110 protein-coding genes and 1 pseudogene (2 of these 111 running past the window's edge) are annotated in these 110,577 nt (G+C 63.7%); 50 read left to right on the forward strand and 61 right to left on the reverse strand.

Annotation, left to right across the window (positions count from 1 at the left end):
• The 6 genes from C8C94_RS06310 to C8C94_RS06335 form a co-directional block, all read right to left on the reverse strand.
• Nucleotides 1–1,219, reverse strand: partial view of a ribulose-bisphosphate carboxylase large subunit family protein gene (locus tag C8C94_RS06310; RefSeq protein ID WP_121420115.1) — the 5' portion only. Its footprint begins 62 nt before the window's first position; only the first 1,219 of its 1,281 coding nucleotides appear in the window; the start codon lies at nt 1,217–1,219; the stop codon falls past the left edge of the window.
• An 85-nt stretch (nt 1,220–1,304) separates the two neighbouring features.
• Nucleotides 1,305–1,847, reverse strand: coding sequence for a VOC family protein (locus C8C94_RS06315; protein ID WP_121420116.1), 543 nt, complete (start codon nt 1,845–1,847; stop codon nt 1,305–1,307).
• A gap of 101 nt (nt 1,848–1,948) precedes the next feature.
• Nucleotides 1,949–2,743 carry a transporter substrate-binding domain-containing protein gene (locus tag C8C94_RS06320; protein ID WP_121422730.1) on the reverse strand — a complete coding sequence of 265 codons (795 nt, stop codon included), beginning with the start codon at nt 2,741–2,743 and terminating at the stop codon, nt 1,949–1,951.
• 62 nt (nt 2,744–2,805) lie between these two features.
• Complete coding sequence (locus C8C94_RS06325; RefSeq protein WP_121420117.1) at nt 2,806–3,588, reverse strand: amino acid ABC transporter ATP-binding protein; 783 nt, start codon at nt 3,586–3,588, stop codon at nt 2,806–2,808.
• Between the two features lie 14 nt (nt 3,589–3,602).
• Nucleotides 3,603–4,292: an amino acid ABC transporter permease gene (locus C8C94_RS06330; protein ID WP_121420118.1), complete on the reverse strand. Its 690-nt coding sequence runs from the start codon at nt 4,290–4,292 to the stop codon at nt 3,603–3,605.
• A complete protein-coding gene (locus C8C94_RS06335; protein ID WP_121420119.1) occupies nt 4,289–4,972 on the reverse strand; it encodes an amino acid ABC transporter permease in 684 nt (227 codons plus the stop codon). Before C8C94_RS06335 ends, C8C94_RS06330 begins: the two co-directional genes overlap by 4 nt.
• Before the next feature lie 259 nt (nt 4,973–5,231).
• Between C8C94_RS06335 and C8C94_RS06340 the strand changes: the two genes are divergently transcribed.
• The 4 genes from C8C94_RS06340 to C8C94_RS25435 all read left to right on the forward strand — a co-directional run bounded on the left by C8C94_RS06340 (nt 5,232) and on the right by C8C94_RS25435 (nt 12,552).
• Entirely contained in the window at nt 5,232–6,299 is a 1,068-nt protein-coding gene (locus C8C94_RS06340) for a LacI family DNA-binding transcriptional regulator (RefSeq protein WP_055397313.1), read from the forward strand.
• 271 nt (nt 6,300–6,570) lie between these two features.
• Nucleotides 6,571–7,689, forward strand: a complete 1,119-nt coding sequence (locus tag C8C94_RS06345) for a DNA cytosine methyltransferase (RefSeq protein WP_121422731.1) — start codon at nt 6,571–6,573, stop codon at nt 7,687–7,689.
• Between the two features lie 11 nt (nt 7,690–7,700).
• Nucleotides 7,701–10,736 carry an ATP-binding protein gene (locus C8C94_RS06350; protein WP_121420120.1) on the forward strand — a complete coding sequence of 1,012 codons (3,036 nt, stop codon included), beginning with the start codon at nt 7,701–7,703 and terminating at the stop codon, nt 10,734–10,736.
• On the forward strand, nt 10,729–12,552 hold the full coding sequence (locus tag C8C94_RS25435; protein ID WP_147433241.1) for a response regulator receiver domain: 1,824 nt from the start codon (nt 10,729–10,731) through the stop codon (nt 12,550–12,552). Before C8C94_RS06350 ends, C8C94_RS25435 begins: the two co-directional genes overlap by 8 nt.
• Nucleotides 12,553–12,719: 167 nt before the next feature.
• On the opposite strand, the gene C8C94_RS25840 is transcribed toward C8C94_RS25435, so the two are convergent.
• Complete coding sequence (locus C8C94_RS25840; RefSeq protein ID WP_233573415.1) at nt 12,720–13,145, reverse strand: DUF1731 domain-containing protein; 426 nt, start codon at nt 13,143–13,145, stop codon at nt 12,720–12,722.
• Nucleotides 13,146–13,533: 388 nt separating this feature from the next.
• Nucleotides 13,534–13,953: a RidA family protein gene (locus C8C94_RS06360; protein WP_121420121.1), complete on the reverse strand. Its 420-nt coding sequence runs from the start codon at nt 13,951–13,953 to the stop codon at nt 13,534–13,536.
• Between the two features lie 144 nt (nt 13,954–14,097).
• Between C8C94_RS06360 and C8C94_RS06365 the strand changes: the two genes are divergently transcribed.
• On the forward strand, nt 14,098–15,045 hold the full coding sequence (locus tag C8C94_RS06365; protein ID WP_121420122.1) for a LysR family transcriptional regulator: 948 nt from the start codon (nt 14,098–14,100) through the stop codon (nt 15,043–15,045).
• A 42-nt stretch (nt 15,046–15,087) separates the two neighbouring features.
• Here the strand turns inward: C8C94_RS06365 and C8C94_RS06370 are convergent, their stop codons facing one another.
• Nucleotides 15,088–15,849 carry a DeoR/GlpR family DNA-binding transcription regulator gene (locus tag C8C94_RS06370; protein ID WP_121422732.1) on the reverse strand — a complete coding sequence of 254 codons (762 nt, stop codon included), beginning with the start codon at nt 15,847–15,849 and terminating at the stop codon, nt 15,088–15,090.
• Between the two features lie 93 nt (nt 15,850–15,942).
• On the opposite strand from C8C94_RS06370, the gene C8C94_RS25610 reads away from it, so the two are divergent.
• Together C8C94_RS25610 and nudK are read left to right on the forward strand one after the other, a co-directional pair.
• Nucleotides 15,943–16,107, forward strand: a complete 165-nt coding sequence (locus C8C94_RS25610; RefSeq protein ID WP_158603809.1) for a hypothetical protein — start codon at nt 15,943–15,945, stop codon at nt 16,105–16,107.
• 20 nt (nt 16,108–16,127) lie between these two features.
• Entirely contained in the window at nt 16,128–16,724 is a 597-nt protein-coding gene (gene nudK / locus C8C94_RS06375) for a GDP-mannose pyrophosphatase NudK (RefSeq protein WP_233573578.1), read from the forward strand.
• A gap of 76 nt (nt 16,725–16,800) precedes the next feature.
• Here nudK and C8C94_RS06380 read toward each other — a convergent pair whose 3' ends face one another.
• A complete protein-coding gene (locus C8C94_RS06380) occupies nt 16,801–17,052 on the reverse strand; it encodes a GlsB/YeaQ/YmgE family stress response membrane protein (RefSeq protein ID WP_055394624.1) in 252 nt (83 codons plus the stop codon).
• Nucleotides 17,053–17,350: 298 nt separating this feature from the next.
• Here C8C94_RS06380 and C8C94_RS06385 point away from each other — a divergent pair, with 298 nt between their 5' ends.
• The 3 genes from C8C94_RS06385 to C8C94_RS06400 all read left to right on the forward strand — a co-directional run bounded on the left by C8C94_RS06385 (nt 17,351) and on the right by C8C94_RS06400 (nt 19,881).
• Nucleotides 17,351–18,304 (forward strand): class I SAM-dependent methyltransferase, encoded by a 954-nt coding sequence (locus tag C8C94_RS06385; protein ID WP_121420124.1) that lies wholly within the window; start codon nt 17,351–17,353, stop codon nt 18,302–18,304.
• 445 nt (nt 18,305–18,749) lie between these two features.
• On the forward strand, nt 18,750–19,280 hold the full coding sequence (gene xrtH, locus C8C94_RS06395; RefSeq protein WP_121420125.1) for an exosortase H: 531 nt from the start codon (nt 18,750–18,752) through the stop codon (nt 19,278–19,280).
• Nucleotides 19,270–19,881 carry an exosortase H-associated membrane protein gene (locus C8C94_RS06400; protein WP_055394618.1) on the forward strand — a complete coding sequence of 204 codons (612 nt, stop codon included), beginning with the start codon at nt 19,270–19,272 and terminating at the stop codon, nt 19,879–19,881. The genes xrtH and C8C94_RS06400 overlap by 11 nt, the downstream gene beginning before the upstream one ends.
• Nucleotides 19,882–19,928: 47 nt before the next feature.
• Here the strand turns inward: C8C94_RS06400 and C8C94_RS06405 are convergent, their stop codons facing one another.
• The gene (locus tag C8C94_RS06405) at nt 19,929–20,414 is read right to left on the reverse strand and encodes an EVE domain-containing protein (protein WP_121422733.1); all 486 of its coding nucleotides are present in this window, start codon (nt 20,412–20,414) and stop codon (nt 19,929–19,931) included.
• Nucleotides 20,415–20,706: 292 nt separating this feature from the next.
• Between C8C94_RS06405 and C8C94_RS06410 the strand changes: the two genes are divergently transcribed.
• Entirely contained in the window at nt 20,707–22,503 is a 1,797-nt protein-coding gene (locus C8C94_RS06410) for a DUF3592 domain-containing protein (RefSeq protein WP_121420126.1), read from the forward strand.
• Between the two features lie 10 nt (nt 22,504–22,513).
• Here C8C94_RS06410 and alkB read toward each other — a convergent pair whose 3' ends face one another.
• The 3 genes from alkB to ada form a co-directional block, all read right to left on the reverse strand.
• Complete coding sequence (gene alkB, locus C8C94_RS06415) at nt 22,514–23,167, reverse strand: DNA oxidative demethylase AlkB (protein WP_121420127.1); 654 nt, start codon at nt 23,165–23,167, stop codon at nt 22,514–22,516.
• 84 nt (nt 23,168–23,251) lie between these two features.
• Nucleotides 23,252–24,007, reverse strand: a complete 756-nt coding sequence (locus tag C8C94_RS06420; RefSeq protein WP_121420128.1) for a 2OG-Fe(II) oxygenase — start codon at nt 24,005–24,007, stop codon at nt 23,252–23,254.
• On the reverse strand, nt 24,004–25,137 hold the full coding sequence (ada, locus tag C8C94_RS06425; RefSeq protein WP_121422734.1) for a bifunctional DNA-binding transcriptional regulator/O6-methylguanine-DNA methyltransferase Ada: 1,134 nt from the start codon (nt 25,135–25,137) through the stop codon (nt 24,004–24,006). Before ada ends, C8C94_RS06420 begins: the two co-directional genes overlap by 4 nt.
• Nucleotides 25,138–25,502: 365 nt before the next feature.
• On the opposite strand from ada, the gene C8C94_RS25615 reads away from it, so the two are divergent.
• The 4 genes from C8C94_RS25615 (at nt 25,503) to fur (ending at nt 28,458) form a co-directional block, all read left to right on the forward strand.
• On the forward strand, nt 25,503–25,976 hold the full coding sequence (locus C8C94_RS25615; protein ID WP_158603810.1) for a hypothetical protein: 474 nt from the start codon (nt 25,503–25,505) through the stop codon (nt 25,974–25,976).
• A complete protein-coding gene (locus C8C94_RS25620; RefSeq protein WP_158603811.1) occupies nt 25,973–26,542 on the forward strand; it encodes a DUF3592 domain-containing protein in 570 nt (189 codons plus the stop codon). The genes C8C94_RS25615 and C8C94_RS25620 overlap by 4 nt, the downstream gene beginning before the upstream one ends.
• A gap of 184 nt (nt 26,543–26,726) precedes the next feature.
• Nucleotides 26,727–27,953, forward strand: coding sequence for a zinc metallochaperone GTPase ZigA (zigA, locus tag C8C94_RS06435; protein ID WP_121420130.1), 1,227 nt, complete (start codon nt 26,727–26,729; stop codon nt 27,951–27,953).
• Nucleotides 27,954–27,981: 28 nt separating this feature from the next.
• A complete protein-coding gene (fur, locus tag C8C94_RS06440; RefSeq protein WP_121420131.1) occupies nt 27,982–28,458 on the forward strand; it encodes a ferric iron uptake transcriptional regulator in 477 nt (158 codons plus the stop codon).
• Nucleotides 28,459–28,536: 78 nt separating this feature from the next.
• Here the strand turns inward: fur and C8C94_RS06445 are convergent.
• From C8C94_RS06445 to C8C94_RS06475, 7 genes and pseudogenes are all read right to left on the reverse strand, one after another.
• A pseudogene (locus C8C94_RS06445) lies at nt 28,537–31,362 on the reverse strand (DEAD/DEAH box helicase).
• Between the two features lie 42 nt (nt 31,363–31,404).
• The gene (locus tag C8C94_RS06450; RefSeq protein WP_233573417.1) at nt 31,405–32,127 is read right to left on the reverse strand and encodes a hypothetical protein; all 723 of its coding nucleotides are present in this window, start codon (nt 32,125–32,127) and stop codon (nt 31,405–31,407) included.
• 55 nt (nt 32,128–32,182) lie between these two features.
• Nucleotides 32,183–33,511, reverse strand: coding sequence for a HAMP domain-containing sensor histidine kinase (locus C8C94_RS06455; protein ID WP_121420132.1), 1,329 nt, complete (start codon nt 33,509–33,511; stop codon nt 32,183–32,185).
• 4 nt (nt 33,512–33,515) lie between these two features.
• Nucleotides 33,516–34,205 (reverse strand): response regulator transcription factor, encoded by a 690-nt coding sequence (locus C8C94_RS06460; RefSeq protein WP_121420133.1) that lies wholly within the window; start codon nt 34,203–34,205, stop codon nt 33,516–33,518.
• Between the two features lie 14 nt (nt 34,206–34,219).
• Nucleotides 34,220–34,765, reverse strand: a complete 546-nt coding sequence (locus C8C94_RS06465) for a cytochrome b/b6 domain-containing protein (RefSeq protein WP_121420134.1) — start codon at nt 34,763–34,765, stop codon at nt 34,220–34,222.
• A 50-nt stretch (nt 34,766–34,815) separates the two neighbouring features.
• Entirely contained in the window at nt 34,816–35,073 is a 258-nt protein-coding gene (locus C8C94_RS06470; RefSeq protein WP_055395919.1) for a PepSY domain-containing protein, read from the reverse strand.
• Nucleotides 35,074–35,417: 344 nt separating this feature from the next.
• Nucleotides 35,418–36,311, reverse strand: a complete 894-nt coding sequence (locus C8C94_RS06475; RefSeq protein WP_199731209.1) for a helix-turn-helix transcriptional regulator — start codon at nt 36,309–36,311, stop codon at nt 35,418–35,420.
• A 206-nt stretch (nt 36,312–36,517) separates the two neighbouring features.
• Here C8C94_RS06475 and C8C94_RS06480 point away from each other — a divergent pair, with 206 nt between their 5' ends.
• The gene (locus C8C94_RS06480; RefSeq protein ID WP_121420135.1) at nt 36,518–36,994 is read left to right on the forward strand and encodes a DUF3237 domain-containing protein; all 477 of its coding nucleotides are present in this window, start codon (nt 36,518–36,520) and stop codon (nt 36,992–36,994) included.
• Nucleotides 36,995–37,075: 81 nt separating this feature from the next.
• The gene (locus C8C94_RS06485) at nt 37,076–38,116 is read left to right on the forward strand and encodes a tripartite tricarboxylate transporter substrate binding protein (RefSeq protein WP_121420136.1); all 1,041 of its coding nucleotides are present in this window, start codon (nt 37,076–37,078) and stop codon (nt 38,114–38,116) included.
• Nucleotides 38,117–38,175: 59 nt separating this feature from the next.
• On the opposite strand, the gene C8C94_RS06490 is transcribed toward C8C94_RS06485, so the two are convergent.
• On the reverse strand, nt 38,176–38,679 hold the full coding sequence (locus C8C94_RS06490; RefSeq protein ID WP_121420137.1) for a hypothetical protein: 504 nt from the start codon (nt 38,677–38,679) through the stop codon (nt 38,176–38,178).
• Nucleotides 38,680–38,754: 75 nt separating this feature from the next.
• A complete protein-coding gene (locus C8C94_RS06495; RefSeq protein ID WP_055395928.1) occupies nt 38,755–39,006 on the reverse strand; it encodes a GlsB/YeaQ/YmgE family stress response membrane protein in 252 nt (83 codons plus the stop codon).
• A 280-nt stretch (nt 39,007–39,286) separates the two neighbouring features.
• Between C8C94_RS06495 and C8C94_RS06500 the strand changes: the two genes are divergently transcribed.
• Nucleotides 39,287–39,673, forward strand: a complete 387-nt coding sequence (locus tag C8C94_RS06500) for a hypothetical protein (protein ID WP_121420138.1) — start codon at nt 39,287–39,289, stop codon at nt 39,671–39,673.
• A gap of 20 nt (nt 39,674–39,693) precedes the next feature.
• Here the strand turns inward: C8C94_RS06500 and C8C94_RS06505 are convergent, their stop codons facing one another.
• Nucleotides 39,694–40,269, reverse strand: coding sequence for a C40 family peptidase (locus C8C94_RS06505; protein WP_121420139.1), 576 nt, complete (start codon nt 40,267–40,269; stop codon nt 39,694–39,696).
• A gap of 221 nt (nt 40,270–40,490) precedes the next feature.
• Between C8C94_RS06505 and C8C94_RS06510 the strand changes: the two genes are divergently transcribed.
• From C8C94_RS06510 to C8C94_RS06535, 6 genes are all read left to right on the forward strand, one after another.
• Nucleotides 40,491–41,627 carry a PQQ-dependent sugar dehydrogenase gene (locus tag C8C94_RS06510; protein WP_121422737.1) on the forward strand — a complete coding sequence of 379 codons (1,137 nt, stop codon included), beginning with the start codon at nt 40,491–40,493 and terminating at the stop codon, nt 41,625–41,627.
• Between the two features lie 145 nt (nt 41,628–41,772).
• Entirely contained in the window at nt 41,773–43,389 is a 1,617-nt protein-coding gene (locus C8C94_RS06515; RefSeq protein ID WP_233573419.1) for a thymidine phosphorylase family protein, read from the forward strand.
• Nucleotides 43,390–43,391: 2 nt separating this feature from the next.
• Nucleotides 43,392–44,306, forward strand: a complete 915-nt coding sequence (locus C8C94_RS06520; protein ID WP_121420140.1) for a ribose-phosphate diphosphokinase — start codon at nt 43,392–43,394, stop codon at nt 44,304–44,306.
• Between the two features lie 88 nt (nt 44,307–44,394).
• A complete protein-coding gene (locus C8C94_RS06525; RefSeq protein ID WP_121420141.1) occupies nt 44,395–45,000 on the forward strand; it encodes an isochorismatase family protein in 606 nt (201 codons plus the stop codon).
• A 112-nt stretch (nt 45,001–45,112) separates the two neighbouring features.
• Nucleotides 45,113–46,300, forward strand: coding sequence for a hypothetical protein (locus C8C94_RS06530; RefSeq protein WP_121420142.1), 1,188 nt, complete (start codon nt 45,113–45,115; stop codon nt 46,298–46,300).
• A 196-nt stretch (nt 46,301–46,496) separates the two neighbouring features.
• Complete coding sequence (locus tag C8C94_RS06535; RefSeq protein ID WP_121420143.1) at nt 46,497–47,126, forward strand: hypothetical protein; 630 nt, start codon at nt 46,497–46,499, stop codon at nt 47,124–47,126.
• 200 nt (nt 47,127–47,326) lie between these two features.
• On the opposite strand, the gene C8C94_RS06540 is transcribed toward C8C94_RS06535, so the two are convergent.
• Genes C8C94_RS06540 through C8C94_RS06550 form a run of 3 tightly spaced genes read right to left on the reverse strand, consistent with a single transcriptional unit; the run spans nt 47,327 to nt 50,619 of the window.
• Nucleotides 47,327–48,253, reverse strand: a complete 927-nt coding sequence (locus C8C94_RS06540) for a Fe-Mn family superoxide dismutase (RefSeq protein ID WP_121420144.1) — start codon at nt 48,251–48,253, stop codon at nt 47,327–47,329.
• 33 nt (nt 48,254–48,286) lie between these two features.
• Nucleotides 48,287–49,654 carry a chromate efflux transporter gene (chrA, locus tag C8C94_RS06545; protein WP_121420145.1) on the reverse strand — a complete coding sequence of 456 codons (1,368 nt, stop codon included), beginning with the start codon at nt 49,652–49,654 and terminating at the stop codon, nt 48,287–48,289.
• Nucleotides 49,651–50,619, reverse strand: coding sequence for a chromate resistance protein ChrB domain-containing protein (locus tag C8C94_RS06550; RefSeq protein WP_121420146.1), 969 nt, complete (start codon nt 50,617–50,619; stop codon nt 49,651–49,653). The genes chrA and C8C94_RS06550 overlap by 4 nt, the downstream gene beginning before the upstream one ends.
• A 273-nt stretch (nt 50,620–50,892) precedes the next feature.
• Between C8C94_RS06550 and C8C94_RS06555 the strand changes: the two genes are divergently transcribed.
• Nucleotides 50,893–52,827, forward strand: a complete 1,935-nt coding sequence (locus tag C8C94_RS06555; RefSeq protein WP_255424255.1) for a propionate--CoA ligase — start codon at nt 50,893–50,895, stop codon at nt 52,825–52,827.
• Nucleotides 52,828–52,902: 75 nt separating this feature from the next.
• Here C8C94_RS06555 and C8C94_RS06560 read toward each other — a convergent pair whose 3' ends face one another.
• From C8C94_RS06560 to C8C94_RS06580, 5 genes are all read right to left on the reverse strand, one after another.
• The gene (locus tag C8C94_RS06560; RefSeq protein WP_121420148.1) at nt 52,903–53,451 is read right to left on the reverse strand and encodes a hypothetical protein; all 549 of its coding nucleotides are present in this window, start codon (nt 53,449–53,451) and stop codon (nt 52,903–52,905) included.
• 136 nt (nt 53,452–53,587) lie between these two features.
• Complete coding sequence (locus C8C94_RS06565; protein ID WP_121420149.1) at nt 53,588–57,406, reverse strand: EAL domain-containing protein; 3,819 nt, start codon at nt 57,404–57,406, stop codon at nt 53,588–53,590.
• A 154-nt stretch (nt 57,407–57,560) separates the two neighbouring features.
• Nucleotides 57,561–58,487 (reverse strand): DMT family transporter, encoded by a 927-nt coding sequence (locus C8C94_RS06570; protein WP_055401926.1) that lies wholly within the window; start codon nt 58,485–58,487, stop codon nt 57,561–57,563.
• A complete protein-coding gene (locus C8C94_RS06575) occupies nt 58,484–59,032 on the reverse strand; it encodes a methylated-DNA--[protein]-cysteine S-methyltransferase (RefSeq protein ID WP_121420150.1) in 549 nt (182 codons plus the stop codon). The genes C8C94_RS06570 and C8C94_RS06575 overlap by 4 nt, the downstream gene beginning before the upstream one ends.
• A 65-nt stretch (nt 59,033–59,097) precedes the next feature.
• Nucleotides 59,098–60,681, reverse strand: a complete 1,584-nt coding sequence (locus C8C94_RS06580) for a DNA-3-methyladenine glycosylase 2 family protein (RefSeq protein WP_233573420.1) — start codon at nt 60,679–60,681, stop codon at nt 59,098–59,100.
• Nucleotides 60,682–60,838: 157 nt separating this feature from the next.
• Between C8C94_RS06580 and C8C94_RS06585 the strand changes: the two genes are divergently transcribed.
• From C8C94_RS06585 to C8C94_RS25445, 5 genes are all read left to right on the forward strand, one after another.
• The gene (locus C8C94_RS06585; protein ID WP_055401757.1) at nt 60,839–62,227 is read left to right on the forward strand and encodes a phosphomannomutase/phosphoglucomutase; all 1,389 of its coding nucleotides are present in this window, start codon (nt 60,839–60,841) and stop codon (nt 62,225–62,227) included.
• Nucleotides 62,228–62,286: 59 nt separating this feature from the next.
• Nucleotides 62,287–63,063, forward strand: coding sequence for a carbon-nitrogen hydrolase family protein (locus tag C8C94_RS06590; protein ID WP_055401755.1), 777 nt, complete (start codon nt 62,287–62,289; stop codon nt 63,061–63,063).
• Nucleotides 63,064–63,083: 20 nt separating this feature from the next.
• The gene (locus C8C94_RS06595) at nt 63,084–64,427 is read left to right on the forward strand and encodes a 3-deoxy-D-manno-octulosonic acid transferase (protein ID WP_121420152.1); all 1,344 of its coding nucleotides are present in this window, start codon (nt 63,084–63,086) and stop codon (nt 64,425–64,427) included.
• Nucleotides 64,428–64,567: 140 nt separating this feature from the next.
• Nucleotides 64,568–65,026 (forward strand): hypothetical protein, encoded by a 459-nt coding sequence (locus C8C94_RS25440; protein ID WP_147433242.1) that lies wholly within the window; start codon nt 64,568–64,570, stop codon nt 65,024–65,026.
• A gap of 70 nt (nt 65,027–65,096) precedes the next feature.
• Nucleotides 65,097–65,639, forward strand: coding sequence for a hypothetical protein (locus C8C94_RS25445; protein ID WP_147433243.1), 543 nt, complete (start codon nt 65,097–65,099; stop codon nt 65,637–65,639).
• Nucleotides 65,640–65,775: 136 nt separating this feature from the next.
• Here the strand turns inward: C8C94_RS25445 and C8C94_RS06600 are convergent, their stop codons facing one another.
• Genes C8C94_RS06600 through C8C94_RS06625 form a run of 6 tightly spaced genes read right to left on the reverse strand, consistent with a single transcriptional unit; the run spans nt 65,776 to nt 73,415 of the window.
• Nucleotides 65,776–67,110 carry a TolC family outer membrane protein gene (locus C8C94_RS06600; RefSeq protein WP_121420153.1) on the reverse strand — a complete coding sequence of 445 codons (1,335 nt, stop codon included), beginning with the start codon at nt 67,108–67,110 and terminating at the stop codon, nt 65,776–65,778.
• Nucleotides 67,111–67,167: 57 nt separating this feature from the next.
• On the reverse strand, nt 67,168–67,509 hold the full coding sequence (locus tag C8C94_RS06605) for a rhodanese-like domain-containing protein (RefSeq protein WP_121420154.1): 342 nt from the start codon (nt 67,507–67,509) through the stop codon (nt 67,168–67,170).
• Between the two features lie 31 nt (nt 67,510–67,540).
• Nucleotides 67,541–68,254, reverse strand: coding sequence for a protein-L-isoaspartate O-methyltransferase (locus C8C94_RS06610; RefSeq protein WP_121420155.1), 714 nt, complete (start codon nt 68,252–68,254; stop codon nt 67,541–67,543).
• A 41-nt stretch (nt 68,255–68,295) separates the two neighbouring features.
• Nucleotides 68,296–71,478 carry an efflux RND transporter permease subunit gene (locus tag C8C94_RS06615; protein ID WP_121420156.1) on the reverse strand — a complete coding sequence of 1,061 codons (3,183 nt, stop codon included), beginning with the start codon at nt 71,476–71,478 and terminating at the stop codon, nt 68,296–68,298.
• A gap of 24 nt (nt 71,479–71,502) precedes the next feature.
• A complete protein-coding gene (locus C8C94_RS06620; RefSeq protein ID WP_121420157.1) occupies nt 71,503–72,690 on the reverse strand; it encodes an efflux RND transporter periplasmic adaptor subunit in 1,188 nt (395 codons plus the stop codon).
• A gap of 2 nt (nt 72,691–72,692) precedes the next feature.
• Nucleotides 72,693–73,415, reverse strand: a complete 723-nt coding sequence (locus C8C94_RS06625; protein ID WP_121420158.1) for a TetR/AcrR family transcriptional regulator — start codon at nt 73,413–73,415, stop codon at nt 72,693–72,695.
• 95 nt (nt 73,416–73,510) lie between these two features.
• Between C8C94_RS06625 and msrA the strand changes: the two genes are divergently transcribed.
• Nucleotides 73,511–74,047: a peptide-methionine (S)-S-oxide reductase MsrA gene (gene msrA / locus C8C94_RS06630; protein WP_121420159.1), complete on the forward strand. Its 537-nt coding sequence runs from the start codon at nt 73,511–73,513 to the stop codon at nt 74,045–74,047.
• A gap of 73 nt (nt 74,048–74,120) precedes the next feature.
• Here the strand turns inward: msrA and C8C94_RS06635 are convergent, their stop codons facing one another.
• Nucleotides 74,121–74,567: a hypothetical protein gene (locus C8C94_RS06635; protein WP_121420160.1), complete on the reverse strand. Its 447-nt coding sequence runs from the start codon at nt 74,565–74,567 to the stop codon at nt 74,121–74,123.
• A gap of 384 nt (nt 74,568–74,951) precedes the next feature.
• Between C8C94_RS06635 and C8C94_RS06640 the strand changes: the two genes are divergently transcribed.
• From C8C94_RS06640 to C8C94_RS06675, 8 genes are all read left to right on the forward strand, one after another.
• Nucleotides 74,952–75,377, forward strand: a complete 426-nt coding sequence (locus tag C8C94_RS06640; protein WP_055401883.1) for a Fur family transcriptional regulator — start codon at nt 74,952–74,954, stop codon at nt 75,375–75,377.
• The gene (locus C8C94_RS06645) at nt 75,374–76,057 is read left to right on the forward strand and encodes an ABC transporter ATP-binding protein (protein ID WP_121420161.1); all 684 of its coding nucleotides are present in this window, start codon (nt 75,374–75,376) and stop codon (nt 76,055–76,057) included. Before C8C94_RS06640 ends, C8C94_RS06645 begins: the two co-directional genes overlap by 4 nt.
• Complete coding sequence (locus C8C94_RS06650; RefSeq protein WP_121420162.1) at nt 76,054–77,292, forward strand: ABC transporter permease; 1,239 nt, start codon at nt 76,054–76,056, stop codon at nt 77,290–77,292. Before C8C94_RS06645 ends, C8C94_RS06650 begins: the two co-directional genes overlap by 4 nt.
• Nucleotides 77,293–77,351: 59 nt before the next feature.
• Nucleotides 77,352–77,603 carry a hypothetical protein gene (locus tag C8C94_RS06655; protein ID WP_121420163.1) on the forward strand — a complete coding sequence of 84 codons (252 nt, stop codon included), beginning with the start codon at nt 77,352–77,354 and terminating at the stop codon, nt 77,601–77,603.
• Nucleotides 77,604–77,750: 147 nt separating this feature from the next.
• Nucleotides 77,751–78,356, forward strand: a complete 606-nt coding sequence (locus tag C8C94_RS06660; protein ID WP_121420164.1) for a DUF3299 domain-containing protein — start codon at nt 77,751–77,753, stop codon at nt 78,354–78,356.
• A gap of 45 nt (nt 78,357–78,401) precedes the next feature.
• Nucleotides 78,402–78,884, forward strand: coding sequence for a hypothetical protein (locus tag C8C94_RS06665; protein ID WP_233573421.1), 483 nt, complete (start codon nt 78,402–78,404; stop codon nt 78,882–78,884).
• 280 nt (nt 78,885–79,164) lie between these two features.
• Nucleotides 79,165–81,303 (forward strand): TonB-dependent receptor domain-containing protein, encoded by a 2,139-nt coding sequence (locus C8C94_RS06670; protein WP_121422739.1) that lies wholly within the window; start codon nt 79,165–79,167, stop codon nt 81,301–81,303.
• A gap of 309 nt (nt 81,304–81,612) precedes the next feature.
• Nucleotides 81,613–83,235, forward strand: coding sequence for a sensor domain-containing diguanylate cyclase (locus C8C94_RS06675; RefSeq protein ID WP_121420166.1), 1,623 nt, complete (start codon nt 81,613–81,615; stop codon nt 83,233–83,235).
• Nucleotides 83,236–83,550: 315 nt separating this feature from the next.
• Here the strand turns inward: C8C94_RS06675 and C8C94_RS06680 are convergent, their stop codons facing one another.
• Nucleotides 83,551–83,901 (reverse strand): RNA-binding protein, encoded by a 351-nt coding sequence (locus tag C8C94_RS06680; protein WP_055401895.1) that lies wholly within the window; start codon nt 83,899–83,901, stop codon nt 83,551–83,553.
• Between the two features lie 123 nt (nt 83,902–84,024).
• Complete coding sequence (locus tag C8C94_RS06685) at nt 84,025–84,234, reverse strand: hypothetical protein (protein ID WP_055401919.1); 210 nt, start codon at nt 84,232–84,234, stop codon at nt 84,025–84,027.
• A 423-nt stretch (nt 84,235–84,657) separates the two neighbouring features.
• On the opposite strand from C8C94_RS06685, the gene C8C94_RS06690 reads away from it, so the two are divergent.
• From C8C94_RS06690 to C8C94_RS06710, 5 genes are all read left to right on the forward strand, one after another.
• Nucleotides 84,658–85,227: an ATP-binding protein gene (locus C8C94_RS06690; RefSeq protein ID WP_147433244.1), complete on the forward strand. Its 570-nt coding sequence runs from the start codon at nt 84,658–84,660 to the stop codon at nt 85,225–85,227.
• A gap of 128 nt (nt 85,228–85,355) precedes the next feature.
• A complete protein-coding gene (locus tag C8C94_RS06695; protein ID WP_055401899.1) occupies nt 85,356–86,081 on the forward strand; it encodes a response regulator transcription factor in 726 nt (241 codons plus the stop codon).
• Nucleotides 86,078–87,469 (forward strand): HAMP domain-containing sensor histidine kinase, encoded by a 1,392-nt coding sequence (locus C8C94_RS06700; protein ID WP_121420168.1) that lies wholly within the window; start codon nt 86,078–86,080, stop codon nt 87,467–87,469. The genes C8C94_RS06695 and C8C94_RS06700 overlap by 4 nt, the downstream gene beginning before the upstream one ends.
• Before the next feature lie 166 nt (nt 87,470–87,635).
• Entirely contained in the window at nt 87,636–88,730 is a 1,095-nt protein-coding gene (locus C8C94_RS06705) for an ABC transporter ATP-binding protein (protein WP_121420169.1), read from the forward strand.
• A gap of 198 nt (nt 88,731–88,928) precedes the next feature.
• Nucleotides 88,929–89,885, forward strand: a complete 957-nt coding sequence (locus tag C8C94_RS06710) for an AEC family transporter (RefSeq protein ID WP_121420170.1) — start codon at nt 88,929–88,931, stop codon at nt 89,883–89,885.
• A 102-nt stretch (nt 89,886–89,987) separates the two neighbouring features.
• Here the strand turns inward: C8C94_RS06710 and C8C94_RS06715 are convergent, their stop codons facing one another.
• From C8C94_RS06715 to pdxH, 12 genes are all read right to left on the reverse strand, one after another.
• Nucleotides 89,988–90,353, reverse strand: coding sequence for a helicase (locus C8C94_RS06715; RefSeq protein ID WP_121420171.1), 366 nt, complete (start codon nt 90,351–90,353; stop codon nt 89,988–89,990).
• Nucleotides 90,354–90,374: 21 nt separating this feature from the next.
• Nucleotides 90,375–91,220: an alpha/beta fold hydrolase gene (locus C8C94_RS06720; protein ID WP_121420172.1), complete on the reverse strand. Its 846-nt coding sequence runs from the start codon at nt 91,218–91,220 to the stop codon at nt 90,375–90,377.
• A gap of 37 nt (nt 91,221–91,257) precedes the next feature.
• Nucleotides 91,258–92,082, reverse strand: a complete 825-nt coding sequence (locus C8C94_RS06725) for an SDR family oxidoreductase (RefSeq protein WP_233573422.1) — start codon at nt 92,080–92,082, stop codon at nt 91,258–91,260.
• Nucleotides 92,083–92,154: 72 nt separating this feature from the next.
• Entirely contained in the window at nt 92,155–93,231 is a 1,077-nt protein-coding gene (locus tag C8C94_RS06730; protein WP_121420173.1) for an alkene reductase, read from the reverse strand.
• A gap of 63 nt (nt 93,232–93,294) precedes the next feature.
• Nucleotides 93,295–94,095, reverse strand: a complete 801-nt coding sequence (locus C8C94_RS06735; protein ID WP_121420174.1) for an SDR family oxidoreductase — start codon at nt 94,093–94,095, stop codon at nt 93,295–93,297.
• 52 nt (nt 94,096–94,147) lie between these two features.
• On the reverse strand, nt 94,148–95,116 hold the full coding sequence (locus C8C94_RS06740; RefSeq protein WP_199731211.1) for an alpha/beta fold hydrolase: 969 nt from the start codon (nt 95,114–95,116) through the stop codon (nt 94,148–94,150).
• Between the two features lie 49 nt (nt 95,117–95,165).
• Nucleotides 95,166–95,870 carry an SDR family oxidoreductase gene (locus C8C94_RS06745; protein ID WP_121422742.1) on the reverse strand — a complete coding sequence of 235 codons (705 nt, stop codon included), beginning with the start codon at nt 95,868–95,870 and terminating at the stop codon, nt 95,166–95,168.
• A 114-nt stretch (nt 95,871–95,984) separates the two neighbouring features.
• Entirely contained in the window at nt 95,985–96,986 is a 1,002-nt protein-coding gene (locus tag C8C94_RS06750; RefSeq protein ID WP_121420175.1) for an NADP-dependent oxidoreductase, read from the reverse strand.
• 121 nt (nt 96,987–97,107) lie between these two features.
• Nucleotides 97,108–97,401 carry a hypothetical protein gene (locus C8C94_RS06755; RefSeq protein ID WP_121420176.1) on the reverse strand — a complete coding sequence of 98 codons (294 nt, stop codon included), beginning with the start codon at nt 97,399–97,401 and terminating at the stop codon, nt 97,108–97,110.
• A 296-nt stretch (nt 97,402–97,697) separates the two neighbouring features.
• Nucleotides 97,698–98,291 (reverse strand): TetR/AcrR family transcriptional regulator, encoded by a 594-nt coding sequence (locus C8C94_RS06760; protein ID WP_121420177.1) that lies wholly within the window; start codon nt 98,289–98,291, stop codon nt 97,698–97,700.
• 138 nt (nt 98,292–98,429) lie between these two features.
• Nucleotides 98,430–98,825 (reverse strand): VOC family protein, encoded by a 396-nt coding sequence (locus C8C94_RS06765; RefSeq protein ID WP_121420178.1) that lies wholly within the window; start codon nt 98,823–98,825, stop codon nt 98,430–98,432.
• 45 nt (nt 98,826–98,870) lie between these two features.
• Nucleotides 98,871–99,524, reverse strand: a complete 654-nt coding sequence (pdxH, locus tag C8C94_RS06770; protein ID WP_121420179.1) for a pyridoxamine 5'-phosphate oxidase — start codon at nt 99,522–99,524, stop codon at nt 98,871–98,873.
• A 133-nt stretch (nt 99,525–99,657) separates the two neighbouring features.
• On the opposite strand from pdxH, the gene C8C94_RS06775 reads away from it, so the two are divergent.
• The 3 genes from C8C94_RS06775 to C8C94_RS06785 all read left to right on the forward strand — a co-directional run bounded on the left by C8C94_RS06775 (nt 99,658) and on the right by C8C94_RS06785 (nt 103,166).
• The gene (locus C8C94_RS06775) at nt 99,658–100,230 is read left to right on the forward strand and encodes a TetR/AcrR family transcriptional regulator (RefSeq protein WP_121420180.1); all 573 of its coding nucleotides are present in this window, start codon (nt 99,658–99,660) and stop codon (nt 100,228–100,230) included.
• Between the two features lie 181 nt (nt 100,231–100,411).
• Nucleotides 100,412–100,873 (forward strand): (2Fe-2S)-binding protein, encoded by a 462-nt coding sequence (locus C8C94_RS06780; RefSeq protein WP_055401911.1) that lies wholly within the window; start codon nt 100,412–100,414, stop codon nt 100,871–100,873.
• 22 nt (nt 100,874–100,895) lie between these two features.
• The gene (locus tag C8C94_RS06785; protein ID WP_158603812.1) at nt 100,896–103,166 is read left to right on the forward strand and encodes a xanthine dehydrogenase family protein molybdopterin-binding subunit; all 2,271 of its coding nucleotides are present in this window, start codon (nt 100,896–100,898) and stop codon (nt 103,164–103,166) included.
• A 212-nt stretch (nt 103,167–103,378) separates the two neighbouring features.
• Here C8C94_RS06785 and C8C94_RS06790 read toward each other — a convergent pair whose 3' ends face one another.
• The 5 genes from C8C94_RS06790 to C8C94_RS06810 form a co-directional block, all read right to left on the reverse strand.
• Complete coding sequence (locus tag C8C94_RS06790) at nt 103,379–104,536, reverse strand: Shedu immune nuclease family protein (protein ID WP_121420182.1); 1,158 nt, start codon at nt 104,534–104,536, stop codon at nt 103,379–103,381.
• Nucleotides 104,537–104,685: 149 nt separating this feature from the next.
• A complete protein-coding gene (locus C8C94_RS06795; RefSeq protein ID WP_055397929.1) occupies nt 104,686–104,895 on the reverse strand; it encodes a hypothetical protein in 210 nt (69 codons plus the stop codon).
• Nucleotides 104,896–104,927: 32 nt separating this feature from the next.
• On the reverse strand, nt 104,928–105,341 hold the full coding sequence (locus C8C94_RS06800) for a hypothetical protein (protein ID WP_121422743.1): 414 nt from the start codon (nt 105,339–105,341) through the stop codon (nt 104,928–104,930).
• 326 nt (nt 105,342–105,667) lie between these two features.
• The gene (locus C8C94_RS06805; protein WP_121420183.1) at nt 105,668–105,853 is read right to left on the reverse strand and encodes a hypothetical protein; all 186 of its coding nucleotides are present in this window, start codon (nt 105,851–105,853) and stop codon (nt 105,668–105,670) included.
• Nucleotides 105,853–106,749, reverse strand: a complete 897-nt coding sequence (locus tag C8C94_RS06810) for a LysR family transcriptional regulator (RefSeq protein WP_121420184.1) — start codon at nt 106,747–106,749, stop codon at nt 105,853–105,855. The genes C8C94_RS06805 and C8C94_RS06810 overlap by 1 nt, the downstream gene beginning before the upstream one ends.
• A gap of 102 nt (nt 106,750–106,851) precedes the next feature.
• Here C8C94_RS06810 and C8C94_RS06815 point away from each other — a divergent pair, with 102 nt between their 5' ends.
• A complete protein-coding gene (locus C8C94_RS06815; RefSeq protein ID WP_121420185.1) occupies nt 106,852–107,619 on the forward strand; it encodes an SDR family NAD(P)-dependent oxidoreductase in 768 nt (255 codons plus the stop codon).
• A gap of 49 nt (nt 107,620–107,668) precedes the next feature.
• The gene (locus tag C8C94_RS06820) at nt 107,669–108,265 is read left to right on the forward strand and encodes an NTP transferase domain-containing protein (RefSeq protein ID WP_121420186.1); all 597 of its coding nucleotides are present in this window, start codon (nt 107,669–107,671) and stop codon (nt 108,263–108,265) included.
• Nucleotides 108,266–108,357: 92 nt separating this feature from the next.
• Here the strand turns inward: C8C94_RS06820 and C8C94_RS06825 are convergent, their stop codons facing one another.
• Together C8C94_RS06825 and C8C94_RS06830 are read right to left on the reverse strand one after the other, a co-directional pair.
• Nucleotides 108,358–108,885: a superoxide dismutase family protein gene (locus C8C94_RS06825; RefSeq protein ID WP_121420187.1), complete on the reverse strand. Its 528-nt coding sequence runs from the start codon at nt 108,883–108,885 to the stop codon at nt 108,358–108,360.
• Between the two features lie 99 nt (nt 108,886–108,984).
• Entirely contained in the window at nt 108,985–109,578 is a 594-nt protein-coding gene (locus tag C8C94_RS06830) for a gamma-glutamylcyclotransferase (protein WP_121420188.1), read from the reverse strand.
• 112 nt (nt 109,579–109,690) lie between these two features.
• Between C8C94_RS06830 and C8C94_RS06835 the strand changes: the two genes are divergently transcribed.
• Nucleotides 109,691–110,215 (forward strand): OmpA family protein, encoded by a 525-nt coding sequence (locus tag C8C94_RS06835; RefSeq protein ID WP_121420189.1) that lies wholly within the window; start codon nt 109,691–109,693, stop codon nt 110,213–110,215.
• A gap of 128 nt (nt 110,216–110,343) precedes the next feature.
• Here C8C94_RS06835 and gloA read toward each other — a convergent pair whose 3' ends face one another.
• Nucleotides 110,344–110,577, reverse strand: the 3' portion of a protein-coding gene (gloA, locus tag C8C94_RS06840) for a lactoylglutathione lyase (protein WP_121420190.1). The gene runs 180 nt beyond the window's last position; the window shows 234 of its 414 coding nt (coding positions 181–414); its start codon lies beyond the right edge, outside the window — the gene reads right to left on this strand; the stop codon is at nt 110,344–110,346.

Genomic DNA, 110,577 nt, shown 5'->3' on the forward strand with positions numbered 1-110,577 from the left:
CGGCCAGGGTTTCGCCATGCTGCACGGCGTCCCACGCCTGCTGCAGGCTGGCCACGCCCGCAGCGGGGCCGTCCGGGTGGGCCAGGATGCCGCCGCCAGACATGAACAGCAGGTCGTTGGACTGGATGCTGTCCCACGTGGCGGGCACCGTGCCAGCCCACTGGCCGTTGGAGAATGCGGGCAACACGCGGTCGTCCAGGCCTTCGCACAGCGGGGCCAGCGTGTCGCGCGCTGACTCGATCACTTCTTCATCGGTCTGCGAAAACTTGCCTTGCAGGCCGTGCACGTGCATGTGGTCCACACCCGCCAGGCGCCACAGCGTCTGCCAGGCGTTGAACGAAAAGCCCAGCAGCGGGTGGCGCGACAAGGCGCCGTAGCCATTGCGGTGGCCGTGCAGCGCCAGCGGGCTGTGGCGGCGCAGGGTTTGCACTGCCGAGTAGCCGCACCAGTTCAAGCTGACCATGATGCAGCTGCCACCCTCGGCGGCAATCAGGTCGGCGTGGCGGCGCATGGCGTCGGTCTCGTCGGTGATGTTGAAGGCCACCATCACCAGCTTGCCGGTCTTGTCCTGGTGGGCGCGCACGCGGCGCATCACGGCTTTGACGCGGTCGGCCAGCGGTGCGTGCACCGGGTTGGCGCAGACCTCGTCGTCCTTGATGAAGTCCACCCCGGCAGCGCACAAGCGGCCGGCCAGGTCGCCGGTTTCTTCGGCCGACAGGCCCACGTTGGGTTTGATGATGGTGCCGATCAGCGGGCGGCCCTGCACGCCGGTTAGTGCGCGGGTGCCGGCGATGCCGTGGCGGGGCATGTCGAACTGGGCACGGTAGGCGCTGGGCAGTTTCATCGACTCCAGGCGCAGGCCGGTGACCTCGCCCAGGTCGTACAGATTGCCCGACACCGTGGCGGCCAGCGTTGGCAGGTTGGGCCCGATGTTGTCGCACGGAAAGCTCACCCGCAGCCGGGCGCGCTGCCAGGTCTGCGGCGTGTCGAACATGCCGCGCCGCTGCATCCAGCCGTTGGGCAGCGACGGCGCGGGCGCCACGTCCAGCAGTTCCACCGATTCGACCGTGGCGCGGGCGCGTTCGCGCAGCGCGTCGGTCTCGCCCTCCACTCGGGTGAAGGTGCCACACGATTGTTCGCCCGCCAGCACCTCGGCCACGTGGGCCGGGTCCAGCGGGGTCTCGATCAGGTAGGTGGCTTCAAAGCGGTCTGGGGACATGGGGTGTACTGCTACTGTATTGATAGCTGCTAGCGCTTATGGAATAAGCGCTAGAGGCCAATTTGGCTTAAAAATCAGACCTTCTTCAGATCTTCGACAGATCCGGAAACGGCCGCACCGGGTCCGTCGTGCCGTCCCAGGTTTCCGACTCCGCACGAATCAGGTCGAACATGCGCCCCTTGGGGCCCGCCACTTCCGACAGCTCGATCACCGTGCCGGGGTGGTACTCGGTGTCGAAGTACACAAACCGGCCCTTTTCACCCACCTCGCCGCTCATCACCGTCTTGAAGCCCTGGGCCGTCAGCCGCGCCAGGTCGGCGTCGTAGTCGCTGGTCCAGTACGCCACGTGCTGCAGCCCGGTGCGCCCGGCCTGCAGAAAGTCGCGGTACATCGACGGCACGTCGTTGCGCGTCTGGATCAGCTCGACCTGCACATAGCCCGAGTTGGCCAGCGCCACCGAGTTGTGTGGCTCGTAGCGCTCACCCTTGTAAACGTAGTTCTTGATCGGGACCTTGGGGTTGTAGAACCAGGGGCCGACGCCCAGGGTCTTGCTCCAGTAGTCCATGGCGGCTTCGATGTCGTGGACCACGTAGCCAAGTTGGCGGATGGCGCCGAAATGACGGCTCATAAAAATTTCCTTTGGTGGTGATGCGTCAGGGCAGGGCGCAGCCGGGCGGGGCCCGTCAGGCGCCGCCCAGGTTGCAGGCTTGGCTTGCTTTATTTACTTACTTACTTCGCGCCGTCGATGATTTCTTTGGGGATCGGCACGCCCGCGTACTTCACATGGATGTCGTTGAGCTTGCCGTTGGCCAGGTTGGTCTTGATCCAGCCATTGACGGCGGCCATCAGCTCGGGCTGGCCTTTGCGCATGGCCACGCCCAGCTGGTACGACTGCAGGATGAACTTGGTCTCGAAGTCGCGCGACGGGTTCTTTTTGGCGATGGCCGCGATGATCGGCGGCGTGATGGCCACGATGTCGGCCTGGCCCGTGGCGGCCGCGGTGATGGAGGCCGATTCGTCATCAAACCGCACCACCTTGGCCTGCGGTGCGCGCTCGGTGACGATCTTGTCTTGCGGGCCACCACGGGTCACGGCCACGGTTTTGCCGGCCAGGTCGTCGATGCTGGTGAGCTTCAAACTCTTGGGCGCACCCACCGCGGCCTGGATGGCGCCGTAGGGGATGGAGAAGTCCACCGCCTTCTGGCGCTCGGGCGTGATCGACAGCGACGAGATGATCAGGTCCACCTTGTTGGACAGCAGGTTGGGGATGCGCGCGGAGTTGGTGGTGTTCACGATCTCCAGCGTCAGGCCCAGGTCCTTGGCCAGCAACTCTGCCGCTTCCACGTCCGAGCCCACGGGCTTCATCTTGTCGTCCACAAACCCATAGAACGGCGCGCCAAAGTCAATGCCCACGCGCAGCTTGCCGGCGGACTTGATGTCGGCCAGCTCGGCCATGGCGGGCATGCACAGAGCGGCGGCGCCCACAGCCAGCAAGGTGCGGCGGAAGAAGAGGGATACGGTCATGGTGGTTGTCTCCTGGTGGTTTTTGAGTACGGAATCGAAAGGGGCAGGGCTGAAGCTGAAATTCAAAGCCCGTGCGACAGGAAATCGCGCAGCTCGGCGGTCTGCGGGTGTTTGAGCATGTCGCCCGGGCCCGTCTCCCACACCTTGCCTTCGTGCATGTAGATGATGGTGTCGGCCACGCGGGCGGCGAACTCCATCTCGTGCGTGACCAGCACCATGGTCATGCCGCCCTGGGCCAACGCTTCGATCACGCGCAGCACCTCGCCGGTGAGCTGCGGGTCCAGGGCCGAGGTCACCTCGTCGAACAGCATCACCTGCGGCTCCATCGCCAGCGACCGGGCAATGGCCACGCGCTGCTGCTGCCCGCCGGACAGTTGCTCGGGGTAGGCCTGCGCCTTGTCCGCCAAGCCCACCTGCTGCAGCGTGCGGGCGGCAATCTCGCGCGCCTTGGCCGTGGGCAGGTTCTTCACGGCCTTGGGGGCCAGGGTGATGTTCTGCTCCACCGTCAGGTGCGGGAACAGGTTGTAGCTCTGGAACACGATGCCCACGTCCTGGCGCAACTGGCGCAGGTCGATGGCCGGGTCATGCACCGCGTGGCCGCAGACATTGATGGTGCCGCTGTCGATGATCTCCAGCCGGTCGATACACCGCAGCGCCGTGCTCTTGCCTGAGCCGCTCTTGCCGATGATGGCCACCACCTGGCCCCGGGTAATCGCAAACGACACGCCCTTGAGCACCTGGTTGCTGCCAAAGCTTTTGTGCACGTCCTTCAGTTCAACGACGGGCTGCGCAGGCGAGGCCGCTGGCTGGGAGGGTTGCGCGGCAGCATCTCGGGCGAGGTTCATGGTGTCTTCTCGTTTCATGCGGTGGTCACAGAGGGGGTGGCTGTGCCACGGTTGTTTCCAAACTGCTGGCGCTGCTCCAGCTTGCGGCTCCAGACGGACAGCGGGTAGCACATCGCAAAGTAGACGATGGCGATCAGCAGGTACACGGTGAAAGGCTGAAAGATGGAGTTGTTGATGAGCTGGCCCGCACGCACCAGCTCGATGAACCCCACGATGGACGCCAGCGACGTGTTCTTGACGATCTGCACCATGAAGCCCACCGTGGGCGGCGTGGCAATGCGCACCGCCTGCGGCAGCACCACCAGCCGCATGCGCTGGGTGCGCGACAGGGCCAGGCACTCGGCCGCCTCCCACTGCGTGCGCGGCACCGACTCAATGCAGCCGCGCCAGATCTCGCCCAGATACGCGCTGACGTAAACAATCATCGCAATGCTGGCCGCCACGATGGCGGGCAGCTCCAAGCCCGCGATGGACAGGCCGAAGTAGCACAGGAACAGCACCACCAACAGCGGCGTGCCCTGGATGATCTGAATCCACGCAATCGTCGCCCAGCGCACCGCCTTGATCGGGCTGACGCGGCACAGCGCAATCACGCCCCCGGCCAAGCCACCGCCCACAAACGCAATCAGCGACAGCCCGATGGTCCACAGCGCGCCGAACAGCAGGTACTGCAGGTGATACGAGTTCAATCCACCGTCGATCATTTAGCGTTCCCCAATTTGCGTTGGCGCGTGAACACCATCTGCCCGAACACCCACAGCCCCAGCCGCATCAACAGCGACAGCGCCAGGTACGCCACCGCCACCAGGATGTAAGCCTCGAACGGGCGGAAGGTCTCCGACTGCACCCGCGCCGCCACGGCAGTGAGTTCCTCCACCGAGATCTGCGAGGTGATGGACGAGGCCAGCATCAGCAGCACGAACTGGCTGGTGAGCGCGGGGTACACCTTCTCCATCGCCGGGCGCAGCACCACGTGCCAGTACACCTGCCGGCGCGTCAGGCCCAGGCACTCGGCCGCCTCGATCTGGCCCTTGTGGATCGAATCCATGCCCGCCCGCATGATTTCGCAGGTGTAGGCCGCCACGTTGATCACCAGCGTCAGCAGCGCCGCAGCAAACGCCGATACCTTGAAGCCCAGGCTGGCCAGGCCAAAGAACACCAGAAACACCTGCACCAGCAGCGGCGTGTTGCGCAGCACCTCCACATACGCACCGCAGGCCCGCACCAGCCAGCGCGTGTCGCCGCGCCGCCCAATGGCCAGCAGCGTGCCACCCACAAAACCAATTACCGTGGCCGGGAAGGACAGCAGGATGGTCATCCAGGCCCCTTCCAGAAACTGGGGCCAGTTGGCCAGCACGCTGGCAAAGTCGAACTCGTATTGCATGGACGCGGCGGCGATGCTTCAGCGCACGCAGGCGGGGCGCCTGGTCACGAACGGCACGGGCAGGCCCGGGGCGCTGCACGCGGCGCGAGTTGGGGTATCAGGCATGTCTTGTCTCCTGCGCAAATCGGTCTTGGCCGCTGCAACCTAGGGTTTGTACTGATGGTTTCTGATGCCTTTCAGCATCGAACGCCCAGTGATACTATCCGCGGAATCCATCAAATACCAGCAAACTAAATGATGGTTTTTGATTGAATTGCACATGGCCCAAAACCCGCCCAACCCCAGCAGTCCTCGCAGCCCGCGCATCCCCGACATCGCCCAGTTGTCCGGCGTGTCCACTGCCACGGTCGATAGGGTGCTGAACCAGCGCTCGGGCGTGCGCAACGCCACCGCGCAGCGGGTGCTGCAGGCCGCAGCCACCCTGGGCTACCTGCCGCAGGCCGAGTTGCACGCAGCGCTGCAACCGCAGCCCCTGCGCCTGATGGTGCTGATCCCCGAGGGCAGCAACCGCTTTCTGCAAATGCTGGGCGACGTGATCGGCTACGCGCAAGACCACTGGGCGCCGTTCAACGTGCGCTGCCAGGCGGCGTACATCGAAAGCTTCAACCCCGACGCACTGGCCAAAGCGCTGCTGCACTACGGCAAGCGCTGCGACGGCATCGCCTTCATGGCGCTGGAGCACCCCGTGGTGCGCGAGGCCGTGGCCCAGCTGGCAGAGCAGGGCGTGCCCACCGTCACACTGATCTCGGATTTATCCAACTCGCGCCGCGTGGCCTACGTGGGCCTGGACAACCGCGCCGCAGGCCGCACCGCCGCCTACCTGATCGCCCGCTTCATGGGCCCACTGGCCCACAGCCGCAAGGCGCATGTGGCGATGATTGTTGGATCACTGCGCTACCGCGCGCATGAGGAGCGCGAGGCGGGCTTTTTGCACCTGTTTGAAGAACAGTTCCCCCTTGTGCAGGTGGTGGGCGTGCGCGAAGGCCAGGACGACGCCGAACGCAACTACCGCCAGGCCCGCGCTCTGCTGGAGCAGCACGATGATTTAGCAGGCATCTACAACATCGGTGGCGGGGCCGAAGGCATCGGCCGGGCGCTGAAAGAGGCCGGTGCGGACCGCAAGATCGTGTTCATCGGCCACGGCCTCACGCCGGATACGCGGGCTCTGCTGATCGACGGGACGATGGATGCGGTGATCACCCAAAACCCGCAGGGTGCGGTGATGAACTGCGTGCGGATTTTTGCCAACCTGCGGGATGGGCGGGAGCCGACGAGTGGGGTGGAGACGACGCGGAGTCAGGTGATTTTTCGGGAGAATTTGCCGTAGGGTGGTAGCCGTTTCGCTCAGTCAGTCCCCAGGCGCCAGCACTGGTGTCACTAAGGCATCCGCTTCTAATAAAGTGCGAAGCTAGGCAGGCGGTGATTCGCGTGAGAGACACAAGGGAATAGCCCCAACTCTGCGATAGAGTGGGCGGCTCCTACCGAATTCGCTTGACGTTCGGGCTGCAGGCGGCAACGCAGATTTCAGAAGAGCTGGGGGCTTCTGCTTCAGGGCCGTACTGAATCGGGTTACAGGGTTAATGAATATGCCGAGCAACATGACAGCCAAGTGTAGAAAAAAAGAAAGTAAGAGTTCGGCCGACCGTCCGCTGGTTTGTGTGGATCTGTTCGCCGGGGCCGGGGGGTTTTCGTTTGCGGCGATGCAAGCGGGTTTCACTGTTGCCGCAGCGGTGGAGTTAAACGCGCACGCCTGTAAAACATACAAGAAGAACATTGCCGATGCTCATGGTGTAAGCCTTTATGAAGGCGATATCTTGGGCGTATGTCCAGACACGATTAAGAAACTTGACATTGGTGACGGCCAAGAATGCGATGTGCTGCTGGGTGGCCCTCCCTGTCAGGGCTTCTCAGTGCATCGGATTAAGGGGGCTGGCGTTGATGACCCTCGTAACCAGTTGATTTTGAAGTACTTTGAGTTTGTTAAAACGATTCGCCCCAAGGTGTTTTTGATGGAGAACGTGCCGGGGATGTTATGGGAGCGCCACCGCACTTTCCTCGACGCTTTCTATCTTCAGGCACGGGCAACTGATTATAAAGTTCTCCAGCCGATTGAAATTGATGCGCGCGATTATGGAGTTCCTCAACGCCGTAAGCGTGTGTTTATCCTTGGGATACGCGGTGACATGGATTTAGACATTCACTGGCCACCTCGGCCGACTCACGGTGATGCCAAGGCACTTGAGCAAGATGAGACGTTGCAGCCGTGGCTAAGTGCACAGACGGTTTTCCAAATGGACGATGTGGCTGGCGACATAAACAACGTTCATATGCGTCACAGCCCAGAGCTAATTAAAGTTTTCAAGGCCACTCCGAAAAATGGAGGCAGCCGGCACCAGTCTGGACGCGTGCTGAAGTGCCACCAAGGTCACGATGGACACAAGGATGTTTATGGCCGCATCGACCCATTGAAGCCTGCCCCAACAATGACCACCGCATGCATTAATCCATCGAAAGGTCGGTTTGTGCACCCCACGGAAGACCACGGAATTACAGTGCGGCAAGCCGCAAGGTTCCAAACTTTCCCAGACTCATTTCAGTTTGAGGGAGGCTTGATCGCTTCTGGCGTTCAAGTCGGTAACGCCGTGCCAGTGAAGCTTGGCCAGATCTTGATGGAGACCATCAAAGAAGGGCTAATTTCCGACCCGAAGAAAAAATAGATGAGGCAGAAATGATCGAATCCTATTCGTTTAAAACGCGAGCACGGACTGTTGACCATCTAGGGCGCGAGCAAATAGCTGATTGCCCTACCGCAATTTCTGAATTATGGAAAAACGCATACGACGCTTACGCGAAAAACGTTTCGTTAATAATATTTGAAGAAACACCCTACCAATTTGATGGGGCAGACTCCATCGATGACGCCCCAGTCATTGCTAGTTTGATGGATGATGGGCATGGCATGTCGAAGGAAGAGTTCTTTGACAAATGGTTAGTTATAGGAACCGAGTCCAAAGCCTCAGGGGATGAAGTTTCTGTTCACGACCGCAAGGGCCTCGCTCTGCGGGTCAAACAAGGGCAAAAAGGAATTGGGCGTCTTTCAGCGGCGGCGCTCGGCCCACTTCTCCTGTTGATATCGAAAAGAGTTGATCAAAAATTTGTAGCAGCGTTAATCGATTGGCGTATCTTTGAGAATCCATTTTTATTTTTAGATGACGTGACTGTACCGGTCGTCGAGTTTGATGTAAAAACTGATTTATGGCAGCTCTTGCCGGGTTTGTTTGATGAATTGATGAGTAACTTGTGGGGGCGAAACTTAAAATTTTCGCAGCAGGAGATAAATCCCGATAGAACTTTTCGAGTTATTAATGCTTGGGAGAAATATAGTGCCCAAGAAAGGCTTTCGGGTCTCCTGAGAACAACGCAGGAAAAAATCGAAGAAGTACTAATTCAGACAACTTTTAATAAAGAACATATTGAAGAATGGAGCGCGTGGAACGATCCTAATGGCAGTGGAACTGCGCTTCTGGTTGCAGATGCCGCATTTGATCTGAAGGCTCAGCTGGCAAGTGACGGGGCAACGGCATCGCAGAATGCAGAAAAGCAAGCTAAGGCTCTTTTTGCAGAGACATTATCGAGCTTTATTGATCCCTACATTAATGAAGAGGATAGGCAGTCTGGATATGATTTTCCTGAATTTAATTATTCTGTAGTCATTAAGTCGGGTTTGGTCAGAAAACCTCTAATTTTTTCGGGTAGAAATTTTGACATCCAAGATTTAGAAAATTTGGAGCATATTCTAGAAGGTAAATTCAATGAGGACGGAGTCTTTGTCGGGCGTGTAAAAGCTTTTGGAAAATGGATTGATGCACCTTTTGTTCTTCCTCCAACTGGGGAACTAGGAAAACGAAAAGATTCAAGGGTCGGACAGTTCTTTTTGAGAATCGGAGCTTTCGAAGGCGACCGGCGCCACTCCACAATGAATGACGAACTACACGCCATAGCAAAGGAAAAATCAGATGATTTTGGTGGTTTACGCGTTTATCGAGATGGACTCCGCGTGCTCCCATATGGGCGTGAATCTAACGATTTCTTTGAGATTGAGAAAAGAAGATCTAAGAAGGCAGGCCGTGAATTTTGGTCCAATCGGAGGCTTTTTGGAAGAGTTGGGATCACCAGAAGCGGCAATTCAAACTTGAAAGACAAGGCGGGTCGTGAAGGCTTAATTGATAATAAGGCGGCTAAGGTTTTCAGAGATTTGGTTGAAAACGTGTTGATGGCTGCTGCTCGCCGGTATTTTGGAGAGGATTCTGAGATAAGAACTTCTGCTCTTGCAAAGATTCAAGAGGAGAATGAAAAAACGAGAGCTGAAGAGGGTCAGAAAATTCTAAGGGTGAGGCAAAGAAAAGAGTTTAGGACTAAATTAGGTATCTATTACCCATTAGCTCAGCAGTTGGAATTGGATTTAAGGGAAATTGAAGAGGAAATGGCTTTGTCCAACCAGGTGGATGAAGAAAGAATACTGCTGGACTGGCAAGATCGACTTAATGATCTACAAAACAAAAAGTCAGAGTTGAGGTTTCCGTCTGGTAGTGTTCCTCGAAGTTTAGGCACTTCCGCTGAAGATTACAAGAATTTTAGAGCTAAGGTGACCAGCGCTGAGGAAAGTATTGGACGCTTACGGAGTTCTCTGACTATAGCCCTCAAAAAAATTAATCCTGATTCGCCTAGAGACATTGCGATTTCAAGACATCAGAGCCACGCATCCTATTTGCAGGGTAGGGTAAGACGTTGGGGCAACACGGCTAAGAAACTCATTCAAGAAGAAATGGTTCGTCTGGAAAAGCTGGTCGTTGAGAAAAACAGTGAGTTCCATTCCATTTGTAAGCCTGAGATGGATGCATTCCTTTTAGGAGAGCAGTCGCTCGAGGATTTGATTGATTTCATGGAGAAGCAGCGCGAGCGGCTCGATTTGGAAAATAGTGATATATTTGCCGGATATATAGACACGCTTGAATTAATGAAAGACAGCGTAGGCCTTTCAGAGGTTGCGCTTTATTCCGTTGCGGAAAAAGAAAAGGCCACTGGAGAGCTTAACCAAATTCATTCGCTGGCGCAACTCGGAGTTACCGTAGAAATTGTTAGTCATGAGATGGACGGCCTAGAAACATCCATCTCAGATGCTTTAGTCACAATGCCGTCTTCATGTCAAAAAACGCATCAATACGAAATCATAAAGAATGCAACAAAACAGATCAGTGATCGGCTAAGATTTTTGGCACCACTTAAACTATCTGGAGATCGCCAGTTTGAAGTGCTGACAGGACAAAAGATTTATTATTATATTACCGAATTCTTGCAGCGTGTAATCACCAATAGCCAGGTGAAGGTGGAGGCATCCCCCGCTTTCTTAAATTTTTCAATAAGAGATCTGCCTGCTCGTATCTATCCAGTTTTTGTAAACTTGGTAAATAATTCAATTTATTGGTCTTCAGGTAGATCGAATCCTCTTATTAAACTAGATGTGATCGATAAAAAGGTCGTTATTTCTGATAATGGACCTGGCATTAATGCGGAAGAAGTTTCGCAGCTCTTTACTTTGTTTTATACGACCAAAGTGAGGGGTGGGCGGGGTGTGGGTCTTTATCTTTCACGATCAAATTTGGCGACGGCTGGTCATTCAATTTATTTCGCTCGCGAAGATTCCGAAAGAGTTCTTTCGGGCGCTAATTTCGTCATCAAATTTATAGGGGCTAAATATGAGTGAGGTTGCGGTGACTGCAGTCGCGCTGGAAAAAGTTGAATGCAAGTTGGATTTGGTTGAAAAGTATAGAGATCTTGTTCAGGAGGCTTATATCACACCGATCAGAACAGTGATTGTGGTGGATGATGAGTTTCCGACGCTGGATAGCTATGTTGATTACCTCCTTATCCACGAAGCGGGCGATGCGCACCTTCCAGAACGTAAGAAATATAGTGCGCGCAATATTGAAATCGTCAAAAATCTACTCAAGTATTCAAGAAAAGACGGGCGAGATTGGCTTGTAGATATTTTTGACGGGGGTCAAATAAATATTGATGAAAATTTCACCTTGCCCAAGCATTTGCAGCATAGTGATCTAATGATTCTTGACTATCACCTTAAAGGCGATCACGGTACGGGGCAAGACGCTATAAAAATATTGAAAATATTGGCCGAAAGCAATCATTTTAATATGGTTGCCATTTATACAAAGGGCTATGAGGGGGAGATTGGGAAAGTATTCAATGATGTTGTTTTCTCATTGTATAAAAATAATATTGATTGCCAATTAACTGACAAGGAGCGTGTTGCGGTAGACAACGTATTGGATACCGTTGATAATGGCATTTTTAGCGATTTGGTAGGAGACGATGCGGAGCTGCTATTACGGTCTTTGATAGAGTTGCAGGATTTGAAAAAACTGTCTCAATCCCCGCCGTGGAAGGATTTTTTTCTGCGCTTGACTGAGAGGCTTGGGAGAAGCGATTTTCAACGGCTGGCCATCACCAAATATGTAGTTGGCGATTTGCTGAATAAATATCAGGAACGATTTTCCAGCGATGATTATGGAAAAGTCAATTTTTTTATTGACAAGGATGTTAATTGGATCCGAGTGAATACACTCTTTGTGACTATAATTAATAAAAAAGAAGATCCAAGTAAAATTTTTGAAAAATTATTGAGTGCCTTGATTAATTGGCAGCCTACCCCGCATCAGTTAGTTATGTCAAAAATGCGTGCACAGATGGATGATTATGGCGTGCATGCTGAATCCGGTGTTTTAAGGGATCGTGTTTTGCAAGCGGGATGGTTGTCGCAATTTTTCCAAGAGCACGCTGACGATCGTGCGCTGAGCTGGCGCAACAATATTAGGTTCCATTGGTTTGCGCTCGGAGATAAAATTAGAGGCAAAATGAATTCATTTTCGTTGTCGGTTTCTAATTATTTGAGTGAAATGGGTGAGGATGAGGTGCTTTCCAAATTCTCCATGAATGATTTGGATCGAAAAAACATATGCTTGAGGATGAACTCATTCAATAGCTTTAAATTGGATATTGATGACGCTCACTTAATGACTGGTCATGTTCTAAAATTAAATGACGGCGATTTTTGGGTGTGCATGTCGCCAGCTTGTGATTTGATCCCTGGTCAAAAGGACGGGGGACGATTTAAGAAAATGGGTAATATGATGCCCTTTGTGGGCGTCAAGCTGTATGAAATTGGTGAGAAGATCGCACTTGAAGATGCTAATTCTAATATTCATGTATTTATGAATGAGGATTTTGGAGGAGCATGTTATTCCTTTCATCCGGGTGGAGTACATTCGGCTGCTCCACATTGGGAGATGCTATATGCTGAAAATACGGGACGATTTCAGGATAAAGCTCTAAAAGTCCATAAAATTAGTTTTGAAAAATCCGCGGCAAATGTTGTGGCTCATGAGGCAATTGTTGTTTCACAGTTTAGATATGAATATGCGCTGAATTTTTTGAATAGACTTGGTGGGAGTCTCTCGCGTGTTGGTTTGGATTATCATAATTTTGTGAGTCCTAAACCATAGATTTAGCAACAAGTGGGCTAAGCCGCGCGCACGGCACTCCCAATGACGGCCTTTGGTGAGAACAGCTGAAGCGAAAGGTGGTCGATGTCCAATGCAGCATGCCGAAGCCCACGATATCTTTTGCCAAAATTTGCTTTTGATAGCTATCAGCGCTTTACCAATAAGCGCTAGAGCCTGTTTTGACTAATATTTTGTGTTAGCAAAGCTGACTCCGGCCTTTGAGTCTCTGCAAGGTCTGTCAGCGCGACGTTCAGTTGCGGATGCGCAAATCGGTAGCCATGCGCCAACGCGGCACATGGCACTGCGTTCTGTCCGTCCAGCAGTAGGGTAGACATTTCCCCTAGCATGCTCCGCAATGGCAGCCCCGGCATACGCAGCCAGGCGCGCCGCCCAAACGATGCAGCCAGCGCCTGCGCAAACGTGGCCTGCGTCACCGCATCGGGCGCCATGGCATTGACGGGGCCTTGCAGGGTTTGGTGCGCCATCGCAAACCGCACCAGCCCCACCGCATCGGCCAGATGAACCCACGGCGCAGGTTGGCGACCATGCCCCAGCACTGCACCCAGTCCCTGGCGGGCGCTCAGCACTTGCATCGGGTAGGCGCCGCCACCGTGCCCCAGCACCACACCGCATGCGCACCACGCGCACGCCCAGGGCCTCGGCGCGCCGTGCCTCGTGCTCAATGGCCGCACAAAGGTCAGACTGGAACTCGCCCGGGCGGGGTGGGGCGGTTTCGTCCAAGAGCTCCATCGATGCGTTGGGCGATGCGCCGTAGAAGCCCACGGCCGATGCGCTGACCAGCACGCGCGGGGCTTTTTGCAGGCGCCGCATCAGGCTGACGACTGCCACGGTGGTGTCCACCCGGCTGGCCAGCAGCTGGCGTCTGCGCGCCTGGGTCCACGGCATGCCCAGCAGGCGGGCGCCTGCCAAGTGACGACAGCGTCGATGGTGGTGATGGAGCAACGTGCGTGCCGCCACATTTCAGCGTCTCACCCCCTCCGGCAGCTTCGCAATCACTTTGATCTCGAACTGAAAGCCATACAGCCAGGTCACGCCAATGCCCGTGAGCGTGGGGTGCGGCGCATTGCCCCAGTATTCGCCCATCACCTCCCATGCGGCCTCGAAATGCTTTTCTGGGTCCACCATGAACACCGTCACATCGATCACGTCGTCAAACGTGCAGCCAGCGGCCTGCAGGATGGCGTTGAGGTTGTCGAACGCCAGCCGCACCTGGGCTTGGTAGTCGGGCTCGGGCGAGCCATCGGGCCGGCTGCCCACCTGGCCCGAGACGAAGAGGAAACCGTTGGAGCGGATGGCGGGCGAGTAGCGGTTCCTTTCGTATAGCGCCTGGCGCCCGGGTGGAAAGACCACGTCGCGAGGGGATTTGTGCGTCGATGCCATGGGAGTGTTTTCCTTTCGGTAGGCCGCAGGGGCCTTGGGTTGTTGTTGAAAGGAATTTATCGGCGTGCCCCCGGCAGATAAACGGGCAAGCCTGTCCATCACTGTTTGTAAACTCCAAACAATCTCTGACGAGGCAGGAGCGCCATGGACCGGTTCGATGCAATGCAGGCGTTTGTGCGGGTGGTCGAATCGGGCAGCTTCACCAAGGCGGCCGACACGATGCACGTGAGCAAGACCACGGTGACGCAGCTGGTGCAGCTATTGGAGGCGCGGCTGCGCGTCAAGCTGCTGCACCGCACAACACGGCGGGTGCAGGTCACCGCCGATGGGGCCGTGTACTACGAGCGCGCCGTGCGCCTCTTGGCCGACATGGACGATGCCGAGACCAGCCTGTCGAGCGCGTCCGCCGCGCCCCGGGGCCGCTTGCGGGTGGATGTGCCCAGCCCGCTGGCCCGGCTGATCCTGGTGCCGGCCCTGCCGGAGTTTCATGCCCAGTACCCCGACATCCAGCTCGACATGGGCGTCAGCGACCGCATGGTGGATCTGATCGGCGACAACGTCGATTGCGTGGTGCGCGGGGGTGAGATTCAGGACCAGTCGTTGATTGCGCGGCGTGTGGGCGACCTGCAACTGGGCGTGTACGCGGCGCCCAGCTACCTGGATCGTGCGGGCAGCCCTGTACACCCGCACGAGCTGGAGAATTCGCACCACCGTGTGGTGGGCTTTTTGTGGTCGCGCACGGGCAAGACGTTTCCGTACGCGATGCGGCGTGGCGCCGAGGACATTCAGGTGCAGGGCCGCTATGTATTGGCTGTGGACGACGGCAACGCCTACCTCGCGGCCGGGCTGGCCGGCATGGGCGTTCTTTGGCTGCCGCACTACATGGCCCGCCCGCACCTGGGCAGCGGCGAACTGGTGCCCCTGCTGGAAGACTGGGCGCTCGACCCCATGCCGCTGTACGTGGCCTACCCACCCAATCGCCACGTCAGCGCCAAGGCGCGGGTGTTCATCGACTGGGTGGCAACGCTGATGGCAAAGCATGCGCCGCCGGTGCGCCCGCCGGGCAAGCGGCCCAGCCGGGCGGGGGACTGACCACCCGTCTGACCACCGCCGCTGTACATACCTGGGGCCGGATCAGGCCTGCGCGACACGCACCGGCGCGCCCGCAGCCTTCAACGCATTGCGCACCCGGGCGGGCGTTGCGGCCGGCACCACCAGGCCAGCCAGCGCCTTGAGCGGCGCCACGGTGAATGCCGATGCGGCGCCCAGCTTGTCGGCAGACGCCAGCACCACCGTCTCGGCCGCGCGCTGGTGCAGGGCGCGTTTGACGGCGGCCTCCTCAAAATCGCCCGTGGTCAGGCCCGCTTCGGCGTGCACGCCGGTCACGCCCATCAGGTACAGGTCTGCACGCAATTGCGCCGCCGCTTCGACCACGCTGGCGCCCACGTTCACCATCGAATGGCGGAACAGCCGGCCGCCGAGCACCAGCACCTCGATCTCGGTATGCGCCGCCAATGCCACGGCCACGGCCGGGCTGTGCGTGACCACCGTGGCGCGCAGGTCCAGCGGAAGGTGTTGCACCACCTGCAGCGAGGTGGTGCCGCCGTCGAGGATCACCACCTGGCCAGGCTGCACCAGAGCCGCGCCGGCACGGCCCAGTGCGCGCTTGTCGTCGGTGGCAAGGTGCTCGCGCACCTGCAGGTTGCCCACGGCCTTTGATGCGGGCAGGGCGCCACCGTGCACGCGCTGCAGCTGGCCCTCGGCCGCCAACTCGCGCAGGTCGCGCCGCACAGTGTCTTCCGAAATCCCAAGTTCCTCGCTGAGTGCCTTGGCCACGATCTGGCCGTCTTGCCGCAGGCGATCCAGGATGAGTTGTTTGCGTTGGGTGGTGAGCATGGGCGTGAAGCGGGGCAACCATGGATCAAAACCAGGGTTGCATAAATTTGCATGTTTGTGCATGATATTGCACGATTAAAAATTTGCAAGACCATGTCCACCCCCACCCACCCAAACCCTCCGCTCCTGGTGCTTATTGCTGGCCCCTACCTCTCGGGCACCGACGGCGACCCCGTGGTGCACCCCGTGAATGAATGGCCGCTGCGGCAGCACGCCTGCGCCGCCAACGCCATTCCCGCAACGGAGCCAAGCCTGTGAGCCGCCCCGTGCCCGCACCGGTGCCTGCCAGTACCGAGCAGGTCAAGCTGCAGTCGGTGGAGGTGCTGTCCGACCATTGGTACACCCTGCGCAAGGTGACCTTTGACCTGCGCCGCCGCGACGGCCAGTGGCAAACGCTCAGCCGCGAGGCCTATGACCGCGGCAACGGCGCGGCCCTGCTGCTGTATGACCCGCGCCGTCGTACGGTGGTGCTCACACGCCAGTTCCGGCTGCCGGCGTTCCTCAACGGCAGTGCCGACGGCATGTTGATCGAAACCTGCGCCGGCCTGCTCGACGGGGACGACCCCGAAACCTGCATCCGTCGCGAAGCAGAGGAAGAAACCGGCTACCGCGTGCGCCAGCCACGCAAGGTGTTCGAGGCCTACATGAGCCCCGGCTCGGTCACCGAAAGGCTTCACTTCTTTATCGCCGAATACGAACCGCAGGATCGCATCCGCACCGGAGGTGGCCTCGCCCACGAGGGCGAGGACATCGAAGTGATCGAGATGCCACTGGCCGAAGCCCTGGCGGGCATTGGCAGCGGCGTGATCGAGGACGGCAAGACGGTGATGCTGCTGCAGCATGTGGCGTTGATGCTGCAGGAGGCGGCGGGATGAGGACATGCAGGCGGCGCAGGCGTTAAGGCCTGCGATGCCTATCGCGGTGTGCCGCCGGGCAATGCGCCGCCGCGCATCAGGCCTTCTTCTTCACCAGCCCGTAGATCACCAGCAGCACGATGGCGCCGATGATCGATGCGATCCAGCCGACGGACGCATTGGGCCCGTACCAGCCCATGGCCACGCCCACATAGCGCGCCAACAGCGACCCGGCAATGCCGAGAACGGTGGTCATGATCAAGCCCAATTTGTCATTGCCCGGCTTCAAGGCGCGCGCGAGCAATCCGACGATGAAGCCGACAACGATGGTTCCGAGAATGGAAAACATGGAATTCCTTTGTGATGATGGTCAAGCCGCACCGATGGCCCGGCAGCGACTGTAATTGCATTTCTGACCACGGTTTTCCACGCAGGATCCAGGTTGTTGCAGGGCAACGGCGCACATTGAGAATGGCCTGCATGCTCCTGGCGAGGCGATGGTGGCGCGGATCGGCACGGCGCCTTGGTCCTTGCAGGCACGATAATGGATGGCGCTATTATTTCAGTAGCTAACAGCGCTTATATTTCAAGCGCCAGCGGCCATTTTTTCTCATGGTCTCGTTTTTCCAACCCGCCCCCGCTCCTCCATGCAAGCTTTGCTCGACGCCATCGCCGCCATGCCCCTGCCCGTTGAGGCCCAACGCGTCTTTCACGGGCGGGGCGGGCTGCATCCGGGTTCTGAGCAGTGGTCGCTGGACGCCTACCCGCCGGTGTTCGTACTGACCAGTTTCGCCCCCGCCAAGGACGAAGACCTGGCCGCCATCGGCGCCGCGTTGCAGGCGCGCTGGGCGCAGATCGCACCGGCTGGCGAGCCGCTCAACTGGGTCTTTCAGCACCGGGGCGAGGCTCTGCGCATGGAGGGCCGTAGCGAAACACGGCTGATGGCCGGCGCCGTGCCCGACCCGCACGTCGTGAGGGAGGCTGGCGCGCGCTATCGCGTGCATGTGCTGCGTGGGCAAAACCACGGCCTGTTCCTGGACATGGCCGAGGGCCGCCGCTGGGTGCGCGACCACGCGGCCGCCCGCAGCACCGACCGCTATGGCCTGAAGGTGCTCAACCTGTTCGCCTATACCTGCGCTTTCTCGGTGGTGGCGCTGCAGGCGGGCGCCAAGCACGTGGTCAACGTAGACATGAGCCATGGCGCAATCGGCATCGGGCAGCAAAACCACCAGCTCAACGGCATCACCACGGGCGCGGCGTTTTTGCCGCATGACATTTTCAGCAGCTGGGGCAAGATCACCCGCAGCGGGCCGTATGGCCTGGTCATCGTGGACCCGCCCAGCTACCAAAAGGGCAGCTTCGTGGCCACCAAGGACTACGCACGGCTGATGCGCCGCCTGCCCGACCTGCTGGCACCTGGCGGGCATGCACTGCTGTGTCTGAACGCGCCCGAGCTGGGCGTGGGCTTCCTGCAAAAGCAGATGCAGGAGCTGGCGCCTGAACTGCACTTTGTCGAACGGGTGGCCAACCCGGCTGTGTTTGCGGATGTGGACCCCGAGCGCGCCCTCAAGGTGCTGGTGTACGCCGCCCCGAACCTTTGAACAGGGTCTCAGAACCTGTGCCAAATCTTTTTGGAGTTGCCCAAGTGTCTTGCCGGGATGGGCTGCTAGGCGCAGCGCTTGCCAATAGCCCGTGCCATTGGCAAGCGGTGCAACAACGCAGACCGCCCGGCAAGGCACTTGCCCGAAGGGTTGGAGTGAAATCGGGTGATTGAACGCCCCGGCTGCTTGCATGGGCATGAGCCCATGCAGCGCATCCGAAGCATCCACGTCCATCACGATGGCACTCCAATGCAATCTCCAAAAAGACTTTGAACAGGTTCTCAGGGCCGCTTGCGAGTGCCATTTGGGCTTTGTGGGTTATGGGTAGCTTCTGATATTCTTTGCGGCGCCTGTGTGAACCACAGGCCCACGTTCTCACGGCCTCGCCGCCTGGCGCATTCCTGGCGTGTTGGTGCGCGCTTCACCAGGTTCTTCTCATCGACGTATGGTCCGATTTTTCTTGATTTTCATCGCCGTCTTGGCGGTCCTCTTTCGCATCGACATGCTCGATGAGGTGCAACGGGTCGCCATCGAGCCCTGGACCAGCCTGCTCGCCACCGCCAGCGCAGCGCTGATGACCCCGCTGGACTCGGATGTGGCGCACCATGGCCGCATCCTGATGAGCAAGGCCACGGGTTTTGCGGTGTCCATCGAGGCGGGCTGCAACGGCGTGGAGGCTGCCATCATCCTTATCGCCGGCATGATCGCGTTTCCTTCCAGCTGGAAACACAAGCTCGCCGGCATCGCCATCGGCATTGCGGCGGTGCAGGTCGTCAACCTGCTGCGCATCATCAGCCTGTACTACCTGGGCAAGTGGAACATGACCGTGTTCGAGTTTGCCCACCTGTACCTCTGGCAGGCGCTCATCATGCTGGATGTGCTGGATGTGCTGGTGGTCTGGATGCTCTGGATTCGCTGGATCGCCCGCCAGCAACCTCCCTCACCCCCTCAACCCCCCCTCGCCAATGCAGCTTAGTTCTGTCGGACGTTTTCTGCTGGTTGCCATTGCCAGCCTGCTGTGCCTGATGCCGCTGTGGTACTACCTGTCGCCACAACTGTCCAAGCCCGTGTTCTTCATGGCGGGCGAGGCGGCTTCCACCTTGTTTCACTGGGCATTGAGCTACACCCAGAAAGAGACCACGGCGTTGTTGAACACCACGCTCAAGGTGGTCTCCGTGCAAAACGGCCAGTTCAAGTCGGGCAAGCTTGCGCCTTTGGTGGACTACCGCTTGCTGGGCTACGGCATCGTGATCTTCTGGGCGCTGGTGCTGGCATCGTTTCCCCGTCACTGGGGGCGCAAGCTGCTCATAGGCTCCTTGGCCATGCTGCCGATCCAGGCACTCAACGTGGCCCTGCAGTGGTGCAACGATGTCTTCAACCGGGCGGGGCCTGAGGTGTTTGTGCAGACGGGACTGCCCGGGTGGGTGGCCGACGTGGTGGCATTTCTGTACCACTTCAACCTGTTCATCTTTACCGCACTGGCCCCGGTGATGCTGTGGCTGTTGCTGGACCGGGAGTTCCTGGCCAAGCTCCACGCCCAGGCGCGTGCCGCCGTGGCCGTTCAGCGGCCACAGTAAAGCGGGGAGGCCCCAGGGCGGGGGGCAAAGCAGGGCAAGCCTGTGGCTCAGCCCAGCATCTCCATGATTGCAGCCCACTCTACGGGCTCCACGGGGGTGATGGACAGGCGGTTTCCGCGCTGCAGCACCCGCATCTGCGCCAGATCCGGGTGCTCCCGCAGCTGCGCCAAACCCACCACCCGTGTCTTGCGCTGCGCCTGCACATCCAGCAGCAGCCAGCGGGGTTTGTCGGCAGGGGATTTGGGGTCGTAGTACGGCGAGGCGGGGTCAAACTGCGTCGGGTCGGTTCGTGTGCCGCTCGCCACGCGCGCAAGGCCGGCAATGCCTGGTTCGGGGCAACTGGAGTGGTAGAACAAAACGCCATCGCCCACCTGCATGTCGTCGCGCATGAAGTTGCGGGCCTGGTAGTTGCGCACGCCCGTCCAGGGCACGGTGGCATTGGGCGCGGCCAGGGCGTCGTCGATGGAGCATTCCTCGGGCTCGGATTTCATGAGCCAGTAGCGCGCGGGGCGGGGTGTGGCAGAGACAGTCATGGCCGCCATTCTGGCAAAGGTGTGGTGGTGCGCATACAGGACAGGCCACGCATGTTTTACCAAGGCGCTTCTGTTTTTATAGCTAATTGCGCTTGATGGATAAGCGCTGGGTGCCATTTTGGTTTGTGTTTCAGCGTCTGAACTGCAGCAGAACGGACCCTGCAAAACCACAAGGGCCCGTAGGAGTTGCAAAACGTACTGGCCCGCCGCCGCCGCAAGCCGCAGAATCAGCGCCGCCCGGGTTCCGGAAGAACAAAAGCCCCCGGCAAGGGGGCACGCAGAGGGAGGGTGTATGGCCAACCAGGCACGGCGGCGCACCAAAGGCGCCAACCATCAGGCAGCGGCAAGCAACAAAAGCAGCTCCTGGTTTCTCATGCTGTTTGCGCTGCCGTTTTCCGCCGTGGGCATTGGCATGCTGCTGCTGGGTGTGCTGCCCACTCTGTACGACTGGTCGCGCATGCAGTTCTGGCATGAGGTGCCCGCACGGGTGGTTTCGGCCCAGCTGAACACGCACCGGGGCAGCAAATCAGGCAGCACCTACAGCGTGTCGGTCCACTACCGTTATGAAGTGGCGGGCGTGGCGTATGACGGCCACCGGCCTGCCATCAACACCTTGGCCGACAACATTGGCAACTTCCATGAGAACCTGGCCTGGCGCTTGGAGAGCGCCCAGCGCAGCGGAATGCCTGTGCCGGTGTGGGTGAACCCGTCGCGCCCGCAGAATTCGGTGGCCGACCGCAGCCTGCGCCTGAGTCTGCTGGGTTTTCAGATGATTTTTGTGGTGCTGTTTGGTGGCGCCGGGGTGGGCATGTTGATCTGGGGGTGGAGCCTTCGGCGCAGCGATGCACACAAGGCGGAGCGCTTGCAGACCCTGGGCGGTGAGCCATGGCTTGCCAACAGGGCATGGGCCGACAACCGCATCCGCTCCAGCAAGCGCTGGGAGGTGTGGTTCGCCTGGGGCTTTGCCGTGGTGTGGGGTGCCATTGCCTACCCCGCGGCGTTGTCGGCCATTCCCCGCGCCTGGCGCAACGAGAACCACATCGTGCTGTGCGTGCTGGTGCTGATGGTTGCCGTGGGGCTGGGCCTGCTGGTGTGGGCCGTGCGCGCCACGCTGGATGCGCGGCGCCATGGCGAGGTGCGGCTGGTGATGGACCCGTTTCCTGGAGCCATCGGCGGGCATGTGGGCGCCACCGTGGACCTGCCCGGTGTGCCGTACCGGCCTGATCTGCGGTTTGCCGTGACGCTGCGCTGTGCCTACCACTACCAGACGCGCACGGGAGGCGGCGACAACAGCAGCGAATCGCGTGAGCAGATCGTGTGGGAGGGCGAGGGTGCCGCACAGGTGCAACCCCAGGGACGGGGCAGCCGCGTGGCGTTCCGCCTGAGCGTGCCCAAGGGCCTGCCCGAGTCTGAACAACCTGTGGGCACCAACGAGCACCACTGGGCGGTGCTGCTGGGAAGCACCGATCCGGCGCTGAAGTTCTCACGCCGGTTTGAGGTGCCCGTGTATGCCACGGGTGCCGAATCCACCTGGCTCGCACACGACGCCGCCAAGCACCCGCAGGTGCAGGCCCAGCGCGATGCCGAGCTGGACGCGGTGAGCGACATCGAGCCCGTGGAAGGTGGCGTGCGGCTGTACCAGCCCTACGGCCGCCTGTGGCGGCAGAACCTGCTGTGGCTGGTGATGGGCGGGGGCTTCCTGGGCCTGGGCGTGATGGCGGGCTACATCGGCGCGCCTGTGTTGTTTCCGCTGGCGTTTGGTGGTGTGGGCGGCGCCATGCTGGTGTGGGGCTTCTATGCAGTGTCCAATAGCCTGACCGTGCAGCTGGACCGCCAGGGCCTGCGCACCGAACGCCGTCTGTTGGGCCTGATGCTGGCCTGGCGGCAGGTGCCTGCGCACGACATTGCCCGCCTCTCCATCCAGGAAAGTTATACGCTGCAAAGTGGTCACCAGCGCACCACGTTCTTTCGGGTGCAGGTGAATCTGCGCAACGGCAAGAGCGTGAGCATTGCAGACAGCCTCCAGGGCCGCCCTGTGGCGGAGCAGATGCTGAGCACCTTGGCCAAAGCCACGGGCTATGCCCGGTGAAGGGGTGGGTTCAGCGCGCCTTGCGAAATGTGAGGTTGATGCGGTAGCTGCCCGTCATCGGGTGATGGGCCTCAGGTAGCGGCAACACCCCATGAAACCGCAGCCGCGCCGGGCCCCCCCACACCACGACATCTCCATGCATCAGCGCAATGCGCCGCGCCTTGTCGGAGCGCTGTGCACCGCCCCAAAGAAACACCGCCGGAATGCCGAGCGACACGGACACGATGGGGTGCGCGTAGTTGCCCTCGTCCCGGTCCTGGTGCAGCGACAGCCGGGTGCCAGGGGCATATCGGTTGATGAGGCAGGCGTCAGGCGCAAAGCCGGGGAAGCCCGCTGCTTGCGCCGCGTCAAATGCCAGCTGGCGCAATAGCGGCGGCATGGCGGGCCAGGGCTGGCCGCTGTCGGGGTCGAGGGGGTCGTAGCGGTAGCCGCTGCGGTCGCTCACCCAGCCGAGTCTTCCGCAGTTGGTCATGGCCACCGACATGCGCAGGCCCCCGGGGGTGATGAGGTGCCGAAAGGGGGCTTGTGCCGTCACTTGCTGTACCGCTTGCAGCAGGTCTGCCGCCTTCTCCAGCGCAAAGCCGCGCAGCACCATGGCGCCGGGCTCCAGCACCTCGGGCGGCTGGGCAGGCTGGGGTGGGTCGTCGAAAAGGCTCAGGCTCATAACGGTGGCAATCCATGGCGACGGTGTGGACCGCAGCTGCCGTCGTCCCCGGAGGGGCAGGCGCGAAGCGGCACAGGGGGAACATCATCCAGCATCGTGAAAGATCACACCCAGCGTGTGCCGCTGCCCGCTGCGCAAGCGGCTTACGCCATGTCGCATCTGCACGCGGTACGGCCCGCGCGTGCCCTGCACGGGGCGGTGGTGCACGGCAAACACCACGGCGTCGCCGCGCTGCAGCGGCACCACCTCGGCCCGCGACTGCATGCGCGGGCGCTGCTCGGTCAGCACGAATTCGCCGCCCGTGAAGTCGCGCCCGGGCTCTGACAGCAGCACCGCGACCTGCAGCGGAAACACATGCTCGCCATACAGGTCCTGGTGCAGGCAGTTGTAGTCGCCAGCGCCGTATTGCAGCAGCAGTGGGGTGGGGCGCACCTGGCCTGCGGCGTGGCAGCGGGCAATGAAGTCGGCGTGCCGGGCGGGGTAGCGCACATCGATGCCCATGGCGGTGTTCCACTGGTTGGCGATGGGCGCCAGGTGCGGGTACAGTGCCTCGCGCAGCCCGGCCACCACATCGGGCAGTGGGTAGCTGAAGTACCGGTATTCGCCCTGGCCAAAGCCGTGGCGCTGCATCACCACGCGGCTGCGGAAGGTGCTCTCATCCGCGTTGCCATACAAGCGGGCCAGCGCGGCGCATTCGGTGGCGCTGAGCAGTTGCGGCAGTACCGCGTTGCCTTGCTGGTGCAGGGCCTCCGTGGTTGTTGGCCAGTCGATGGCAACTGCACGCTGCGCCCAATCGTCGTTCTTCAGATCGGGTTGGTGAGACAGCGGGACAGCGCTCATGCCACCTTCTCCGCCTGCGGTTGTGCGGGCTCTGGCGCGGCTTCACGCGTCAGCAGCGCACGTTTGCGTTCCACCCCCCAACGGTAGCCCGACAACGCGCCATCGCTTTTCACCACCCGGTGGCAGGGTATGGCCACCGCCAGCGCATTGGCCGCGCAGGCCTGCGCCACGGCGCGCACGGCGGTGGGGGCGCCTATGCGCTGGGCCACCTCGGCGTAGCTTGCAGTCTGCCCGGCGGGTATGGCCTGCAGGGCCTGCCACACGCGTTGCTGAAACGCCGTGCCACGCACGTCCAGCGGCAGGTTCAGCCCCAGGCCCGGGGCCTCGACAAACGCTACCACCTGTGCCACCAGCGCTTCAAACGCGGTATCCCCGCCGATCAGGTGGGCCTGTGCAAAGCGGTCCTGCAAGTCGCGCACCAGGGCGTCTGCGTCGTCGCCCAGCAAGATGGCGCAGATGCCCCGGTCGCTCTGGGCGACCAGAATGGCGCCCAGCGAACACTGGCCAATCGCAAAGCGGATGTCTTGCGCAGCGCCCCCCGCGCGGTAGCGGCTGGGCGTCATGCCCAGGACCTGGGCCGATTGTTCGTAAAAGCGGCTGCTGGACTGGTAACCCGCGCTGTAGATCGCGTCCGTCACCGAGGCCGTGTGTGCGTTGTCGAGCGCACTGCGCAGGCGCTGCGCACGCTGGGCGGCGGCATACGCCTTGGGCGTGAGGCCCGTGGACTGCTTGAAGATGCGGTGCAGGTGCGACGGGCTCAGGCCCATCTGGGCGGCCAACGCATCCAGCGTGGGCGCTTCACCGGCGGCAGCGCCTTCGATGATGCGGCAGGCCTCGGTGACCAGCGCGGCGTGGTGCGACAACGCTGTGGGCTGCCGGGGCTTGCAGCGCTGGCAGGGGCGAAAGCCTGCGGCTTCTGCATCCGCGCAGCTGTGGTGAAACCGCACATTCTCCGGCCGGGGTGCACGCGCCGCGCAGCTGGGGCGGCAATACACGCCCGTGGTCTGCACCGAATACCAAAAGCTACCGTCTGCCGCTGCGCTGCGCGCCGCCACCGCCGCCCAGCGCGGGTCGGCTTGGGTGGCGGCGGCCTGTGCGGCCTTGGTGGAGGGGGTGGCGCGGTGGGGCATGGAGACGGCGTAGGTAAATGGTCGGTCCGGGATGTTGGCGCTGCGCTGGGTGGCGTTCGGGTTCATGGTGGATGGCTCACAAGGGGGTTGCGATGCCATGCACTCTAGGGATGGGGTGCGCAGTGTGCACTCCGAAGCTTGCTTTTGAATTCTGCGACACGCCACCGAGGTGCTTTTAGTGCTGAATTGCTCTCGATTCAATAGCTGCTAGCGCTTTCCCATCAAGCGCTAGAGGCCTAAAAGGCACAAATCTACCGGCTGTTGTGTGGGATTGATCGCGCCCCCATCTTTTAGACTGCACCCGGCTTGCCGCCAGCGCCCAGGCCAACCAGAACAAAGCCCACCATTCGGGAGGAGACCCATTTATGCCGCACATCCGCCACGCACGCAGGGCGGGGTTCCACAAGGCCCTGTTGCTCACCTTGTTTGTCGCCGCAGGGGGCGTGGGGACTACTGCAGGGGCCGCTGACCCACAGGCTGCAAACCCTCTGGTGGGCCGCTGGAAGGTGGCCAGCATCAACGGCGCGCCGCCGCCCAAGTTCCTGGCGGGCCAGGTGCTGGTGATTCAGGCCGATGCGCAGGTCATCAACCTCGACCTGGGTGCATCCGGTGGCACAGCCGCATCGGAGGGCGCCGTGCAGAAAGCCCTGCGCGACGCTCTGATGCGCGGCACCTGGCGTGCCGACAAGGCGCGGCTGTATGTGTCGAACAGCCCGCGCCGCGACACCGGCAGCGCCTACGCCATCACGCAACAAGGCAAGTTGCTGAGCCTGGACCCGGACCCGTATTTCTCGAATGCGGACGTACCCTCCAAAGCCACCTACGAGCGCTTGCCGTGACGTCCCCCGCGTCCCCACGCCGCGCGGCGCAGCGGCGTGAAAAGCTGCCGGGAGGCATTTGGGTTCTGGCCTTGTTTGCTGTGCCCTTTGCCGCTGCGGGCATCGGAATCTTCTGGTTCATGGTGGCTTCGCCCTTGGTGGACTGGGCGCGCATGCAAACCTGGAACCAGGTGCCTGCGGTGGTCGAATCTGCCACGCTGCAAAGCCATCATCCCAGCAAGGGTGGCACCACGCACAGCGTTTCGGTGCGCTACCGGTATGTGGTGGAGGGCGTGACCTACACCGGGCAGCGCGCCGCCATTCACGAGCGGGCCGACAACATTGGCAGCTTTCAAGAAGAACTGGGCCGCCGTCTGCAGGGCTTGCAGCGCACTGGCAAAGCCGTGCCGGTGTGGGTCAATCCCCGCAACCCTGCCGAGTCGATTGTGGATCGCCGCCTGCGGCCGGGCCTCATCACCCTGGCACTGGTGTTGTCATCGGTGTCGGCATGGTTTGGGCTGGCGGTGCTGGCAAAGATAGCCCGCGCCGTCTGGAACGGTGGCATGCCTGTCTTGCCGGGCTCTTAGCCTCCGCCCCGAGAGGTAGGCGCGCCACAGGCCCAAGGTACGAGCCAAGGCCTGCATTACCGCAGGTTTCCAAAAATGCAATCAAGTTGCGTTATGCTTCATTAACGCAAGGTAGTTGCATTTGTTCGTGCTGGGCCAGACGGCGACCGGAGCAACCTGCAACACAACACGCATGCCAACCTCCATGACCTCTGCCACTACCCACCGCACTCCACGCCGCCCGCATACCCGCCTTCCCGTCACCGTGCTCTCGGGCTTTCTGGGCGCGGGCAAGACGACGCTGCTCAACCACATCCTGAACAACCGCGAGGGCCGCCGCGTGGCGGTCATCGTGAATGACATGTCCGAGGTCAACATCGATGCGGCCCTGGTGCGCCAGGGCGGCGCTGAGCTGTCGCGCACCGATGAGAAGCTGGTGGAGATGAGCAACGGCTGCATCTGCTGCACGCTGCGCGAAGACCTGCTGCTGGAGGTGGAACGCCTGGCCAAGGAGGGCAGGTTCGACCAGCTGGTGATCGAATCCACCGGCATCTCCGAGCCCTTGCCCGTGGCCGAAACCTTCACTTTCACGGGGGAAGACGGCAAAAGCCTGTCGAGTATTGCGCGGCTGGACACCATGGTCACCGTGGTGGACGCGTTCAACTTCCTCAAGGACTACAGCTCGCGCGACAGCCTGCAGGCCCGTGGCGAATCACTGGGCGAGGAGGACCAGCGCACGGTGGTGGACTTGCTGATCGAGCAGATCGAGTTCTGCGACGTGATCGTGCTCAACAAGGTGGATTTGATCGACGCAGCGCAGCGCGAGCAGCTCATGGCGATCTTGCGCAGCCTGAACCCGCGTGCGCGCATGGAGGTGTCGCAGTTCGGCAAGGTGGCGCTGGCCTCGGTGCTGGACACCAAGCTGTTCGACTTTGACGAGGCGTCCAAGGCGCCCGGCTGGCTGGCCGAGTTACGTGGCGAACACACGCCCGAGACCGAGGCCTACGGCATCAGCAGCTTTGTCTACCGCGCCCGCGTGCCGTTCCATCCACGCCGCTTTTTTGATTGGGTAGAAAGCGAGTGGCCCGGCGTGGTGCGGTCCAAGGGGTTCTTCTGGCTGGCCAGCCGCCCGGCGTATGCGGGGTCGTGGTCGCAGGCCGGCGCCGTGGCGCGCCATAGCGCCGCAGGCTTCTGGTGGGGCGCAGTGCCCCGCGATCGCTGGCCGCGTGATGCTGAATCCTTGGCGGCCATCCAGAAAAACTGGGCCGATGGCGTGGGCGACGCCCGGCAGGAGCTGGTGCTGATCGGTATCGGCATGGACGAATCCAAACTGCGCCAACGCCTGGACGCCTGCCTGCTGACCGATGCGGAGATGGCCCAGGGCCCGCATGCGTGGACGCGCTTTGACGATCCGTTTCCCGCTTGGTCGTGATGGCTAGTCTCTGGAATAGGGCCGTTTCATGAGCTTGCACCCGAACCCCGGCGTCCGCGCGGACCCGCTCAAGCAGGCAGGGCTTAAGGCCACGCTGCCGCGCATGAGGATCCTGGAGATCTTTCTGGCCGCGCAGGCGGCGCCCGATGGGCTGCGCCACTTCACGGCCGAAGATGTGTACCGGCGCATGCTGCATGAACGCACGGATGTGGGCCAGGCCACGGTGTACCGCGTGCTGGCCCAACTGGAGCAGGCGGGCCTTTTGCGGCGCAGCAGCTTTCAAGCGGACCGCGCGGTGTATGAGCTGGACGACGGTTTGCACCACGACCACCTGGTGTGCCTGGACTGCGGCAAGGTCGAGGAATTCCACGACGCATCCATCGAATCCCGCCAGGCCGAGATTGCACACGCCAAGGGCTTTCGGCTGCAGGAGCATGCGTTGTCGCTCTACGGCACCTGCACGCGTACCGACTGCCCTTCGCGCCCGCAGCGTGCAAAGGTGTGAACTGCGCGAATTGCCTGCATTGCTATATTAGTAATAGCTGCTAGCGCTTGTTGGACAAGCGCTAGAGGCCAAAAACGCTCAAACTTCTGGTGGCTGCAACGGCCGGGGCCGCCGTTTGCCCGTGCCGCCCCAGCGCAGCGCGTCTTCTCCCGGAATGCCCAGCGGGTTGTTGACTGGCTCGCTCAAAGGCGCCAGCAGTGCGTGCAGGTCGGCCTCGCTGAACTTGACCGCGCCTTCAGCATCGTGGCCCAACACGCCCTGGGCCAGCGCGGCCTTGCGGGCTTGAAGCTCCAGCATGCGTTCTTCGATGCTGCCTTCCACCACCAGCTTGTAGACAAACACGGGCTGGTCCTGCCCGATGCGGTGGGCGCGCGCGGTGGCCTGCTCTTCGACGGCGGGGTTCCACCAGGGGTCGAGGTGGATCACGGTGTCGGCGGCGGTGAGGTTCAGGCCCAGACCACCGGCCTTGAGGCTGACGAGCAGGATGGGGGCGCTGGTCCCGTCCTGCGCCTGGAACTGCCGCACCACCGCGCCACGCTGGCGGGGGGGCGTCTGGCCGGTGAGGGTGAGGTAGTGCAGGGCCAGGGTGTCGAGCATCTCGGCTGCCAGGCCTAGCATCTCGGTGAACTGCGAGAACACCAGCACGCGGCGGCCTTCATCGACCAGGGCGGGCAGCATGTCGGCCAGCAGTTCGAGCTTGGCGCGCTCCATGGTGTGGGCGGTCTTCGTGGTTCCTTTGACCAATCGGGGGTCGCAGCAGACCTGGCGCAGTTTCAGCAGTGCATCGAGGATGGTGATCTGCGCGCCGTCAAAGCTCTGGCGCTCCAGCGCACGGCGCACCTGTTTGTCGGCCGTGCTGCGCACGGCCTCGTACAGCTCGCGCTGTTTGCCTTGTAGCTGCACGCGCTGGATGACTTAGGTGCGCGGCGGCAGTTCTGTCGCCACGTCCTGCTTGCGGCGGCGCAGGATGAAGGGGCGCACGCGCTGGGCCAGCAGCTGGGCGCGCAGGGTTTCGCCGTTTTCTTCGATGGGCTTGCGCCAGCGCGCGTTGAAGCTGCGCACATCGCCCAGAAAGCCGGGCATCAAAAAGTCGAACTGGGCCCACAGCTCGCCCAGGTGGTTTTCGAGCGGCGTGCCCGTCAGGCACAGCAGGTGGGGCGCCTGCAGCTTGCGCAGGGCGCGGGCGCTGCGGCTGCCGGCGTTCTTCACCATCTGCGCCTCGTCCAGGATCAGCAGGTGAAACGGCTGCGCGGCCAGCGCGTCCACGTCGCGCCACAGCAGGGGGTAGGTGGTCAGCACCAGGTCGTGGTCGGCCATCTGCAGGTAGCGCTGGCCGCGGCTCGCACCGTGCAGCGCCAGCACGCGCAGGTTGGGGGCCATGCGGGCGGCCTCGGCTTGCCAGTTGAAGAGCAGTGAGGTGGGCAGCACCACCAGGGCGGGGCGGGTCAGGCGCCCGGCCTCCTTTTCGGCCAGCACATGGGCCAGCGCCTGTGCGGTTTTGCCCAGGCCCATGTCGTCGGCCAATATGCCGCCCAAGCCCTGCGCGCGCAGGTACTGCAGCCAGGCCAGGCCCTCCAGTTGATAGGGGCGCAGTTGCACCTGAAGTCCCTGCGGTGCAGCCACCGGCTGGGGCGTGCCGATGGTGCGCAGGCGCTTGGTCAACTGCGCCAGCCCCGCATCGCCCTGCAGCTGCCAGTCGTTGTTCCAGCCATTGACCGTACCCACGCGGTGGGCCAGCACCAGCCCGGCGCGCAGGGCTTCGATGCGGCGGGCCTCCCACGCTCCCAGGTGCAGCGGATCGCCGTCCTTGCGCTGGTTGCGGGTCGGGTCGGTCAGCAGATCGACCATGGCGCCCACGATGGCCTTGAGCGGCCCGGCGGGCGCGTCGATGCGTTTGCCGCCGGGTGCGCGCAGCGAAATGATGGCGATGTCGTCGATGGCGGCCATCTGCTGCGCGTTGAGCCAACGGGCGTCGCGGCGCAACAGGTCGGCCAGCATGGGCGCCAGGTCCAGCGTTTCGCCGTCGATCTCGATACCGAGGCTGAGCAGCCAGGCGCCTTCGCGCTCGGGCAGTTGCAGCTTTTGCACGGGGCGTTCGCGTGCGGCCAGCGGGCCGTCCACCTCCTTGCCCAGCAGCTCGCCGGTGTCAGGGGCGATCAGCAGCTTCCAGCGCAACACGGGCACGCTTTCGTGCGCAAAGCCGGGCTGCACCACCACGCTCCAGCCCTCGGCGCGCAGTTGGGGGATCTGTTCGGCCCAGAAGTCGCCAAAGTGGGCCTCCTGCGCCAGCGTCCACACGGGGCCCAGCGTGGCGGCTGCGGCGCGGTGGCGCCATTGCAGCTTGTTCGCATCGACGGGGATCAGGCCCAGATCCCACACGCGGTCCATGGCGTCGGCCTCGGCGCCCAGGTTGCGCTGCATGCGCACAACCGGGCCGCCGGTGTCGAACAGGTCTTGCACGGGGCCCGGGCGCGCGTTGAGGATGGACGTGGGGGCAGGCGTCTGCCAGTGGGCGCCATCATCAGTGCGGTAGGTCCAGTCAATCTGCACCAGCGTCACGCTGTCGCCGCGCGGCCCCAGCTTGCCCTGGGGCGCCATGCCCAGCAGGCCGTCGCCCCGGCCCAGGGTCATGAGGGTGATGCGCGGGCGGAAGTGGCCGGTGGTTATGCCAGAGTTGTGGGCGCTTTCGGGGGCAGGGCGGTCGGGTTGAACAGACGTGGGGGGCTCATCGTTGCGCAGCAGCGCCATTACGCGTGCGGCTTCCGCATCACTCAGGGGCGCTAGCGCCTGCAGCTGGGCTGGCCCGGCCTGGGTGCGCAGGGCCAGCACCCAGGCCTGTACCAACGCCGCCCGGTCAGCGCGGGACGGGATGGGTTTTGTGGGGCGGGCACCGGATGCAGGCATAGGCCGCCGATTGTGCCGTGCCGGCGGCGTCCCGGACTGCGCCTAGAACTCCCAGGCCATGCCCACCTGGCTGAACGTGCGGCCGTTGCCACGGCCCACGGCGGCGGATGCTTTGAGCCCGTCGGTGATGGCGTAGCGCAGGCCCACGGCCTTGTCCGGGCGCGACCTTTGTTCGCCGTACACCTCAGACGTGAGCTGCAGTTGTTCAGTAAGCGGAATCTCATAGCCCACGGCCCAGGTGGCCGCACGGTGGCGGGCGCCTTGTGCCCTGACGGTTTTGTGGCCGGCATTGAGGTGCAGCACCTGCGCATTGGCCAACCGGTAGCTGGCCAGCGCTGTGAGGGCGGTTTCGCGCTCGGTGAAACGCTGTGGGGTGGCGTGGTCGCGAACGCGGGTGTGGCCCATGTCGAACCGCGCCCCCACCGACCAGCCTGTTTCGTTCTGGATGGGCACCCACTTCACACCCCAGCCATGCCCGTGGAAGGTGGTGGATGCACCCATGGCCGTGTCTTTGGCGCGTGCCAGCGAGACCTCCATTTCCAGCTGTGGCGCGACGCCAGCGCCAAAAAGCAGCTCGGCACCTCGGGTCTTGTCATCGCGGCCGAAGACACCTTCGAGCTTCATGGCGCCTTGGGTCAGCGTGCCCGCATCGTCGGCGTGCATGGGCGCTTCGGCGTGGGCGTGCAAGGCGCTTGCCAGGCTGGACAGTGCGATGCAAAGGGGCGCGATTTGCGAGGGTTTTGTGGCTTTGGGGGGGCGTCTCATGGGGTCTCTCTTTGTAGTGGGATTCGAATTATTGCGGGGCGGGTCAGGCGCATCGTCAGTCCGTAGAACGGGGCAGGGCGGCAGGCCATCGCAGCTCAATGCCAAAGCCCGGAGCACAGTCTGGCAGCACCGTGTGGCCCCCGTGCGCGCGCGCCACCAGGTCGGCCAGCACCAGCCCCAGGCCGCGCATGGCGCTGCCTTCGCCATAGGCCTGCTGCTGCAGCGATTGCTGTAAACGGACTTTGGTGTGGGGCTGGCAGCCATCGCCATCGTCCTGCACGCGCAACACGGTGTCGGCGCCCTCCTGCAGCGCCGTGATGGTGACCTGGTGGGCGTTGAAACGGTGCGAGTTGTCCAGCAGGTTCAGCAGGGCGGCGGCCAGCAGATCGGGGTCGGCGTCCACTGGGGTGGTTTGTTGGATGGAGATGGCCATGTCGTGAAACGCCAGCGCATCGATGAGCTGGCGCAGGTCAACGTTTTGGCGCTGTGGCTCCATGCCGCTGCGAAACATCATCAGCAGCGCCTGCATGACCCGACCGAGCCTGCCCGCAGCGTCGCGCGCGCGCACCAGGCGCGGCCTTATCGACTCGGGCGCCTCTTTGATCGCCAGGGCCAGTTGCACGTCGATACCCGCCACCGGCGTGCGCAGGGCATGGGCCGCGTGCGAGGTGAACGCGCGTTCGCTGATGATCCGCTGCGCCAGCCGGTGCCCCAGGTCGCCAATGGCCTGCTCGATGGGATGCAGCTCCTGCCTCGGTGCGGCCTTGGGCGCGGTGGCGGGCCGAAGGGGGTCATAGTGCTGAACGCTTTGGCCCAGGGCGCCCAGCGGGCGAAGCTCCTGGCGGATGCGCCAGTTCATCAGCAGGGCCGACAGCAGGCCCATCGACAGCGCCGCCATCAGCGTGTACCAGACCACTTCACCGTGCACCTCGTCGCGCTCCGTGCGGCTTTGTGCCACCACCAGGAATTGCCCGGGGCGCTGGCTGAATACCGACGTGAAGGCGCGCCATTGCCCGTCTTGCGTCCAGGTGATCGCCTCGGTGGGGGCGGTTTGCAAGGCCAGCTCGGGGGCCTTGTGCGAGCGGCTTTTCACGCGGCCCGACGGCGCGTCCACCACCTGCCAGACCAGGTGTTCCTCATACGAAAAGTGTTTGGTGGCGCTTTGGCCGCTGGTGGCCAGATCGGGCTGGATGGCCATGACGCTGTGAAAAATCTCAGCAGCCTCTCGCAGTTCCTGGTCCATGAGTTCGCCCATTTCGTGGGCGATCACGTACCAGACGACCACGGAGGTCAACAGGCCGAACGCGATGGAGATAAACAGCAGCGATTGGACGAGCCGCCCCCGGATGGACGGCGGTTTTGTCTCGCCCGTGCGCATACCCATGTCGTTAGCCCGTAGAGGCCGTTAGGGCCATCGGCGGGGAAACGGGTGCAGGAATGCGGTAGCCCATGCCCCGCACCGTCTGGATCACGTCCTTGCCCAATTTGCTGCGCAGATTGAAAACGTGCACCTGCAGCGCGTTGCTGGCCAGGTCGCTGTCCAGCCCCAGCACCAGTGCCTCCAGATCCGACGCGGAAACCGTGCGCCCCGCGCGCAACACCAGCGCCTCCAGCACCGCCCATTCACGGGCGGTCAACTCCACCCGCTGGCCGTGCAGCCGCACTTCCTTGTCGGCCAGCAGCACCTCCACCGCGCCAAATGCCTTGCTGGGAGTGCCGCCGGTCATCCGTCGGGACAGTGCACGCAGCCGGGCACACAACTCCTCGGGGGCAAAGGGCTTGACGAGAAAATCGTCAGCACCGCTGTCCAGCCCATGGATGCGATCACTGAGCATGTCACGCGCGGTGAGCACCAGGGCCGGTGTCTTAGCCCCTTTGGCGCGCAGGCTGCGCAGCCAGTCGAGGGCGGAGCCATCGGGCAGGTTCCAGTCCAGCAGCCAGGCGTCGTAGGGCTCTATGATCAAACCCCGGGCTTGCGCCAGGGTGGTGCACCAGTCCACCAGATAGCCGTCGTGCTGCAGAAAATCCCGCAAGCCTTCGCCCAGAGTGTGATCGTCTTCCAGCAGCAACAGTCGCATGCGAACCTGGTCCGTCAAAAGTGCTGCTTGGTGCCGGTGACCATGGCCCGCACGAGGCGCACCCGCTCCAGCCGCCCCATCACGATGGCCGCCGCAGCGTGCAACCCTGCCGCCAGCAGCAGTCCGTTGGCCAGCACCTCGTGCAACTCCATCAGCCATTCTTCGCCGAAGAATGTGTCGGTGGTTTGCATCCACCCCGTCACGCCCAGGGCCAGAACGATGGCCATCAAGACCAGCATCATCAGCGCCCCGAGGGGGTTGTGGCCCACGTAGACCGGATGCTCGCCATTGCGAAGTGCGCCCAGGTGCTTTGCCAGCCTGCGCGGGGTGGGGAAAAAGTCGCTGAACCGCGCGTGCCGGCTGCCCACGAAGCCCCAGACCAGTCGCGCCAGCACCAGGGCGCTGGCGGTGTAGCCCACCCACTCGTGTGCTGTTTTTCCGGGCTCCAGAACCAACTGGTTCAGGACCACGCAGCTCACCAGGCTCCAGTGAAAAATGCGGACAAACGGGTCCCACACCTTGGTGGCGGCAGGGGGGTGGTGGAGAGGGACGGGCTTCATGGGCGACTCGGGGTGCAGGCGAGGGGCAGGACGGGACGCTTCGCTGAGGCTTACTTACGCTCGATTTCAGCGCCAGTGGCGGGGTCGAAATAGATCTCCACCTTCTTGCCCGCCTTGTCCAGACCGTAGATTTCGTAGCACTTGCCTTTGCTGACCTTGAAGGTCCGGATCTGGTAGCCCTGCTTTTCGAGCCCGGCCTTGAAGTCGGCTTCTTTCATCCATTTTTCTTCTGGAACATTGCAGGTGGGGCCCGCAAATACAGCGGTAGAACCAAGGGCGAGAACAAGGGCGGTGATGTGCAGTTTCATGGTGAATGTTGGTGTCAGTGGGTTTGAACATGTGGACTGACTGCCCACAAACTGCATTGGACGCGGCCAAGATTAAGTGGGGATGAAGCCGCACTGCGGCGCGCCGGACACAGGCCACAGATGCGCTGCACCTCCAGGAAAACTTTTGTTAACAAGGGGGATGGTGGAAGGTGCTGCGGTGAGTGGGGCCGCCGCAGACAACGCAAGGACAGCCTTCGGCAGCCAATTGGCTTGGGGGACGGCTCTGCGCCTGCATACACCGCTGGCTGTAGCGCAACCGAGCTGTTCCGTTCGCGAAGGACTTGTCCCCAGCGTCGCCCCTTACCTGGGCAGTGGCCTTCGTGCTAACCGCTCAGCACCCGCGCAAACAGCTCGTTGCGAAAGTGGATGCCCAGGCGCGCAAAGGCGCGGTTGCGGTAGGTTTTGACGGTGGGCACGCCCAGCCCCAGGTCGCTGGCGATGCCCTCGTGTGTCATGCCCTGCAGCAGGCGGGCACACACGTCCAGCTCGCGGTCCGTGAAGTCGGCGTGCACACGCAGCAGGCGCTCACGCAGCGCGGGCAAGCTGGCGGGCAGGGGGCCGTGCCGGGCAGGGTGTTCGGCCTGCGGCAATGCCAAGCCGGCGCTTCCAGACCGTGGCCAGGCGGCGGGTGCCAGGGTGTCGCTGTGCGACAGTGCAATGTGTTTGCGTGCCAGCGCCAGCAGCACGGGCGCCACCGCCTCGAAGCCGCCGATGTGGGCATCGCGGAAGGGTTTTTGGTGCTGGTGGCGGTAGAAGTTGACGGCAAATACCGATCCATCGCTTTCGTATTCGACCACCGACACGCGCTCGGCCACGCCATGGGCCTCGTACACCCGGGCGCGGTGCTCTCCATCGACCTCCCGGGCCGTCAGGTGGCACAGGCGGGTAGGGGATTCTGCGGGCGCCGCTTCGTCAAAGGAGCGGCCCCAGGTGCGGTCATGGCGGTAGGGGCCTGAGAGGTAGGCCCACCAGCAGTCCTGCGTGGTGTCTGGCACGCCCAGGCTGGCCGACATGAACAGCGTGGGCTTGCAGCGATGCCCTGTGCGGTACACCGACCACGAGGCAGCCGGCAGCACGGGGGCCAGGTCCTGCAGCAAGCCCGACGCAAAACCGGGTTCGCCCAGCCGGTGCACCATGCCCGCCAGCGCATGGCCCGCCGGGCCCGTGGTGGCCTGCCTGCCGGTGGCAGACGGTGGGGAAGGGGTCCATTGCCTCATGGCGGGCAGGGGTGGGGGTTACGCCGTGTCATTGCGTTGTCATCCTCTGGGATGACAGGGGGTTTGCGCCACGGGATTTACGCTAGGTTCATAACCAATAGGGTTTACGCAAACCGGGATGCAGCGGCCGCCTCGCTCTGGGGTGAACCGCTTGCCTGAACCCTGTTTGCGTAAGTCATGACTCATTCTGCAGCCCAAGCCCTCTTATGCCTGACCTACCGACCCTGGCCGAACCTCGGCTGAAGTTCTTTGCCGATCTGCGTGTGGAAGTGGGGGCACCCCAGCAGGTGGGGCAGACCGTGCATGGCCTGCGCCGCCTGATTCCCATCACCGGCGGTACCGCCACGGGCGATGGCTGGAGCGCCCGGGTGCTGCCAGGCGGTGCGGATTTTCAGCTCATCGTGAATGACCGGCTGTCAGAGCTGGATGCGCGCTACGTGCTGGAGACCGACGCAGGCGACTTCATCTATGTACAGAACCGGGCCGTGCGCTCCGGGCCGCCGGAGCTGATTGCCCGCCTGGTGCGCGGCGAGCCGGTGGACCCGGAGCAAATCTACTTCCGCTGCAGCCCGAGCTTCGAGACCGCTGCCCCCGCGCTCTCCTGGATGGGCGAGCGCATGTTTGTGGGCACGGGTGCCCGCTATCCCGACGCTGTGGTCATGCGGTTTTTCGAGCTGCTTTAGGAGCCAGGCTCTTCGTTCTGACCACCCCACGCTGCATTCTTTTTTCCCTTGACCACACTGACAGAACTCCTGGAGACAACCATGACGCCTTCTTTCCATTCCGCCCCCGCCGCCGATGCACGAAAAAGCGGCACACGCCGCACACTGCTTGCCGCAGCGGTCACTCTGGCCGCCAGCCTGCTGCCCTGGTCGGGCGCGCAGGCGCAAGCCAGTGGCGGCGCGTATCCGAACAAGCCGGTGCGCATCATCGTGGGCTTTCCGGCGGGCACGGGGCCCGATATCGTGGCGCGCCTGCTGGCGCAAAAGTTGTCGGAAGGCTGGGGCAACCTGGGCGTGATCGTGGACAACAAACCCGGCGCTGGTGGCCTCATTGCAGCGGGCGAAGCAGCCCGCGCCGCGCCGGACGGCTACACGATCATGCTGGGCGAGACGGGCCAGCTCAGCATCGCCCCGAGCAGCTACAACAAGCTGCCCTACGACCCGGCCAAGGACTTCGCCGCTGTGAGCCAGGTGGTCACGTCCGACTTTGTGCTGCTGGTCAACCCCCAAAAGGTGCCGGCACGCAACGTGAAGGAGTTTGTGGACTGGACCAAGCAGCAGAAGGGCCTGTTCCTGGCCACCTTTGGCGCCGGCACTCCGGGGCATTTTGGCGCCTTCATGTTTGGGGACGCGGTCAAGCTCAAGCCAGAGCCCGTGCACTACAAGAACACGTCGGATGCGCTGGGCGGCCTGTTCAGTGGCGACGTGCAGGGCGTGTTTGCCAGCGTGGGGCTGGCCGCGCCCAACGTGAAGGCTGGAAAGCTCGCCGCGCTGGGCACCACCGGGGCCACGCGCACGCCCACGCTGCCCGATGTGCCCACCATCAAGGAGCAGGGCTACGCCAATCTGGAGTTCTCATCGTGGTTTGGCATCGTGGCACCCGCCAAGACGCCCCCCGAGATCATTGCCAAGCTCAATGCCGACATCGTGCGGGCCGTGCAGTCGCCTGAAGGCAAGGCGAAGATGGAAGAGGCCGGTTTCCGCGTGACGGGCACCAGCCAGCAGGATTTTGCTCGCACCATTGCCGCCGACACGGTGACCTGGGGCAAAGCGGTGGCCGCCACGGGTTTCAAGGCCGATTGATGCGCCCAGACGCTAGGGTCACGCCATCTGCGGCTAGCCCTCGCAGGTTCTCAGCAGGATTACCGAGATGCCTTGGGTGCGGGCAACTGCAGCTGTGCCTCCTGCACCACGCGAACGCAGTCCTTCAAGTGCTGCTCGCCCAGGTAGCGCAGCGTGGCATAGCCAATGGTGGCAGCCACAGCCTGTCCCGCGAGGGGAACATACTTGGCGGCCTGTTTGGTCGTCAGGCGAAGACCCACGGTCTGCGTGGCGCGGATGACCAGCTCGCGCGTGATCAGCTTGCCGATCAGCACCGACCCCACAAGGCTCACCGCTTTTTGCACCTGCTCGCGCTTGTTCGGGTCGAGTTGGTCAATCTGCGCCGCCGACAGGCCGAACTCGGCATTGATCTGCGGTAGCAGGCGTGAGAGCAGTGCGGCATCCACCGCCCAATCGAGCCCGGGCACGGGCACGGCACTGGCGGCGGCAGCCATCAGGGCACGCCGATGGAGCAATTTGCGGCTGCGTTGCACGGCGGCAGCCAAGGCGGGATTGCCAGCTGCCATCTGCAGGGAAGTGGGCATGGTTGGGTGGTATTGAATGAAATGTCGGTAAAAGAAGGAGCGGCTGCCAACAGTAGCAGTGAATCCATCATTTCATCAGTTTTTGCCCTTCACAAGGCTGTATACCGCCAGCAGCAGCATGGCGCCCACCACCGAAGCGATCCAGCCTGCGGCCTCGCCCTGCTGGTACCAGCCCATGGCCAGGCCCAGATAGCTGGCCAGAAATGAACCCGCCACCCCGAGCAGTGCGGTCATGATCCACCCCAGCTTGTCATCCCCCGGCTTGAAGGCCCGGGCCAGAAGGCCCACCACCAAACCGACCACCAGCGTTCCGATCAATGACACCATAATTGTTTCCCCTTGTGTTGTTACGACGGCGATGCGCTGACTCTAAAGAAGGCGTGAAAGTGGAGGTGTCGGACAACGCGCCCTGTGGGCGTCCCGTCTGGTGGCGCGCCGTCGCCTGTTCTCGCCGTGCATTCGCTCCGCGTGTCGGTGCCGTTGGATGACGCTGCAAGCGGTCGGTAGCGGGTTGTGGGTGCTGTCTGACATCCTGGTGCGGCGGGTGCTTGCCAAGCCAGCGTGCGCTGGGCCCTACATTCAAACGTCTGCACTTTAAGGAAGACTGATGACCCAAACCCCCAAGACCCGTTCTTTCTCCCTGGTGTTGATGGCCGCGCTGGCCCTGGGGGGCGCCGTGGCGCTGCCCACCACTGCGGCCGCACAAAATGGCGATGAGGCTTCGCTGGCGCGCGGTGCGGTACCGGACACGACCCCTCAGCAACGCTACCAGACCGCCATCCGCGAGGCAGGCGGTGGCCTCAAGGTCAGCCTGGAGGAATGCCGCACCATGGCTGCGGCGGAGCGCAGAAGCTGTGAGTCCCAGGCCCGGGCACGCTATCAGGCCGACATGGCCACTGCCAAAGCCATGTTGCGCGACCCTTCGCTGGGCCCGGTGAATGTGGTGGGAGGCCCGATCCGCAGCACCGAAACGGTGTACGAAATCAAAAAGTAACCGGTGCCGCAGGCCGGCAGTTACTTTGCTTGCGCGGTGTCGCCGTCGGCAGTGCCCGCCACGCGGCGCGCACCATTGAAGCGGCGGGCCCAGTAGGCTACGCCCATGTCTTCCACACGGATCTGGGCGCCGCTGCGGGGAGCATGGATGAACTTGTTGTCCCCCACGTAGATGCCCACGTGGCTGAAATTGCGGCGCATGGTGTTGAAGAACACCAGATCACCCGGCTGGAGTTCTTTTTTGTCGATGATCTGGGTGGCGGCAGCTTGCTGATCTGCACGGCGGGGCAGCAAAAGGCCCACGGTCTGTTCGTACATGGCACGCACGAAGCCGCTGCAGTCAAAGCCTGTTTCGGCACTGCTGCCACCACGCTTATAGGGCACGCCCAGAAACCCCATGGCGTTGACCACCAGAGAAGATGCCTGGTCCGCCACGGTGTGGGCCCGGTCCGCCACCTTGTGGCTCACGTCTTCCAGCCGCGTCAGCAGGCCTTTGTCCGTGATGAAACGGTCCATATCGTCAGGGTTTGCCGCTTGCGGCGCAGCCTGGGCGGTGGTGGCGCAGGCCAGGAGAAGTATGCAAAGCCATCGGGACATGGGGGCGAAGGGTAACACGCAACGCTTGCTTATCGAAAATAATCACCTTTGCAAGCCGTTGATTTCGTTGAAGTAAATCAAAACCCCGGGTTTCCCCAGGGATCACAAGGCCCTGGAAGCCCCTGCAGGCACACTCCGACGATGCACCTCGGGCGTCGCCCGGGGGCGGGTGGTTTCCACCGCTTTTTCAGGAGCGCAGCCTTATGAAATTCAAGTCAAAAATGCCTCCAGCGCTTGCTGTAAAAGCGCAAGCAGCTATCTTTTTGGTAGTGACAGGGGTTTCAGTCAGTGCTGAAGCCCAGAACACCACACCGGCGGTGGCGCTGGTGCCAGTGGCCCAGGGCCTGGATCACCCTTGGGCGGTGGCCTTTTTGCCGCAGGGGCAGTTTCTGATCACTGAGCGGCCGGGGCGCTTGCGGGTTGTCAGTGCCAGCGGGCAGGTCAGCCCCCCACTGGCCGGGGTGCCTGCTGTGGCAGCAGGCGGGCAGGGCGGCCTGCTGGATGTGGTGACGGACACTGCCTTTGCCCGCAACCGCCGCATCTTCTTTTGTTTTTCCGAGCCAGCAGCGGCGGGCGCACGCGGCAACAGCACGACGCTGGCCCGGGCCACGCTGTCCGAGGATGCTCGCAGCCTGCAGGACGTCAAGGTGATCTTCAGCCAGCGGCCCAAGGTCGACAGCAGCCTGCATTTTGGCTGCCGCATCGTGCAGGCGGCGGACGGCAACCTGTTCCTGACCCTGGGTGACCGCTACCACCGCAAGGACGATGCCCAAAAGCTCGACAACCACCACGGCAAGATCATCCGCGTCACCCCCGAAGGCGCCGTGCCGCCCGACAACCCGTTCGCCAAACAACCTGGCGCCTTGCCCGAGATCTGGAGCTACGGCCACCGCAACCCCCAGGGCGCAACGCTGGGGCCTGAGGGCAAGCTGTGGATGCACGAGCACGGCCCTCAGGGTGGCGACGAAATCAACCAACCCCAGCCGGGCCGCAACTACGGTTGGCCGGTGATTACCTATGGCGAAAACTACGGCGGCGGCAAACTGGGCGAAGGCACAGCCAAGGCGGGCATGGAGCAGCCGCTGCACTACTGGGTGCCGTCGATTGCGCCGTCGGGCATGGCTTTTCTGACCAGCACGCGCTATGGCGCAACCTGGCAGGGCAGCCTGTTCATCGGTTCGCTCAAATTTGGCACCCTGCACCGCCTGGAGGTGGCGGGCGGCAAGGTACAGCGTGAGGAAAAACTGCTGCAAGGCAATGGCGAACGCATCCGTGATGTCCGCCAGGGGCCGGATGGTCTGCTCTATATGGTGACCGACAGCCCACAAGGCCGGTTGCTGCGGCTGCAGCCGAACTGACAAGCGTGAGACCGGGTGTGAAACCGCCGCAGGAGGCATGGCAGTCTTGACCTAGGTCATGGCGGCTGAAAGATCTACTCTCCAGACGCCGTCGCGCGGGGTGTTCCCAGGGTCTTGGTGGTCACTTTGGAGTTAGGCTGACGCGATGCATTCCGAGCCGTCCTCTTCTTCCTCTCCTGCCTCTGATCCCGCAGAGCCATCCGCTTCGGCCGACGCGCCGCCCCGGTCTCAGCTGGCCCTGCGCCGCGTGGCCATCGACACCTGGCGCGAAAACGTCGCCTACCTGCACCGCGACTGCGCCGTGTATCGGGCCGAGGGCTTCCAGGCCCTGTCCAAGATCGAGGTGCGCGCCAATGGCCGCCGTATCCTGGCCACGGTGAACGTGGTGGACGACCCTGCCATCGTGGGTTGCAACGAGCTGGGCCTGTCGGAAGACGCGTTTGCCCAGCTGGGCGTGGACAACGGCCATACCGTGTCGGTCGCGCAGGCCGAGCCGCCCGAATCCATGGGTGCGCTGTTCCGCAAGATCGCCAGCGAGCGCCTCACCCGCGAAGACTTTGGCGCCATCGTGCGCGACATCGCCGACCACCGGTACTCCAAGATCGAACTCACCGCCTTTGTAGTGGCCTGCCACCGCAGCGAGCTGGACCGGGAGGAGGTGTTCTTCCTCACCGATGCCATGGTGGCCAGCGGCCGGCGCCTGGACTGGCACGAACCGCTGGTGGTGGACAAGCACTGCATTGGCGGCATCCCCGGCAACCGCACCACCATGCTGGTCGTGCCCATCGTCGCGGCGCACGGCATGTTGTGCCCCAAGACGTCTTCGCGCGCCATCACATCCCCTGCCGGCACGGCCGACACCATGGAGGTTCTGGCAAAGGTCGAGCTGCCGCTGGAACAGCTGGCCGACATCGTGCGCGACTACCGGGGCTGCCTGGCCTGGGGCGGCACGGCCAACCTGTCGCCCGCCGACGATGTGCTGATCTCGGTGGAGCGGCCGCTGTCCATCGACTCTGCCGGGCAGATGGTGGCGTCCATCCTGTCCAAGAAGGTGGCGGCCGGTGCCACGCACCTCGTGCTCGACATCCCCATCGGCCCCACGGCCAAGGTGCGCTCCATGCCCGACGCGCAGCGCCTGCGCCGCCTCTTTGAATATGTGGCGCGGCGCATGGGCCTGTCGCTGGACGTGGTCATCACCGATGGCCGCCAGCCCGTGGGCAACGGCGTGGGCCCGGTGCTGGAGGCGCGCGATGTGATGCGCGTGCTGCAGAACGATCCGCGCGCACCCGACGACCTGCGGCAGAAGGCGCTGCGCCTGGCTGGGCGCCTGATCGAGTGCGACCCTGATGTGCGCGGCGGCGACGGCTACGCGATTGCGCGCGACATTCTTGATTCTGGCCGGGCGCTCGCGCGCATGAACGCCATCATCGCTGCGCAGGGCAGTACCGGGTTTGACCACAACCACCCGGCGCTCGGTGCCCTCACGCTTGACGTGGTGGCACCCGCCAGCGGCGTGGTGGCGGGCATCGACAACTACCAGATCGCCCGCGTGGCCCGACTGGCAGGGGCCCCCAAGGTGCCCGGCGCCGGGGTGGATCTGATGCACAAGCTGGGCGACACCGTGGCTGCCGGGGACGTGCTGTACCGCGTGCACGCCAGCTACCCCGCCGACCTGGAGTTTGCGCGCCACGCGTGCGAGCGTGACACCGGCTACCGCCTGGGGACCGCTGACGAGGTGCCCAAGGTTTTTGTGGAGTTCTGACAGTGACTGTTGCCCCCCACCAAGCGTGTCTGCTGTACTTTGCTGACGAAGAGGCCCCTGCGCTGCGCCTGGCGCAGGCAGCGGGCATGACTGCCCAGGCCATCGAGCGCCACCGCTTCCCCGATGGTGAACTCAAGCTGCGTTTGCCCGTCAACGCGGCGGGCCGCCTGCCCCGGCGGGTGGTGCTGCTGCGCAGCCTGCACCTGCCCAACGAAAAGCTGGTGGAACTGCTGCTGGCCGCGCGCACGGCCCGCAGCCTGGGCGCGCAGCAGCTCACGCTGGTAGCGCCGTACCTGGCCTATATGCGGCAGGACATCGCCTTCCACCCTGGCGAGGCCGTGAGCCAGCAGGTGGTGGGCGGGTTCCTGGCAGGGTTGTTCGATGCCGTGATCACGGTGGACCCGCACCTGCACCGCATCGAGCGGCTGGAGCAGGCCATCCCTGTGCCGCAGGCGGTGGTGCTCAGCGGCGCCGAGCCACTGGCCGACCTGATTGCTGAACGCCGCCCGAACGCGCTGCTGGTGGGGCCCGACGGCGAATCCGCCCAGTGGATCGCACAAGCCGCTGCGCGCCACGGCTTTGACCATGCCGTGTGCACCAAGGTGCGCCATGGTGACCGCCATGTGGCCATCGAACTGCCACCACTCAACGCCCAGGGGAGGGCGGTGGTGTTGCTGGACGACATGGCCAGCACCGGCCGCACGCTGGCGCTGGCCGCGCGGCTGCTGCTGCAGGCGGGTGCCGCCTCGGTGGATGTGGCTGTGACGCACGCACTGTTTGCGGGCGATGCGCTGCAGGTGCTGCATGAAGCCGGGGTGGGGGAGGTGTGGAGCACGGACTGCATCCCGCACCCGAGCAACGCCGTGGCCATGGCCGGGCCGCTGGCCACCGCGCTGCAGTCCGTCCTTCGCACCTGAAAACCCCGGGCTCGGGCTGCGACAATGCGCCATTGCCTCCGACGCTGCGCCCGCACAGCGATTCAACGAACACAGAAACGGTCCCACCATGCTGCTTGACGCCACCGAATCCCAACTCGTCCTGGTCGATTACCAGGAGCGCCTGATGCCCGCCATCTTTGAAGGCCCCGCCGTGCTGGCCAACGCCCGCCGCCTGGCCGAGGTGGCCCGCATGCTTGACGTGCCCGTGTGGGGCACCGAGCAAAACCCCTCGCGCCTGGGTGCGAACGACCCCGCGCTGCGCGCCCTGTGCCAGAAAACCCTGGCCAAGATGCACTTCAGTGCCGCCGAAGAAGGCCTGGGCGAATGGCTGCGCCCCCCGGCCAAGCCCCAGCAGGGCGGCAACGCGCGCAGCCTGCCCAAGCACCTTCAAAAACCCGCTCAACAGGAGCCCGAGCGCGGCACCATCGTCATTGCCGGGTGCGAAGCCCATGTCTGCCTGCTGCAGACCGCGCTTGATTTGCTGGAGGACGAGTTTGAGGTGTGGGTGGTGACCGACGCTTGCGGCTCGCGCACCGAACGCAACCGCGACGCCGCCTTCGACCGCCTGGCCGGCGCGGGCGCCGAGCTGGTGACCACCGAGATGGTGGCGTTTGAATGGCTGGGCACCTGCGAGCACCCGGCGTTCAAGGATGTGCTGGGCTTGATCAAGTAGCCAGTTTTTGAGTCTTTTTGCCCTCTGGCGCTTATCTATCAAGCGCTAGCAGCTATCGAAATAGTAGTATTCGTTAGGCACCACCGAGGGCGCTGATTGCTCCCATTCGCCCATGTCCCCTGTCTTGATTGGCCTCGTTCTGCTCGTGGTGTTGCTGGTCCTGAATGTCCAGGCCACCCGCCAGATTGTGCGCACCGGTCTGCAAGGTTTTCGAAAAACGATGCTGACGGGCGGTGTGTGGGTGCTGCCGTTCCTGGGCGCCTGGCTGGTGAAGATCCACCTGCAGTCCACCGCAGTGCCGGCGCCCGGTGAATCTGGTGCAGGGGAGGCCGAGCCAGCCCCTGAGCACCTTGAGGCGCCAGGCGTTGCGAGTTTTGACGTACGGGGGCATCTGCAAAACACACAGAATCTGCCGCAGCTGGATTGGCCCGCGCTGGACGCCTGGGCCCACGGCGCGGGCGATCGCGCACCGGCGGCCGTGGCCGACGCGCTGAACCAGGGCCGACGCGCCTGGCTGCTGCACCTGCGCGATGCGCTGGGCACGCACATGCATCTGCACGAAGGGGCGGATTGCTTCATCCTGTCGCCGCTGGAACCGTCAGTGGCGCGTGCCACCGCGCGCTATGTGACCACCACACGTCAGCGCATCGACCGGCTGCTGGCGGGCATGGCGCATTTCCCCGTGGCCGAAAAAAGCATCTTGCTCGTGCTGGATGACGAGGACACCTACTACCACTACGTCGCGCAGTTCTATGGATCGGACGGCGAGTTTGCGCGCAGCGGCGGCATGTTCATCCAGTTCGGCTGCCCGCATTTTGTGGTCGTGGCGGCCGACCTTGCAGCCATCGAGCCGGTGATTGCCCACGAGATGACGCACAGCGCGCTGGCCCACCTGCACCTGCCCACCTGGCTGGACGAGGGCCTGGCTGTCAACACCGAGCGCCGCCTGAAGGGCGCGCCACCGGCACAGCACCCCCCCGCGCAACTGCACCATCTGCACCAACGCTTCTGGACGCCCGAGCGCATGCAGGAGTTCTGGGCGGGCACGTCGTTTCAGCGCACCGACGACGGCAACCTGCTGTCGTATGAGCTGGCGCGCATTCTGGTGGACCACATGGCGCGCGACTGGGCCGCGTTTACCGCTTTTGTGACCACAGCGCAGCGCCGCGATGCCGGGGCACAAGCTGCGGTCGAGGTGTTGTCCGTGGACCTGGGGAGCAGTGTGGGCGCCTTGCTGGACATTGTCGATAACGAGGGCTGGGCGCCAGACCCTGCGCGTTGGGGTGGGGCCGCGGCGTGAGGTAGCACTGGTCAGCGGCGGTCATCTAATTGAAGACACCCGAGCGCCCAAAGCCTATGCTTGGGCAGCCCAACAAGGTGGTTTTTTCATGTACCGACGTTTTTATTCTTCGTCTTCCCCTGTTTTTTGGGTCAACTTGCGCCGCGCGGCGCCTGAAGGGGCGAGGCGGTCGTTCTTTACGTCGTGTGCATGGCTATTGGCGACGTTCACGACGTTGGCGGCGCTCAGTGGCTGCAGTGCAGTCCCACAGGCCGCGGATCCCAACTCCGACGCCCCCGAGGCGGCGTTTGCCCCGCGTGGCCCATTCATCGACGCGCCGACATACGACGAAGCGCTGCAGCGCTGGCAGAGCCCAGAAGACATCAACGCCTGGATTGGCGCGCGGTTCCGGTACGACACAGACCGCGCGATGCAGCTGTCTGAAACCCAGCGCCAGGCCAGCGGGCGCATGCCCATCCTGGCGCCTGACGCCTTTTTTGCAGCCCCCCGCGGCGTGTGTGTGGACGTGGCCCGTTTTGCGCTGGAGACGCTGCGAACCCTGCAACCCGGCGTGCAGCCGCGCTACCTGATGATCGAGTTCGACCCCGTCTCTGTGCGCGGCAACACGCTGCGCCGACACTGGCTGGTGTCGTTCGAACGGGGCGGGCAGCATTATTTTTTTGCCGATTCCAAACGCCCCGGCCACATCGCCGGGCCGTACGCAAGCGTGCAGGCCTTTGTGGACGAATACGCGCACTACCGCGGGCGGCGCATTGTGGCTTTCAGCGAGCGGGAGTCCTATGAGCGCAGGCTGCGCACCCGGGCGGTTGCTGAACCGGCATCGTGAGATGGGTAGAGGTTTGGGCCGCCTCTGAGTGAGCCAAGGTATGACGCATGGAATGGGCCCAAACCCCGATCATTGCGGCACACGGGGCCGCGATTAGAAATAGGAGTTTTTTTGCCTCTAGCGCTTATCTGACAAGCGCTGATTGCTATCAATTTTAGAGATACGACGAAGCTGTGGACGGGTGTCCAGTCAGTCCCGGCTCAACCCGTGGGCAATGCTGAGGCTTTGGCCTGCACCGGTTGGCCCGCCGCGATCCAGCCGTCGATGCCACCTTGCAGAAAACGCGCCTTGATGCCTGCGGCACGCAGGCGCAACGCGGTGGAACGGCTGACCTCGTGGCCATAGACGCAGTACACCACCACCTCTTCGTCGGTCGGCAGCTCACCGGCCCAGGCGTCGATGGCCACTGGGTCGCGCCAGGGGGCATTGGGCAGGATGGTGGTGGCGGCGTTGTAAACACCAGCGCGGCGCACATCGATGCGATGGCGTGCCTGCTGCGCGTCTTGTACCGATGCCTCCAAGCCCTCGCTGGCGGCGTGGACCGCGCGCTGGTAGCGCTCGTACACGGCAGGCCAGTCGATATTGGCCATGAAGGCATCGACATACGCGCCCGCTGCAGCGCCGTGGTCGAGGTGGTAGGCATGTTCATACATGTCCAACGCGAGGATGGGCACCCCACCGGAAGCAGCCTGGGTGTGGTCGCTGGCCCACTGGTTGACGAGCGTGCCATCGCGCGGCTGGAACACCAGCAGCACCCATCCCGAGCCGCCGCCCAGTGCCTTGCCCATGGCGACAAACTCTTCACGCCAGCGCTCCGCGCTGCCGAAGCTGGCCGCCAGGGCCAGCAACATGCCGGGGGCAGGGGCGGCGCCACCGCCGCCCAGGCTGCCAAAGTACAGTTCGTGCAGCAGCATCGAATTGCTGGCGATCAGCTCCTCGCGCTTGAGTCCGTTGACGACAAAGCCGGGCGTGGAGGCAAAGTCCAGCCCCGAGAGCTGCGCCCGGATGGCGTTGAGCCGCGCCACCGCACCGCCATAGTTGTTCTGGTGGTGGCTGCGCAGCAGCCTTTCGGACAGCCCGGGCAGCGTGGCCGGGTCAAGGGGAAGGGCTTGGGGACGTGCTTGCATGGGGATACTCCCGGGAAGTGGATGACAACTGGTTCAGGCCAGCCAGGGTTTGAGGAAGGTCACTGCCAACCCCACGGCCGCGCACAGCCCCAGCAGCGGCATCACCCCCAGCTTGAAACGAAACAGCGCCACCAGTGCGCCCACGGCGATCACCGCCGACACGGCATCGAACGCCCCGCCAAAACCCTTGGGCCATAGGAGGTGGTAGGCAAAAAACAGCGCCAAGTTCAGGATCACACCCACCACAGCGGCGGTGATGGCCGACAGCGGGGCGGTGAAACCGAGCTTGCCGTGGGTGGCCTCAACCGCCGGGCCGCCCGCGAGGATGAAGATGAACGAGGGCAGAAAGGTCACAAACGTCACCACCGTGGCGGCGGCAGCAGCGCCTGCAAACAGCGCTTCCGGGCCCCACACCTGCTGCAGCCAGCCGCCCACGAAGCCGACGAAGGCCACCACCATGATCAGCGGGCCGGGCGTGGTCTCGCCCAGCGCCAGGCCGTCGATCATCTGCGGGCCGCTGAGCCACTGGTATTGCTCCACCGCGCCCTGGTAGACGTACGGCAGCACGGCATAAGCGCCGCCAAAGGTGACCAGCGCGGCCTTGGTAAAGAACCAGCCCATCTGCGTGAGCGTGCCTTGTACCCCCTGGGTGACGACCAGCGTTGCCATGGCCGCCAGCCACAGCGCCAGCCCGGCCGCCAGCACCCTGGCCAGATGGCTGCGTGAGAAGCGGGCGTGGGGGGGCGTGGGGGTGTCGTCGTCGATCAGTGCTGGGCCGTAGCCCTTGTGGCCGTCGGCATGGCCGCCTCCGAGGGCAAACACGCCAGGCCAGCGTTGTGCGCCAAAGTAGCCTATCAGCCCGGCCGTCAGGACAATGGCAGGGAAGGGCGTGTCGAACGCAAAGATGGCCACAAACGATGCGGCAGCGATGCCCCACATCCAGCGGTTCTTGAGAGCCCGCGTGCCAATGCGGTGCGCTGCGTGCAGCACCAGTGCGGTCACGGCGGGTTTGATGCCATAGAAGATGCCCGCCACCACCGGCACATCGCCAAACCGCAGGTACACCCACGACAGCGCGATCAGGATGAACAGCGAAGGCAGCACAAACAGCGCCCCGGCCACGATGCCGCCCCAGGTGCGGTGCATGAGCCAGCCGATGTAGGTGGCCAGCTGCTGCGCCTCGGGGCCGGGCAGCAGCATGCAGTAGTTGAGGGCGTGCAGAAATCGCTTTTCGCTGATCCAGCGGCGGCGCTCCACCAGCTCGGCATGCATGATCGCAATCTGGCCCGCAGGCCCGCCAAAGCTGATGAAACCGAGCTTGAGCCAGAACAGGAAGGCCTCGCCAAAGCTTACGGGGGTGGGGCGGTCCAAGGCGGAGGGGGTGGGCGCAGGGGTGGTCATGGTGCGGCGCTGGTCAGCGGAGCCTGGGAGGATGGAAGGGTGGTTGGCACGGCGTACAAGGCGTCGAACACCTGCGCGGCGGCCTGGGCGAGGGCGTCGTCATCCGCATGCACTTCGCGCAGGCCAGCCAGCACGGCCTCCAGCCCGGCGGCTTCGGGCACGGGCATGCCGCCGGTATCCAGGTAGTGCACGGCGCGGGCCAGGCGCTGCAGGCGGGGGTCCGTCTCCAGCCCGAAGCTGGCAATGAGCACCTCGAAGGTCACCAGGGCACCCACGTGGGTAAACCGGGCGCCGTCAAAGTCAAAGCCCAGGACATCAGCAGGCGGTGATGCCGGATCGGCCAGCCACACAAAACGCGCACCCGGGTCAACGAATCGGCGGATCAGCCAAGCGCAGGCCAGGCGGTCCACCCAAGGCCGCGCCCGCGTCGCCCAGCGCTGGTTCTGGAACTGGGCGGTGTCAAGGCGCTTGATGCCATGGGCCGGCAGGGCGGCGGGTTCCCCGCGCGAGAAGCAGGCGTCCAGCGCCTGACGCAGGCTGGCCAGGTCGGCATCGGCCTGCGCGGCTGCGGCGCCAGGGTAGTAGTCGATGCGGTGCAAGGCCTGCAGGGCGTCGGCAATGCCACGCAGGCGGCGGCGGGCCTCGGTTTCGGTGAGCTGTGCCAGCTCCGCCTGCAAGGCAGTCGCCGTATCGCGCCACAGCATGAAGACCTCCGTGCGGTCGAACAGCGCTTCGATCTCCTGGCGCTGTGCGCTGTCCGGCGCAGTGAGGGTCAGCAGCATGGCCGTGCCGCCGTGTTCTCGCACCTCGGTGGCAATAGGGGCGAGCAGGCCCGCGTGTTCTTCCGGCAGCAGGTAGGCGCCGTCGCGCAGGGCGGCGCAACCCAGTGCCTTGAGATTGCGCCAGATGCGCAGCCGCACGGCGTTGGGCTGCGTCGGCAGCGTCATGATGAGGGTGGACCACATAGCATTGAAGTATATGCATTAAGTAGTGAAATAGTTATTTCTATTTCAAAAATCGTCATCACCAAAGATTCCTTGCATGCCGGGTGCTTCTGGTCATACAAGGGAGCAGAGCGGGCGAAAGAGCATGCCGTACACAGGAACAGCGCCCAATGCAGGGCGGCAGTCGCTTTGTCCATGGAGATGTGGCCCCGTGTAAGTGGATTCAGGGCCGATGCCAAGCCCTGCGTCAGTTTGCCGCAAGCCCGTTATGAATAATTATGAATTCAAAACCTGCTGTCTTGGCAGGCCGAGAGAGATGCCGAGGAGACCCCCACAATGACCGCTTACGCTGATTTCTACCGCCAGTCCATCGACCACCGCGACGCCTTCTGGAGCGAACAGGCGCAGCTGATCGACTGGAAGACGCAGCCCCAGCAGGTGTGCGACTACAGCAACCCGCCCTTTGCCAAATGGTTTGTGGGCGGCACCACCAACCTGTGCCACAACGCCGTAGACCGGCACCTGGCCACGCGCGCCAGCCAGGCGGCGCTGGTGGCCATTTCGACCGAAACCGACACCGAGCGCAGCTACAGCTTTGCCGAGCTGCATGCCGAGGTGCAGCGCATGGCAGCCGTGCTGCAGAACCTGGGGGTGAAGAAGGGCGACCGTGTGCTCATCTACATGCCCATGATTGCCGAAGCCGCCTTTGCCATGCTGGCCTGCGTGCGCATTGGTGCACTGCATTCCGTGGTGTTTGGCGGCTTTGCGTCGGGCTCACTGGCTTCGCGCATCGAAGACGCCGAACCCGTGGCTGTGGTCAGCGCCGATGCCGGGTCGCGCGGTGGCAAGGTGGTGCCTTACAAGCCATTGCTGGACGAGGCCATTGCGCTCTCCAAACACAAGCCCGCCGCTGTACTCATGGTCAACCGCGGCTTGGCCCCCATGCACCTGCAGCCGGGCCGCGACCATGAATGGGCGCCGCTGCGCGAGCAGCACCTGAACACCGTGGTGCCGTGCGAATGGGTGGAGTCCACCCACCCTAGCTACACGCTGTACACCAGCGGCACCACGGGCAAACCCAAGGGCGTGCAGCGCGACACCGGTGGCTACACCGTGGCGCTGGCCGCCAGCATGAAGCACATCTTTGATGCCAAAGCGGGTGACACCTACTTTGCTACCAGCGACATCGGCTGGGTGGTGGGTCACAGCTACATCGTCTATGGCCCGCTGATCGCGGGAATGACGACCATCATGTACGAAGGCTTGCCCACGCGACCCGATGCCGGTGTGTGGTGGAGCATTGTCGAAAAGTACCAGGTCACCCACATGTTCTCGGCACCCACGGCGGTGCGGGTGCTCAAGAAGCAGGACGCCAGCTGGCTCAGGAAGTACAACGTCTCCACCCTCAAGGCCCTGTGGCTGGCGGGCGAGCCGCTGGACGAGCCCACGGCCCAGTGGATCAGCGACGCGCTGCAGGTGCCCATCATCGATAACTACTGGCAGACCGAAACCGGCTGGCCCATCCTGACGCTGGCCAATGGCGTGGAGCAGCAGACCACACGCTTTGGCAGCCCCGGCAAGGCCATGTACGGCTACCACGTCAAGCTGATCGACGAGAGCAACGGCGAAGAACTGACCGGTGCCAACCAGAAAGGCGTGGTCGCCATCGAAGGCCCGCTGCCCCCCGGCTGCATGCAGACCGTGTGGCGCGACGATGCACGTTTTGTGAACACCTATTGGAAGAGCATTCCCGGTCGGCTGATCTACAGCACCTTCGACTGGGGCATCCGCGACGCCGACGGCTACCACTTCATCCTGGGCCGCACGGACGACGTGATCAACGTGGCAGGCCACCGCCTGGGCACGCGCGAGATCGAGGAGAGCATTGCCTCCCACCCCAACATCGCCGAAGTGGCCGTGGTGGGCGTGGCCGACAGCCTGAAGGGCCAGGTCGCCATGGCATTTGCCGTGGCACGCGATGCGTCGGGCCTCACGGACGATGCAGCGCGCCTCAAGCTCGAAGGCGAAGTGATGAAGCAGGTGGACCACCAGCTCGGCGCGGTGGCCCGGCCGTCGCGTGTGTACTTCGTGACCGTGCTGCCCAAGACCCGCAGCGGCAAACTGCTGCGCCGCGCTCTCCAGGCCGTGGCCGAGCGGCGCGACCCGGGTGACTTGACGACGATGGAAGACCCGGCGGCGCTGCAACAGGTGAAGGACCTGGTGGGGTGACGAGCCTTTTCGACCCGCAGTGGGCTCCGTACAAGGGCCGCCGTGCTGTTCGCGTGGGGCTTGGCACGCCAGGGCTCAGGAGATCACCAGGGTGAAGTAGCCAAACTCCATGTCGGTCGCTTCGGACACTGCTGTGACGGTGGCGTTGGGATTGGATGTGGTCACGCTGTCAGTCGTGATGCCATTGATGACGGCGTAGACGGAGTAGACATCGCTGATTTCCACTGTGACCTGCACGAATGAGTCAGGCACTACGACGTCTTGTACTAGCACACCTTGGTGCGTGATCTGGAAGGTCACCGGGCCAAGGCTGGTTTTTTCGAATTGCATCTGGTTGGCAACGCTACTGGGTGTTGTCACCACTTCGAATTCGTAGGTTTGCTGGGCGCGCTGCTGCTTCACCTGCGCCAGAAAACGGGTCGCACCACTGACTGCTATCGGTGCGGAGGTATAGGTGTTGCCTTCCAGTATGGTGCTGGCCGTGATCTCGAAAGTTTCGGCCTCCGGGACGGATAGCGTCGCGCCGGGGGCGAGGCCCGGCAGGCGGGCGAGGGCCAGCCCACCCCGGTGAATCACGTACTGGGCGATGTACGAGGTGCTGTTGGTCAAAGTCAAAGCGCTCATGGGACCCCTCCGATAGTAAGAAAAGAACGGAGATTCATTTTTACCGCCTTGGCGGTTGCAGCGCCCGGATTTTTTGCCATCGGCGCAGTGCGCTGGCACCGGGCCAGAGCGGGGCGAGACTCCGGCCGGAGCGCAGTCACGCAGGCCGGTTTTTCTGCCACCCCACCGGCGGTTGCCACCCTGGCGTCCAGCCGATGAAATCCTGTAGCGGCATGGGCCGGGCGATGCAGTAGCCCTGGGCCTGCATGCAGCCCAGCTGCAGCAGCATCTGGCCTTGTTCGATGGTTTCCACGCCTTCGGCAATCACGCGGTAGCCGAAGGAGCGGGCCAGGCCGATGACCCCCTGCACGATGGCCAGGTCGCCGGGGTCGCCCATCATGCCGTGCACAAAACTCTGGTCGATCTTGAGCGTGTCCATGGGCAGGCGGCGCAGGTAGGTCAGCGACGAGTAGCCGGTGCCAAAGTCGTCCAGCGACACCGCCACCCCCAGTGCACGCAGCGCCGTCAGGGTTTGCGCCACGGCGGTCAGGTCGTAGAGGGCGGCGCTTTCGGTGATCTCGATTTCCACCAGGTGGCCGGGCACGCCTGGGTGGCGGGCGATGCACCGGGCCATCCAGTCGGCAAAGTCTGGGTTTTGCAGGTGCTGGGCGGCGATGTTGATGCTCAGCGGCAGGTGCAGTCCGTGTGCCTGCAGTTGCGCCAGCACGGTGAGTGCGGCTTCGACCACCCATTCTCCAAAGTCGATTTCCAGCTCGGTGCCCTCCAGCAGGGGCAAGAACTCGCCCGGCGGCACCAGGCCGCGTTCGGGATGCTGCCAGCGCGCCAGCGCTTCGGCACCCACCACGGCCCCACTCCTCATGTCCACCTTGGGCTGCAGGTACAGCGTGAACTGCGCGGCGGCCAGGGCCTCGCGTAAGTGGCGGCCCTGTTCGCGCTGCAGTTGCAGGGCGCGTTCCTGCGCAGCGTCGAACTGGTGGAACCGGTTGCGCCCGGCCTGCTTGGCGGCGTACATGGCCTGGTCGGCGTGGCGCAGCAGGGCGTCGGCGTCGGCGTCATCCTGCGGGAACACGGTGTAGCCGATGCTGGCAGTGACCACCACACGCTCGGTGTCGAGTGTGTAGGGCGCTGAGATGTTGTCCATCACCCGGTGCAGCATGCGCTCGCAGTCTCCCACGGATTCAAGGTCGGGCATGAGGATCACGAACTCGTCGCCGCCCAGGCGCGCCACCGTGTCCAGCGGGCGCAGCGCGCGTGTGAGGCGGCCCCCCACCACCACCAGCAGGCGGTCGCCCGCGCCGTGGCCCAGGCGGTCGTTGACGGGCTTGAAGCCGTCCAGGTCCAGGTAGGCCACACCCAGTTGCCGACCGTTCTGGCGCGCCTGGTCCATGCACTCCTGCAGCTTGCGGGCCAGCAGCACGCGGTTGGGCAGACCCGTGAGGGCGTCAAACAGGGCCAGCCGCTGCAGCAGAACCTCTTGCTCGCGCTGGGGCGTGACGTCAATGGCCACGCCCAGCATGCGTGCGGGGCGGCCCGCCGCATCGAAGCCCACGATCTTGCCCAGGTTGCGCAGCCAGCGGGCGGGGTCGCCCGGCTGGTTCACGCGCCAGGTGGCGTCGAACGGGGTGCCGGGGTGGGTGGTGTGGCGGGCCAGTTCGCTGGTGATGCGGTCGATGTCGTCGGGGGCAATGCCGGCGGTCCACTGCGTGGAGGCCAGTGGGGTGTGGGGCGTGTCCAGGCCTCGCATGGCGTGCCAGCGGCTGTCGCCGGTGACGGTGCCTGTCTGCAAATTCCAGTCCCACAGGCCCAGCGATGCCGCCGAGATGGTGAGCGAGAGCAGTTCCTCGCGTTCCCGCACCTGCTCTTCGTTGCGTTTGCGGTCGGTGATGTCGTGCACCGAGAACAGCCAGCACGGCTCGCCATCGAATTCGGTGGCGCGCATGGACTGCAGCACGGTGCGGGGTGGGCCGCCACGCACATTCAGGTTGACCTCGTAGCTGCTCAGGTGGCCCGAGCGCTCCACCTCCGCAATCAGCTTTTCGCGGTCGTGTGCGGTGAAGATGCCCAGCTCGACCGCAGTGCGGCCAATGGCCTCCTCGCGCGGGATGCCCAGCATGTCCACCCAGGCGGGGTTGATGTCCACATAGCGTCCGTCGCGGCGGTGCGACAGGCCCATGGGGTAGGGCATGAGCTGAAAGATGCGCGAGAAACGCTCTTCGGACTGGCGCAGGCGCTGCTCGGCGCGCTTGGCCTCGTCGATGTCCTGCATCACGCCGCGTACGCGGGTCACGCGCCCGTTTTCGATCACCGGCTCGCCCATGGCGCGCACCCACACCAGCCGACCGTCGGTGTGCAGCACCTCGATCTCCATGCTCCACTCGCGGCGCTCCAGAATGCTCAAGCGGAAGTTGGCGCGCAGCGTTTCGCGGTAGGCGGGCGCCACATGGCGGTCGATGTAGTCGTGGGGCAGCGGCGAACCGGGGGGCAGGCCGTGGATGTCAAAACACACGTCTGACCAGTAGACCAGGCCCTTGCCGCGCTCGTCCTCCCAGGCACCCAGCCGGGCCAGGCGGCCGGCCTGCTGCAGCAGGCCATTGAGGGCCCGCAGCTCGTCACTGGCGCGGTGGGCTTCGGTCATGTCATGGAAAACGAACACAAAACAGTTTTCGCCATCCACAAGCACGGAGCGTGCCGACATCAGTCCCGGGATGCGTCCGCCCTCGCGCTGCGCAACCAGCGGCAGGCGGTCCACCTTGCCGTCGCGGCGGAAGGTCTCCACCAGCCGCTTGCGTTCCTGTTCAGAGGCCCAGATGTTCAGCTCGGTCGATGTGCGGCCGATCACCTCCTCGCGCGGGCGCCCCAGCACCTCGCAGAATGCGGGGTTCACGTCGATGTAGCGGCCGTCCGAGATGCGCGAGATGCCTGCGGGGTCGGGCAGCGTCTGGTAGAAGGTCGTGTACTTGGCCTCGGACGAGCGCAGCGCATCTTCGGCCGCGCGGTGGGCGGTGATGTCCACGTCCATGCCGATGAGGCTGGTCGGCCGGTTCTGGGCGTCGCGCGTGGCCACCGTGCCGCGCGACATGAGCCAGTGCCAGCGGCCCTCGGTGTCCATCACCCTGAATTCGGCTTCGTAGCTGTCTTCCAGCCCGTCCATGGCCCGCGCCAGCCTGGCCGCATTGCGCTCGGCATCCTGCGGGTGGCGCCGGGCATACCAGCGCTGCCACAGGTCTGGCGCCTCCAGATCGGCGGCGGTGATGCCGAAGGTGTCGTAGAAGCTGCCGTGGCAGCGGAACTGGCGCTGCACCACATCCCACTCCCAGTGCCCGCCACCCATGGAGTCGAGCACCAGGCGCAGCCTGCGCTCTTGTTGTGCAAGGGCTTGCTGGATGTCGCTGCGTGAAAGCTCGGAGCGCGCCCCGTTGGCCAGCAGCAACCGGCCCACGCCCAGCATCAGCACCCCGGCGCCGTGGTGCCATGGCAGGCTTCGCGCCATGTCGGATGCGCCGTCGGTAGCCCACAGGCTGCCAGACACGGCCAGGGGCAGGGTCAGCGTCAGGCCGATCAGTGCAGCCCATTTGGGCACCTGCAGGCGTGCCCCCACATGGCGCCACAACAACCCCGTGGCCACCGACACGCCCAGCACGGCAACGGCTGGAACCGCATCGGACATATCAGTGCGCACCGCTGCCACCAGGGCGATGAGCGCCGCAATGATGGCCGCCGGAAACCTGAAAAAGAGCGCCAGAAACGCCGCCACCGTGGGGTAGGCCACCACCCGCAGCTCGGGGGCGTTCCAGCGCAGCGCCTCAAAAGAAATCCAGGAAACGAGGCCGCCTGCCAACCCCAGCAGCAGCAAGGTGCGGCGCGACGGGTGCAAGGACTCGCGCGGCGGCAGCCAGGCCAGCACCAGCAGCAGCGACATCAGCGCTGTGGCGGCCAAAAGGGTGTTGTTACCCATGGAAAACCCCTGGGCAAGCCAATTGCGGCGGGGTAGCCGCAGGCCAGGAGTAGCAGGGGGAGCGGCCGGGGATGTGTGTGGCAGTACAGCGCCCGGTGCCGTTGACGGACTTGGTCAGATGGCAAAAGCCCGAAGAAAACCCCATGGGCCAAGTTTAGGGCCGTTCTGAGGCGGGCAGGGCGGGCCTGAGTGTCCTGATAAGTCCGGTTGACAACAATGTGCCGCACACGATGACCACGGCGCAGCCCACCATCCAGGGCGTGATGCGTTCGCCCAGGAAGACCGTGCCGTACAAAACCGCAAACACGGGGGTGATGAAGGTCACGGCCAGCGCCCGGCTGGGGCCGGCACTGGCGATCAGGCGAAAGTACAGGATGTAGGCAATGCCCGTGCACAGCACCGCAATGGCAATGATGGCGCCCCAGGCGCGCAGGCCTGGCATCTGCGCAGGCCAGAACCACAGCGTGGGCAGGGCCAGTCCCAGCGCCGCGCCCAGCTGGCTGCCGGTAGCGGTGGCCAGCGGTGGAATGCCCGTGAGGTAGCGCCGCGCAAAGCTGGCCGACAGCCCGTAGAAGCTCGAAGCCAACAGGCAGGCGGCAATGGCCCATTCGGCGCTGTCACTCTTGAACCCGGTGCCCGCTGGCGCACGCCAGGCCAGCAGCGCCACGCCCACAAAACCCAGTGCCAGGCCCGCCCAGCGCAGGCGGTTGATGCGGTCACCCAGCCACATCCAGGCCACCAGCGCGCCAAACAGCGGCACGGTGGCGTTGAGGATGGAGGTCAGGCCCGTGGCAATGTGCAGCACAGCCCAGGAAAACAGCGCAAATGGAATGGCCGAATTGATGACCCCCGCAAACAGGATGGGCCGCCAGTGCTGGCGCAGCGCAGGCCAGTGGCCCTGGCGCAGCATGATGGGCCACAGGAACACCGTGGCCAGCGCCACGCGCAGCCCGGCCGTGGGCAGAGGGCCGAAGTCGGACGCACCCAGCCGCATGAACAGAAAGGACGCGCCCCACAGCGCCGCCAGCAAGATGAATTCGCCGATCCAGGTGGAAACGGGCTGGTTGCCGGGGCTGTTCATGCATGTCCTTTGCGGAAAGCGTTGGGGGAGGTGGAGGGCAGCGCATTTTCCAGCGTCAGCAAGACCGCTTTGCGATCAAGGCCACCGGCATAGCCCGTCAGGCTGCCGTCCGATCCCACCACGCGGTGGCAGGGCACCACCACGCTGATCGGGTTGCGGCCCACGGCGGCGCCCACTGCGCGCACGGCCAGGGGGCGGCCCAACTGGCGGCTCAAGGCGCCGTAGCTGGTGGTGGCACCCCGGCCGATGGCCAGCAAGGCACGCCACACAGCCTGCTGAAACGGCGTGCCACCCGAAAGGTCCAGCGGCAGGTCAAACCCCGCACGTTGCCCGGCGAGGTACTGCTGGAGCTGGTGGGCGGCTTCCTTCAGCACGGGGTGGCTTGCCGTGTCAGCCCAGGCCGTGGGGCCATGAAGCCGCTGGCTGGGCTCGTGGCGCTGGCCTTCAAACCAGACGCCGACCAAGCCGGCGGGCGACGCCGCCAGGCGCACGGGCCCCAGCGCGGTGGAGGTGCGCATTTGCACGGTGTGGGGGTGAAATTGCATGACTGAATGAACGATTTTTAGATGAAATTGGCCTCCAGCGCTTGATGGATAAGCGCTAGCAGCTCCTACTTTGATAGTGATGGAACTGGTGGCAAGGCACCCGCCGGGGTGCCCGCTGCCCAGGCGCGCAGCACCGCGTAACTGCGCCAGGGCCGCCAGGCCTGCGAGGCCTCGCCTGCGGCGCGGGCCGGGTTCTTGTGCCCCTGCACGCCCAGGGCCTTGTGCAGCGCCACATCCCCGGCCGGAAACGCATCGGGCCAGCGCAACACGCGCATGGCGATGTACTGGGCCGTCCAGTCGCCAATACCGGGCAGGGCGCACAGCGCGGCCGTGGTGCTGGCCACGTCGGCGCCCGCGTGCAAGGCCAGCGTGCCGCCATCCACGGCGCGGGCCAGCGCCACAATGGCAGCCTGGCGCTGGCGCACGATGCCCAGCTGGCCCAGGGTGTCGCCGTCGGCCGCTGCCAGCGTGGCAGCGGTGGGGAACAGGCGGTTCAGCCCGGGCCAGGGCGTTTCGATGGGCTCACCCAGCCTCTCCACCAGCCGCTGGCCCAGGGTGCGCGCAGCGGCCACGGTGATCTGCTGGCCCAGCACGGCGCGCACGGCCAGCTCAAAGCCGTCGAACGCACCGGGCACCCGCAGGCCGTCGCCCTGGGGGAAGTGCTGGTGCAGCACGGCGTTGATGGCCGCGGGGTCGGCATCCAGGTCGAGCATGGCGCGCACGCGGCGGATCACGAGCGGCAACACGGGGTACAGGCTGTCGCTGGTCTGCAGCAGCACCTGGTGGCGGGCCCCGTCAAAGCGTGCGCTGAACCATCCCGTGGTTTCGCCGGGCAGGCCGGTGCAGGAAGCGGGCAGACGCACCGTGCGCCGCAGCGTGGTCTCCTCCGGCAGCACCCATTCCACACCGTGGAACTGCCGCCGTTCAAAAAAGGCCAGCAGTGCGGGCACATCAAACGGCGGGCGCCAGGCCAGGCGCAAGGTGCTGGTGGGTTGCGCCCCTGCGGTGGTGCCGCTGCGCCGCAGCTGTGTGGGGTTCAGGCCGTAGTGCCCCGAAAACGCCGCATTGAACCGCCGCACACTCGCAAAACCACTGGCCAGCGCCACCTGGGTAACGGGCATGGGGGTATCGGTGAGCAGTTGTTTGGCGGTCAGCAGCCGGCGCGTCTGCAGGTATTGCAGGGGCGACACGCCAAGGGCCGCCTCAAAAATGCGGCGCAGGTGCCGGTCGCTCACGCCCAGGCGCTCGGCCAGCCGGGCCACGGTGGCACTGCCTTCGCCGGGCGCGGACGGGGCGGGCCACAGGTCGGGCGCATCCAGCAGGCGCACGGCCTGCTGCACCAGGATGCCACTGGCGTCCTGCACCGACCACACCAGCGCCTGCGGCGCTAGCTCGGGCCGGCAGCGCAGGCAGGGGCGAAAGCCCGCGTTCTCGGCCTGTGCGGCCAGCACAAAAAAGCGGCAGTTCTCGCGCCGGGGCGTGCGCACGGCGCACACGGGGCGGCAATAGATGCCGGTGGAGGTCACCGCCGTGAAAAAATGCCCGTCAAACCGTGCATCCCGCGCCAGCACCGCCAGGTAGCGGCCTTCGTCCAAGGCGGTGTCAGGTGCCTGGGCAACGGGTGGGGTGGGGGGGGAGGGCAGATTCATGGGCTGGATCATAGGAGCCGGGGGTGTTTTCACTGGCCGTTTTCGGACATGTGCCTCAGCCCAACGCGAGGGTTTGCCCCCAGTACCCCCGGAGGGCGCGCCTACAATGCAGCGGACTTCCAAAAACAGCCCAACTCCCTACGCGAAAGGCCCCTGCGTGCAGCCCACACCCGCCATTTTCAAAGCCTACGATATCCGCGGCATTGTGCCGTCCACGCTCAACGAAGAAGTTGCGCTCGGCCTGGGCCGGGCCTTTGGCACGGCAGCCCGCGCCGAGGGGCAGACCACCGTGGCGGTGGGGCGCGACGGGCGCCTGTCGGGCCCGGCCATCTCGGGTGCGCTGATCCAGGGGCTGGTGGAGGCGGGCATTGAGGTGATCGATGTGGGCCTGGTGACCACGCCGCTGCTGTACTTTGCAGCCAGCACGCTGTGTGCCAGCGGCATTCAGGTCACCGGCAGCCACAACCCCAGGGACTACAACGGCTTCAAGATGGTGCTGAACGGCCGCGCCATCTATGGCGAAGAAATCCAGCAGCTTCGCCGCACCATGGAGCAGGAAACCTGGCAGCTGCTGCCCGGCGGCTCGGTGCGCCATGTGGACGTGCTGCCCGCGTACCGCGAACGCATCGTGGGCGATGTGAAACTGGCCCGCCCGATCAAGATCGTGGTGGACTGCGGCAACGGCATCGCGGGCGCCTCGGCGCCGGACATCTTCCGAGCCCTGGGCTGCGAAGTGATCGAGCTGTTCTCCGAGGTGGATGGCAACTTCCCCAACCACCACCCCGACCCGAGCAAGCCCGAGAACCTGCGTGACTTGATCGAGGCCCTGAAGGCCAGCGACGCCGAGTTGGGCCTGGCGTTTGATGGCGATGGCGACCGCCTAGGGATCGTGACCAAGGACGGCACCAACATCTTCCCCGACCGCCAGATGATGCTGTTTGCGCAAGACGTGCTCTCGCGCGTGCCCGGCGGCGAGATCATCTTCGACGTGAAGTGCACCCAGCGCCTGGCGCCTGCCATTGCGGCCGCTGGCGGCGTGCCGGTGATGTTCAAGACCGGCCACTCGCTCATCAAGGCCCGCATGAAGGAGACCCACTCCCCGCTGGGCGGCGAGATGAGCGGCCACATCTTCTTCAAGGAGCGCTGGTACGGCTTTGACGACGGCACCTACGCGGGCTGCCGCCTGCTGGAAATCCTGAGCAAGTCCACCGACCCGAGCGCCGTGCTCAACGCGCTACCCACCAGTTTCTCCACCCCCGAGCTGAACGTGGCCTGCGCCGAGGGCGAACCCCACCGCCTCACGGCCGAGCTGCAGGCCCTGGCTGCAGAGACCTTTGCCGCGCCCTCTCAGATCAGCACCATCGATGGCCTGCGCGTGGACTGGCCCGACGGTTTTGGCCTGATCCGTGCCAGCAACACCACGCCGGTGCTGGTGCTGCGCTTTGAGGGCCACACCACCGAGGCCCTGGCCCGCATTGAAGCGGCCATGCTGGCCCTGCTGCACCGGGTCAAGCCCGATGCGCACGTGGGCGCCGCCAGCCACTGACGCCGTATCGTCGAACCCACCGCGCCCCTCTTTCTGTATTTGTTGTTGAACCGCCCTGCATGAAACCGTCACTGTCCACCCCCTTGCGTGTTGCCGCTGCCCAGTCGCCCTCGGCGCCGGGTGATGTGGCGCGCAACGTGCAAACGCACCTGGCCTTTGTGCGGACGGCGGTGCACGAACGTGTGCTGGTGCTGGTGTTTCCCGAGCTGTCGCTCACGGGGTATGAACCGAACCTGCTGGCGGCCAACGTGCTGTCGGCCGACCATCCCGCGCTGGCCCCCTTGCGGCAGTCTGCCCAGCAACATGGCATCACCCTGGTGGTGGGCGCCCCGGCTGCGCCGGTGGTGGCGGGCGCCTTGCCCGCCATTGGCGCCTGGGTGCTCGGGGCCGACGGCAGTGTGGCGCTGTACCGCAAACGCCACCTGCACCCCAGCGAGGAGCGGTTCGCCAGTGCTGGCACCGACGACGCCCAGGTGCTGTTGCTGGCCGGTGAACCCACGGCGCTGGCCGTGTGTGCCGACATCACCCACCCCGAACACGCAATGGCCGCCAGCAATGCGGGCGCCGCGCTCTACGCGGCGGGCGTGCTGATTTCCGAGAAGGCCTATGGGGCCGAATCGGCTCTGCTGCAAGGCTATGCCCGCGACCACGACATGGCGGTGCTGGTGGCCAACTACAGCGGGCCCTCTGGCGGCTACGTGAGCGCGGGTCGCAGTGCCTTCTGGGCACCCGGTGGCCACTGCGTGGCAGCCGCGCCCGGTGACAGCCCCAGCCTGGTGTGGGCGGCACGGGGCGACAGCGGCTGGACGGGCGGGGTGGTGGAGCTGGTCGGCTGATCCGCTGGTCGATCCCCCGCATGAACGCTGCCCGCGCCCTGTATTCGCTGGTGACCTGGTGCGCGCAGCCCTTGCTGCGCCGCAAGCTGCGCCGCCGCGCCGTGGCCGAACCTGGCTATGCCCATGCGGTGGGCGAGCGTTTTGGCCGGTATCCGGTGCCCATGGACAGCATGGTGTCGCACCACAGCGTTGATCCGATAGGCCAGTTTGTCTGGGTCCACGCAGTATCGCTGGGCGAAACCCGCGCCGCCGCCATCTTGCTGGCCCAGCTGCGCGAGCAGCTTCCGGGCATGCGCCTGCTGCTCACCCATGGCACGGCCACCGGGCGGGCCGAGGGCGAAAAGCTTCTGCTGCCCGGCGACGTGCAAGTGTGGCAGCCCTGGGATACACCGGGCGCCGTGGCGCGCTTTCTGCGCACCTTTCGCCCGGCCATCGGCATCCTCATGGAAACCGAGGTCTGGCCCAACCTAGTGGCGGGCTGTCAGCAGCGTGGCGTGCCGCTGGTGTTGGCCAATGCGCGTTTCAACGCCCAATCGCTGCGCAAGGCCCAGCGGCTGGCAGCGCTGGCCCGGCCCGCCTATGGGGGGCTGACCGCTGCCTGGGCCCAGACCGAAGACGACGCCACCCGCCTGCGGGCCATCGGCGCCCCGGTGCGCGGCGTGTTTGGCAACCTCAAGTTTGACGTGGTGCCCGACGCCCGCCAGATCGCCCAGGGTCGGGCCTGGCACGCCCACACCGGGCGCCCCGTGGTACTGCTGGCCAGCAGCCGGGAGGGCGAGGAGGCGATGTGGCTCGAAAACTTCAAGCCAAAACAGGCGCCAGCGCTTGATGGACAAGCGCAAGCAGCTATTAATAATATAGCGAACGACGTGCAGTGGCTCATCGTGCCGCGCCACCCCCAGCGGTTTGACGAGGTGCAACAGCTGCTCCAGCGCGCTGGGCTCACCGTATCGCGCCGCAGCCACTGGGCGGCAGAACCCGAGGCGGCCGACGTGTGGCTGGGGGATTCACTGGGCGAAATGGCGCTGTACTACGGCCTGGCCGATGTGGCCTTGCTGGGTGGCAGTTTTGCCCCCCTGGGCGGCCAGAACCTGATCGAGGCCGCCGCCTGCGGCTGCCCTGTGGTGCTGGGGCCGCATACCTTCAACTTTGCCGAGGCGGCCGAGCTGGCCTGCGCGGCAGGTGCCGCGCAGCGCGTGCTAGACATGGCCGCAGGGATGGCAGTGGCCACTGATTTAGCCACGGTTGCCGCGCAGCAGGCTGCCGCCAGTGAGCGAGCCACGCTTTTTGCCACGGCGCACCGGGGTGCAGCGCGGGCCACAGTGCAGGCAATTTTGGAAATCGTACAAACCGACTCACGTTGATAGGTGCCCCCCTCCGGTAACTGCTACAGCATCGGTCTGCCAGAGCGGTGACGGACTGCCGCCGCAAAATGCGCTGAGAGATACGGTAAATGCACCCAATCCGCTGATTGCAAAATACACGTAAATTTGTGAGTGCAAAAATGAGTAGCTTCCTATCCTGGATTCACAATACTGTAGCTATTACATTGGCTTTAGCAATCGCTTCTGGCGGATGTATTGCGGCTTCTCTTGACAAAAAATCAAATTGTGAACATTCGATATTGAATGAATCGGCGGGCGTTAACTTTGTCGCGGGTTTGCCAGTTTACGTGTCACCCAAAAAAATTATTGTCTCTACCGGCTGCCAGACTATGTGGGATTCCAAAGGTCGCATCACGATGCAGATATTTTTTAGCAAAGGAAAGGTTGTTCAGTACATTGAGTACGCAGAGAATGGCATTGCAGAATTGATTTGCGAATATGTCGAAGGAGCTGCGCTTCCCAAAACTTGCCCGAACTTGAATACCCTTGCAAATGGTTTCGCAATTCTTAGTGATGAAATTGAAAAGTCGCTGCCAACATTTGATGATCTGCGCCGTAAAACGGAAGTGCGAAAGTAGTGCCGCCTGGAAATCTGGCTGCGCCTAAAAGCAAATTCACGATCTAGAAGTCGATCAATAAATTGGATTGATGGAGACGAATGTTTTGGTGGCGCTTAAATTGGAGATCCGCCGCAGCGTTGGACTGACAATTGCGAATTTGTTTGCAATGGTCCTTGCAAGTTTGCTTTCAAATTTGGCGGTGGCGGCAGAAACACCCGCTTTTGCTCTAACGGTGACACCAGCCAAGGGCTTGGTTGGCCCTCAACTAAGAATGGAGCTGAAAAATATCAGCTCCGATTCGAAGGTGATTTTTCAAGGCGCACTGCCCTGGGTAGACGGAGTGTCAGCTGCTCGACTTGTTGGTTTCAGCGGTAACTTGGAAGAGGGCGATGAAGCGTTGACACCAATCAGGCCCGCCGGAGCCTTATTTCACAGTTTGACTGAAATCGTGATCGATTCAGGTGCGTCTTTGATAGGCAACGTTGATCTCGAAGAACGCTTCCCTGGAATAAATGAGCTACTTCGAAAGGAGTCTATTATTGTGTACTGGGTATATCGTCCGTTAGACGCAAGTCTCGTCAAGCATCAGGAGTTGACGGGAGCCGTGTTTTTGCAAAGACACCCCGAATAGGGTTGCCTATATGGATGAGTATTAATCAAACGAGATTATTGGAACGCAGCTTCTGATATGTCGTGACCCGAGCGGCTCCAAAACGTCGATTGGTGCATCATGTAGGCGCCCTGGGGACGCCCTCACAAGTTTTTTACTACTTCACCAGCAAGGCGTTGATCGCCTCAATGTCCTGCTGCGTCAGCGTGCCCGCCGCCTGGCGCAATTTCAGCGTGCCGAGCAGCACGTTGTAGCGGGCCTGGGCCAGGTCGCGCTTGGTCTGGAAGAGCTGGCTTTGGGCATTGAGCACGTCGATGTTGATGCGCACGCCCACCTGATAACCGAGCTTGTTGGCATCGAGCGCACTCTGGCTGGAGGCTTCGGCAGCCTCCAGGGCCTGCACCTGGCCCTGGCCGGATTGCACGCCAAAGAAGGCGGCGCGCGTGGCCTGGGCCACGTTGCGGCGCGTGGTCTCCAGGTCGGCGCTGGCCTTTTCTTCCAGCGCCAGGGTTTCCTTCACGCGGTTTTGCACCGCAAATCCGGCAAACAGCGGCAGATTGAAGGCCACGCCCACGCTGGCGCTGTTGGTGCGGTTGTTCACGCCGGGCGCCGTGATTGTGCCGTTCGGGTTGCGCGTGACGTTGTAGCCCACCTGCAGGTCCAGGGTGGGCAGGTGGCCGGTTTCGGCCTTTTTGGTTTCAAGGCGGGCAATGTCCAGCGCGATGGCGGCCTGGCGCACGCCGGGCTGCTGGTCGCGTGCGGTGTCCACCCAGGTGGTCACGTTGTCGGGCTGCACCGTGGGCAGTTGCACGGGCAGCGCCAGCGGCTGGGGCTTGGTGCCGGTGATGCCCACCAGCTGGTCCAGTGCCAGGCGTTTCACGCGCAGGTCGTTTTCGGCCGCGATTTCCTGGGCCACCACCAGGTCGTAGCGGGCCTGGGCCTCGCGCGAATCGGTGACGGTGGTGGTGCCCACCTCGAAGTTGCGCTTGGCGGAGGCCAGTTGTTCTGACACGGCCGCTTTTTGCGCCTGCACGAAGGTCAGGGTGTCCTGCGCGGCCAGCACGTCAAAGTAGGCCTGACTCACGCGCACCAGCAGGTCTTGCGTGGCGGCGTCCAGCTGCGCCTGGGCCACGTCAATGCCGCGCTGGCCTTGCTCCAGCGTGATGCGGTTGGCGGGGCGGTACAGCGGTTGAGAGGCCTGCACGCCCACCGTCTGCGTGGTGCCGGTGTTCTCCACAGGCGGGCGGCTCAGTTCCACATTGGCGCGGCTGAGTCCGGCCGTGAGCGCGGCGCTGGGCAGCAGGCCGGCGCGGGCCTGGTCGGCGCGGCGGGATGCTGCGTCAAGCTGGGCTCGGGCCGACTGCCAGGTCGTGTCATAGGTGCGTGCCGATTCCACCAGCTCCAGCAGGCTCTGGGCGTGCGCCGGGGCGCTCAGCGCCGCGCCGAGCGCCAGGGACAGAAGTGACAGGGAGAGGGGCCGGTGCGGAGTCATGGGGGTCCTTCGGAAGAGTCTGCGGTTCGATGGGAGAGCGGGGTGCCAGGGGCGTGATCAATAGCGGGGCACGGTGGGATCGTTTTCGTGCGACCAGGCATCAATGCCACCGGTGATATTGGCCAACTGTTCAAACCCGTTGTGTTGCAGGAACGATGCCACCCGCAGGCTGCGTGCGCCGTGGTGGCACAGGCACGCAATGGGGCGGGCGGGGTCCAGCTCGGCCAGTCGCCCGGGCAATTCGCCCATGGGGATGGCCACCAGTTCAAACCCGTCGGCGCGCACGCTGGCGGTCTGCAGCTCCCAGGGTTCGCGCACGTCCAGCACCAGGGGCTGGCTGCCTTCGGGTGCGGCGGCAAACCAGGCAGACAGCTGGGCGGGGCGGACGTGATCGATCATGCAGAACTCCGAAGAAAGCCGAACAACAGGGTCAGAACGTAAAGCCGGAAGGTTCGGGGAAGTTCACCAGGCGCGGGGCGATGGTGTCCCAGGGCGAGGTGGTTTCGAAACGGTCGCCGGTGCGGCGGGTCAGGGTGAAACGCATCACGGGCTCGCCCCCCACGATGGCGCCCAGGCGGCCGCCGTCACGCAGCAGCGCAAGCAGGGAGGTGGGCACTTCGGCCACCGAGCCGCTCAGTACGATCACGTCGAACGGGCCGTCGGGAATGGCGTCGCGGGCGCCGTCGTTCAGGCGCACATCGGCGTTTTGAACACCCGCGTCGCGCAGGTTCTCACGGGCCATTTCGGCGAGTTCGGGGTTGATTTCGAGCGACACCACACGTTCGGCGCGGGCGGCCAGCAGGGCTGCCATGTAGCCCGAACCTGCACCGATCTCCAGCACGCGGTCTGTTGGCTGGATTTGCAGGTCTTGCAGGATGCGTGCCTCGACGCGCGGCTGCAGCATGCTGTGGCCCAGGCGCACGGCCTCTTCGGCGTCGTTACCCAGCAGGGGCACTTCGATGTCCATGAAGGCCAGGCTGCGGTAGGCCGGGGGAACAAAGTCTTCACGGCGGACCACCGCCAGCAGGTCGAGCACGTCAGCGTCGAGCACATTCCAGGGGCGGATCTGCTGCTCGATCATGTTGTAGCGGGCCTGGGCAATAGGGTCGCTGATGTTGGCGGACGTGTTCAGGGGCAGGTTCATGGGATTTCTCCGTGGGGCAGATGCAAGGCCGATCGGGACGATCAGGACAAACCTTCGATTTTAGGCGCTGCCGGGGCGCGTCCCATCTTGCGAAGGGCCCACTGGGCCAAGTCGTCCATATAGCAATACACCACCGGCACCACCACCAGGGTCAAGAGGGAAGAGGTAATGACCCCGCCAATCACAGCCTGGCCCATGGGCGCGCGCTGCTCCGAGCCTTCGGACAACGCGAACGCCAGTGGCACCATGCCGAAGATCATGGCCAGCGTGGTCATCAGGATGGGGCGCAGCCGCACCCGGGCAGCGAGCAGCAAGGCGTCGGCACGGGGCAGGCCGGGCACGGTCTGGCCCTGGTCGTTCACGTGCTCCTCACGGGCACGGATGGCAAAGTCCACCAGCAAGATGGCGTTCTTGGTGACCAGCCCCATCAGCATCACCACGCCAATGATGGAGAACATCGACAGCGTGGAGCGAAACATCAGCAGCGCCAGCACCACGCCAATCAGCGTAAGCGGCAGCGAGGTCATGAGCGCCAGCGGTTGCAAGAAGCTCTTGAACTGGCTCGCCAGGATCATGTAGATGAAGATGATGGCCATGGCCAGGGCCGAAATGGCATAGCCAAAGGACTCGGCCATGTTCTTGGTGGAGCCGCTGAACTGGTAGCGATAGCCGGGCGGGAAGCTCACTTCCTCCAGCGCCTTCTTGATGTCGTTCGACACTTCACCGGCCGAGCGCTTTGCCACGTTGGCGTTCACCGCCACTTCGCGGGTCAGGTCGCGGCGGTTGATCTGGTTGGCGCCGGTGGATTCGGTCACGCTGGCTACCTGGTTCAGGCGCACGATGCGGGTGGTGCCGTCGGCCGCCGCCAGGGCAAAGGGCAGGCGCTCCAGGTCGGCGGGCTGGGTGCGGGCTTCGGGGGCCAGGCGCACGTTCACATCGTAGGTCTGGTCATCCGGTGCGCGCCAGTTGCCCACCGTGGTGCCTGCCACCAGGGTGCGCAGCGATGCTGCCATGGGCGCCACCGACAGGCCCAGGTCCGACGCCACGTCGCGCTTGACCTCCAGGGCGATCACCGGCTTGTTGGGCTTGGCGCTGGTGTCCAGGTCCACCAGCCCGGGAATGTCGCGAATTTTTTCGGTGACCACCTTGGTCAGGCGCTCCAGCTCCTGCAGGTCGGGGCCTTGCAGCGAGAACTCCACCTGCTTGTTGCCACCCACGGCGTCCAGCAGGCCCACGTGGGTGATGGTGATGCCGGGCACGGTCTTGAGGCGTTCCCGCAGCACGTCGGACATCTGGTCCACGCTGCGGCTGCGGTCCTTGCGGTCCACCAGGCGCACGTAGATGTTGGCGTAGATCTTGCCCTGGGCGCTGCCGGTGTTGATGGTGGCCAGTGTGTAGCGCACCTCCGGCATCTCGCGCAGGATGCCCTCCACCTGTTGTGCCTTGGCCTCGGTGGCCTCCAGCGACGAACCCACGGGGGTGTAGAAATTGAGCGAGGTTTCGGAGAAGTCGGCCTTGGGCACGAACTCGGTGCCCAGCAGCGGCACCATGAAGATGCTCAGCACAAAGATGGCCAGCGCAATCGCCATGGTGGTCAGCTTGTGCACCAGCGACCACCGCAGGATGCGCTGGTAGCCCTCGGCCAATGCATCGGTGGCACGGTCGAACCAGCCTGTGACGCGGCCAATGGTCTTGTCGTAGAAGGTGACGGGCTCGATCTTCTGGCCGTGGGCATGGATGCTCGGGTCGTGCCAGATGCTCGACAGCATGGGGTCAAGCGTGAAGCTCACAAACATCGAGATCATCACCGCCGCCACGATGGTGATGCCGAACTCGTGGAAAAACTTGCCGATGATGCCGCCCATGAAGCCAATGGGCATGAACACCGCCACGATGGACAGCGTGGTGGCCAGCACCGCCAGGCCAATCTCCTGCGTGCCGTCCATGGCGGCTGCGTAGGCGCCTTTGCCCATCTGCACGTGGCGCACGATGTTCTCGCGCACCACGATGGCATCGTCGATCAACAGGCCCACGCACAGGCTCAGCGCCATCAGCGTGATCATGTTGATGGTGAAGCCGAACATGTTCATGAACAAGAACGTGCCGATCAGCGCAATGGGCAGCGTCAGCCCGGTGATCACGGTGGAGCGCCAGGAATTCAGGAACAGGAACACGATGAGCACCGTGAGGATGGCGCCCTCGATCAATGTCTGGCGCACGTTGTTCACCGCCACGCGGATCGGGCGGGCGCTGTCGCCAATGGTCTCCAGCCGCACGCCGGCGGGCAGCTGGTTCTTCAGCTCCACCACAGCGGCGTTCAGGCCGTCCACCACCTCGATGGTGTTTTCGCCCTGCGACTTCTGCACCGACAGCAGCAACGTGCGCTGGCCGTTGTACAGGGCCAGGCTTTCCACCTCCTGCGCGCCGTCGTTGACGCGGGCCACCTGGTCAAGCCGGACCGGCGCTCCGTTCTTGCGGGCGACGATGATCTTGCCGAAGTCTTCGGGGCGTTCCATGCGAGCGTCGATCTGCACCACGCGCTCCTGCGCGAGGGACCGGATGGAGCCCACGGGCAGGTCCTGGTTCTCGTTGCGCACGGCCTGCGCCACCTGGTCGGGGGTCACGCCAAACGCTTCGAGCGCCTGCGGGTTCAGGTAGATGTTGATCTCGCGCTTGGTGGCGCCCACCAGGTTCACGGCGCCCACGCCGCGCACGTTCTCCAGGCGTTTCTTCAGAATCTGCTCGGCCCAGGTGGTCAGCTCGACAGCGCTGCGACCGGATTTTTCGTCCGGCAGCACCGCGAGCGACCACACGGCGCGACTGGCCGGGTCAAAGCGCAGCACGCGGGGTTCCTTGACCTCGGTGCGCAGCAGGGGGCGCACAGTGGCCACCTTTTCGCGCACGTCCTCGGCGGCCTTGCGGCCGTCGATGTGGAGCTGAAACTCGATGATGACAACGGCCGTGCCTTCGTAGCTGCGCGAGGTCAGGGCGTTGATGCCTGCAATCGAGTTGACGCCTTCCTCGATCTTCTTGGTGACTTCGCTCTCGACGATTTCCGGCGACGCACCGGGGTAGTCCACGGTGACCACCACCACCGGAAAGTCGATGTTGGGGAACTGGTCAACCTTCAGGCGCTGGTAGGAGAACAGGCCCAGCACGACGATGGCAAGCATCACCATCGTGGCGAACACGGGGTTTTTAAGGCTGACTTTGGTGAACCACATGGCGGGTCGGGGTAGTCAGGGTGATCAGGGAGCAGCGCGGGATGCCGCTGCCAATGCAGGTGCAGCAGCGGCTGTCGCAGCTGATGCAGCCACCGCCACGGCCGTGCCCTCGCGCAGCAGGCCAATCCGGCCCGCAATCACCACCGTGCCTTCGGGCACACCTTCGACCGCCACCAGGGTCTGGCCGCCCACCACCGCGCGGGTGCCGGTCTTGACGGGTGCATAGACCACGCGGCCATCTTTCAAGGTTTGGAGGTAGGGGGCGGGCTTGTCGGTGCGCACGGCGTCCAGCGGCACGGCCAGCACATCGGCCCGCCCAGTATCGAGCGTTCCCTGCACAAACAGGCCTTGCCGCAGCGGCGTGGCGCCGGGGGCTTGCTCAACCCGCAGGTAGACGGGCACCGTGCGGCTGCCTGCCTGGGCGCTGGGGTTGATGCGCACCACGGTGGCAGGCACCGGGGCGGGAATGCCCTCGATGGTGAGCTGCGCCTTCTGGCCCACCTGCACCGCCACGGAATCCGCCGGGTTGAGCAGCGCTTCTAGCTCGAGCCGCGACAGGTCCACCACCTCGATGATGCGGGCGTCCACCGCCACGCGCTCGCCCGGCTGGGCCAGGCGCTGCGCGACCAGCCCGCTGATGGGGCTCTTGAGCACGGTGTCCTCCAGCGCCTTGCGGGCCACGTCAGCGGCGGCCATTGCGGCCTGGTGGTTGGACTGCGCAGATTCGAGGCTGGCTTGCGAGGTAACCAGCGCCGTGGCCGAGATGAATCCCTGGTCCACCAGCGCGCGGTTGTTGGTGTACTGGCGCTGGTTGATATCCACCTGGGCTTTGGCGGCATCGGCCTGCTGCTGCGCCTGGCGCAGGCGGGCGCGGGCTTCGGTGGGGTCGATGCGGGCCACTTCCTGCCCGGCCTTCACGCTGTCGCCTTCGCGCACCGTCAGCCCCTGCAACTCACCGCCCACGCGCGCCTTGACCATGGCCGAGTCCACCGCCCGCAAGGCGCCCGATACGGGCACGCCAAGCGCCAGGTTCTGCCGCCGCACCGGCAACACCTCTTGGGCTGCCAGTTGCAGCGGCGCCTGGGCGCGCTGGGCCGTGGTTTCGGCCAATGCCTTTTGCTGCGCCTGCCGCGCCGCCATGGCCCGCCACACGCCGCCGCCGAGCAAGACAACAACGACGGCTGCCACCATCCAGGGAATCCAGCGTTTCATGGTCAGGAGCCGCGTGAGGGCGGCGCAGAAAAAGTGTGAGAGGGGGAGGGCACGGGAGAAGAAGGGTCGGGCCGCACCAGCAGCCCGTTCAGCACATTGTCGATCTGGGCATCGATGTACAACTCAGGCCGCAGGCCCAGCGAGTCTGGAATGCAGGCCCCCACCGAGTGCTTCCACATCATGAGGAAGATCATGGGCGCCAGAACCACATGCACGATGTAGTCCAGTGGCACGGGGCGGAATTCGCCGCGCTCGATGCCGCGTTCGACGATGCGGCGGATCAGCGCCTGCCCCGGCAGAATCACCTCCTGCTGGTAGAACTCGGTGATCTCCGGGAAATTCTGGGCCTCGCTGAACATCAGCTTGGTGATACCCGAGGCCTTGGTGGCGCCTATGCGCTCCCACCACACCTGGTAGCAGTACCGCAGCAGATCGCTGGTGGTGCCCACAAAGGAATCCAGCTCATCCCGCCACTCTTCAAAACGGCCCGCGATGTTCTGGCGCACCACCGCCTTGAAAAGCTCTTCCTTGCTGGGGAAATACAAAAACAACGTGCCCTTGGAGACGCCTGCACGGGCCGCCACTTCATCCACCCGTGTCGCGGCAAACCCTTTTTCGACAAACAGGTCCAGCGCGGCCTCCAGCAGCTCACCCGGGCGGGCTTCCTTGCGGCGCTCGCGTTTGGTGCCGACGGAGGCGGTGGGGGGAAGGGAGGTGGAAGGCAAGGAAGGGCTTCGTTAATGACTGACCGGTTAGTAATGTAGCAAGCACGGGATAGGGCGTCAATTCATAATGGTCAAGTTTGAACCCGAGGACCACCATGACTTTGCAAACCATCACCCTGGGCGGCGGCTGCTTCTGGTGCACCGAAGCCGTGTTCGAGCGCGTGCGCGGAGTCACCGACGTGGAAAGCGGCTACACCAACGGCCACACGCTGAACCCCAGCTACGAACAAATCTGCCGGGGCGACACCGGCCACGCCGAGGTGGTGCGCCTGACCTTTGATGCCGATGAGATCAGCCTGGAGGAGATCCTGGAAATCTTCTTCCATACCCACGACCCGACCACCCTCAACCGCCAGGGCAACGACGTGGGCACCCAGTACCGCAGCGGCATCTATTACGAAGACCCTGCGCACGGTGATATTGCCAACGACATGATTCGCCAGATGTCGCAAGACAAGCTGTTTGGTGCGCCGATCACCACCGAGGTGAAGCCGCTGCAGAACTACAGCACGGCCGAGGCCTATCACCAGGAATACTTTGCGAACAACCCGAACGCGGGGTATTGCGCGTTTGTGGTGGGGCCGAAGGTGGAGAAGTTTCGCAAGACGTTTGCGCGGTATTTGAAGGGTTGAGAGACCGCCGAGCGGTCTTCTCGGCAGCAACGCCAACACGGGTCCAAGCCAATGGATAGATTAACTAGTCAATCTATCCATTGGCAGTCGGGTGGAGCAAATAAAGCCCCAGCCCCAGCGCGAATATTAGTCCCGCCAAGACAATGGCTCCCATCTTGTGTTGCAGATGATCTACGGCGTCAAACGCTTGCCAATGACCTTGCACGGCCAGTCGATGGCGCTTGAAGACCAGATATACGCAATAGGTATTGGCGGCAATGGCTATCAAGGCAAAACCAAGCTTGGCGTAGAGGATCGGGGTTTTTGGGGCGGTAGCCAGCAGCATTGCACCTGTAGCCAGAACCATGGTGAAGGCGGGTATTTCAATGAAAATATCCACGCGCTTGTGAAGTGCCGAAAGAATGAGTTCCTTGTCACGACCTTGACCCAACAACGCGCGTTCAAAAAGGGCCTCGGTAAGAACACAACCGAGCCAAAGACCGACAAACGTGAGATGAAGTGGTAATAGCAGTGCTTGCATTTTGGTTGGACCTTATCCCGACGGTATTCAACTCAATATGTCGAATGAAGTGAACGATTGGGGAAATTAGGAATTATGGTCAGGGCTTGAGCCTGAAAATTGATATGCATCACGGGCATGCCATGGAGGCACGCCTGAAAGACTCAGCCAAAAGGTCCATCCAACCTGAGGCGCTTCTCTGTGTTGAACGGCTCCATCGCCAACCATGTCGCTGCAGCCGTCAGTCCTCTGCCATTTCATTCAGGGGTTTCAGTTGGGGGAGGGCCAGCACGAAGGCATAATGCAAACTGATTGCGTTACAGACATCACCTGCCGCCGCATCTCGCCATGCCCTCCACCCCATCTTCTTCATCCCCACACCGCCTTTGGTCGCTCCCCCCGGGCATGCGCGCCACCCGCGCCACACGGGCGCTGGCGGTGCTGTACGAGGCGCGGCCTGACGCGGCGCTCTCCGAACCCGAAGTAGAAGCCGCCCTCGCCACCGCTGGCGCTCCCGTCAACAAAGTCACCGTTTACCGCATGCTCGACCGCTTTGCCGCTGCTGGCCTGCTGCACAAGCAGGTGGACGCTGCCCGCGTGACCCGGTATGCACTGGCACCCCAAGGCGAAGAGGGCACAGCCCCCAGATTCGAATGCGACGACTGCCACCGCCAGTTCCGCCTCTCGCAGGGATCGGCCAAGGTGCAGACCGCCCTCAAGCAGGTGCTGCAGGCGCTGGCCACTGCCGGGCATGAGAGCCTGGCGGTGGACATCGCGGTCCACGGGCGATGTGCAGACTGCGCCCACCCGGCCGAGGGCGCTGCCGCATGATCCGCACCCGAGGCCTTTCCTACACCTATGCCACGGGCGGCGCCGCGCCGCTGCGCTTCCCCGATGTGGACCTGCGCCAGGGCGGCACCTTGTTGCTGCGCGGGCGCTCGGGCTCGGGCAAGTCCACCTGGCTGGCGCTGATGGCCGGGCTGCGCGGAGCCAGCGGGGGCGACCTGTTTGTGGCGGGCACGCAGCTGGGCACGCAGCGCGGGGCCGAGATTGATGCCTGGCGCGCGCGCAGCATTGGCTTTTTGCCGCAAAAGCTCTACCTCAGCAGCGCGCTCACGGTGGCCGACAACCTGGCGCTGGTCTACTTTGCGGCCGGGCTGCCACGCGACGATGCCGCCATCACGCGTGCGCTGGCGCAGGTCGGCGTGGCCGAGCTGGCCGGCCGCAAGCCGCACCAGCTTTCGGGCGGGCAGGCGCAGCGCGTGGCGCTGGCGCGGGCCGTGCTGCTGGCGCCGCAGGTGCTGCTGGCCGACGAGCCCACGGCCAGCCTGGACGACGAGGCCGCCGCCGACGCGCTGGCGCTGCTGCAGCACAGCGCCGCCGCCTGTGATGCCAGCCTGGTGATTGCCACGCACGACCAGCGCGTGGTGCAAGCCCTGGCCGGTGTGCAAACGCTGGATTTGAATGAAATCGGCGCCCAGCGCTTGATGGATAAGCGCGAGCAGCTATGAATTCAGGAGTCTTCAAACTGGCGCGCCTGTCATGGCGCTACCTGTGGTCCCGCCCGCTGGCCGCGGTGCTGAACCTGCTGGTGCTGACGCTCGGCCTGGCCGCCATCACCCTGGTGCTGCTGGTGGCCACGCAGCTCGACAAGGCGTTTGAGCGTGATCTGAGCGGCATCGACCTGGTAGTGGGCGCCAAGGGCAGCCCGCTGCAGCTCATCCTGGCGGGCGTGTTCCACATCGACGTACCCACGGGCAACATCCCCCTGCAAGAAGTGCAGGCGCTGCAGAAGAACCCGCTGGTGGCGCAGGTCATACCGCTGAGCCTGGGCGACAGCTACCAGGGCTTTCGCATCGTGGGCACCACGCCCGACTATCTGCTGCACTATGAAGTCCAGTTTGCCAAGGGCGCGCTGTGGCAGCAGCCCATGGACGCGGTGCTGGGCGCCACGGTCGCCCGCAGCATCGTCAAAGCCGACCATGGTGGTGCACCGTTGGTGGGCGCCACATTCGTGGGCAGCCATGGGCTGGGGGGAGGAGGGCATGCACACGGCGATCACCCCTACCGCGTGAGCGGCGTGCTGGCGCCCTGCGGCTGCGTGCTCGACCGGCTGATTCTGACCAGCACCGAATCCGTTTGGATGGTGCACGAAACGGCCACGGCCAACGATGCCGAAGACCTGGAGATCATGAAGGAAGAGCGCGAAGTGACCGTGGCCCTGGTGCGCTACCGCACGCCCATGGCCGCCGTCACACTGCCGCGCCAGATCAACGCCGACACCGCCATGCAGGCGGCCGCGCCCGCTATCGAAGTCACCCGCCTGCTGCGCCTGCTGGGCGAGGGGGCCGATGTGCTGCGCGCTTTTGGCGGCGTGCTGCTGGCGGTGGCCGCACTGAGCGTGTTCATCGCGCTGTGGAACGCCGTGCGCGAGCGCCGCGCCGACCTGGCCATGCTGCGCATGCTGGGCGCGCCCCCGGGCCGCGTGGCGGGGCTGGTGCTGTGGGAGGCCCTGTGGCTGGCCGCGATGGCGTCTGTTCTGGGCCTGCTGCTGGGCCACGGCCTGGCCCATGGCCTGGGCTGGGCACTGCAGGCGCAGGGGCTGCTGCCTGTCACCGGCCTCATCTGGCTGCCCGCCGAAGCGGGTGTGCCGCTGATGGCCGCCGGTGTGGCGGCGCTGGCGGCGCTGCTGCCCGCCATGCAGGCGTACCGCACGGACGTGGCCGACCTGTTGAGCCAGCCCTGATGCAGCCATCGAGTTCTGTCCTCTAAAAACCGTCCCCCAACCAATCTGAAAGGCCTTCCATGAAAAAGCTCCTCACCGCACTCGCCCTGGCCCCCATGCTGCTCGTCGGCGCCCTGGCGCACGCCCAGGCCCACAACGACAAAGAGACCAAAGAAGACATAGCCCGCCACCGCGCCATGGCCGCCGCCCACGAGGCCGCCGCCAAGTGCCTCGAATCCGGCAAGGGCGAGGAAACCTGCCAGAAGGAACTCCAGGCCGCCTGCAAGGGTCTGGCTATTGGCAAATACTGCGGCATGAAGCACGCGCACTGAGGCGATGGGCCTCCAGGCCCGCTACCATTTCTGAAAACGCTACAGATCAGGTTTCCCGCCATGGCAATCCACCCCGCTCACCGTCATCCCGCTGCACAACCCGATGCCGGAGCCAGCCGCACCCGCACTGCCCGGCGCGCCTGTGCGATGGTGGTGCTGGCCTGGACTGGGGCCGTACTCGCACAGTCGCCGACCGCTGCGCCCACGGGCAAACCAGCGCCGGGGGAGTTTGAACGCGCGACCGGAAAAACGCCCGGTGCCGCGCCCACCACCGCACCCGCGCTCTCGTCCCCTTTGCCTGCGGGCGCGGGCACCGCCATGCCATCGGGCGTTGCGTCGGGCAGCGGGGCGGGCTACCACAGCCCCAACAGCCCCATTGCGCCGCTGCCCCAGCGCAATGACGTGGTGCCGTGGTCCGTGCTGACCGACCTGACCAAAAAGACCACCAAGGACGGCATCCTGCCCGTGTTCAACGACGCGCAAAAGGGCATGGACAAGACCACGCAGCGCATCCAGGGCTTCATGGTGCCGCTGGATGCCAAGCCCACGCAGACCCACTTTCTACTTACCTCCGTGCCAATGACCTGCTCGTTCTGCACGCCGGGCGGGCCGGAGAGCATGGTCGAGGTCAAGGCCAAGACTCCCGTGCGCTATTCGCTGGAACCGGTGGTGGTGGAGGGCAAGTTCACCGTGCTCCCCAACGACCAATATGGCCTGTACTACCGCGTGGTGGACGCGGTGCCCGTCAAGTAATTCCGCCGCCTTTTCCCCGATCCCGCTGCCTTCCTTGTCCCTCTTGTGACCCCGTTGTTTCCAACCCCACTGGCCGCGCTGTGGCGCCGCCTGCGCCAGCAGTTGCCCGCGCAGGCCGCCCTGGCGTGGCTGCTGCTGGCCCTGGTGGTGGTGCCCACGCTGGGGCGCCTGCACCAGGTGGAGCATGGAGAGGCTCTGGGGCAGATGCACGCGGGCCACGCGGTGCAAGCTGCGCAACAAGCCGACGCACACCACAGGCTCGCAGCCGCTTCGCTGGCAGCGGATGAGGACGCGGCCCCGTCCACCGAGGCAGACCACACCCACGGGCTGCTATCACTGCTCCTGGTCCCCCACGCGGCCGTGGACTGCCTTTTGCTCGACCAGCTTGCGTTGGGCGATGCACTGCACAGCGCCCCCTCGGCGCTGCCCACCCTGGTGCCCGCGCAGGCATCGCCGGTACAACATGCCGGGCGCTCTACGGCCCCGCACGTTGCGCTGTTCCAGGCGCGTGGCCCGCCCACGGCCTGACCGCAGCAAATCGCATACGCGCCCACCGCATCGCGGGCCGGGCCGCCAACACCTTGCCCGGCCTTGCAGGGCTGCGCTATCGCGCTTTGCCCATTTACTCCTGATTTCATAGCTGATCGCGCTTGATAGACAAGCGCTGGCGGCCATTTTTAGTCAAATTTTCATGCCCAGGGCGTGGAAGCCATGTATCTGCGTGCCGGCCCCGCCATCACCGGTCATGCCCCACGCCCCTGCGCATGCGTACCCGCAAACGCTCAAGCACCCGTTGCCACACCGCACCATGACCCACACCACATCCCAATCTCGCCGCCCCGTTGCTGTTCTTCGCGCCCGTCCCACCCTCCACCCCGTGGCCCTGGCCGCCATGCTGGCGCTGACGGGCACCGGCGTGGCGCACGCGCAAGCCGCGCCGGTGGCAGCACCTGCCGATAACAGCGCTGCGGCCCCCGCCAGCCTGCCCGCCGTCACCGTCTCGGCCAGCGGCCTGCAACTGGGCGCCAATGAGATGACCACGCCGGTCACCGTGCTGGAAGGCGATGAACTCGTGCGCCGCCGCGAGGCCACCCTGGGCGAAACGCTGAACAGTGAGCCCGGCATCACCAGCAGCCACTTCGGCGCCGGTGCCAGCCGCCCCATCATCCGGGGCATGGACGGCCCGCGCGTCAAGGTGCTGAGCGACGGCGCCGAGCTGCACGACGCCTCCACCATCAGCCCCGACCACGCCGTGGTGTCCGAGCCACTGCTGGCCACGCAGATCGAAGTGCTGCGCGGCCCCTCGGCCCTGGTCTACGGCAACGGCGCCGTGGGCGGCGTGGTCAATGTGCTCGACGGCAAGATCCCCACCGCCATCCCGCAAAAGGGCTACGAGGGCAGCGCCGAGCTGCGCGCCAACTCCGGCGCGGGTGAAAAAGCAGGAGCCTTCTCGCTGACCGGCGGCGCTGGCAACCTGGCCGTGCATGTGGAAGGCGTGGCGCGCGATGCGGGCGACTACCGCGTGGGCAAGGGCTGGGCGCCCGAGGGCGAACCCACCCGCAAGGTGCTGGGCAGCTTCAACCGCACCGACACCGGCAGCGTGGGCCTGTCGTGGGTGGGCGAGCGCGGCTACCTGGGCGCCGCCTACACCCGCCAGACCGCCAAATACGGCCTGCCGGGCCACAACCACAGCTTTGAAGGCTGCCACACGCACGGCGACCACCTACACTGCGGCGCCCACGAAGAGGAGGAAGACGGCCACGACCACGGCGCCGAAGAACATGGCGACGTGCCTGTGGTGGACCTGCGCAGCGAACGCTTCGACATCCGCGGCGAGCTGCGCAACCCCTTCGCCGGCGTCTCGGCCTTGCGCCTGCGCGCGGGCGTGACGGATTACGTGCACGACGAAGTCGAAGACGGCGCCATCAGCACCACCTTCAAGAACAAGGCCTACGACACCCGCATCGAGCTGCAGCACGAGCCCATTGCAGGCTTCAAGGGCCTGATCGGCCTGCAGACCTCGCAGCGCAAGTTCAGCGCCGACGGCGAAGAGGCCTACGTGGAGCCCACCATCACCCGCAAGCTGGGCTTCTTCGCGCTGGAGGAATACCGCCTGGGCGACTGGCGCTTCGAAGCCGCCCTGCGCCACGACCGCCAGACGGCCGAAGCGCAAACCAGCGGCATCGAACGCAGCCACAACGGCACCTCGGCATCGCTGGGCGCGGTGTGGAAGTTCACGCCCGGCTACCAGGTGGGCACCTCGTTCACCCGCGCCAGCCGCGCCCCGTCGGCCGAAGAGCTGTATGCCAAGGGCCTGCACATGGCCACCAGCACGTATGAGCGTGGCAACGCCGACCTGAAGTCCGAGATCTCGCAGAACATCGACGTGAGCCTGAAGAAGACCAGCGGCGACACCACCTTTGGTGTGAGCATCTTCCGCAACCGCATCAACAACTACATCTACGGCCGCACGCTCGATGAAGTCGATGGCCTGCAACTGCTGCAATACAGCCAGGCCGACGCCACCTTCACCGGCATCGAAGGCCAGGTGCGCCAGCGTCTGAACCGCAACCTGGGCATCACGCTGTTCGGCGACACCGTTCGCGCCACGCTCGACGCAGGCGGCGGCCGCCTGCCGCGCATCCCCGCCACCCGCGCGGGCATCCGCCTGGACGCCAACTGGCAAGCCTGGGAAGCCCAGGTCGAATGGGTCCAGGTGGCCCGCCAGAACCGCGTGGCCGAGTTTGAAAGCGCCACTCCCGGCTACGGCATGCTGAACCTGGGCGTCAGCTACAACGGCCAGTTCAGCACCGGCACACCGTGGCAGGTGTACCTGAAGGCGAACAACCTGACGGACCGCCTGGCGTATGCGCACACCTCGTTCATCAAGAATGCCGCGCCGTTGATGGGCCGCAATCTGACGGTGGGGGTGAAGGTGGCGTTCTGACGGGTGAAGCCGTCGTGATGTGAGCGAGCCAGCGGCGGAGGACGGCGTTGCTAGCTCGCACATCTGCCGGCCCCAAACCACCCAAACCACCGAGTCCAAAGGTGACTTGGATGCATGCCATACTCGCTTTGACGTGGTTGATTTTTCGATCCGTCAAGGCGACGCTGCCTCAGTCCCGGTGATGGCGCGCACCCGATTCGGAAATGGGATTGGCTCCGCAGCAGGCCGCCCAACGCAGGGTTGCGCGACGCGCGAAGGACTTGTTCGGCGCGGCCGTGCATGAATCTGACCCATTTGCAATAGCCCTGCATGCCCACCACTCCCACGCCGTCCGCAAACCTGTTGCAACTGCTTCCTGAGGCGGTGGTGCAAACCGATGCGCTGTGGGAGATCACCTATCTGAACCCGGCGTGGCACAAGCTCACCGGCCATTCGGTGGCGGCGGCGCTCGGCAGGTCTTTGCTGGAGTTCGTGCATCCCGACGACATCGGCACCATGCGCTCGGGCATGCCGGTGTTCCGCTTGCGCTTTGCCGACGCGGACTATCGCTGGGTGCGTCTGCAGTTCCACCCGGCGACGGATGTGGCGGACCGGGTGATCAGCCGCCAGGGTGTCCTGATCGAGATCACCGAGGTCACCGAGCAGGTGCTGGTGGAAATTCGCCAGCGCTTTCTGCGCTTGCTGGAAACCATTGATGGCGTGGTGTGGGAGGCTGAAATCGGCGTGGGCAATACCTTCCTGAGCCCGCAAGTCGAACGCTTGTTCGGCTACTCTGTCGAGGAGTGGCGGGCTGACCCGGGTTTTTGGCGGGCGCATGTGCACCCCGACGATCTGGAGGAGGCCCTGCGCATCGACGATGCCGCTTACAACGCCACGCACAGCCATGCCTACGAGATGAACTATCGGCTGATTGCCAAGTCCGGCAAGGTCGTGTGGGTGCGCGATCTGTGCCGTGCTGTGGTCGAGCCGGGGCGGCCGAACCGCATGATCGGCCTGATGATTGACGTGACCCAGCAGAAGAACACCGAACTCGATTTGTTGCGCTCCGAAAACCGCTATTCGCTTGCGACGCGCGGATCCAATGACGGTATCTGGTACTGGGACTTGCGAACGGACGCGCTGCATGTGTCCGGGCGTTTTCTCCAGATCGTCGGACTGGGTAGCGCCGATCTTGTGCATGACGGAGGCTGGCGCTTTTTGGAGCAGCTCATCGATACCGAGGATCGCGAGCGCGTGCAGGAGGCTTACCGCAGGCACCTATCGGGAAACAGCCCGAACTTTTCGGTGGACTTCCGCGCGTTCCACGGAGCAGGGCGGCTGGTGTGGGTCAATTGGCGCGGGCTCGCCGAGTTCGAAGAGGGTGTTCCCGTGCGCATGGCGGGGTCGTTGAGCGATCTGGCCGAGCGTGGCAGTTCCTACGATGCGCTGACCAACTTGCCCGGCCGACCGTTGTTCCGTGACCGCCTCGCGCATCTCATCGCGCTGCACCAGAACGAGGTGGTGAACGGAGGTGGCGTTCCGATACGCGATGGAGCCACGATGTTCGCCGTGCTGCTGCTGGATCTCAACGGGTTCAAGGCCGTCAATGACAGCTACGGGCACCATGTGGGCGACCAGCTCTTGCAACAGGTGGCGCGGCGGCTCGAATCCTGCGTTCGGGCGGTGGATCTGGTCGCCCGCATGGGTGGCGACGAGTTCAATGTGCTGTTGGAGTCCATCGATCCCGCTGAAGCCCGCCAACGCGCGGAGCAGATTGCCGCCGCCCTGGAGTTACCTTACGTCATTGGCAGGCACACCGTGATCAGTGGTGCGAGCATCGGATTGGCCAGCAGCGCATCCAGGCTGGCGACGGTCGACGACTACCTGCGCGCTGCAGACACCGCCATGTACCGGGCCAAAAGTCAGTCATTGGGCGTTTGCGTGTTTCAGTAAGGCGTGCCAGGGGCAATTGCCTGCGAGGCTGTCGCATGGCTTGCCTTCCTCATCCCCTTCTGGTTTTCGGTGGTTTCGCTGGGGTGCTTCCAGTGCGCTTGTGCCTGGGACCAGGGGGTGATTGCTGCCTGATGCCTGATGCCTGATGCCTCCATTGGATGCTGGCAATCGAACATGTTTTCGGACTTGTGCGCTTAGCCATCAAGCGCAAGCAGCTACTGTATTGATAGCAACTGAAACCCTGCGTATCCTATGGATGCGAGGCGAAAAAAAACCGGCTCCTCAGAACCGGTTTTTCACAGAGGGTTGCCTGGATCAGTAACGACCGCCGCCGAAGCCACCCGTGCCGTAGCCAACGTCCGAGCGTGTGCTCGCACTGTAGCCGCCGGCCTTGTAGCCACCGGCGCCGCCACCCTCTTCACGGGGGCGGGCCAGGTTCACGACGATCGAGCGGCCGTCAACGGACATGCCGTGCAGGGCGCTGATGGCGGCCTGGGCGACTTCGGCGGAGGCCATTTCCACAAAGCCGAAGCCCTTGGAGCGGCCGGTTTCGCGGTCCATCATGACCTTGGCGGAGGAGACCCGGCCGAATTCGGAAAAGTTGCTTTCCAGGGTGGAATCGGTCACGGAGTAGGGCAGGTTGCCCACGTAGATTTTGCTGCTCATGGTTGAGCCTTTCTGAAATGTGGTGCGCAACGAAGGGCGTACCGTTGGGATGCAGCTGTGCGGATCGAGTGTCCGCAGCAACTGGGATGGGTGGATGGGATCTGCAGGTCGCAGATCAGGTCATCAGCACGTTGGGGGGTGCGGCATGCACGTTTGCAGCCAGCCCTGGGTGACTGCAAAGAGCCGGGCGGCTTCGCGCGAGGCAAAGGCTTTGTCAAAACGGAACACGCGGCAGTAGCTGCCGTTGCCCTGTGAACGATGGACCGAGAAGGAGGCGCGGAAGCGGCCGCAGTCGGTCGGATGTGTCGTGGGCGAAACGACGTACTTGCCCATGGAAATGGCGGTCTGTGAAATCTGGATCAATCAGGATCGCAGGCGTGGAAATCGACCTGCGTGAGCATCAAGGGACGCAGTGGGCTGCAGCTCTACAGACCCAATGGGCAACCACAAAGGTTGCAAAAGGCGGCTTGCCTTGGGCGGATTACCACCCTGAGCAGGCGTTGCGGTGACTGCACGCGTCAAGAGCCGTGACTGCAACTGCTTAATTATATCTCAAATGGAATTTGGTTTTGTTTCAATATTCTTAAAAGTTTTAAAAGTGCTGCCTTGCCTGGCGGCGCTGATCACCCGGCCCATCAGACATCCCCGGGCGCCTCCAGCAGCTACCATCTATGTAGCAAATGGCAACAATGCCCCCACTGGCTGGCACCAGCAAAACCTGGTGCAGCGTCTTCTATCAATCTTTCGATTGGTGGCATGGGTTCCGGTCCCGATCTCTCTGCGGTCGATGCGGGCGGGCTTTTTTCCTACCGGAGCAGCGTGCAGATGAAGGTTTTTCAGAAACATGCCGTCAGCCAGGGCGGGATCAGCCCCGGCGATGCAACCCACCTTGTGCTGGTGGGCGGGCTCCCCGGGGCGGGCAAGACCCATGCGGCCGAGCGCCTGCAGTCACTGGGATGGACGCTTTACGACGATTTTCAGAACAAGGCGGTGGGTGATTCGGCCCACTTCAAGGATTCCAGGCACTACGCAGACTTGGTGCTGAGCCTGCGTGCTGGCCGTCGCTGCGTGGTCAGCGACCTTCGCATGGTTCACAAACCCTATCGCAAGGGCGCGGCTGCGGCGCTGTTGCGAGATGCCGTACGGATCACCTCGGAGCTTCACCTATTTGAAAACGACCCGACGCAATGTATCCGGAACGTACGCAGTGCGGGGGATGCGCTGCGCGAAACCCTGCGCCTGAAGGAGATCAAGCATTGGACCCGCTATTTTTCAGCGCCGCCCGAGGCCGTGTTGCACCCTGTATGGCGGCCACCCTGTGACTAGCCCGGAAGATGTGCGCGCCCGTGAGGCCGATGCGGCACATCCTTCATGGCAGACGCTTTCGTCTTGCTTTCAAGGTCCTTGGGTATAACCACAGTGGCCGGGCTCAGCGCAGGCGGCATGATCGGGGCATGAAACTGCTGTTGGTCGAGGACGATTTTGATCTGGCCGGTGCCCTGAGCCGCAGCCTCGTGGCGCGCGGTTTTGAGGTGCTGTGCTGCGCCGACGGCAAAGAGGCCCTGGCGGCGGCGCGGCGCACGGCCTTTGATGTGATCACGCTGGACCTGTCTTTGCCGGGCCTGGACGGGCTGGAGGTGCTGCGACGCCTGCGCGATGGCGGCAGCACCACGCCCGTGCTGGCGCTCACGGCCCGGGCGGCCGTCACCGACCGCGTGGCAGGGCTGGAGGCTGGGGCGGACGACTACCTGGCCAAGCCGTTTGACCTGGACGAGCTGGTGGCGCGCCTGCGGGCCCTGACACGCCGTGTAGGACGCGACGGGCAGTTGCGCTGTGGTGCGCTCCACCGCGACCCGGCCAGTGGCGCGTTCTACAACGAGGCACTGCCGCTGGAGCTGTCGCAGCGTGAGGCGGAGCTGCTGCGCCTCTTGATGTCGCGCATCGACCGCGTGGTGAGCAAGGAAGAGCTGCGCACCCAGGTGTTTGCCAACACCGATGAGCAGGTGCAGGCCGATGCGGTGGAGGTGGTGGTGCACCGCCTGCGCAAGAAGCTGGTGGGCACCAATGCCGAGATCGTGACCCTGCGCGGCGTGGGCTACCTGCTGTGCGATGCCGACAGCATGGCCGCCCAAAAAGGCGACAAGGTCGACAAGGCCGAGAAGGGCGGGGCGCTCCGGTGAACACGCCGTGGTGGCAGCGCAGGCCCTGGCGCCCGCGCGGAGGATCGCTACAGCGGCTGCTTCTGGTGGGCCTGCTCGTGCCGCTGTGGGCGCTGGTGGCCCTGGTTGCCACGGTGCAGGTGGTGCAGCAGGTACGGCACAACGCAGCCGCGCAGGATGCCGTGCTGCACAGGGCGCTGACAACCTGGCCGACGGTGTTGCAGCCGCAGGCCGGTGCATCCGCCATGGAGCAAGCCCCTGCGGTCTGGTTCCGCGAAAGCAGCCTGGACGGCGAGCGCCTGGCGGGCAGCGCCGACCTGCCGCGTGTACCACCCTCTGAGCCCGTGCAAGGGCAGGGCAGCGTGCACTTTTACCTGGCGCAGGTGGGCGACCAACTGGTGCGCGTTGCCGCCACGCTGCACCAGCCGGCGGTGGCTGGGGGCGGGCAGGGCGCCGCCCCGCCGGTGGTGCGCCAGGTGGCGCGGCCGTTCAGCGAGCGCCTGCCCAGTGTGGCCCGCCTGATGGATGAAGGCGCGGGTTTGCGCCCAGTGGTTCTGCTGGCCCTGGCCATGACGGCGGTGGCGATGGTGCTGGCGCGCATCGCGTCGGGCTGGCTGCTGCACGCGGATGTGTCGCTCACTCCGCCAACCCAGCCGGGTGCAGGCGGCACCGGCCAGGGCTACGAAGGCCCGTCAGAGCTGGCGCCTGCCGTGCAGCATTTTGGTGAGCTGCAGCAAAGCCAGAGCCGATGGATCGAGGAGCAGCGGCGTTTTCTGGCCGACGCCACGCACCAGCTGCGCACCCCCATGGCGGTGCTGCGCACGCAGCTGCAGTCGGCCATTGCGGGCGATGTGCTGGTGGCCGATGCGCTGCAGCAGATGCTGCACACGGTAGACCGCGCCTCGGGCCTGGCCAACCAGCTGCTGAGCCTGAGCAAGGTGGAGCAGCTCCAGCGCATGGGCGAGCTGCCCAGCGTGGATTTGAACGCCATGGCCCGCGAGGCCGTGATGGAGCTGGCGCCACTGATCGCCGCCAAGCGGCTGGACTTTGCGCTGGAAGGCCCCGATACGCTGTGGGCCCCCGGCGACGCGGCGCTGCTGGGCGAGCTCATGCGCAACCTGCTGGCCAATGCCATCCACCACACGCCCGTGCATGGGCGGCTGGGGGTGCTGCTGCGCAACAGCACCGGGCGGCGCGAACTGCTGGTGTGGGACGAAGGCCCTGGCATTGACGACGCCGTGCGACAACGGTTGTTCCAGCCGTTTTCGGCAGGGCAGGGCGGGGTGGGGCTGGGGTTGTCGATCTGCCGGCAGATTGCCGAGGCGATGGGCGCCCAGGTCATGCTGTTCAACCGCATGGACGCAGGGCAGGTCATCGGTGTCGATGCCGTTGTTGCCTGGCATGAATAGGAAACCCCCTGTGTCGCCTGCGGCGCCTTCCCCCTGGGGGGACGCAGCCCTCGCTGCGGGGCGGCCCTTGCTCGGCTGCTCTTGCGCAGGGCGCGCCGGTCTCTTGGTTCAGGGGCCTGGCAGTGCTACGGGCGACTGAGATGGCAATAACCAGAACCTACGGACCATGACGAACACCGCAGCCCCCCACGGCATTGAGTTCCACAGCGTTTGCAAGCGCTACGGCCCGTCTGCCGACGCCCCACTGGTGGTGGACCACATCAGCTTTGTGGTGCCCCGGGGCACGCTCACCACCATCCTGGGGCCATCGGGCTGCGGCAAGACGACCACGCTACGGATGATTGCCGGGCTCGAATCGCCCACTGCAGGCCGCATCTTCATCGACGGGCGGGACGTGACAACCCTTGGCCCGGCGCAGCGCAATGTGAGCCTGGTGTTCCAGAGCTATGCACTGTTCCCGCACCTGAACGTGATCGACAACGTGTGCTACGGCCTGCACGGGCTGCACCTGCGCCCGCCGCAGGTGCGCGACAAGGCCCGCGCCATGCTCGACACCGTGGGCCTGCAGGGCCTGGACCTGCGCAGGCCCCATGAACTTTCGGGGGGGCAGCAACAGCGCGTGGCCCTGGCCCGGGCGCTGGCGCTGGAGCCCGCCGTGCTGCTGTTTGACGAGCCGCTGTCCAACCTGGACGCCCGCTTGCGGCGCGCCATGCGCGAAGAGATCCGCGCCCTGCAGCAGCGCCTGCGCTTGACGGTGGTCTATGTGACCCACGACCAGAGCGAAGCCTTGGCGGTCAGCGACCAGATTGTGGTGATGGACAAAGGCACCATCGCCCAGTGCGGCGCGCCCAGCACGCTGTATGAGCAGCCCGCGTCCGAGTTTGTGGCGGGCTTCATGGGCGAGGCAATGCTGTTCGAGGGGCACATCCATGCGCTCAATCCGGCGGATGGGGAAAGCCCGGCGGCTGGCAGCCATGCCCGGCTCGGCCCTTTGCGCGTGCCATCGCCAGCATCCCTCGCCCCCGGCCCGGTCAAGATCGCCGTGCGGCCCGAAGCCTGGGTCATCGGCCCCGCAACCTCCGGCGGGCTGGCCGCCCGGCTGACCAAACGCACCTACCTGGGCAGCGTCATGGAATACACCTTTGCGAGCGCGCTGGGCGAGATCTTTGTGGTTTCGCCCCAGGTGGAGCTGCCTCTGGATGTGGGCGCACCGGTGAGCCTGACGCTGGCAGACCACGGGGTGTCGGTGGTGGCGGGGTGAGATGCCCTATGGCACGGACAATCCACCACGCACCGGCACACCGACTGCCGGGCATGAAATATTCAAGCAAAAATGGGCCCTGGCGCTTGATGGATAAGCGCAAGCAGCTACAAAAACAATAGTGACCAGCGGATGCCAGCGTGGTGACCCGGGCCACAATACGGGCCTCCACCACCGCACGGCCACCGGTTTTTCACCTTGAACTCCCCCGTTTTCACCTCGCTGATCCCCGTCATCCTGTTCATCGCCATCGGCTTTTACGTGGGGCGGCGCGGCTGGATTCGGGCCGCAGCGGTGAAAGACCTGGCCAACCTCGTGTTCATGGTGCTCACGCCCGCGCTGCTGTTTCGCACCATGAGCACGGTGCACATCGAAGACCTCAACTTCGGCCCCGTGGGTATCTACTTTGTGGCGTTTGGCGTGGTGTACACGGCCACGCTGGCGGTGCTGGGCTTTACCAGCCTGGGCGCGGCGCGGGCGCTGGCCAACACCTTCAGCAACACGCTGATGATCGGCGTGCCGCTGGTGGGCCTGGTGTTTGGCGATGCGGGGCTGGTCACGCTGTTCACGCTGATCTCGGTGCACTCGCTCATCCTGCTGACCGCCGCCACCGTGGTGTTTGAACTGGCCGCCGCGCGCGAGCATGCAGGCCGGGAGGGCTCCGCGCAGCAACCCATGTGGCGCACCGTGCTGCAGGCCGTGCGCAACGGCATCGTGCACCCAGTGCCGCTGCCCATCATTGCGGGCCTGCTGTTTGCGCAGACCGGGCTGGTGGTGCCGCAGGTGGTTGACAAACCCCTGCTGCTGCTGGGCCAGGCGCTGGGGCCGATTGCGCTGCTGCTGGTGGGGGTGACGCTGGCGTTTACCAAGGTCGGCCACCACTTCAAGGCCGCCCTGCGCATTGCGCTGGTCAAGTGTGTGGTGCACCCCATCGTGCTGGCCACCCTGGGCTGGGCACTGGGCCTGTCGGGCATGCCGCTGGCGGTGATGATCGTGGCAGCATCGCTGCCGGTGGGAGCCAATGTGTTCCTGTTTGCGCAACGCTATGCGGTGGCCGAGGATGAGGTGACGGCGAGTGTGGCGGTGTCTACGGCGCTGGCGCTGGTCACGATGCCAGTGGTGATTTTGGCGGTGACACGGTGGGTGGTGACGTGAATTGGAGAGAACGACCTGCACGCCAGTTTTGCGCTGTCGCTACTCGGCCGGAGGATGTTCAGTCGTTTACGCCTTTAGCCACTCAGGCGGCCTATGCCACCCTCACTTTTGCGGCTGCAGGAAGTCTGTCAGGCCCTGGAACCACAGCACCTCAACAAAGTCACCACAGATGACAAGTTCCTCTGAACGCAGTGCATTCAGAAATGCGTCTTTGCTCTCCTTTGCAGACAGAACGGCAAATCCCTTGGCCGCATCTTTGAATATCAGGGTGAACTGTGGGCTTGTCGTCAGCCCGGCGGCAGAGCGCACCTTGCCGTTGCCAATGTGGAAGTGGCGGCCAGCCCCGTCCGATGTCTGGATCTGGAACTCCAAGGTCCTGTTTTTGACATAGCGGGCGCATTGCGCATCTTTGTGGATGGCCCGCTGCAGCAGCTTTGCCAATATCCACAGCAATAACTTGAACTTCATGGTGCTTTGCTCCGTTCTCAGTTACTCATCCAGAAACTGCCGCGCATGTTGCATGAAGCGCTCTGGATACTGAAACTGCGCTGCATGGCCCGCATCAGGGTAGATGAACAGTTGGGCATTGGGAATGTGCTGGCTCATGTGCCAGGAGTTGATGGTCGGAATCATCACGTCATTCGCCCCGTTGAGGATGAATGTCGGCTGCGTGATCTCCCGCAGGTGCGAAAAGGGGGCTTGAGGGTCAAGCTTTGCCAGGTAGTACATGTTGGCCTCGATCTGTGCCTGGATCACTTGCGGCGAACTCGGCGGGTCTTGGTCCACCCGCTCGTGGCGGCGCTTCCAAAAATCTCGCCCAGCCTGGCGCGCGGTTTCTGAACGACCAAAGAAGAGAAACAGGAAGTCATCGATGGTAGGCACCGGTCGCGGGGCACGTTCCAGAACGCCCGGGTCCGAGTCCGGATTGCCCCCTCTGGGCCCGGTGCCCAGCAGCATGAGCTTGCGGACCAGGTCCGGATGGCGCCGCGTCAAATCCTGGGCCTGAAAGCCGCCGAGCGAAAACCCCAGCACATCGACCTTTTGAAGCCCCAGCGCCCGTACCACGGCCGCAGCGTCGTCGGCCATGTGTTCAATGCGCGTGCGGGGCTGGCCCGATGAGGACGCAACACCTCGGCCGTTGTACAGAATCACTTCGCGGCCTGCCGCAAGCCCGTCCGTCATGAGCGGATCCCAGTGGTCCATGCCACCACGAAAGTGCTGGAGCAGGAAGAGGGGTGGCTTGTCTGTCGCGGTGTTGCCCCAGCGGCGATAGGCGAACTGGTCGCCAGCCACCTCCACAAAGCGGGTGGGGGCGGTAAGGTGGGTGTCACTCATATCGGGATCCTTCGGTAGATGGGTGTTGTCTGCGATCTCAAGTCGCCACGCGTGTCGGCAACGCCAAACGAGGCGTCCCCAGCACATGGGTTGCCACCCGCGACGCGAACCGCCGGGTCAAAAAGCGCACACCGAAGGTTGAGAGCTTGTTGAACAGGCCTGGGACCACCGTGCGCTTGCCGCGCAACATCGCGCGGATGGCAGCGTGCGCCACGAACTCCGCGCTTTTTGTTGACGCGTTGGCAATCCACGAGTAGTCACCCCCGCCGGACGCGGCGTGGAAGGCGGTTTCGGTGCCGCCAGGGCAAATGCAGGTCACCGACAGCGGCGTACCGCTGTGCTCATCGTGGAGGGCCTCGCTGAAGTTGCGGACAAATGCCTTCGACGCGGCGTACAGCGCCATGTTCGGTACCGACTGGTAGGCGCCGGTTGATGCGATGTTCAGCATGTGTGCGGGCGCGGTGCTTGCCTTGTGCGCGTCGATGAAGCACCGCGCGAGTTGGACGAGCGAGGTCATGTTGAGCTGAATGAGCTCGGCGTCGCGGGTCCAATCGACCTCGTCGAAACGGCGGAAGTAGCCGAACCCGGCGTTGTTGATCAGGATGTCGATCGGTCCGTCTGCAGTGGCCGCATCCCACAGCGCGCGCGCGGCCTCTGCCTTGCCGAGGTCTGCGGTGATGATCTCGACCTTCACGCCCTTGCAGGTCGCAGCGACCGCTTCAAGTGCATCGCGGCGCCGCGCGGTCAGCACAAGATCAACGCCGAGCGCCGCGAGTTCACGCGCAATGGCCGCGCCAATGCCACTGGATGCGCCGGTCACCAGCGCGCGCTGGCCGATGTGGCGGGTTGTGTAGGTGCTCAAAGTATTCTCCTTGTCATGTGACATCGCCCAGGAGCCCAAGGCCTGCGAGCGCAACCGGGGAGCGTTGAATGCTCAGCCCCCGAGCGTGGGATAGTCCGTGTAGCCCTTGGCACCGGGCGTGTAGAACGTGGCGGGGTCGGGCGCGTTCAACGGTGCGTCTTGGCGCATGCGCTCGACCAGGTCCGGGTTGGCGATGAACGGTCTGCCCATGGCGATCAGGTCCGCACGGCCTTCGCTCAGCGCCTGTTGTGCGCTGGCTTTGTTGAACCCACCGGCGAGGATGAAGGGGCCATCGAATGCCGCCTTCAGATCGGCTTTCAGCTTCGCTGAAACTGGCGGGGCGCCCATGGCCGAATGGTCCAGAACGTGAACGTACATGAGGCCGAGGACGGAGAGCTGCTGGACCAAGGCCAGGTACTGTGCGTCCACGCCCTCGAATGCTCCCGTGCTATTGACCACACCGTAAGGCGACAGGCGGATGCCGACGCGCTCGGCGCCGATCTCGTTCACCGCCGCGCGTGCGACCTCCAGCACGATTCGGTTGCGCCCATCGGCGTTGCCGCCGTACCCATCGGGGCGGCGATTGACATTGGCGTTCAGGAATTGCTCCAGCAGGTAGCCGTTGGCTGCGTGCAATTCGATGCCATCGAATCCAGCCTGGATGGCAAGGCGCGCGGCCGTGGCGTACTCGCCGATCACGTTTTGAATGTCAGCCTCTGTCATGGCGCGCGGCGGCGTGTGCGGCTGGCTGCCTTGCGTATCGGTCCACATTTCGCCAGGGCAGGTTTCGGGCGAAGGCCCAAGCACCTCGGCACCCGCTGGCAGGTTGGCCTGGTGGCTCACCCGGCCGGTGTGCATCAGCTGCACGACGATCTTGCCGCCCTTGGCATGAACCGCATCGGTCACCAGCTTCCAGCCTTGCACCTGGGCGTCATTAAACAGCCCCGGTATGCGGGCATAGCCCAAGCCGTTGGGCGACGGGGAGGTGCCTTCCGTGATGATGAGGCCAGCGCTTGCACGCTGGGCGTAGTAGGTGGCCATGAGGCTATTGGCCGTGTTGCTGTCGCTCGCACGGCTGCGCGTGAGCGGCGACATCACCGTGCGATTGCTCAGCGGTGTGGCGCGCAGGGAGAAGGCTTCGAAAAGCATGGGCTGTCCTTGGAAAATCTAAAGAGGGAAGGGGAAGGGCTGCCGGCGGTTCGTTCGCAGGCGTCAAGCGATCTGGTAGTGAGGGGCTGGCTTTCCTGCTTGAGTGCCCGCAAACAGTGCGGATCGAGCGGCCTCGTACTTCTCCCACAGGCTTGCATCGGCGACGGATGGCCAGGTGATCGTTTCGCCCTGGTCCAGACCCGCGAGCGCTGCAGCGACCATGTGCTCGGTCGTCATCAGGGTGTCCTTGTTGAGGGTCGCCAGCGGAACGCCCGACAGATCCCAGAGTTCGGTGGATGTCGATGCTGGCAGGACCAGTTGCACCTTGACCCCGGTGTCGGCCAGTTCTTGCTGAAGGCCTCTGCTGTATTGCAGTACGAAGGCCTTGGTGCCGCTGTAAATGGCGCTGATAGGCAGCGAGTGGACGGCAAGGGCGGACGCGATGTTGATGATCAGACCCTGCTTCCGTGCCACGAAAGCTGGCAGCGCAGCTTGCGTCAGGCGCATCAGGGCTGTGATGTTGAGGTTGATCTGGGCCAGCGCTTCATTCGCGGACGTCTGGGCAGCCGGTGCCAGGCGCGCAACACCGGCGTTGTTCACCAGGACTTGCAAGTCCTCCTGGGTGGCCACAATTGTCTCGATGCGCGCTACATCCTGCTCTTGGGTCAGATCGGCCACGATGGGTTCGGCTTTGACGCCATGCGCCTTTGTGATCTGGGTGCACAGGGCTTCCAGGCGGTCGGCGCGCCGGGCGACAAGGATCAGGTCGTATCCGCGCGCAGCGAGGCGGTCCGCGTAGACGGCCCCGATGCCGGAGGAGGCCCCGGTAACCAGGGCGACTTTTTTTGGAGATGGATTTGTCATTGATGGTTGTCCAATTCAGTGGAGTGTTTGACCTGCGAAGCCTCTATCTGATCTATCGGGCAAGGAACGCCAGCGAGCTGGACACGAAGTCGGCGTGGAACTGGAAAACCCCGCCATGGCCCGCGTCGGGATAGATGATCAGTTGGCTGTTGGGTAGCCGCCGTGCCAGGTCGTGCGTGTTGATCGTCGGGACCATCCGGTCGTTGTCACCGTTGACGACGAGCACTGGTTGCCGGATACGTGAGAGATCGGCGGGCGCCTTCTTGCCCCAGGCGCTCAGGGCCTGCAACTGGGCCACGTAGGCGCTCACGCTGATGTCCTTGTCACGGTTGTCCGTGCGCTCCGAGAGCCGTTTCAGGAAAGCCTTGCCGGCTTCGATGCCGCCGGGCGTGCGGGTGAAGAACAGGAACTGCTTGGGGTCCTGGCCCGTGAAAAGGCCTCGCAAGAGGTCCAGATTGGCCACCCCTGCAACGGAGCTGATGCCCTCGCCCCCAGCCGGGCCGGTGCCAGCGAGGATCATTTTGCGAACCAGATCGGGCTCCTTCAAGGCGATCTCTTGGGCAATCATTCCGCCCATCGAGAAGCCGAACAGATCCACCTGCTGGTAGCCCTTGGCCTTGATGAAAGTGATCGCGTCATCGGCCATCTGCTCCATGGAGTTGGATGGCGAGCCGCTGGATGCACCCACGCCTCGGTTGTCGAACGCGATCACGTGGCGCTGGGCGGCAAACCCGTCCACCACGCGGGGGTCCCAGTTGTCCAGCACCGCCGCCAGATGGCCCAGCAGAATCAGCGGCGTCCCGCCGTGGTGCTTGCCCAGTTCGCGGTAGGCAAAGTCCACCCCGCCCGCAGAGATGGACTGGGTGGGCGCAGTGGCCCAGGTTGGCCGCTCTGGGCTGGCTACTGGCGCGGCGCGCCTGGTGCCCCCAGGCACGGCCTGTTGGGCATGTGATGGAGTGGATGCAAACGGGGCAGCCAGCGCAAGCAGCGCCGCTGCCGTTTTCTTCAGGAGGGGGTTCATGGCGGGCTTTCGGTAGGCCAAAGACACAGGTGCGGGTATCGGGGCTTACTCAGCCCATGGGGTGCAGGTAGGTCGGCGTGGGCGCGGTCATGCCGTTTTTGACCAGCATGGTGAGTTCGTCCGCCAGGACTTCGTCCAGACCCGCTCCGAGGCCATCCAGCGCACGCTGGACGATTTTTTCAGGGCTCGACTTGGGCACATCGAATCCCCGGGTAAGGTCAGTGTCCACATATGCCATGTGCAGGCCGAGCACCTGGGTTTTCTGGGCCAGCAACTCGTTGCGCAACGCGTTGGTGAGCGACCAGGCGGCAGACTTGCTGGCGGAGTAGGCGGCCAGCTCTCCGCCGTTCACCCAGGAGGCGACCGACAGCACATTCAGCAGGGCACCGCCCCCGTTGTCCTTCAGGATGGGCGCAAACGCCTTGCTCATGCGCAGCACGGAGAAGAAGTTGGTCTCGAAGATGCGGCGTGCGACTTCTTCGCTGTCGTCATCGAGAAATCCCCCTGGCTGGGCGATGCCCGCGTTGTTGATGAGCAAGGTCACATCCCCGGCCTGCGCGACGGCACTGGCGACTTCGTCGGGCTTCGTCACATCCAGTTTCAGCGCCTGCACACCGGGCAGGGTGACGGAGGCCGGATCTCGGGCGGCGGCATAGACTTTGCGGGCACCGCGGTTCAAGAGTTCACGTGCAAAGGCCAGCCCAATGCCACGGTTGGCGCCCGTCACGAGGGCTACAGCGTTTTCAATCTTCATAAAAAACTCCAGTTCAAAAATCAAGATTTCGTTGCGCAGGGCAAAGCCAAGCTAGGCGAGCCATGTCTGCCTTGGGCCCTGCTTGGCTTTGCTCTGATTTGTTTTTTTGGGTGACTACCGCACCTTGATCACGACCTTGCCTTTGGCACGGCCGGATTCGACATGGGCCAGTGCGTCATTGGTGGACTCAAACGAGAAGACCCGGTCCACCACAGGCCGTATCACCCCGGCCTCCACCAGGCGCGTGATCTCGCGCAGCTGGCTTCCGTTGGCCCTCATGAAAAGGAACGAATAGATGACCCGGCGCGCCAATGCCCTGCGCCTGACGCCTGCACTCAGCAGCCGCACGACCAGCTTCACGAGCCAGGACGCCTTGATCGCGCTTGCGAAATCGGGATCTGGCGGGCCGGAAATGGAAATGAGCTTTCCACCGCCCTTGAGCACTCGCAGGGATTTTTCGAGGGTCTTGCCGTCCTGGCTGTTCAGTACGACGTCGTAGTCGCGCAATACGTCCTCAAAATCCTGCGTCTTGTAGTCCACCGCGACGTCGGCCCCCAGGGCCTTCACCAGTGCGGCATTGGCCGTGCTGGTGGTCGTGGCCACCGTGGCACCAAGATGCTTGGCCAGCTGGATGGCAAAGGTCCCCACGCCGCCAGAGCCCGCCTGGATAAAGACCTTCTGACCCTTTTTGATTTGGGCCTTCTCGACCAGCGCCTGCCAGGCCGTCAGCGCCACCAAGGGAAGGGACGCTGCTTCTTCCATGGTGATGTTCTTCGGCTTGAGCGCCAGCGAGGCCTCTTTCACCGGCACAAATTCAGCAAACGTACCGATGCGAAAGTCGTCCGGCCGTGCGTAGACCTCATCACCCACTTTGAACTGCCGCACGCGGGGGCCAACCTGGGTGACCACGCCAGCCACGTCGTGGCCCAAGACGAGGGGCAGTTTGTAAGGCAGGATGAGCTTGAACTCTCCACTGCGGATCTTCGAGTCCAGAAGATTCACACCCGCAGCGTGGACCTGGACCAGGACTTCGTCGTCGCGCAGCGACGGGGTTGGCAGCTCGGCCAATCGAAGATCCCCTTTTTTGCTGTAGCGATCAATGACAAATGCTTTCATGGTTTTCCTTACTCCTGGCGTATCCAGGTTGGTGAACGGCCCACTGGCGACGATCAAATTGTGTTTATATGATTTCCGTCATATTTCAGATCGAGACAAGGACCGCATCACCTTCGTCAAGTTAGCGCGCGCCAGTCTCGCCAGAGGAGATCTGGCCAGTACGGACTGCATCTGCCGCCTGTGCCCGAATGGCTGCGCGGTCAGCCACAGACTTGTAAGACTCGGCTTTGGAGCCCGAAGGGATCTGGCTTCGGGTCATGGGTACTTGTGCAGCTTCTGCGGCGACCTCAGCCCGCGTGCGGTCGCCCTCAAACTGGGTGGCAAATTGCGCCGGGTCCAACTCAGCAGCCTGTGCGCCGACTGAGGTGAGCGTTGCCACTACTGCAACGGAGAGAAAGCGAGAGAAGGTGTTCATGGTAGATATCTCCTAGGAAATGAGGCTCAGGCGCCTCGGAAAATGCTGAATGCCAGGCTTTTCGGCGAGTCACTCAGCGTGGTTTGCGGTGGAAGGGTTGGTGGTCAAGGCAATCAATAGGGCGTTTCAAAGTTCGACGGCTGAAAGATTTCATGATGATCATCATATTTCTGTACAAACAAGAACGCCGAAACAGGCCAGAGAACAAGCCCTCGATAGGCTGATTTTCGATTTTTCCAATTCATCTCAGTTTTTAATATGATGCTCATCATAATTTAACCCCAAAAAAATGGAAGCTATTTTTGCGACTCTTCACCACTGGAGCGGGCGTACTTGAAAGCAGCTTTGCTGAGCCTTCCAGCCAGCGAAGGATCGTCTACGGCGCGCGCCAGGGAAACGGCTCCCACCATGGTGGCAACCAGAAAAAGTGCTCGCTCGTGGGCTTCTGGTGTTCCCCAGGTGGGCAACTGTCGTGCGATCACATCCACCATTTCTTTCATTCGCCGGGTGGCTGCACGCCGCACCTCGGGGGCTTGGCGGGCCAGCTCCGAACTGAGGGCTGCCATAGGGCAACCAACATCCGGATTGTTGATATGCTGTTCCGACAAATAGGCCCCCAGCATAGCCTCCAGCGCTTGATCGGCTGGAACCGACGCAGCTGCAGACTCGGCGAGCCCAACGGTTTCTGCACCCGCTCTGTCTGTGGCTTCCGCAAGCATCGCCTCCCGAGAAGGGAAGTGGGAATAGAAGCCACCATGCGTGAGGCCTGCGTCCTTCATGATGTCCGCAACGCCCGCTCCGCTGAATCCATTGCGCCTGATGGCACGCGCCGCCGCCGCCACGATGCGCTCATGGCTTAGCTCTTTGCGTGATGGGGCTGCGTTCTTCATGCCCTCACTGTATCACAAATTATGATGACCATCATAATTTTTATCCGCCAAAGGCTTTTCCAAGTCGCAGGCTCTTGAGGACAAGAGATGCTCATGGCGCCGCGACGTGAAGAAAAGATACGACGAAGTGGCTTGGGCTCAGGCGTCTTGGGGGTCGTGGCACGCCACGCAGAGCTTGTTCCCATCCGGATCTCGGAAATACGCGCCGTAGTAGTTGGCGTGGTACTGCGGCCTCAGGCCAGGTGGCCCTTCGCAATGCCCGCCGTTTGCCAGGGCCGCAGCGTGCACTGCATCCACCTGCGCGCGGGTGCTGGCAGCAAAGGCGGTCATCTGGCCGTTGCCCGGTGCGTGTTCGCCTTCAAAAGGACGACCGATGAGAAAAAGGGGGCGCGGGTTGGGGTGGCTTTGCCATCCGGCCCAAGGGTGGGCGGTATCCACAAAACGCGGCGCGATGCCCAGCGCTGCCATCACGGGCTGGTAGAACGCCAGCGCGCGGTCGAAGTCGGTGACGCCGATGAAGATGTGCGAAAACATCGTTGGCCTCTTGCAGGTCTGTTGTTGTCCCTGGGTGGGCCCCAGTCAGGGCGCCAGCCGCTCCCGTACCCACTCCCCCCCATCCATCCGATACCGCAACCGGTCATGCAACCGGCTTTTGCGCCCCTGCCAGAACTCCCACTGATCAGGCTTGAGGCGATACCCGCCCCAGTGGGGCGGGCGGGGTGGTTTCAGCATGAACTGCGCGCCGTATTTGGCGGCGTTGGCCACCAGCACGCCCCGGCCAGAAATGACCTGGCTTTGCGGGCTGGCCCAGGCGCCGATGCGCGAATCCAGCGGGCGGCTGGCAAAGTATTCGTCGCTTTCTTCGTCACTGACCTTTTCCACCACGCCCTCGATGCGCACCACACGTTCCAGCTCTACCCAGTGGAACTGCAGGGCTGCGTAGGGGTTACCAGCAATCTGGCGGCCCTTGCGGCTGTCGTAGTTGGTAAACCAGACGATGCCGCGCTCGTCATAGCCCTTGATCAGCACGATGCGGGTGCTGGGGCGCAGGTCGCTGCCCACGGTGGCCAAGGTCATGGCGTTGGGCTCGGGCACTTCGGCACTGATGGCTTCTTGGAGCCACTGGTCAAACTGCTGCAGGGGGGCGGCGTGCGAGGCGTCTTCGTTGAGTTCGGCGCGCTCGTAGCTCTTGCGAAGGTCGGCGATGGAGGTGGTCATGGGCCAATTGTGCATGCGAGGGCAGGACGGTTGCCAGCCACGGCGGGCACGCTCTAAAGAGGGCGACGGCCGGGCGGGATCTAGGTAACGTAGGGTCTTCGGTGGCCCCGGTTGTCGTCGAATAACTATTCGCTTATATTGCCCCCCGATGAAGCCCAAAGACGACGAAAAGCAGCGCGCCATTGCCCAGGCCACCTTCGAGCTGGTGGCCCAGACGGGCCTGAGCGGCCTGACCCTGGCCGATATCGCCCGCGCGGCGGGCATTGCCACCAGCACGCTGTATGTGTACTACCCGTCCAAGGATGAACTCATAAGCCAGCTTTACCAGGATGCCAAGACGGTCACGGCCGCCCGCATCATGGAGGGCATCGCGCCCGGCATGCCCTACCGCGCCCGCGTGCGGCGCGCCTGGGGCAACTTGCTGCGCCACCGGCTGGACCAGTATGCCGAAGTGGTGTTTCAGGAGCAGTACTACAACTCGCCTTGGTTCAGCGAGGGCAACCGCGAGTTCTCGACCCGTTTGATGGCCGGTTTTTTTGCGTTGATGGAAGAAGGCCAGCAGCAAGAGATCCTGAAGGCCGTGCCCATCCCGCTGCTCACGGCCAGCCTGGTGGGGTCGGTGCGCGAGACGGGCAACCTGATCCGCACCAAGGTGCTGCCCGATGAGGAGGCCGTGCACCAGATGGCTTTTGGGCTGTGCTGGGACGCACTGAAGGCCTGAGCAGGAGATTGCGATGAATTTGTCTACCCGAGGTTGATCTTTTAATCGAATTTATATTCTCTTAAAAATGCCACTCACCACGCTCCAACCGTTTCATGGCCGATGGCGTCGCTGACACCATCCCGCTCTGTTCAACCGCCTCCCACCACACAACAACACCTTCCCCACGGAGAACCCCACGATGCCTACCCTCAACATCAATGGCAAAGACACGGCTGTCGATGCCGATGAATCCACCCCCATCCTCTGGGCCCTGCGCGACACGCTGGGCATGACCGGCACCAAGTTTGGCTGCGGCCAGGCTTTGTGCGGGGCCTGCACGGTGCATCTGAACGGTGCGCCCATTCGTTCGTGCATCACGCCGATTTCGGCGGCGGCAGGCCAGAAGATCACCACCATCGAGGCGGTGACCACCAATGACAAGGTGGGCAAGGCCGTGCACGCCGCCTGGGTCAAGCACGACGTGGCCCAGTGTGGCTACTGCCAAAGCGGCCAGATCATGAGCGCCACCGCACTGCTGCAGGGCAAGAAGAAACCCACCGACGCCGACATTGACGCTGCCATGGCGGGCAATGTGTGCCGCTGCGGCACCTACGTGCGCATCCGCGCGGCCATCCATGACGCTGCCAAGACTCTGGCCTAAGAACACGGAGCAGGAGAACACTATGCATTTCGACGCTCAAACCGCCCGCGCCCACATGCCAAAAGGCCTGGTAGCGCTTATGAATCAGGCGCAAGGCGCTATCAATACAGAAGCGGATGCTGCCTCGCACGAAGGCGTGGCGCGCCGCACGTTCCTCAAGGTGTCTGCGGCATCCGGTTTTGCGCTGGGTGCGTTTCCGCTGGTGACCAGCGCGCAGGGCGCCGGGGCAGCGGCCGCAGGCCTCAAGCCGTTCGAGCAGCCTTCAGCCTTTGTCCGCATCGACGCCGATGGCACGGTCACCGTCACCATCAACCGCCTGGACTTTGGCCAGGGCGTGCAGACCGGCCTGCCCATGATCCTGGCCGAAGAGCTGGATGCCGACTGGAGCAAGGTGCGCAGCGTGCACGGCGATGCCAACCAGGCCTATGCCGACCCGATGATGGGCATGCACCTCACGGGTGGCTCCAACTCCATCAAAAACTCCTACACCCAGTACCGCGAACTGGGCGCTCGCACCCGGGCCATGCTGGTCTCTGCCGCTGCCGCGCAGTGGGGCGTAGATGCCTCGGCACTGCGCACCAGCAACGGTTTCGTCGTCGGCCCCGGGGGCAAGAAGCTGGGCTACGGCGCACTGGCCGAAGCGGCCATGAAACAGCCCGTGCCTGAAAAGGTCACCTTGAAGGACCCCAAGCAGTTCCGCCTCATCGGCAAGCCCACGGGCCGGCTCGATGCCAAGGCCAAATCGAGCGGCCAGCAGGACTACGGCATTGACGTGCGCTTGCCTGGCATGCTGACGGCCGTGGTGGCGCGCCCGCCGGTGTTTGGCGCCAAGCTGAAGTCGATGGACGACAGCGCCGCCAAAGCCATCAAGGGCGTGAAAGCCGTGCTGCGCGTGCCCACCGACCGGGGCGGCGAGGGCGTGGCCATCGTGGCCGATGGTTACTGGCCCGCCAAGCAGGGCCGCGATGCGCTGAAGGTGGAATGGGACACCAGCGCGGTGGGCAAGCCAGACACCACGGCACTGCTGGCGCAGTACCGCGAGCTGGCCACCAAGCCCGGCAACGTGGCCATGCAGGCCGACATGGCGCCGCTGGCTGGCGCTGCGCACAAGATCAGCGCCGAGTTCGTCTTCCCCTACCTGGCACACGCCCCCATGGAGCCGCTCAACTGCACGGTGAAGCTCGATGGTGACAAGGCCGAACTCTGGATGGGCACGCAGATGCCCGGCCTGGATGCGATGGCCGCCGCCAAAACGCTGGGCCTGCAGCCGCAAAACGTGAAGGTGAACACCCAGATGGCCGGTGGCGGCTTTGGCCGCCGCGCCATCCCCACCAGCGACTACGTGGTGGAAGCCTGCGGCGTGGCCAAGGCGGCGCGCACGGCGGGCATCACCGCCCCGGTGCGCACTCTGTGGAGCCGCGAGGACGACATCAAGGGCGGCTACTACCGCCCCATGCACGTGCACCGCGCCGAGATCGGGTTCGACGCACAAGGCAAGATCCTGGCGTGGGACCACACCATCGTCGGCCAATCCATCACCAAGGGCTCGCCGTTCGAGGCCTTCATGGTCAAAAACGGCATCGATGCGACGGCCGTGGAGGGCATGAAGGAGCCGTACAACGTGCCCATGAAACTGTCGGTGCACCACCCCGACGTGAATGTGCCGGTGTTGTGGTGGCGGAGTGTGGGCTCCACCCACACGGCCTATGCCATGGAAACCCTCATCGACGAAGTGGCGCGCACCACCAAGCAAGACCCCGTGGCCTACCGCATGGCCCTGATGGGCGACAAACACCCGCGCCACAAGGCCGCGCTGCAGCTGGCCGTGGCTCAGTCGGGCTATGGCAAGAAGAAGCTGGCTGCTGGCCGCGCCTGGGGCGTGGCGGTGCACGAGTCATTTGAATCGGTGGTGGCCTATGTGGTGGAAGCGTCCGTCAAAGACGGCACGCCCAAGCTGCATACCATCACGGCCGGCGTGCATTGCAATCTGGTGGTCAACCCCAAGAGCGTGGAAGCCCAGGTACAGGGCGCGGCGCTGATGGGCCTGTCGATGTGCCTGCCCGGCGGCGCCATCACGCTGAAGGATGGCGTGGTTGAGCAAAGCAACTTCGGCGATTTCGTCGTGCCGCGCATCACCGACATGCCGCAGGTGACGGTGCACATTGTGCCGAGCGCTGATCCACCGAAGGGCATGGGCGAGCCTGGGTTGCCGCCGCTGGCGCCAGCGTTTGCGAATGCGGTGGCGAGGTTGACGGGCAAGACGCCGCGAGAGTTGCCGTTTAAGTTGGCTTGATAAAGCTTGTTGGAATGAGAGCGCCGGGTTTGGAAAAGCCCGGCGCTTTTTTGTTGCTCATTCGGTGGCACCAGTTCAGCGCGCGGGTCATTGCTCTGTTGGTGTTTGGTGAGCGGCTTTTGGCCTAATTCAAGCGGTGGTGAATGTGGTGGATAGGTCCTCCCGGCCTGTCCAGAAGCTGAAGAGGCAGGTGTATGGAGCTGTCCAGTTCATCATGGCTGTGCGGACTCCACGATGAACTTGCTCCGCTCGTACAGTTCATCAAAGGTCATGATGTCCATTCCAGTGATGCTCGTACGATAAAGCTCAAACGAACGCAGCTTGTCTTGGTTAACACCATGCTCGCCCATGAACTCATTGAGGGAGCCAATCACGATGAACGCACGCGGCTTGAAATTGAAAACATCTTCACCCGTGGGATTCCCATCGTCGTCCACCATGCGCTGCATGCCATGAAGCTTGTGCATGGCTATCGCAACGGTAGCTTGGACTTGAGCGACCGCGCCTGCCATCTCTTTGGATGGTGCCCAGCAACCTGCTCGATAGGCATCAGACTCAAGCAGTCTAGTGTTGTGGTGCTTGATCTCCGCGAAGCAAAGGGAGTTGATGATTCCTCTGGTCTTCAGGACAGCATCTGCTCGCTTGCCTCTGTTGAGAAGGTCGTAGCCCTGAACAAACTGCTCAAGCTTTCGCTCTTCAAACCCGGTGACATAAAAGTAGCTCAGCCCGTAGCCAAACACCCATGGATTCTTCTCAAAGTAGGCTTGCCAAAGTGGCTCATCTCCCTTGATGGATTTCTGCTTCTTGCACAGTTCAAAAAATTCTGGATCGCTGAGGAGTTGAGAGAACACGCCAAGCTGCTTCTTGCGATAGCCCAAAGCGACGATGTCATCCTTGGTAACTTCGGACTTGAGCGCTTCAAGGAACACTTCCTGGTTGTCATGAAACAAGGTCGCAGCCTGAGCCTTGGAGAGCACCAGCCGATGCAACTCGGTGTCTGTGATGTTGACTGCGCCTGTGTGCTTGAACTCCACCTCCGCAATGTCGTTGAGAAAGCCCAGAAGCCTTGGGATCTCGCTGCCAACAAATGAGAAGTTCGTGCGATGGGGCTGTCCGTTGTTGCCGTTGAACTGCTGGAGTGTCAACACAGTGAGCTTGCGGTCATCCTCAAGAAACTTAGCAACGATCTCGGTTCTTGCTGTTGGAGTGCGACGAAGGACAACCTCCTTCTTCACCTTGGCGTAGTAGGCACCCTCGGAATCGATTACTTTGGATGCAATGCGAAGAGGCCCGTTCAGCGTCGGGACCTGCGGGCTAATGTAGGTCTTACCCGTCAGTTTGTTGCGATGGATTTCCTCTTCGTTTGCCATAATTGCCGCCTTATTCTTGTCCTATAAATTGCTCGGTGCCGCCGTCATATCGATTCTGTTTTCAGTTTGCGAATTATTTTATTTTGACGATCAGGGCCCGTTGTGCGCAGCCTCCAATGGTGGGTGTTACGCCGTAGGCTTGGCGGTGCTTAATCCTTGAGGTTCACCCCCAGAATTTCCAGCTTTTTCGCAAACGAGTCCCTCCGTTTTGCTGCTTTTGCCGCGGTTTCGGTGGCGGCTTGGATGGCCTTAGGCCCTTTATTCGCAGCCGCTTTGATCAGTCCGAACTTGTGAGCGGCTTCTGCCTCAGCTCGCTTGAACGTGGCAATCAGTTCAGCATGCGCAATGGATGGATTCACAGTGGATCCCCTATCAATCAGCATCGTTACTCTTAGATTTGGACGTTGGCGCGAAGCAAGGCTGTTCTCAATTCGCGAGTGGCAGGTTTTGCAATATCCACCTTTTGAACCGCCAGGTCGAACGACGAGCCAGGCTTGATGCTGGTGGGCAATATCTTTTTGCCTGGAAGCTTGGCAGGGTATGTACCCTGACCTGGACACATGCGAACGGAAAACCCGAATTCTTCGAGCACGCCTTTCGCATACAACTCCGCTAATTGTTGAAACGTCACGAAGGTTGAACGTTTCACGTCTTTGAATCCGGGCTGGCTGACGTCACGAACGAGTTCGAATTTGCCAAGTGAGTCGCGCTGTGTATCGGTAAAAGGATGCAACAAGAAAGCCTGACGAACGCCATCCTTTTTGGACACCAAAGTGTGCTCGACGGCGATATCGGTTAACAGCATATTTTTTTCTAGCTCCGCGAGCTGCAGTTTGCACGGCCACATCAGCCGACGTACCACCCAAAGTCGCAGATTTTGTTTTCAAACCCCGTCACCGGGGAGCCAATGCCCCTTGGGATGCGAAGTGCTCGATGCGGGCAAAAATCACCCGAAGCGCGAGGACTTTAACTGAAGGGCCGCCAATGGCCGATCCCTATTGCGCGGCAAACAGACCGCCTCGGGTCGAAAACTGCTGGCCAATGGAAATCGAGCCCCAGTCCGAAATCAGCATGAAGCCGTCCGTCGCGTAGCAGGTCGCTGAAGTAGCGCGCATGGGTGGTCAGATCTGGTTAGCGCCAGGCGTGCTGGGCACCTTGCTCGGCCGCAAAGTGGAAGTCGCTGGTTACGCCATCGGGGTAGGTTTGCAGGGTGGCAAAGCGGTATTGGCTTTCGCAGCGCCGCATCAGCGGGTTGGAGAATGATTCGCGCGCGCGGTCATACGCCGCGCCCCCCCAGCTTGCGCCGTGGCTGCCCATCAACCCTGCCGCTGCGCGGCTTTGACCATCTCGATAAACGCCGCCAACGTGGCCGTGGGCAGCTTGCGGCTGGGGTAGTACAGATAGAAACCCGGAATCGACGGGCACCAGTCGTCCAGCACGCTGACCAAGGCGCCGCTAGCCAGGGCCGCGCGGGCGTAGGGCTCGTACATGTAGGCAAAGCCCACACCGGCCAGCGCCGCCTGGAGCATGAGCGGCATTTCGCCCACCGTCAGGCGGCCTTCAACGTCCACCGCGACCTTCTCTCCGGCTTTTTCGAACTCCCACGCGTAGCGCGCGCCGCTGGGAAACCGGATGCGCACGCAGGGCAGGGTGAGCAGGTCGCGGGGCGTGTGCGGGGTGCCCACGCGCTCTAGCAACGCGGGCGCGCACACCACCATCAGGCGCTGCGGCGGGCCCAGCGGCAGGGCCACCATGTCCTGTTGCAGGCTTTCGCCATAGCGCACACCGGCATCGAAGCCCCCTGCCACGATGTCCACAAAGCCATCGTCCAGCACCAGCTCCACCTCAGCCTTGGGGTGGCGGGTCAAAAACTCGGCCACCAAGGGGCCCAGCACCAGCTCGCCCGCCGGGCGGGGGGCGTTGATGCGCAGCAGGCCCTGCGGGGTGTCGCGAAAGTCGTTGATGCCGTCGATGGCGGCAGCGATGTCCTGCAGCGCCGGGCCCACGCGGTCCAGCAGCTGGCGCCCAGCGGGGGTGAGGGACACGCTGCGGGTGGTGCGGCTGAACATGCGCACGCCCAGCCGTTCTTCGATGGAGCGCACGGCATGGCTCACGGCCGAGGCGGACAGGTCCAGCTCTTGCGCGGCCATGCGAAAGCTGAGGTGTCGTGCCACGGTGCTGAGGAGTTTGAGATCGGCCAGGTCCAGGTTCATTGGTGAATCATATTCACCAACCAATCCATTTTTTGGCTATTTATGCGTGATGAATGCGTCAATAAGCTAGCCGCTGATTTGCACAACCCAAGGAGAAACAACATGCAAAGCAGCGAATGGAATCTGGCCGGCAAGGCCATCCTGGTAACGGGCGCGTCGTCTGGCATTGGCGCGGCCACAGCCGTGGCCCTGGGGCGCCAGCGCGCCCGCGTGGTGCTGGCCGCGCGCCGCGTGGCCGACTGCGAAGCCGTGGCAGAGCAGGTGCGGGCTGCAGGCGGCGAGGCCTGGGTCACGCCCGTGGACGTGACGGACGAGACCAGCGTGCAGCGCTGTGTCGAAGCCGCCGTAAAGCGCTTTGGACGGCTGGACGGTGCTTTCAACAATGCGGGGGCTCTGGGCACGGGCGCGCCGCTGCACACGCTGGCAGCGGCCGATGTGCAGGCGGTGTTGCAGGCCAACGTGATGGGCATCTTCCACGCCATGAAGCACCAGATTGCTGCCATGCTGACCACCGGTGGCGGAGCCATCGTGAACAACCTGTCGATCTCGTCCGGCGTGGCGTTTGCGGGCATCTCGGCCTACACCGCCAGCAAACACGCGGCCCTGGGCCTGACGCGCAATGCTGCGCTGGAATATTTTCAGCAGGGCATCCGCGTGAACGCCGTGAGCCCGGGGCCCACTGTCACGCCCATGGCACTGGCGGGTTTTGGCAGCGAGGACAACATGCGCGCCGCCCTGCAGGCATCGCCCGCAGGGCGCCCCGCGCGGCCCGAGGACATGGCCGGGCCGGTGCTGTTTTTGCTGTCGGAAGCGGCCCGCTACGTGAGCGGGCACAACCTGGTGGTGGATGGCGGCTATACGCTGGCTTGAGTCAGCTTGGGCAGGGCAGGGCGAAGCCGTTGGCTTAGCATGGCGCGATATGCCTACCCAGCCCATCACCGCCCCTTGTTCCACCACGACTCCGCCCGGCCTGCCCGTGGTGCTGGTACTGGCCTCCGGCCGGGGCGATCGGTTTGTGGCATCGGGCGGGCAGGTGCACAAGCTGCGCGCATTGCTGGCGGGGGTACCGGTGCTGGAGCACACGCTGGCCGCCGTGCGCGCCAGCGGGCTGGCATGGCACCTGGAGGATATGGGCCATCCGGGCATGGGCGATTCGATTGCGGCGGCGGTGCGGGCCACGTTCCATGCGGCAGGCTGGCTGGTGTTGCCGGGAGATCTGCCTCTGGTGCGGCCTGACACCCTGCAAATGCTGGCCCAGGCCGTGGCGAAGAGGGCGGTGACGGTGCCGTTTTTTCACGGCGAGCGCGGCCACCCCGTGGGATTTGCTGCGCAGTGCTTGCCGGATCTGCTGGCCCTGTCGGGCGAGCAAGGTGCCGCCCGCGTGGTGCGCAAGTTTGCTCAGCAAGGGCAGGTGCAAACCCTGGCGGTGGAGGACGAGGGCACGGTGACGGACATTGACACCGTGCAGGATCTGGCGCGCGCCGAACGCCTCCTTGCCAGCCGTCCACCAGCCTGATCTGCCAAAAACCAAACCCGCCGGCCATCTCTGGCGGGCGGGTTGCGGGGGAGGGGCGGTTCAGGCCCAGGAGCCCGTAGCAGCCTCTTTGTTTATGACTTGGCGGCAATGACCGCACAGGCCAGACGGGGACCGGCATTGCCAGTGGGCTGGGTCTTGTAGTCGTCCGGGTCGCGGTGCACGATCAGGCCCTTGCCGACGATGTCATTGGCCGTGCTGCCGACGCGGATCGTGCGCGACTCAAAGCTGAAACTGGCCACGCCATTGGCATCGGCCTTGAGGCTGGGCAGGTCGCCCGTGTGGTGGTCGCCCATGCCGTGGTGGCCGTGGGATTTGCCGCCGGGGTTGAAGTGGCCGCCGGTGCTCATGCCGTCGCCGCTGCTGCAGTCGCCTTTTTCATGCACATGAAAGCCGTGCTCGGCATTGGGCTTGAGACCGCTGATGGAGCCAGACACCTTCACCACGTCGCCCGACTGCACGAACGTGACCGTGCCAGCGGTGGTGTTGCCGCGCGTGGGTTCGAGTTTGGCGGAGGCGCTGGGCCCTGAGGTATAGGCTGCACACCCCGCCAAGGCCAGCGCCGTAACGGATGACAGGACAAAAGCGAAACGGATCTTCATGACTCAAACTCCTTAGAACAATGAAACCACCCGGTATTTAACCTGGCACCGAGGCGCAGTCTCCCCGTCGGGTCCATGCGCGTCCAGCAAAGATGTGCACTATGCCTCTTTTTGGGCCAGCGCAATCAAACGGGCCAGGGCCCGGTCATGGATGCCGTGCCTGCGCAGCTCGTCATACGTGGCCTGGGCGTAGTCCCGCGTGGTGCCATAGCGCCCACAGGCCTGCTCAAAAATACGGCAGTACTCGTGGTCGGGCAGCTCGCCCGTGTGGTTGGGGCTTTTGCGCGACAGGGTGAAGGCCAGCGCGCGCACCGGGCCGTGCGGGGTGTGGCAGGTGAGCCAGCGCGGGTCGTACACGGCGGTGATCATCTCTCGCTGCCACAGGTTGATCATGACCTGCCGCGCATGCGCCTTGTCCACACGGAACACCATGCCCCGGCAACTGCCGCCCGACAACATGCCGAACACCAGGCCCGGGCATTCGGGCGTGCCCCGGTTGATGCGGCTCCACATCTTGAGCGCCCGGTGCCACCCATGCACCTTGGCCGGGCGGCGCTCGGCATAGTCGAAGTCCGGGCGCCAGATGAGCGAGCCGTAGCCAAAGATCCAAAGGTCTTCGTGACCACCCCATTCGTTCAGGGCGCGCTCCAGCAAGGGGGCCGGATCTCGCAGCGGGGCGGGCAGGTTCGTCATGGGTTCACTCTACAATCGAAAGCTTTGCTTTAACGCTCTGGGGACTTGTAGTTACGGGTTTCGCAACGGCCCCAGCATCCATTCTTTTTCTTAATCACTGCAGGAATCTCCAATGTCTAGTTCTGACGACGATAGCCAACAACGTTTTGCCCTGGGTTTCCTGTTCGCACTCATTGCGCTGGTGATCTCGGTGGTGGTCGGCACCGTGGTGGTCAAGCGCGTGGGCGCTTCGGGTGCCGCCAAGCCTGCTGCAACGGCCGTTGCAAGCAGCGCGCCAGCTGCAACAGCGGCCGCAGTTGCTGACGACGCCGCCAGCGTGCGCGTCGAAAACGGCGTGGTGAAGTTCTACTTTGCCACGGCCAAGGCCGAGCTGGCGGCTGGCGCCAACGAAGCCCTGGCCGACGTGGTCAAGGGTGTGGCCGAGGGCAAGAAGGCTGTGATCTCGGGCTTTCACGACGCCACGGGTGACGCAGCCCTGAACGCCGAGCTGGCCAAGCAACGCGCCTTTGCAGTGCGCGATGCGCTCAAGGCCCTGGGCGTGGCGGAAGACAAGATCGAGCTGAAGAAGCCTGAAGAAACCACCGCCACCGGCAGCAATGCCGAAGCGCGCCGCGTGGAAGTGACACTGGGCGCTTGATGCCTGCGTAGTGACCTGCAGCAGGTCGCTCCATAAAAAACCCGGCAGTGCCGGGTTTTTTATTGAGTCAAATTTGCCTCTAGCGCTTATCCATCATGCGCTAGTAGCTATCTATTTAATAGTGATGGTTAACGTAAGCCTGCGCCACCAGCCCCCTCGGTGCGTTGGATCAATTCAATCTTGTAGCCATCCGGGTCGGTCACAAACGCGATCACCGTCGTACCGCCTTTGACCGGGCCCGCTTCGCGGGTCACGTTGCCGCCCGAGGCCTTGATCTTCTCGCACGCCGCGTAAGCATCCGGAACACCGAGGGCGATGTGGCCATAGGCAGTGCCCATCTCGTAGCTTTCCACGCCCCAGTT

It is taken from the genome of Acidovorax sp. 94 (genome assembly GCF_003634645.1).
GTDB classification, from domain to species: Bacteria; Pseudomonadota; Gammaproteobacteria; order Burkholderiales; family Burkholderiaceae_C; genus Acidovorax; species Acidovorax facilis.

Excerpts from the sequence above, each read along its gene's own strand:
- C8C94_RS06640 (WP_055401883.1), top strand. The coding sequence starts at position 74,952 with ATGCGCGCCACCCGCGCCACACGGGCGCTGGCGGTGCTGTACGAGGCG.
- C8C94_RS06780 (WP_055401911.1), top strand. The coding sequence starts at position 100,412 with ATGCCTACCCTCAACATCAATGGCAAAGACACGGCTGTCGATGCCGAT.
- C8C94_RS06735 (WP_121420174.1), bottom strand. The coding sequence starts at position 94,095 with ATGACAAATCCATCTCCAAAAAAAGTCGCCCTGGTTACCGGGGCCTCC.
- C8C94_RS06730 (WP_121420173.1), bottom strand. The coding sequence starts at position 93,231 with ATGCTTTTCGAAGCCTTCTCCCTGCGCGCCACACCGCTGAGCAATCGC.
- C8C94_RS06605 (WP_121420154.1), bottom strand. The coding sequence starts at position 67,509 with ATGATCGATCACGTCCGCCCCGCCCAGCTGTCTGCCTGGTTTGCCGCC.
- C8C94_RS06805 (WP_121420183.1), bottom strand. The coding sequence starts at position 105,853 with ATGGGCAGCCACGGCGCAAGCTGGGGGGGCGCGGCGTATGACCGCGCG.
- C8C94_RS06505 (WP_121420139.1), bottom strand. The coding sequence starts at position 40,269 with ATGTCCCGATGGCTTTGCATACTTCTCCTGGCCTGCGCCACCACCGCC.
- C8C94_RS06670 (WP_121422739.1), top strand. The coding sequence starts at position 79,165 with ATGACCCACACCACATCCCAATCTCGCCGCCCCGTTGCTGTTCTTCGC.
- C8C94_RS06580 (WP_233573420.1), bottom strand. The coding sequence starts at position 60,681 with ATGAATCTGCCCTCCCCCCCCACCCCACCCGTTGCCCAGGCACCTGAC.
- C8C94_RS06570 (WP_055401926.1), bottom strand. The coding sequence starts at position 58,487 with ATGAACAGCCCCGGCAACCAGCCCGTTTCCACCTGGATCGGCGAATTC.
- C8C94_RS06540 (WP_121420144.1), bottom strand. The coding sequence starts at position 48,253 with ATGCAAGCACGTCCCCAAGCCCTTCCCCTTGACCCGGCCACGCTGCCC.
- C8C94_RS06615 (WP_121420156.1), bottom strand. The coding sequence starts at position 71,478 with ATGTGGTTCACCAAAGTCAGCCTTAAAAACCCCGTGTTCGCCACGATG.
- C8C94_RS06660 (WP_121420164.1), top strand. The coding sequence starts at position 77,751 with ATGGTGGTGCTGGCCTGGACTGGGGCCGTACTCGCACAGTCGCCGACC.
- C8C94_RS06820 (WP_121420186.1), top strand. The coding sequence starts at position 107,669 with ATGCCTACCCAGCCCATCACCGCCCCTTGTTCCACCACGACTCCGCCC.
- zigA (WP_121420130.1), top strand. The coding sequence starts at position 26,727 with ATGACCTCTGCCACTACCCACCGCACTCCACGCCGCCCGCATACCCGC.
- C8C94_RS06565 (WP_121420149.1), bottom strand. The coding sequence starts at position 57,406 with ATGGGTAACAACACCCTTTTGGCCGCCACAGCGCTGATGTCGCTGCTG.
- C8C94_RS06360 (WP_121420121.1), bottom strand. The coding sequence starts at position 13,953 with ATGGCATCGACGCACAAATCCCCTCGCGACGTGGTCTTTCCACCCGGG.
- C8C94_RS06380 (WP_055394624.1), bottom strand. The coding sequence starts at position 17,052 with ATGTTTTCCATTCTCGGAACCATCGTTGTCGGCTTCATCGTCGGATTG.
- C8C94_RS06655 (WP_121420163.1), top strand. The coding sequence starts at position 77,352 with ATGAAAAAGCTCCTCACCGCACTCGCCCTGGCCCCCATGCTGCTCGTC.
- C8C94_RS06515 (WP_233573419.1), top strand. The coding sequence starts at position 41,773 with ATGCATTCCGAGCCGTCCTCTTCTTCCTCTCCTGCCTCTGATCCCGCA.
- C8C94_RS06690 (WP_147433244.1), top strand. The coding sequence starts at position 84,658 with ATGGGTTCCGGTCCCGATCTCTCTGCGGTCGATGCGGGCGGGCTTTTT.
- C8C94_RS06765 (WP_121420178.1), bottom strand. The coding sequence starts at position 98,825 with ATGTTTTCGCACATCTTCATCGGCGTCACCGACTTCGACCGCGCGCTG.
- C8C94_RS06740 (WP_199731211.1), bottom strand. The coding sequence starts at position 95,116 with ATGAACCCCCTCCTGAAGAAAACGGCAGCGGCGCTGCTTGCGCTGGCT.
- C8C94_RS06500 (WP_121420138.1), top strand. The coding sequence starts at position 39,287 with ATGACCCAAACCCCCAAGACCCGTTCTTTCTCCCTGGTGTTGATGGCC.
- C8C94_RS06705 (WP_121420169.1), top strand. The coding sequence starts at position 87,636 with ATGACGAACACCGCAGCCCCCCACGGCATTGAGTTCCACAGCGTTTGC.
- C8C94_RS06400 (WP_055394618.1), top strand. The coding sequence starts at position 19,270 with ATGCAGCTTAGTTCTGTCGGACGTTTTCTGCTGGTTGCCATTGCCAGC.
- C8C94_RS06685 (WP_055401919.1), bottom strand. The coding sequence starts at position 84,234 with ATGGGCAAGTACGTCGTTTCGCCCACGACACATCCGACCGACTGCGGC.
- C8C94_RS06575 (WP_121420150.1), bottom strand. The coding sequence starts at position 59,032 with ATGCAATTTCACCCCCACACCGTGCAAATGCGCACCTCCACCGCGCTG.
- C8C94_RS25440 (WP_147433242.1), top strand. The coding sequence starts at position 64,568 with ATGAGTAGCTTCCTATCCTGGATTCACAATACTGTAGCTATTACATTG.
- C8C94_RS06465 (WP_121420134.1), bottom strand. The coding sequence starts at position 34,765 with ATGAAGCCCGTCCCTCTCCACCACCCCCCTGCCGCCACCAAGGTGTGG.
- C8C94_RS06460 (WP_121420133.1), bottom strand. The coding sequence starts at position 34,205 with ATGCGACTGTTGCTGCTGGAAGACGATCACACTCTGGGCGAAGGCTTG.
- C8C94_RS06815 (WP_121420185.1), top strand. The coding sequence starts at position 106,852 with ATGCAAAGCAGCGAATGGAATCTGGCCGGCAAGGCCATCCTGGTAACG.
- C8C94_RS06610 (WP_121420155.1), bottom strand. The coding sequence starts at position 68,254 with ATGAACCTGCCCCTGAACACGTCCGCCAACATCAGCGACCCTATTGCC.
- msrA (WP_121420159.1), top strand. The coding sequence starts at position 73,511 with ATGACTTTGCAAACCATCACCCTGGGCGGCGGCTGCTTCTGGTGCACC.
- C8C94_RS06385 (WP_121420124.1), top strand. The coding sequence starts at position 17,351 with ATGCAAGCTTTGCTCGACGCCATCGCCGCCATGCCCCTGCCCGTTGAG.
- chrA (WP_121420145.1), bottom strand. The coding sequence starts at position 49,654 with ATGACCACCCCTGCGCCCACCCCCTCCGCCTTGGACCGCCCCACCCCC.
- C8C94_RS06480 (WP_121420135.1), top strand. The coding sequence starts at position 36,518 with ATGCCTGACCTACCGACCCTGGCCGAACCTCGGCTGAAGTTCTTTGCC.
- C8C94_RS06510 (WP_121422737.1), top strand. The coding sequence starts at position 40,491 with ATGCCTCCAGCGCTTGCTGTAAAAGCGCAAGCAGCTATCTTTTTGGTA.
- C8C94_RS06410 (WP_121420126.1), top strand. The coding sequence starts at position 20,707 with ATGGCCAACCAGGCACGGCGGCGCACCAAAGGCGCCAACCATCAGGCA.
- C8C94_RS06490 (WP_121420137.1), bottom strand. The coding sequence starts at position 38,679 with ATGCCCACTTCCCTGCAGATGGCAGCTGGCAATCCCGCCTTGGCTGCC.
- C8C94_RS06675 (WP_121420166.1), top strand. The coding sequence starts at position 81,613 with ATGCCCACCACTCCCACGCCGTCCGCAAACCTGTTGCAACTGCTTCCT.
- C8C94_RS06775 (WP_121420180.1), top strand. The coding sequence starts at position 99,658 with ATGAAGCCCAAAGACGACGAAAAGCAGCGCGCCATTGCCCAGGCCACC.
- C8C94_RS06330 (WP_121420118.1), bottom strand. The coding sequence starts at position 4,292 with ATGATCGACGGTGGATTGAACTCGTATCACCTGCAGTACCTGCTGTTC.
- C8C94_RS06590 (WP_055401755.1), top strand. The coding sequence starts at position 62,287 with ATGAAACCGTCACTGTCCACCCCCTTGCGTGTTGCCGCTGCCCAGTCG.
- C8C94_RS06475 (WP_199731209.1), bottom strand. The coding sequence starts at position 36,311 with ATGAGGCAATGGACCCCTTCCCCACCGTCTGCCACCGGCAGGCAGGCC.
- C8C94_RS06755 (WP_121420176.1), bottom strand. The coding sequence starts at position 97,401 with ATGAACACCTTCTCTCGCTTTCTCTCCGTTGCAGTAGTGGCAACGCTC.
- C8C94_RS06785 (WP_158603812.1), top strand. The coding sequence starts at position 100,896 with ATGCATTTCGACGCTCAAACCGCCCGCGCCCACATGCCAAAAGGCCTG.
- C8C94_RS25615 (WP_158603810.1), top strand. The coding sequence starts at position 25,503 with ATGCCGCACATCCGCCACGCACGCAGGGCGGGGTTCCACAAGGCCCTG.
- fur (WP_121420131.1), top strand. The coding sequence starts at position 27,982 with ATGAGCTTGCACCCGAACCCCGGCGTCCGCGCGGACCCGCTCAAGCAG.
- C8C94_RS25435 (WP_147433241.1), top strand. The coding sequence starts at position 10,729 with ATGAGTGAGGTTGCGGTGACTGCAGTCGCGCTGGAAAAAGTTGAATGC.
- C8C94_RS06325 (WP_121420117.1), bottom strand. The coding sequence starts at position 3,588 with ATGAACCTCGCCCGAGATGCTGCCGCGCAACCCTCCCAGCCAGCGGCC.
- C8C94_RS06340 (WP_055397313.1), top strand. The coding sequence starts at position 5,232 with ATGGCCCAAAACCCGCCCAACCCCAGCAGTCCTCGCAGCCCGCGCATC.
- C8C94_RS06750 (WP_121420175.1), bottom strand. The coding sequence starts at position 96,986 with ATGAAAGCATTTGTCATTGATCGCTACAGCAAAAAAGGGGATCTTCGA.
- C8C94_RS06550 (WP_121420146.1), bottom strand. The coding sequence starts at position 50,619 with ATGTGGTCCACCCTCATCATGACGCTGCCGACGCAGCCCAACGCCGTG.
- C8C94_RS06420 (WP_121420128.1), bottom strand. The coding sequence starts at position 24,007 with ATGAGCGCTGTCCCGCTGTCTCACCAACCCGATCTGAAGAACGACGAT.
- xrtH (WP_121420125.1), top strand. The coding sequence starts at position 18,750 with ATGGTCCGATTTTTCTTGATTTTCATCGCCGTCTTGGCGGTCCTCTTT.
- C8C94_RS06370 (WP_121422732.1), bottom strand. The coding sequence starts at position 15,849 with ATGCTCACCACCCAACGCAAACAACTCATCCTGGATCGCCTGCGGCAA.
- C8C94_RS06560 (WP_121420148.1), bottom strand. The coding sequence starts at position 53,451 with ATGAGCGCTTTGACTTTGACCAACAGCACCTCGTACATCGCCCAGTAC.
- C8C94_RS06650 (WP_121420162.1), top strand. The coding sequence starts at position 76,054 with ATGAATTCAGGAGTCTTCAAACTGGCGCGCCTGTCATGGCGCTACCTG.
- alkB (WP_121420127.1), bottom strand. The coding sequence starts at position 23,167 with ATGAGCCTGAGCCTTTTCGACGACCCACCCCAGCCTGCCCAGCCGCCC.
- C8C94_RS06365 (WP_121420122.1), top strand. The coding sequence starts at position 14,098 with ATGGACCGGTTCGATGCAATGCAGGCGTTTGTGCGGGTGGTCGAATCG.
- pdxH (WP_121420179.1), bottom strand. The coding sequence starts at position 99,524 with ATGCACAATTGGCCCATGACCACCTCCATCGCCGACCTTCGCAAGAGC.
- C8C94_RS06745 (WP_121422742.1), bottom strand. The coding sequence starts at position 95,870 with ATGAAGATTGAAAACGCTGTAGCCCTCGTGACGGGCGCCAACCGTGGC.
- C8C94_RS06450 (WP_233573417.1), bottom strand. The coding sequence starts at position 32,127 with ATGAGACGCCCCCCCAAAGCCACAAAACCCTCGCAAATCGCGCCCCTT.
- C8C94_RS06695 (WP_055401899.1), top strand. The coding sequence starts at position 85,356 with ATGAAACTGCTGTTGGTCGAGGACGATTTTGATCTGGCCGGTGCCCTG.
- C8C94_RS06825 (WP_121420187.1), bottom strand. The coding sequence starts at position 108,885 with ATGAAGATCCGTTTCGCTTTTGTCCTGTCATCCGTTACGGCGCTGGCC.
- C8C94_RS06455 (WP_121420132.1), bottom strand. The coding sequence starts at position 33,511 with ATGGGTATGCGCACGGGCGAGACAAAACCGCCGTCCATCCGGGGGCGG.
- C8C94_RS25610 (WP_158603809.1), top strand. The coding sequence starts at position 15,943 with ATGTCCACCCCCACCCACCCAAACCCTCCGCTCCTGGTGCTTATTGCT.
- C8C94_RS06485 (WP_121420136.1), top strand. The coding sequence starts at position 37,076 with ATGACGCCTTCTTTCCATTCCGCCCCCGCCGCCGATGCACGAAAAAGC.
- C8C94_RS06680 (WP_055401895.1), bottom strand. The coding sequence starts at position 83,901 with ATGAGCAGCAAAATCTACGTGGGCAACCTGCCCTACTCCGTGACCGAT.
- C8C94_RS06320 (WP_121422730.1), bottom strand. The coding sequence starts at position 2,743 with ATGACCGTATCCCTCTTCTTCCGCCGCACCTTGCTGGCTGTGGGCGCC.
- C8C94_RS06835 (WP_121420189.1), top strand. The coding sequence starts at position 109,691 with ATGTCTAGTTCTGACGACGATAGCCAACAACGTTTTGCCCTGGGTTTC.
- C8C94_RS06335 (WP_121420119.1), bottom strand. The coding sequence starts at position 4,972 with ATGCAATACGAGTTCGACTTTGCCAGCGTGCTGGCCAACTGGCCCCAG.
- C8C94_RS06800 (WP_121422743.1), bottom strand. The coding sequence starts at position 105,341 with ATGCTGTTAACCGATATCGCCGTCGAGCACACTTTGGTGTCCAAAAAG.
- ada (WP_121422734.1), bottom strand. The coding sequence starts at position 25,137 with ATGCCCCACCGCGCCACCCCCTCCACCAAGGCCGCACAGGCCGCCGCC.
- C8C94_RS06495 (WP_055395928.1), bottom strand. The coding sequence starts at position 39,006 with ATGGTGTCATTGATCGGAACGCTGGTGGTCGGTTTGGTGGTGGGCCTT.
- C8C94_RS06405 (WP_121422733.1), bottom strand. The coding sequence starts at position 20,414 with ATGACTGTCTCTGCCACACCCCGCCCCGCGCGCTACTGGCTCATGAAA.
- C8C94_RS06470 (WP_055395919.1), bottom strand. The coding sequence starts at position 35,073 with ATGAAACTGCACATCACCGCCCTTGTTCTCGCCCTTGGTTCTACCGCT.
- C8C94_RS06715 (WP_121420171.1), bottom strand. The coding sequence starts at position 90,353 with ATGAAGTTCAAGTTATTGCTGTGGATATTGGCAAAGCTGCTGCAGCGG.
- C8C94_RS06790 (WP_121420182.1), bottom strand. The coding sequence starts at position 104,536 with ATGGCAAACGAAGAGGAAATCCATCGCAACAAACTGACGGGTAAGACC.
- C8C94_RS06600 (WP_121420153.1), bottom strand. The coding sequence starts at position 67,110 with ATGACTCCGCACCGGCCCCTCTCCCTGTCACTTCTGTCCCTGGCGCTC.
- C8C94_RS06810 (WP_121420184.1), bottom strand. The coding sequence starts at position 106,749 with ATGAACCTGGACCTGGCCGATCTCAAACTCCTCAGCACCGTGGCACGA.
- C8C94_RS06830 (WP_121420188.1), bottom strand. The coding sequence starts at position 109,578 with ATGACGAACCTGCCCGCCCCGCTGCGAGATCCGGCCCCCTTGCTGGAG.
- C8C94_RS06525 (WP_121420141.1), top strand. The coding sequence starts at position 44,395 with ATGCTGCTTGACGCCACCGAATCCCAACTCGTCCTGGTCGATTACCAG.
- C8C94_RS06760 (WP_121420177.1), bottom strand. The coding sequence starts at position 98,291 with ATGAAGAACGCAGCCCCATCACGCAAAGAGCTAAGCCATGAGCGCATC.
- C8C94_RS06635 (WP_121420160.1), bottom strand. The coding sequence starts at position 74,567 with ATGCAAGCACTGCTATTACCACTTCATCTCACGTTTGTCGGTCTTTGG.
- C8C94_RS06595 (WP_121420152.1), top strand. The coding sequence starts at position 63,084 with ATGAACGCTGCCCGCGCCCTGTATTCGCTGGTGACCTGGTGCGCGCAG.
- C8C94_RS06345 (WP_121422731.1), top strand. The coding sequence starts at position 6,571 with ATGACAGCCAAGTGTAGAAAAAAAGAAAGTAAGAGTTCGGCCGACCGT.
- C8C94_RS06315 (WP_121420116.1), bottom strand. The coding sequence starts at position 1,847 with ATGAGCCGTCATTTCGGCGCCATCCGCCAACTTGGCTACGTGGTCCAC.
- C8C94_RS06350 (WP_121420120.1), top strand. The coding sequence starts at position 7,701 with ATGATCGAATCCTATTCGTTTAAAACGCGAGCACGGACTGTTGACCAT.
- C8C94_RS06620 (WP_121420157.1), bottom strand. The coding sequence starts at position 72,690 with ATGAAACGCTGGATTCCCTGGATGGTGGCAGCCGTCGTTGTTGTCTTG.
- C8C94_RS06720 (WP_121420172.1), bottom strand. The coding sequence starts at position 91,220 with ATGAGTGACACCCACCTTACCGCCCCCACCCGCTTTGTGGAGGTGGCT.
- C8C94_RS25445 (WP_147433243.1), top strand. The coding sequence starts at position 65,097 with ATGGAGACGAATGTTTTGGTGGCGCTTAAATTGGAGATCCGCCGCAGC.
- C8C94_RS06530 (WP_121420142.1), top strand. The coding sequence starts at position 45,113 with ATGTCCCCTGTCTTGATTGGCCTCGTTCTGCTCGTGGTGTTGCTGGTC.
- C8C94_RS25840 (WP_233573415.1), bottom strand. The coding sequence starts at position 13,145 with ATGCAAGTGCTGAGCGCCCGCCAGGGACTGGGTGCAGTGCTGGGGCAT.
- C8C94_RS06645 (WP_121420161.1), top strand. The coding sequence starts at position 75,374 with ATGATCCGCACCCGAGGCCTTTCCTACACCTATGCCACGGGCGGCGCC.